122 protein-coding genes, 4 tRNA genes and 2 pseudogenes (2 of these 128 cut by a window edge) are annotated in these 115,343 nt (G+C 40.6%); 39 read left to right on the top strand and 89 right to left on the bottom strand.

Features of this window, described 5'->3' with window-relative positions:
• Positions 1–42 carry the final stretch of a hypothetical protein gene (locus QMA12_RS02115; protein ID WP_290208695.1) on the top strand. Its footprint begins 585 nt before the window's first position, so only the last 42 of its 627 coding nucleotides appear in the window; its start codon lies beyond the left edge, outside the window; the stop codon is at positions 40–42.
• Positions 39–785 carry a DUF3307 domain-containing protein gene (locus QMA12_RS02110; protein ID WP_290208697.1) on the top strand — a complete coding sequence of 249 codons (747 nt, stop codon included), beginning with the start codon at positions 39–41 and terminating at the stop codon, positions 783–785. Before QMA12_RS02115 ends, QMA12_RS02110 begins: the two co-directional genes overlap by 4 nt.
• Positions 786–828: 43 nt before the next feature.
• Here QMA12_RS02110 and QMA12_RS02105 read toward each other — a convergent pair whose 3' ends face one another.
• The gene (locus tag QMA12_RS02105; RefSeq protein WP_290208699.1) at positions 829–2,229 is read right to left on the bottom strand and encodes a DEAD/DEAH box helicase; all 1,401 of its coding nucleotides are present in this window, start codon (positions 2,227–2,229) and stop codon (positions 829–831) included.
• 219 nt (positions 2,230–2,448) lie between these two features.
• Positions 2,449–3,288 carry a 2OG-Fe(II) oxygenase family protein gene (locus tag QMA12_RS02100; protein WP_087531673.1) on the bottom strand — a complete coding sequence of 280 codons (840 nt, stop codon included), beginning with the start codon at positions 3,286–3,288 and terminating at the stop codon, positions 2,449–2,451.
• A 236-nt stretch (positions 3,289–3,524) separates the two neighbouring features.
• Here QMA12_RS02100 and QMA12_RS02095 point away from each other — a divergent pair, with 236 nt between their 5' ends.
• Both QMA12_RS02095 and QMA12_RS02090 read left to right on the top strand, forming a co-directional pair.
• On the top strand, positions 3,525–4,727 hold the full coding sequence (locus QMA12_RS02095; RefSeq protein WP_290208702.1) for a bifunctional alpha/beta hydrolase/OsmC family protein: 1,203 nt from the start codon (positions 3,525–3,527) through the stop codon (positions 4,725–4,727).
• Between the two features lie 91 nt (positions 4,728–4,818).
• A complete protein-coding gene (locus QMA12_RS02090; protein WP_087531675.1) occupies positions 4,819–5,142 on the top strand; it encodes a hypothetical protein in 324 nt (107 codons plus the stop codon).
• A gap of 28 nt (positions 5,143–5,170) precedes the next feature.
• Here the strand turns inward: QMA12_RS02090 and QMA12_RS02085 are convergent, their stop codons facing one another.
• Both QMA12_RS02085 and aspS read right to left on the bottom strand, forming a co-directional pair.
• Entirely contained in the window at positions 5,171–5,764 is a 594-nt protein-coding gene (locus tag QMA12_RS02085) for a pentapeptide repeat-containing protein (protein ID WP_087531676.1), read from the bottom strand.
• A gap of 89 nt (positions 5,765–5,853) precedes the next feature.
• A complete protein-coding gene (gene aspS / locus QMA12_RS02080; RefSeq protein ID WP_087531677.1) occupies positions 5,854–7,641 on the bottom strand; it encodes an aspartate--tRNA ligase in 1,788 nt (595 codons plus the stop codon).
• A gap of 202 nt (positions 7,642–7,843) precedes the next feature.
• Between aspS and QMA12_RS02075 the strand changes: the two genes are divergently transcribed.
• Together QMA12_RS02075 and QMA12_RS02070 are read left to right on the top strand one after the other, a co-directional pair.
• Positions 7,844–8,692, top strand: a complete 849-nt coding sequence (locus QMA12_RS02075; RefSeq protein WP_290208704.1) for a DUF72 domain-containing protein — start codon at positions 7,844–7,846, stop codon at positions 8,690–8,692.
• A 3-nt stretch (positions 8,693–8,695) separates the two neighbouring features.
• Positions 8,696–9,196 carry a YgjP-like metallopeptidase domain-containing protein gene (locus QMA12_RS02070; protein ID WP_290208706.1) on the top strand — a complete coding sequence of 167 codons (501 nt, stop codon included), beginning with the start codon at positions 8,696–8,698 and terminating at the stop codon, positions 9,194–9,196.
• 29 nt (positions 9,197–9,225) lie between these two features.
• On the opposite strand, the gene QMA12_RS02065 is transcribed toward QMA12_RS02070, so the two are convergent.
• Entirely contained in the window at positions 9,226–10,239 is a 1,014-nt protein-coding gene (locus QMA12_RS02065; RefSeq protein ID WP_290208708.1) for a DUF5924 family protein, read from the bottom strand.
• 178 nt (positions 10,240–10,417) lie between these two features.
• Between QMA12_RS02065 and QMA12_RS02060 the strand changes: the two genes are divergently transcribed.
• Both QMA12_RS02060 and QMA12_RS02055 read left to right on the top strand, forming a co-directional pair.
• Positions 10,418–10,780: a hypothetical protein gene (locus tag QMA12_RS02060; RefSeq protein WP_140394302.1), complete on the top strand. Its 363-nt coding sequence runs from the start codon at positions 10,418–10,420 to the stop codon at positions 10,778–10,780.
• A gap of 70 nt (positions 10,781–10,850) precedes the next feature.
• Positions 10,851–12,818, top strand: a complete 1,968-nt coding sequence (locus QMA12_RS02055) for a TonB-dependent receptor (protein WP_087531682.1) — start codon at positions 10,851–10,853, stop codon at positions 12,816–12,818.
• 80 nt (positions 12,819–12,898) lie between these two features.
• Here QMA12_RS02055 and queE read toward each other — a convergent pair whose 3' ends face one another.
• Positions 12,899–13,564: a 7-carboxy-7-deazaguanine synthase QueE gene (queE, locus tag QMA12_RS02050; protein ID WP_087531683.1), complete on the bottom strand. Its 666-nt coding sequence runs from the start codon at positions 13,562–13,564 to the stop codon at positions 12,899–12,901.
• A 130-nt stretch (positions 13,565–13,694) separates the two neighbouring features.
• Between queE and queC the strand changes: the two genes are divergently transcribed.
• Positions 13,695–14,375 (top strand): 7-cyano-7-deazaguanine synthase QueC, encoded by a 681-nt coding sequence (gene queC / locus QMA12_RS02045; protein WP_356948015.1) that lies wholly within the window; start codon positions 13,695–13,697, stop codon positions 14,373–14,375.
• Positions 14,376–14,424: 49 nt separating this feature from the next.
• Here queC and QMA12_RS02040 read toward each other — a convergent pair whose 3' ends face one another.
• A complete protein-coding gene (locus tag QMA12_RS02040; protein ID WP_290208715.1) occupies positions 14,425–14,874 on the bottom strand; it encodes an isoprenylcysteine carboxylmethyltransferase family protein in 450 nt (149 codons plus the stop codon).
• Positions 14,875–15,035: 161 nt separating this feature from the next.
• Between QMA12_RS02040 and QMA12_RS02035 the strand changes: the two genes are divergently transcribed.
• A complete protein-coding gene (locus tag QMA12_RS02035; RefSeq protein WP_087531686.1) occupies positions 15,036–15,278 on the top strand; it encodes a hypothetical protein in 243 nt (80 codons plus the stop codon).
• Here the strand turns inward: QMA12_RS02035 and QMA12_RS02030 are convergent.
• The 37 genes from QMA12_RS02030 to QMA12_RS01850 form a co-directional block, all read right to left on the bottom strand.
• Positions 15,265–16,290: a hypothetical protein gene (locus tag QMA12_RS02030; RefSeq protein WP_290208716.1), complete on the bottom strand. Its 1,026-nt coding sequence runs from the start codon at positions 16,288–16,290 to the stop codon at positions 15,265–15,267. The two genes, QMA12_RS02035 and QMA12_RS02030, sit on opposite strands and share 14 nt — an antisense overlap.
• A 59-nt stretch (positions 16,291–16,349) precedes the next feature.
• Complete coding sequence (locus tag QMA12_RS02025) at positions 16,350–17,021, bottom strand: tRNA (adenine(22)-N(1))-methyltransferase TrmK (protein WP_290208717.1); 672 nt, start codon at positions 17,019–17,021, stop codon at positions 16,350–16,352.
• Complete coding sequence (locus QMA12_RS02020; protein WP_290208718.1) at positions 17,008–17,958, bottom strand: class I SAM-dependent methyltransferase; 951 nt, start codon at positions 17,956–17,958, stop codon at positions 17,008–17,010. The genes QMA12_RS02025 and QMA12_RS02020 overlap by 14 nt, the downstream gene beginning before the upstream one ends.
• Positions 17,951–19,951 carry an excinuclease ABC subunit UvrB gene (gene uvrB / locus QMA12_RS02015; protein ID WP_290208719.1) on the bottom strand — a complete coding sequence of 667 codons (2,001 nt, stop codon included), beginning with the start codon at positions 19,949–19,951 and terminating at the stop codon, positions 17,951–17,953. The genes QMA12_RS02020 and uvrB overlap by 8 nt, the downstream gene beginning before the upstream one ends.
• Positions 19,948–21,327: an MATE family efflux transporter gene (locus QMA12_RS02010; protein WP_290208720.1), complete on the bottom strand. Its 1,380-nt coding sequence runs from the start codon at positions 21,325–21,327 to the stop codon at positions 19,948–19,950. Before QMA12_RS02010 ends, uvrB begins: the two co-directional genes overlap by 4 nt.
• A 737-nt stretch (positions 21,328–22,064) precedes the next feature.
• Positions 22,065–22,370, bottom strand: coding sequence for a hypothetical protein (locus QMA12_RS02005; protein ID WP_290208721.1), 306 nt, complete (start codon positions 22,368–22,370; stop codon positions 22,065–22,067).
• Positions 22,371–22,393: 23 nt separating this feature from the next.
• Positions 22,394–22,966: a hypothetical protein gene (locus QMA12_RS02000; RefSeq protein ID WP_290208722.1), complete on the bottom strand. Its 573-nt coding sequence runs from the start codon at positions 22,964–22,966 to the stop codon at positions 22,394–22,396.
• Entirely contained in the window at positions 22,966–23,142 is a 177-nt protein-coding gene (locus QMA12_RS01995; RefSeq protein WP_290208723.1) for a hypothetical protein, read from the bottom strand. The genes QMA12_RS02000 and QMA12_RS01995 overlap by 1 nt, the downstream gene beginning before the upstream one ends.
• A 76-nt stretch (positions 23,143–23,218) precedes the next feature.
• The gene (locus tag QMA12_RS01990; RefSeq protein WP_290208724.1) at positions 23,219–23,443 is read right to left on the bottom strand and encodes a hypothetical protein; all 225 of its coding nucleotides are present in this window, start codon (positions 23,441–23,443) and stop codon (positions 23,219–23,221) included.
• A complete protein-coding gene (locus tag QMA12_RS01985) occupies positions 23,436–25,271 on the bottom strand; it encodes a hypothetical protein (protein WP_290208725.1) in 1,836 nt (611 codons plus the stop codon). Before QMA12_RS01985 ends, QMA12_RS01990 begins: the two co-directional genes overlap by 8 nt.
• Positions 25,271–25,591, bottom strand: coding sequence for a hypothetical protein (locus tag QMA12_RS01980; protein WP_290208726.1), 321 nt, complete (start codon positions 25,589–25,591; stop codon positions 25,271–25,273). The genes QMA12_RS01985 and QMA12_RS01980 overlap by 1 nt, the downstream gene beginning before the upstream one ends.
• A complete protein-coding gene (locus QMA12_RS01975) occupies positions 25,581–26,525 on the bottom strand; it encodes a hypothetical protein (protein WP_290208727.1) in 945 nt (314 codons plus the stop codon). Before QMA12_RS01975 ends, QMA12_RS01980 begins: the two co-directional genes overlap by 11 nt.
• 5 nt (positions 26,526–26,530) lie before the next feature.
• On the bottom strand, positions 26,531–28,669 hold the full coding sequence (locus QMA12_RS01970) for a hypothetical protein (RefSeq protein WP_290208728.1): 2,139 nt from the start codon (positions 28,667–28,669) through the stop codon (positions 26,531–26,533).
• Positions 28,670–28,683: 14 nt separating this feature from the next.
• A complete protein-coding gene (locus QMA12_RS01965) occupies positions 28,684–29,046 on the bottom strand; it encodes a hypothetical protein (RefSeq protein ID WP_290208729.1) in 363 nt (120 codons plus the stop codon).
• The gene (locus QMA12_RS01960; protein ID WP_290208730.1) at positions 29,043–32,621 is read right to left on the bottom strand and encodes a tape measure protein; all 3,579 of its coding nucleotides are present in this window, start codon (positions 32,619–32,621) and stop codon (positions 29,043–29,045) included. The genes QMA12_RS01965 and QMA12_RS01960 overlap by 4 nt, the downstream gene beginning before the upstream one ends.
• A 79-nt stretch (positions 32,622–32,700) precedes the next feature.
• Positions 32,701–33,450, bottom strand: coding sequence for a hypothetical protein (locus QMA12_RS01955; protein ID WP_290208731.1), 750 nt, complete (start codon positions 33,448–33,450; stop codon positions 32,701–32,703).
• 1 nt (position 33,451) lies between these two features.
• The gene (locus QMA12_RS01950; RefSeq protein ID WP_064668423.1) at positions 33,452–33,868 is read right to left on the bottom strand and encodes a hypothetical protein; all 417 of its coding nucleotides are present in this window, start codon (positions 33,866–33,868) and stop codon (positions 33,452–33,454) included.
• Positions 33,868–34,296, bottom strand: a complete 429-nt coding sequence (locus tag QMA12_RS01945; protein WP_182740206.1) for a phage protein Gp36 family protein — start codon at positions 34,294–34,296, stop codon at positions 33,868–33,870. Before QMA12_RS01945 ends, QMA12_RS01950 begins: the two co-directional genes overlap by 1 nt.
• Positions 34,297–34,782: an HI1506-related protein gene (locus tag QMA12_RS01940; protein WP_290208733.1), complete on the bottom strand. Its 486-nt coding sequence runs from the start codon at positions 34,780–34,782 to the stop codon at positions 34,297–34,299. It lies immediately after the preceding gene.
• Between the two features lie 74 nt (positions 34,783–34,856).
• A complete protein-coding gene (locus tag QMA12_RS01935) occupies positions 34,857–35,765 on the bottom strand; it encodes a Mu-like prophage major head subunit gpT family protein (RefSeq protein ID WP_290208734.1) in 909 nt (302 codons plus the stop codon).
• Complete coding sequence (locus tag QMA12_RS01930) at positions 35,765–36,940, bottom strand: phage protease (protein WP_290208735.1); 1,176 nt, start codon at positions 36,938–36,940, stop codon at positions 35,765–35,767. The genes QMA12_RS01935 and QMA12_RS01930 overlap by 1 nt, the downstream gene beginning before the upstream one ends.
• Before the next feature lie 240 nt (positions 36,941–37,180).
• Entirely contained in the window at positions 37,181–38,209 is a 1,029-nt protein-coding gene (locus tag QMA12_RS01925) for an ATP-binding protein (RefSeq protein WP_290208736.1), read from the bottom strand.
• Complete coding sequence (locus tag QMA12_RS01920) at positions 38,202–38,924, bottom strand: hypothetical protein (RefSeq protein WP_290208737.1); 723 nt, start codon at positions 38,922–38,924, stop codon at positions 38,202–38,204. The genes QMA12_RS01925 and QMA12_RS01920 overlap by 8 nt, the downstream gene beginning before the upstream one ends.
• A gap of 62 nt (positions 38,925–38,986) precedes the next feature.
• Positions 38,987–39,439: a phage virion morphogenesis protein gene (locus QMA12_RS01915; RefSeq protein ID WP_290208738.1), complete on the bottom strand. Its 453-nt coding sequence runs from the start codon at positions 39,437–39,439 to the stop codon at positions 38,987–38,989.
• Positions 39,439–39,633, bottom strand: coding sequence for a hypothetical protein (locus QMA12_RS01910; RefSeq protein ID WP_290208739.1), 195 nt, complete (start codon positions 39,631–39,633; stop codon positions 39,439–39,441). Before QMA12_RS01910 ends, QMA12_RS01915 begins: the two co-directional genes overlap by 1 nt.
• Positions 39,630–41,111, bottom strand: a complete 1,482-nt coding sequence (locus QMA12_RS01905; RefSeq protein ID WP_290208740.1) for a phage minor head protein — start codon at positions 41,109–41,111, stop codon at positions 39,630–39,632. The genes QMA12_RS01910 and QMA12_RS01905 overlap by 4 nt, the downstream gene beginning before the upstream one ends.
• Positions 41,112–42,677 (bottom strand): DUF935 domain-containing protein, encoded by a 1,566-nt coding sequence (locus QMA12_RS01900; RefSeq protein ID WP_290208741.1) that lies wholly within the window; start codon positions 42,675–42,677, stop codon positions 41,112–41,114.
• Between the two features lie 157 nt (positions 42,678–42,834).
• On the bottom strand, positions 42,835–44,439 hold the full coding sequence (locus QMA12_RS01895; protein WP_290208742.1) for a terminase family protein: 1,605 nt from the start codon (positions 44,437–44,439) through the stop codon (positions 42,835–42,837).
• Positions 44,432–45,028, bottom strand: a complete 597-nt coding sequence (locus tag QMA12_RS01890) for a DUF3486 family protein (RefSeq protein WP_002960376.1) — start codon at positions 45,026–45,028, stop codon at positions 44,432–44,434. Before QMA12_RS01890 ends, QMA12_RS01895 begins: the two co-directional genes overlap by 8 nt.
• A 2-nt stretch (positions 45,029–45,030) precedes the next feature.
• Positions 45,031–45,330, bottom strand: coding sequence for a hypothetical protein (locus QMA12_RS01885; protein ID WP_290208743.1), 300 nt, complete (start codon positions 45,328–45,330; stop codon positions 45,031–45,033).
• 198 nt (positions 45,331–45,528) lie between these two features.
• Entirely contained in the window at positions 45,529–45,954 is a 426-nt protein-coding gene (locus QMA12_RS01880; protein WP_290208744.1) for a DUF2730 family protein, read from the bottom strand.
• 1 nt (position 45,955) lies between these two features.
• Positions 45,956–46,177, bottom strand: a complete 222-nt coding sequence (locus QMA12_RS01875) for a TraR/DksA family transcriptional regulator (RefSeq protein WP_290208745.1) — start codon at positions 46,175–46,177, stop codon at positions 45,956–45,958.
• Entirely contained in the window at positions 46,174–46,620 is a 447-nt protein-coding gene (locus tag QMA12_RS01870) for a 3TM-type holin (RefSeq protein WP_290208746.1), read from the bottom strand. Before QMA12_RS01870 ends, QMA12_RS01875 begins: the two co-directional genes overlap by 4 nt.
• Positions 46,610–46,879, bottom strand: a complete 270-nt coding sequence (locus tag QMA12_RS01865) for a hypothetical protein (RefSeq protein WP_290208747.1) — start codon at positions 46,877–46,879, stop codon at positions 46,610–46,612. Before QMA12_RS01865 ends, QMA12_RS01870 begins: the two co-directional genes overlap by 11 nt.
• Positions 46,869–47,132, bottom strand: coding sequence for a hypothetical protein (locus QMA12_RS01860; protein ID WP_290208748.1), 264 nt, complete (start codon positions 47,130–47,132; stop codon positions 46,869–46,871). The genes QMA12_RS01865 and QMA12_RS01860 overlap by 11 nt, the downstream gene beginning before the upstream one ends.
• Complete coding sequence (locus tag QMA12_RS01855) at positions 47,132–47,719, bottom strand: glycosyl hydrolase 108 family protein (protein WP_290208749.1); 588 nt, start codon at positions 47,717–47,719, stop codon at positions 47,132–47,134. The genes QMA12_RS01860 and QMA12_RS01855 overlap by 1 nt, the downstream gene beginning before the upstream one ends.
• Positions 47,720–47,792: 73 nt before the next feature.
• Complete coding sequence (locus QMA12_RS01850) at positions 47,793–49,361, bottom strand: P-loop NTPase fold protein (protein WP_290208750.1); 1,569 nt, start codon at positions 49,359–49,361, stop codon at positions 47,793–47,795.
• Between the two features lie 94 nt (positions 49,362–49,455).
• Between QMA12_RS01850 and QMA12_RS01845 the strand changes: the two genes are divergently transcribed.
• Entirely contained in the window at positions 49,456–50,292 is an 837-nt protein-coding gene (locus QMA12_RS01845; protein WP_290208752.1) for a hypothetical protein, read from the top strand.
• Position 50,293: 1 nt separating this feature from the next.
• Here the strand turns inward: QMA12_RS01845 and QMA12_RS01840 are convergent, their stop codons facing one another.
• The 11 genes from QMA12_RS01840 to QMA12_RS01790 form a co-directional block, all read right to left on the bottom strand.
• Positions 50,294–50,719, bottom strand: a complete 426-nt coding sequence (locus QMA12_RS01840; RefSeq protein WP_290208753.1) for a Mor transcription activator family protein — start codon at positions 50,717–50,719, stop codon at positions 50,294–50,296.
• The gene (locus QMA12_RS01835) at positions 50,712–51,179 is read right to left on the bottom strand and encodes a regulatory protein GemA (protein ID WP_290208754.1); all 468 of its coding nucleotides are present in this window, start codon (positions 51,177–51,179) and stop codon (positions 50,712–50,714) included. The genes QMA12_RS01840 and QMA12_RS01835 overlap by 8 nt, the downstream gene beginning before the upstream one ends.
• Complete coding sequence (locus tag QMA12_RS01830) at positions 51,172–51,363, bottom strand: hypothetical protein (RefSeq protein ID WP_290208756.1); 192 nt, start codon at positions 51,361–51,363, stop codon at positions 51,172–51,174. The genes QMA12_RS01835 and QMA12_RS01830 overlap by 8 nt, the downstream gene beginning before the upstream one ends.
• 89 nt (positions 51,364–51,452) lie before the next feature.
• Positions 51,453–51,638 carry a hypothetical protein gene (locus QMA12_RS01825; protein WP_290208757.1) on the bottom strand — a complete coding sequence of 62 codons (186 nt, stop codon included), beginning with the start codon at positions 51,636–51,638 and terminating at the stop codon, positions 51,453–51,455.
• A 13-nt stretch (positions 51,639–51,651) separates the two neighbouring features.
• A complete protein-coding gene (locus QMA12_RS01820) occupies positions 51,652–52,254 on the bottom strand; it encodes a DUF3164 family protein (protein ID WP_290208758.1) in 603 nt (200 codons plus the stop codon).
• A 6-nt stretch (positions 52,255–52,260) separates the two neighbouring features.
• A complete protein-coding gene (locus tag QMA12_RS01815; RefSeq protein WP_290208759.1) occupies positions 52,261–52,467 on the bottom strand; it encodes a hypothetical protein in 207 nt (68 codons plus the stop codon).
• Between the two features lie 2 nt (positions 52,468–52,469).
• Positions 52,470–52,799: a helix-turn-helix transcriptional regulator gene (locus tag QMA12_RS01810; protein ID WP_290208760.1), complete on the bottom strand. Its 330-nt coding sequence runs from the start codon at positions 52,797–52,799 to the stop codon at positions 52,470–52,472.
• The gene (locus tag QMA12_RS01805; protein ID WP_290208761.1) at positions 52,786–53,388 is read right to left on the bottom strand and encodes a hypothetical protein; all 603 of its coding nucleotides are present in this window, start codon (positions 53,386–53,388) and stop codon (positions 52,786–52,788) included. Before QMA12_RS01805 ends, QMA12_RS01810 begins: the two co-directional genes overlap by 14 nt.
• Positions 53,389–53,398: 10 nt before the next feature.
• Complete coding sequence (locus QMA12_RS01800) at positions 53,399–54,106, bottom strand: ATP-binding protein (protein WP_290208762.1); 708 nt, start codon at positions 54,104–54,106, stop codon at positions 53,399–53,401.
• Between the two features lie 11 nt (positions 54,107–54,117).
• Entirely contained in the window at positions 54,118–56,328 is a 2,211-nt protein-coding gene (locus QMA12_RS01795; RefSeq protein WP_290208763.1) for a DDE-type integrase/transposase/recombinase, read from the bottom strand.
• 2 nt (positions 56,329–56,330) lie between these two features.
• Positions 56,331–56,597 carry a helix-turn-helix domain-containing protein gene (locus QMA12_RS01790; protein ID WP_290208764.1) on the bottom strand — a complete coding sequence of 89 codons (267 nt, stop codon included), beginning with the start codon at positions 56,595–56,597 and terminating at the stop codon, positions 56,331–56,333.
• 289 nt (positions 56,598–56,886) lie between these two features.
• Here QMA12_RS01790 and QMA12_RS01785 point away from each other — a divergent pair, with 289 nt between their 5' ends.
• The 14 genes from QMA12_RS01785 to QMA12_RS01720 all read left to right on the top strand — a co-directional run bounded on the left by QMA12_RS01785 (position 56,887) and on the right by QMA12_RS01720 (position 68,911).
• The gene (locus QMA12_RS01785) at positions 56,887–57,495 is read left to right on the top strand and encodes a helix-turn-helix transcriptional regulator (protein WP_290208765.1); all 609 of its coding nucleotides are present in this window, start codon (positions 56,887–56,889) and stop codon (positions 57,493–57,495) included.
• 670 nt (positions 57,496–58,165) lie between these two features.
• A tRNA-Asn gene (locus QMA12_RS01780) sits at positions 58,166–58,242 on the top strand.
• 21 nt (positions 58,243–58,263) lie between these two features.
• Positions 58,264–58,340, top strand: a tRNA-Asn gene (locus QMA12_RS01775).
• Between the two features lie 24 nt (positions 58,341–58,364).
• Positions 58,365–58,441 (top strand) — tRNA-Asn (locus QMA12_RS01770).
• 26 nt (positions 58,442–58,467) lie between these two features.
• Positions 58,468–58,544, top strand: a tRNA-Asn gene (locus tag QMA12_RS01765).
• A 152-nt stretch (positions 58,545–58,696) separates the two neighbouring features.
• A complete protein-coding gene (locus QMA12_RS01760) occupies positions 58,697–60,640 on the top strand; it encodes a GGDEF domain-containing protein (RefSeq protein ID WP_290208767.1) in 1,944 nt (647 codons plus the stop codon).
• A gap of 206 nt (positions 60,641–60,846) precedes the next feature.
• Positions 60,847–61,428 (top strand): electron transport complex subunit RsxA, encoded by a 582-nt coding sequence (gene rsxA, locus QMA12_RS01755; protein WP_087531693.1) that lies wholly within the window; start codon positions 60,847–60,849, stop codon positions 61,426–61,428.
• Between the two features lies 1 nt (position 61,429).
• Positions 61,430–61,984 carry an electron transport complex subunit RsxB gene (gene rsxB, locus QMA12_RS01750; RefSeq protein ID WP_087531694.1) on the top strand — a complete coding sequence of 185 codons (555 nt, stop codon included), beginning with the start codon at positions 61,430–61,432 and terminating at the stop codon, positions 61,982–61,984.
• An 8-nt stretch (positions 61,985–61,992) separates the two neighbouring features.
• Positions 61,993–64,500 (top strand): electron transport complex subunit RsxC, encoded by a 2,508-nt coding sequence (gene rsxC / locus QMA12_RS01745; protein WP_290208768.1) that lies wholly within the window; start codon positions 61,993–61,995, stop codon positions 64,498–64,500.
• Positions 64,497–65,555, top strand: a complete 1,059-nt coding sequence (gene rsxD, locus QMA12_RS01740; RefSeq protein ID WP_290208769.1) for an electron transport complex subunit RsxD — start codon at positions 64,497–64,499, stop codon at positions 65,553–65,555. Before rsxC ends, rsxD begins: the two co-directional genes overlap by 4 nt.
• On the top strand, positions 65,552–66,187 hold the full coding sequence (rsxG, locus tag QMA12_RS01735) for an electron transport complex subunit RsxG (RefSeq protein WP_290208770.1): 636 nt from the start codon (positions 65,552–65,554) through the stop codon (positions 66,185–66,187). The genes rsxD and rsxG overlap by 4 nt, the downstream gene beginning before the upstream one ends.
• Positions 66,184–66,882: an electron transport complex subunit E gene (locus tag QMA12_RS01730; protein WP_087531698.1), complete on the top strand. Its 699-nt coding sequence runs from the start codon at positions 66,184–66,186 to the stop codon at positions 66,880–66,882. Before rsxG ends, QMA12_RS01730 begins: the two co-directional genes overlap by 4 nt.
• Before the next feature lie 36 nt (positions 66,883–66,918).
• Complete coding sequence (gene nth, locus QMA12_RS01725; protein WP_290208771.1) at positions 66,919–67,551, top strand: endonuclease III; 633 nt, start codon at positions 66,919–66,921, stop codon at positions 67,549–67,551.
• A gap of 179 nt (positions 67,552–67,730) precedes the next feature.
• A protein-coding gene (locus QMA12_RS01720) for an IS3 family transposase (RefSeq protein ID WP_290208772.1) occupies positions 67,731–68,911 on the top strand; the annotation gives its coding sequence in 2 pieces (ribosomal slippage) (positions 67,731–67,989 and positions 67,989–68,911; 1,182 coding nt in all).
• 185 nt (positions 68,912–69,096) lie between these two features.
• Here QMA12_RS01720 and QMA12_RS01715 read toward each other — a convergent pair.
• The 3 genes from QMA12_RS01715 to QMA12_RS01705 all read right to left on the bottom strand — a co-directional run bounded on the left by QMA12_RS01715 (position 69,097) and on the right by QMA12_RS01705 (position 72,924).
• Positions 69,097–70,386, bottom strand: coding sequence for a S41 family peptidase (locus QMA12_RS01715; RefSeq protein ID WP_290208773.1), 1,290 nt, complete (start codon positions 70,384–70,386; stop codon positions 69,097–69,099).
• Between the two features lie 3 nt (positions 70,387–70,389).
• Positions 70,390–71,763 (bottom strand): amidohydrolase family protein, encoded by a 1,374-nt coding sequence (locus tag QMA12_RS01710; RefSeq protein WP_290208774.1) that lies wholly within the window; start codon positions 71,761–71,763, stop codon positions 70,390–70,392.
• Between the two features lie 159 nt (positions 71,764–71,922).
• A complete protein-coding gene (locus QMA12_RS01705; protein ID WP_290208775.1) occupies positions 71,923–72,924 on the bottom strand; it encodes an AraC family transcriptional regulator in 1,002 nt (333 codons plus the stop codon).
• A 268-nt stretch (positions 72,925–73,192) separates the two neighbouring features.
• On the opposite strand from QMA12_RS01705, the pseudogene QMA12_RS01700 reads away from it, so the two are divergent.
• The 3 genes and pseudogenes from QMA12_RS01700 to gloA form a co-directional block, all read left to right on the top strand.
• Positions 73,193–73,435 (top strand): annotated as a pseudogene (locus QMA12_RS01700) (endonuclease III); the annotation flags it as partial.
• Positions 73,436–73,541: 106 nt separating this feature from the next.
• Positions 73,542–75,452 carry an aminotransferase class V-fold PLP-dependent enzyme gene (locus tag QMA12_RS01695; RefSeq protein WP_290208776.1) on the top strand — a complete coding sequence of 637 codons (1,911 nt, stop codon included), beginning with the start codon at positions 73,542–73,544 and terminating at the stop codon, positions 75,450–75,452.
• Positions 75,453–75,518: 66 nt separating this feature from the next.
• Complete coding sequence (gene gloA / locus QMA12_RS01690; protein ID WP_290208777.1) at positions 75,519–75,917, top strand: lactoylglutathione lyase; 399 nt, start codon at positions 75,519–75,521, stop codon at positions 75,915–75,917.
• Between the two features lie 153 nt (positions 75,918–76,070).
• Here gloA and QMA12_RS01685 read toward each other — a convergent pair whose 3' ends face one another.
• A complete protein-coding gene (locus QMA12_RS01685; protein WP_290208778.1) occupies positions 76,071–76,703 on the bottom strand; it encodes a GNAT family N-acetyltransferase in 633 nt (210 codons plus the stop codon).
• A 137-nt stretch (positions 76,704–76,840) separates the two neighbouring features.
• Between QMA12_RS01685 and QMA12_RS01680 the strand changes: the two genes are divergently transcribed.
• The 3 genes from QMA12_RS01680 (at position 76,841) to QMA12_RS01670 (ending at position 78,147) form a co-directional block, all read left to right on the top strand.
• Positions 76,841–76,984: a DUF2789 family protein gene (locus QMA12_RS01680; protein WP_087531706.1), complete on the top strand. Its 144-nt coding sequence runs from the start codon at positions 76,841–76,843 to the stop codon at positions 76,982–76,984.
• Positions 76,985–77,093: 109 nt separating this feature from the next.
• The gene (locus QMA12_RS01675; RefSeq protein ID WP_087531707.1) at positions 77,094–77,360 is read left to right on the top strand and encodes a hypothetical protein; all 267 of its coding nucleotides are present in this window, start codon (positions 77,094–77,096) and stop codon (positions 77,358–77,360) included.
• Positions 77,361–77,373: 13 nt separating this feature from the next.
• The gene (locus QMA12_RS01670) at positions 77,374–78,147 is read left to right on the top strand and encodes a Zn-ribbon-containing protein (protein ID WP_087531708.1); all 774 of its coding nucleotides are present in this window, start codon (positions 77,374–77,376) and stop codon (positions 78,145–78,147) included.
• A gap of 50 nt (positions 78,148–78,197) precedes the next feature.
• Here the strand turns inward: QMA12_RS01670 and syd are convergent, their stop codons facing one another.
• Positions 78,198–78,737 carry a SecY-interacting protein gene (gene syd / locus QMA12_RS01665; RefSeq protein WP_087531709.1) on the bottom strand — a complete coding sequence of 180 codons (540 nt, stop codon included), beginning with the start codon at positions 78,735–78,737 and terminating at the stop codon, positions 78,198–78,200.
• Between the two features lie 59 nt (positions 78,738–78,796).
• Between syd and queF the strand changes: the two genes are divergently transcribed.
• Complete coding sequence (gene queF / locus QMA12_RS01660) at positions 78,797–79,642, top strand: NADPH-dependent 7-cyano-7-deazaguanine reductase QueF (RefSeq protein WP_290208779.1); 846 nt, start codon at positions 78,797–78,799, stop codon at positions 79,640–79,642.
• Positions 79,643–79,662: 20 nt separating this feature from the next.
• Here the strand turns inward: queF and QMA12_RS01655 are convergent, their stop codons facing one another.
• The 4 genes from QMA12_RS01655 to QMA12_RS01640 are packed head-to-tail and all read right to left on the bottom strand — an operon-like array spanning position 79,663 to position 86,822.
• On the bottom strand, positions 79,663–80,532 hold the full coding sequence (locus tag QMA12_RS01655; protein ID WP_290208780.1) for a peptidylprolyl isomerase: 870 nt from the start codon (positions 80,530–80,532) through the stop codon (positions 79,663–79,665).
• Between the two features lie 34 nt (positions 80,533–80,566).
• Positions 80,567–81,397, bottom strand: coding sequence for a hypothetical protein (locus QMA12_RS01650; protein WP_290208781.1), 831 nt, complete (start codon positions 81,395–81,397; stop codon positions 80,567–80,569).
• A gap of 8 nt (positions 81,398–81,405) precedes the next feature.
• The gene (locus tag QMA12_RS01645; RefSeq protein ID WP_290208782.1) at positions 81,406–85,098 is read right to left on the bottom strand and encodes a translocation/assembly module TamB domain-containing protein; all 3,693 of its coding nucleotides are present in this window, start codon (positions 85,096–85,098) and stop codon (positions 81,406–81,408) included.
• Complete coding sequence (locus QMA12_RS01640; protein WP_290208783.1) at positions 85,098–86,822, bottom strand: autotransporter assembly complex family protein; 1,725 nt, start codon at positions 86,820–86,822, stop codon at positions 85,098–85,100. The genes QMA12_RS01645 and QMA12_RS01640 overlap by 1 nt, the downstream gene beginning before the upstream one ends.
• A gap of 162 nt (positions 86,823–86,984) precedes the next feature.
• Here QMA12_RS01640 and QMA12_RS01635 point away from each other — a divergent pair, with 162 nt between their 5' ends.
• Positions 86,985–87,311, top strand: a complete 327-nt coding sequence (locus tag QMA12_RS01635) for a ribonuclease E inhibitor RraB (RefSeq protein WP_087531715.1) — start codon at positions 86,985–86,987, stop codon at positions 87,309–87,311.
• Between the two features lie 34 nt (positions 87,312–87,345).
• Here the strand turns inward: QMA12_RS01635 and QMA12_RS01630 are convergent, their stop codons facing one another.
• The 12 genes and pseudogenes from QMA12_RS01630 to QMA12_RS01575 all read right to left on the bottom strand — a co-directional run bounded on the left by QMA12_RS01630 (position 87,346) and on the right by QMA12_RS01575 (position 96,807).
• On the bottom strand, positions 87,346–89,100 hold the full coding sequence (locus QMA12_RS01630; RefSeq protein ID WP_290208784.1) for a DEAD/DEAH box helicase: 1,755 nt from the start codon (positions 89,098–89,100) through the stop codon (positions 87,346–87,348).
• 64 nt (positions 89,101–89,164) lie between these two features.
• The gene (locus tag QMA12_RS01625; protein ID WP_087531717.1) at positions 89,165–89,467 is read right to left on the bottom strand and encodes an H-NS family nucleoid-associated regulatory protein; all 303 of its coding nucleotides are present in this window, start codon (positions 89,465–89,467) and stop codon (positions 89,165–89,167) included.
• Positions 89,468–89,563: 96 nt separating this feature from the next.
• Positions 89,564–89,923 (bottom strand): hypothetical protein, encoded by a 360-nt coding sequence (locus QMA12_RS01620; protein ID WP_290208785.1) that lies wholly within the window; start codon positions 89,921–89,923, stop codon positions 89,564–89,566.
• A 125-nt stretch (positions 89,924–90,048) separates the two neighbouring features.
• Positions 90,049–90,191, bottom strand: a pseudogene (locus QMA12_RS01615) (IS3 family transposase); the annotation flags it as partial.
• A gap of 224 nt (positions 90,192–90,415) precedes the next feature.
• Positions 90,416–91,024, bottom strand: coding sequence for a recombination mediator RecR (gene recR, locus QMA12_RS01610; protein WP_087531719.1), 609 nt, complete (start codon positions 91,022–91,024; stop codon positions 90,416–90,418).
• Between the two features lie 8 nt (positions 91,025–91,032).
• Complete coding sequence (locus tag QMA12_RS01605; protein WP_004588122.1) at positions 91,033–91,359, bottom strand: YbaB/EbfC family nucleoid-associated protein; 327 nt, start codon at positions 91,357–91,359, stop codon at positions 91,033–91,035.
• Positions 91,360–91,417: 58 nt separating this feature from the next.
• The gene (gene dnaX / locus QMA12_RS01600; RefSeq protein ID WP_290208786.1) at positions 91,418–93,868 is read right to left on the bottom strand and encodes a DNA polymerase III subunit gamma/tau; all 2,451 of its coding nucleotides are present in this window, start codon (positions 93,866–93,868) and stop codon (positions 91,418–91,420) included.
• Between the two features lie 4 nt (positions 93,869–93,872).
• A complete protein-coding gene (apt, locus tag QMA12_RS01595; protein WP_087531721.1) occupies positions 93,873–94,412 on the bottom strand; it encodes an adenine phosphoribosyltransferase in 540 nt (179 codons plus the stop codon).
• Positions 94,413–94,539: 127 nt separating this feature from the next.
• On the bottom strand, positions 94,540–94,662 hold the full coding sequence (locus tag QMA12_RS01590) for a hypothetical protein (protein WP_254911145.1): 123 nt from the start codon (positions 94,660–94,662) through the stop codon (positions 94,540–94,542).
• Between the two features lie 71 nt (positions 94,663–94,733).
• On the bottom strand, positions 94,734–95,483 hold the full coding sequence (locus tag QMA12_RS01585; RefSeq protein ID WP_087531722.1) for a putative DNA-binding domain-containing protein: 750 nt from the start codon (positions 95,481–95,483) through the stop codon (positions 94,734–94,736).
• 4 nt (positions 95,484–95,487) lie between these two features.
• Positions 95,488–96,309 carry a DUF692 domain-containing protein gene (locus QMA12_RS01580; RefSeq protein ID WP_087531787.1) on the bottom strand — a complete coding sequence of 274 codons (822 nt, stop codon included), beginning with the start codon at positions 96,307–96,309 and terminating at the stop codon, positions 95,488–95,490.
• Between the two features lie 102 nt (positions 96,310–96,411).
• Entirely contained in the window at positions 96,412–96,807 is a 396-nt protein-coding gene (locus QMA12_RS01575) for a hypothetical protein (RefSeq protein WP_290208787.1), read from the bottom strand.
• 179 nt (positions 96,808–96,986) lie between these two features.
• Between QMA12_RS01575 and QMA12_RS01570 the strand changes: the two genes are divergently transcribed.
• Entirely contained in the window at positions 96,987–97,943 is a 957-nt protein-coding gene (locus tag QMA12_RS01570) for a tRNA-dihydrouridine synthase (RefSeq protein ID WP_087531724.1), read from the top strand.
• A gap of 73 nt (positions 97,944–98,016) precedes the next feature.
• The gene (locus tag QMA12_RS01565; protein ID WP_087531725.1) at positions 98,017–98,358 is read left to right on the top strand and encodes a TraR/DksA C4-type zinc finger protein; all 342 of its coding nucleotides are present in this window, start codon (positions 98,017–98,019) and stop codon (positions 98,356–98,358) included.
• A 6-nt stretch (positions 98,359–98,364) separates the two neighbouring features.
• On the opposite strand, the gene QMA12_RS01560 is transcribed toward QMA12_RS01565, so the two are convergent.
• The 10 genes from QMA12_RS01560 to pyrC form a co-directional block, all read right to left on the bottom strand.
• Positions 98,365–99,417 (bottom strand): hypothetical protein, encoded by a 1,053-nt coding sequence (locus QMA12_RS01560; protein ID WP_290208789.1) that lies wholly within the window; start codon positions 99,415–99,417, stop codon positions 98,365–98,367.
• Between the two features lie 109 nt (positions 99,418–99,526).
• Complete coding sequence (locus QMA12_RS01555) at positions 99,527–100,786, bottom strand: hypothetical protein (RefSeq protein ID WP_087531727.1); 1,260 nt, start codon at positions 100,784–100,786, stop codon at positions 99,527–99,529.
• 11 nt (positions 100,787–100,797) lie between these two features.
• Positions 100,798–101,415 carry an energy transducer TonB gene (locus QMA12_RS01550; RefSeq protein WP_087531728.1) on the bottom strand — a complete coding sequence of 206 codons (618 nt, stop codon included), beginning with the start codon at positions 101,413–101,415 and terminating at the stop codon, positions 100,798–100,800.
• A complete protein-coding gene (locus tag QMA12_RS01545) occupies positions 101,415–101,819 on the bottom strand; it encodes a biopolymer transporter ExbD (RefSeq protein WP_087531729.1) in 405 nt (134 codons plus the stop codon). Before QMA12_RS01545 ends, QMA12_RS01550 begins: the two co-directional genes overlap by 1 nt.
• 14 nt (positions 101,820–101,833) lie before the next feature.
• Positions 101,834–102,358 (bottom strand): MotA/TolQ/ExbB proton channel family protein, encoded by a 525-nt coding sequence (locus QMA12_RS01540; RefSeq protein ID WP_087531730.1) that lies wholly within the window; start codon positions 102,356–102,358, stop codon positions 101,834–101,836.
• Positions 102,358–103,722, bottom strand: coding sequence for a MotA/TolQ/ExbB proton channel family protein (locus QMA12_RS01535; protein WP_087531731.1), 1,365 nt, complete (start codon positions 103,720–103,722; stop codon positions 102,358–102,360). The genes QMA12_RS01540 and QMA12_RS01535 overlap by 1 nt, the downstream gene beginning before the upstream one ends.
• A 6-nt stretch (positions 103,723–103,728) precedes the next feature.
• Complete coding sequence (locus QMA12_RS01530; RefSeq protein ID WP_087531732.1) at positions 103,729–104,499, bottom strand: DUF3450 domain-containing protein; 771 nt, start codon at positions 104,497–104,499, stop codon at positions 103,729–103,731.
• A 448-nt stretch (positions 104,500–104,947) separates the two neighbouring features.
• A complete protein-coding gene (locus QMA12_RS01525) occupies positions 104,948–105,571 on the bottom strand; it encodes a response regulator transcription factor (protein ID WP_087531733.1) in 624 nt (207 codons plus the stop codon).
• A gap of 370 nt (positions 105,572–105,941) precedes the next feature.
• Positions 105,942–106,151 (bottom strand): cold-shock protein, encoded by a 210-nt coding sequence (locus QMA12_RS01520; protein WP_016707789.1) that lies wholly within the window; start codon positions 106,149–106,151, stop codon positions 105,942–105,944.
• A gap of 311 nt (positions 106,152–106,462) precedes the next feature.
• Positions 106,463–107,515 carry a dihydroorotase gene (pyrC, locus tag QMA12_RS01515; protein WP_290208790.1) on the bottom strand — a complete coding sequence of 351 codons (1,053 nt, stop codon included), beginning with the start codon at positions 107,513–107,515 and terminating at the stop codon, positions 106,463–106,465.
• Between the two features lie 220 nt (positions 107,516–107,735).
• On the opposite strand from pyrC, the gene QMA12_RS01510 reads away from it, so the two are divergent.
• Positions 107,736–110,105: a GGDEF domain-containing protein gene (locus QMA12_RS01510; RefSeq protein WP_290208791.1), complete on the top strand. Its 2,370-nt coding sequence runs from the start codon at positions 107,736–107,738 to the stop codon at positions 110,103–110,105.
• 69 nt (positions 110,106–110,174) lie between these two features.
• On the opposite strand, the gene QMA12_RS01505 is transcribed toward QMA12_RS01510, so the two are convergent.
• On the bottom strand, positions 110,175–111,563 hold the full coding sequence (locus QMA12_RS01505; RefSeq protein ID WP_290208792.1) for a YjiH family protein: 1,389 nt from the start codon (positions 111,561–111,563) through the stop codon (positions 110,175–110,177).
• A gap of 67 nt (positions 111,564–111,630) precedes the next feature.
• A complete protein-coding gene (gene bamC / locus QMA12_RS01500; RefSeq protein ID WP_087531737.1) occupies positions 111,631–112,692 on the bottom strand; it encodes an outer membrane protein assembly factor BamC in 1,062 nt (353 codons plus the stop codon).
• Between the two features lie 346 nt (positions 112,693–113,038).
• On the opposite strand from bamC, the gene QMA12_RS01495 reads away from it, so the two are divergent.
• On the top strand, positions 113,039–113,572 hold the full coding sequence (locus QMA12_RS01495) for an ACT domain-containing protein (RefSeq protein WP_087531738.1): 534 nt from the start codon (positions 113,039–113,041) through the stop codon (positions 113,570–113,572).
• Positions 113,573–113,582: 10 nt separating this feature from the next.
• Positions 113,583–114,059: a thioredoxin-dependent thiol peroxidase gene (gene bcp / locus QMA12_RS01490; protein WP_290208793.1), complete on the top strand. Its 477-nt coding sequence runs from the start codon at positions 113,583–113,585 to the stop codon at positions 114,057–114,059.
• Positions 114,060–114,100: 41 nt separating this feature from the next.
• Here the strand turns inward: bcp and QMA12_RS01485 are convergent, their stop codons facing one another.
• The gene (locus tag QMA12_RS01485) at positions 114,101–114,787 is read right to left on the bottom strand and encodes a DUF3334 family protein (protein WP_087531740.1); all 687 of its coding nucleotides are present in this window, start codon (positions 114,785–114,787) and stop codon (positions 114,101–114,103) included.
• A gap of 118 nt (positions 114,788–114,905) precedes the next feature.
• On the opposite strand from QMA12_RS01485, the gene cmoA reads away from it, so the two are divergent.
• On the top strand, positions 114,906–115,343 hold the 5' portion of the coding sequence (cmoA, locus tag QMA12_RS01480) for a carboxy-S-adenosyl-L-methionine synthase CmoA (protein WP_087531741.1). 288 nt of this gene lie beyond the right edge of the window; 438 of the gene's 726 nt are visible here — the first part of the coding sequence; the start codon lies at positions 114,906–114,908; its stop codon lies off the right edge, out of view.

Here is a 115,343-nt window from a genome sequence, read left to right as displayed (position 1 = left end):
AAAGATGCTATCGAGCAGCAACTCAAAGGACTGACAACGTGAGCTTTTATTTATTATTAATTGGCCTGGTTATTGCTCATTTACTTGCCGATTTTTATTGGCAACCCATGAGCTGGGTGCATGATCGAAACACACGGCACTTTAGAGCGAGCAAGCTTTATTTACATGTTTTAATGCACAGCCTAGTCAGCGCACTCGTGGTTACTCTATGGGAATACCACTATGGTTGGGGAGATTGGTTAAACATCGCACTTGCGACAGTGGTGATTGCAATAACCCATTATTTTATTGATATAGCCAAGTCATACTCAAATAAAGGGGTACTCCCTTTTGTACTTGATCAATGTGCTCATTTTATTGTCATACTCATGGTCGCTGTGTGGCTTGCTGATAACCACGACTTTTACTACCAACTATTACATCAGCTTATTGCCCTTGATAGCTTAATTGTACTGACAGGCTACTTATTAGTGCTCAACCCAAGCTCAGTATTTATTCGAATGGCACTTGAGCGTATAACCAATGGCTTTGCAACATCAGGCAGCATTCCCGCAGCTGGGCACAGCATTGGTATATTAGAGCGCGTTTTGATGCTGACATTTATTTTAATAGGTGAGTATGCAGGTGTTGGATTTTTACTAGCGGCTAAGTCTATTTTTCGTTTTGGGGATTTACGTGCCAGTGAAGAAAAGCAACTTACTGAGTATGTGATGCTAGGTACTTTGCTAAGCGTAACAGTGACTTTATTTATCGGTCTAACCATTAACTTTTTGACTGCACAATAAAAAACGCGCCATTAAAGCGCGTTATATATTATTTCAGCAAAGGTTACGTGTTGCCCTGCGAGCCGCCATTACTTGGGCGACGACGGCGCTGTGAGTTACCACCAACAGATTGGCGTTTTGCCCATGGGTTTTGTTGCTCCCCCTCGCCTTTAGCTGCAGGCTTTTTAGAACCACCACGGCGTGGTCCTGTACCGTTGCCACCATTGTTTGGCTTTTTGCTATCAGACTTAGATTTTGAAAACGGCTGTTTAGCTTTTTTAGGCTTTTTCGGTTTTATTGGCCTTGCATCAAGCGCTCTTTCTGGCACTGGGTTGTTTGGTTCAAAACCCGGCTCAGAAGCACGAGGAATAAGCTCACCAATAAAGCGTTCAATACCATACAAGTCAGCAGCATCATCAGTCGTTACAAAAGAGATAGCATGGCCTGTGGCACCCGCACGACCTGTGCGGCCAATACGGTGAACGTAATCTTCATAAATGTTTGGTAAGTCATAATTTACCACATGCGGAAGCTCAACAATATCAAGACCACGAGCCACAATATCTGTTGCCACTAATACACGCACTTCACCACTTTTAAAGCCATCTAATGCTTTGACGCGCGCACCTTGAGATTTATTACCATGAATCGCAGCTCCCACAATATCATCACGTTCAAGTTGTTTAACTAAGCGGTTTGCACCATGCTTAGTCCGACTAAAAACTAAAACTTGCTGCCAATCATTACTGCGAATTAAATGACTCAAAAGTGCCGTTTTACGTGCTTTATCTACAGCATACACTGACTGTGTAACGCTTTTAGCCGTGGTGTTTTTTGCTGCTACAGAAATCTCAACAGGATCATTAATCAAGCCTTTTGCAAGTGCACGAATTTCATCTGAGAAAGTAGCTGAAAACATTAAGTTTTGACGTTTTGCAGGTAATTTACTAATAATGCGTTTAATGTCGTGAATAAAGCCCATATCGAGCATACGGTCAGCTTCATCAAGCACTAAAACTTCAAGGTTATCAAACTTCAAAGCATTTTGATTATGTAAATCAATAAGTCGCCCAGGTGTTGCCACTAAAATATCAACACCTTTACGAAGTCTTTGCATTTGCGGGTTTATTTTAACTCCACCATAAACAACAAATGAGCAGATGTTAGAATGCTTAGCATACTCTTCAACGTTTTCACTTACTTGCAACGCAAGCTCACGAGTGGGCGCTAAAATTAAGGCGCGTACTTGGTTACCTTTGGCTTTTTGTCCTTTGGCTAACGACTCAATCAACGGTAACGTAAAACCAGCAGTTTTACCTGTGCCTGTTTGCGCTGCTGCCATTACATCACGACCTTCGATGATCGCAGGAATGGCCTGAGCCTGAATTGGTGTTGGCGTTTCATAGCCCTTTTCTAAAACTGCATTAACTAAAGACTGTGATAAACCTAACCCATCAAAACTCATATAAACTCTCTTTTAAATAAGGCCAAAGTGGCCAGTTGCGCGCATTATACCGATCGTGGCCAATAATGCATTGAATATTAACCCTACTCTTTATACGCTAGCTAGAAGTTGAGTGCTTATGTGTTCAAAATGGCGATAAAAACACAAGCAAATAAAAGTAAATATCCTGCAAAATAAAAAAGCGGCATTAAGCCGCTTTCATCTCACGAGAAAGAGTGATTACTTCACACCTAGCTCACGTAAACGCTCTTGTAAGTAGCTGTCAGCGGTATAACGCTCTGACAACACCACATCTGGACGCGGATGTAAGAATAACGGCAGCGAAATACGTGACTTAGTAGACGCCTTGCCTGTTGGGTTAATTACCCTGTGAATCGTTGATGGAAAATACCCGCCTGACGCTTCTTGTAACATGTCACCAATATTTATGATCAAACTGCCAAAATCACACGGTACGTCTAACCAACCACCGTCAGTTTTTTGCACTTGTAAGCCTGGCTCATTAGAGGCAGGTAAAACCGTTAATAAATTGATGTCGCCGTGCGCTGCAGCGCGGATTGCGCCAGGCTCTTCATCACCCGTCATCGGTGGGTAATGCAATATACGCAATAACGTTTGCTCAGAGTCAGCAATCATGTCTTTCAAATCGATTGAAAATTTAGCACGAACATCAGCTGGCGCTTCAGCTTGGACCCAGCTTAATAATGTTGCCGCAAACTCATTCGCTAATCGGTAATATTCACGCACGTCAGCTTCAAGCTGTTCAGGCACACGGCCTTTAGGATAAACATGAAAATATTCTTTAATGTCTTTTACTGTAAAACCTTTAGCAACCTCAGATACTGACGGTGGAAAATACCCATCTTGAGTATCTTTAGAGAATAAGAAATCATGCTTTTGCTCAGAGTTAAAAAATTCCTGCCAGTTGTGGTAAATCGATTCAACTAAAGATTGTGGAATTGGATGGTTTTTTAATACACCAAAGCCTGTGTTTCTAAGAGATTCAACAAATTGAGCGGCTGCATCGCTCGCTTGATAATCAACGGTAGGTAGTTGCATGTTCGTATCCAATGAATTAAGTTGTCAAAAGCCTGTGCTAATCATAGCAGTTGCTCTATTATTGCGCTCCGCGAGGATAATAAAATAGCCTTAAAAACATAAGGACTTATGTCCGCACCTTTACCGAGTTCAACTAATAGTTGATATGGATCAAACGCTAAAAATTAGCACAATTAAATTGAAATCATACCGTTATTATATTGGTCTACTCTTTCTAATTACTATAGGTACATTCAATGCGACAAAAAATAACTTTTCAAAGTGGTGAGTTACAACTTGCCGGACAATTAGAGTCACCGGCTGGCGATATTAAATTTTACGCCCTATTTGCTCATTGCTTTACGTGCGGTAAAGACATTGCAGCAGCTACTCGTATTAGCCGTGCATTAACACAGCAAGGTATTGCTGTTTTACGGTTTGACTTTACTGGTCTGGGTAACAGCGATGGCGACTTTGCCAATAGTAATTTTTCATCAAATATTCAAGATTTAATTGCAGCTGCTGACCATTTGAGAGAGCATTTTAAGGCCCCACAATTATTAATCGGTCACAGCTTAGGTGGTGCTGCGGTACTTGCTGCAGCAGAGAAAATAAATGAAGTACAAGCGATTACAACTATTGGTGCTCCATCAGATGCACAACATGTAGCGCATAACTTTAATGCCCACCTAGACGAAATAAACAGCACAGGTGAAGCCAAAGTGAGCTTAGCCGGACGCGAGTTCACCATTAAAAAGCAATTTGTTGACGATATAGCTCAATACGATCGTAGCCATATTAGTAAATTAAAACGCGCTTTACTGGTTATGCACTCTCCCATTGATGCTACTGTTAGCATCAATGAGGCTGAAAAAATTTACGCTACGGCAAAACACCCTAAAAGTTTTATTAGTTTAGATAAAGCTGATCACTTACTCACTAACAAAGAAGACGCCGACTACGCAGCTGAGGTTATCGCTTCATGGGCTAAGCGCTATGTCGATCACAATAAAACTCAATACTCTGCCAGACTAACTAGTGGCAATGTATTAGTGGAAGAAAAAGACCATGTGTTTACGCAACATGTTAGCACTAAGGATCATACTTGGCTTGCCGATGAACCTTCAAAAGTCGGAGGCAATAATTTAGGCCCAGATCCTTATGATCATTTACTCGCCGGGCTTGGAGCCTGTACTGCAATGACACTGCGCATGTACGCTAGCCGTAAAAACTTGCCACTTGAACATGTAAAGGTAGAACTTGATCATACCCGCGACTACCACACTGATTGTGACGATTGTGAAAAAGACACTAAAATTGAAGCCATCACCCGAAAAATCACTCTGATAGGCGATTTAACCGATGAACAACGCAAGCGCTTGCTTGAAATAGCAGACAAATGCCCTGTGCATAAAACCTTGCATAACGTTCCATTAATCGTCAGTGAGCTGGCTAAATAAATACATAGGCGCTGTGTCGTGTTTAGCAGCGCCATAATTTTAAATATATGCGATAATAGCGCTAATATTTATGTTTATTTAAAAGTGTCCCATGAAATCATACAGCAGCATCGAACAACGTATCGACATTTTACAAAGTCGCATTGAAGCCTATAAAGAAGAAATCGCAGTACTACAAGCCGAACCAAAAAGTAATAACGAGCGTATTATTTTTAAATTTATTGAAACCGGCAGCACAGGTAAAACCAAAGACTTCGTCAGAGAGCTTGGCATTAAATCACCCCGTGATAGCTTATACTCGTCTGGTGATGTGACTAAGTTAGTTAAAGATGGCGCTGATGATATTAACCCTGCGCTACTTGAGATTGCTCGCGCCCTTGCCAGCGCTCGCAATAAAAATGGCCCTGCTTGCTAATATAGCGCATTAGCCGTAAGCTCTACGGCTAATCTACCAGCTCGATATCGAGTCCTGCTAATAAATTTAACGCTTCAAGTCGCTCAAACTTAGCACCACTTACATTGTTATTTTTTATATCAATATTAAACTGTGTGGCACTCACAAAATTAACACTACTTAAATTAGTTTGATGAAACACACTGTCTCTAAAATCTGTGCCCGTAAAGTTACTTATTGCTAAGTTAGCGTGCCTAAAATCAACATCTTTAGCAAAGCAGCCCGTCATTGTTAATGCTTTTAATTGCAACTCAAAAAATGAGCTATGGCTAAGCTCGCAGTCTTTAAAACTAACCGGTGCTGTTAATGCCAATTGCGGCCAGTTTACTTGTCCCCAAACAATGCTATTGAGCTTACATCCTTTAAAATTCACCTCTTCTAATGAGCTGTAGCTCCAGCTTAAATCACTCAAATTGCAATTAATAAATTCGCAATCAATAAAACGACAGTTACTGAATTGAGCTTGGCTAAAGTCACACTCAATAAATTGGCATTGCTCAAATTCAATGTCACTAAAGCGCTGTGCTGTTGCTTTAACTTTTAAAAATTCATGTTCATAATAATCGTTTTGTGAAAATAACATGCTTCTGGCATTATCTCTCTTAAAACAGCAATAAAAAAACCCTAAGTATCAGCTTAGGGTTTTTAACATTAAACTAGTTTGTCCGTGATTTATTCAGCTGGTTTTTCAGCTTTTTCAGCTTTTTCAACAACGTTGATAGCAAGCTCAGTCAATGAATCTGCATTGGCTTTGCTTGGTGCGTCAGTTAGTAAACATGAGGCTTGTGTTGTTTTAGGGAAAGCAATAACGTCACGAATGTTATCAGTACCACACAGTAGCATTACTAAACGGTCTAAACCAAACGCAAGACCTGCATGCGGTGGCGTGCCGTATTTAAGCGCGTCAAGTAAGAAACCAAACTTATCTTGTTGCTCTTGTGCTTCAATACCTAGGATTCTAAAAGCCGCTTCTTGCATATCTGCGTTGTGAATACGGACAGAGCCGCCGCCTACTTCGTAGCCGTTTAGTACCATATCATAGGCATCTGAGATAGCCGCTGCTGGATTTGCTTCAAGAGCCGCTGCATCAATGTCTTTTGGCGCTGTAAATGGGTGGTGTACGGCATGAAGTGTGCCTTCGTCGTCTTCTTCAAACATTGGGAAGTCAACAACCCAAAGTGGTGCCCAGCTATCAAGGTTGGTGATTTCTAAATCAACACCAATCTTCAAGCGTAATGCGCCCATGGCTTCATTTACTGTGTTGCGTTTATCTGCACCAAATAAAATGATATCGCCCGTTTGTGCATTAGTACGTGCAAGAAGTTCGTTAATCACTTCTTCGTTTAAGAACTTAGCGATTGGTGATTGAACACCTTCAGCGCCTGCATCACGGTCGTTAACTTTCATCCAAGCTAGGCCTTTCGCACCGTAAATACCAATAAACTTGGTGTAATCATCTAACTGCTTACGAGAAAGCTTAGCACCACCGGGAACTGTTAATACTGCAACACGGCCTTTTTCATCATTTGCAGGGCCTGAGAATACTTTAAACTCAACATCTTTTACCAAATCAGCAACGTCAATTAGCTTCATTGGGTTACGTAGGTCTGGTTTATCAGAGCCATACAAGCTCATGGCTTCTGAATAAGGCATGATTGGGAACTCGCCTAAATCAACGTTAAGCAATGACTGCCACATTTCACGGATCATCTTTTCAGTCATACCGCGTACTTGATCAGAGCTCATGAACGACGTTTCTAAATCTATTTGAGTAAATTCAGGTTGACGATCAGCACGTAAATCTTCATCACGGAAACATTTAACGATTTGGTAGTAACGATCAAAACCAGACATCATCAATAATTGCTTAAACAACTGTGGTGATTGCGGTAATGCGTAAAAGCTGCCTTTGTGAACACGGCTTGGTACTAAATAGTCACGCGCACCTTCAGGTGTTGCTTTAGTTAAAACAGGTGTTTCAATATCTAAAAATGCATTTTCATCTAAAAAGCGACGAACAAAGCTGCTTGCCTTAGCACGTAACTTAATACGGTCGCTCATCTCTAAACGACGTAAATCTAAATAACGGTACTTTAAACGGCGCTCTTCTGAATTTACTTGGTTAAAATCAAGCGGTAACGGCTCAGAGCGATTGATGATAGTTAAGCTAGTGCCTAAAATTTCAACTTCACCTGTTGCCATATCTTTGTTTACTTGGCTATCAGGGCGTGCACGTACAACACCTTTTAGCTGCACACAAAATTCTTGGCGAAGTTTATTTGCTGTATCCATTAAACCTTCAACTTCAGGATCAAATACAACTTGCACTAAGCCTTCTCTGTCGCGTAAATCGACAAAAATAAGACCACCAAGATCACGTCGTTTATTTATCCAACCACATAGTTCAACTTCTTGATCTACGTGAGTTTTGTTAAGCTGTCCGCAGTATATAGAGCGCATAGTATTCCTGTCAGTTAAAGACTCATAGCCGCTTTCCCTAAGAATTTGCTGTTTTTGGGGAGTTAAAGCCACTATTTATTAATCATTTTAGGGGGTGCATTATACCCAAGTTACTTAAAAATGCGAGCGCGGCAGCGGTCACTGTGCTTTCAATTTATAGATTTGATATACTAGCTAAAACACACAATCAGTTAACCGTTTTATGTTGTATTTAGGGTGTCCGCAGTGGTCAAGCACCGCGTGGAAAGGCAATTTGTTATCCAGCCATTGTAAAAATGCTGACATGCTGCATGAATACGCGCAGGTGTTCAATTCTGTTGAAGGTAATACCAGCTTTTACGCCGACCCTAGTATTGAGTCACTCAAGCGCTGGCGTGATGCTGTTAATAACGATTTTAAATTTACCTTTAAATTTCACCGCAGCTTTAGCCACGAATTGCAATTAACCAACATTGATGACGAGCTTACAGCTTGGTTTAAATTGTTCGAACCGCTATTACCTCATATTGGGCAAATCATGCTACAACTACCAAGTAGCTTTGGCCCTGCACAATTGCCCCTTCTCACTCAGTTTATTAGTAAGTTGCCACACGATATAAATTACGGGGTTGAAGTACGCCAACCTGAATTTTTTAAAAAAGGTGATGCAGAAGTTGCGTTAAATCAGCTATTAATGGGCAACAACATAAACCGTATTGCTATGGATACACGTGCCCTGTTTGCGGTAAAAGCTAATACCGAAGCCTTGATAGATGCCCAGCAGAAAAAGCCTCATTTACCTGTGCATGCCATCGCAACCGGTGAGCAGCCAATGGCCAGATTTGTTATTGCCAGTTTAGAGCATGACTATAAAAGTTATTACCAGCCGTGGCTGAAAAAAGTACAACAATGGCTTGATGAAGGTAAAACCCCTTTTGTGTTTTTTCATACCGCCGATAATCGCCAAGCTCCATTGTTAGCGCGTCAATTTTGCCAAGACTTAAATTATAACCACCGCGTTTTATCACCTTTTGTAGGTGAAAAAGAAGCCACTCAATCGAGCTTATTTTAATTTATGAAAGACTACTCTCGCTATTTTATCAGCTACCCGGAGCAAATTGTCACACAAGTGATGCAGCTCATTAATAACAATAAACACAGTGCCTATTTAACAAAAAAATACCCACATGCTCACACGATAACGAGTGACAAGTCGTTATATGCTTACGCAACCGAGCTTAAAAAGCGCTACTTAAAAAATGCCCCGCCGTTTGGCCGCGCCGCGTTTAAAAAACAAGGTGACATGGTCACTAATGCACTGGGTACGCATACCTACCGTATGCAAGGTAAAACCCGCAAACACGATTTAGCGATCAACAGCGATTTACTGCGCGCGCCAGAACCATTATTAAAAGCATTAGTGGTACATGAACTCGCCCATTTTAAAGAAAAAGATCACAACAAAAGTTTTTACGCCCTGTGTTGTCACATGGAGCCAGAGTACCACCAGCTGGAGTTAGATTTACGGATATTTTGTGTCTTGGTCGAACAAAATATCAATCCTTATATAACCTAATGGGCCCTATTCATAATAAGGACAACTGATTATAGACTAACATTAAATTTAGCTAGTCCTATCAATTGTCCTGATTCAGTAACAACGTGTACTTGCCATTTCCCAACCGGATCTGCGGGAAAGTTCATTTTATGGGTCCACGCTCTATAACCTTGCTCACGCCCACCTGTAATATCTAATGCAATTCGTTCCACGACTTGGTTATTAAGGATCCAAACATGAAAAATCTTTTCATTTAACCCTCTTGGTGCTTTCACCGCTGTCCAACTATACAAACCTTCCTGTCGTAATGTATTTACATCTAACTGCTTAACGTTACCGATGGGCTTGCGTTGTGCAATATCGACTTCATGGGATACTGTAATATCAGTTAAGCGCAGCGCTGCCGGCGGTACCCAGCTGCGAAGTTGCCATAAACCAGCGCTAAGCGCACTCAATAATAAAACGAGTAAAGGAAAGCGCCACCAGCGCGCATTTGGCATTAAATTACCCATGCTTGGCAGTGTACAAATAACTGAGGTGATCAATGCTATTGTTAGGCTTTCACTGGTGGTGAGATTAAGTAAAATAGGCAAAGTAACGAGAATAACAACGAACAGTGCGAAGTTGTGAAACACCGTAAATAATATACTGTGCTTAGCCAATTTTTTATAATACAGCGGATCGACAACCGATATAAATGCGCAAAGTATAATTAATGATGTAAAAACAGCCTGTGGATGATTCCACGAAGTCACCGCGAGAAAAAATGGCAATGCAAAAAACAAGCTTTCTTGTTGTACCATTTGTAATGCAAAACGCATAAAGTTAGGTGAAACAGCAACACCGAAGCGCTGCTCAACTTTATCGCGCAGCCAATTATCTACGATTAACCACACCCAACTGACGAGTAAAAGTACAGCTATAATTTGCGAAAACGACTCCTTTCGCTCAACTAAAACGTAACTTGCCACACCACTGCAAAAAGCAAATACGGCCAGCAAGCCTGGATGCTGCTGCATCATTAAAATAAATTTTGTTATTATATTTTTAAAATAGCTCATGCAAAAATAAGATCCTTTTACAACTTAACATCTTAGTTAGTCACCTAAACAATATACCTTAATACATGAACAACGGGTTTACTCATTTGTTCTAAAATTATTTAGTTATGAGACACAAGTATTCACATAGCATTGTAAATTCAATATAATGTTCACACTTTTTACTTTTGAGATTACTATGCCTAAGCCATTTTCAAACATGTTGGCTGTTTTGTTTATTTTGCTCACCTTTGCTGAACAAAGTATGGCGTATAGTGTATCTCCTTCGAACAGTACTCACCTTTACAGTCAAACGTTAAATATTGACAGTCCGCTGGGGATTGAAAACACCACAAAGAGTGACGATGACTGTTGCGAAATAGAGTGTTGTGATAGCACCTGTTTTTGCCCTGCAAATACTTGTGTATCAGCCTTTTACCTGCCGTCAGAAATCACGACAACTCAAATTGATATGCAAAATCATCACGCTATAAAACAAAATATTGCAAAAATAATCTCCGTTGCCACTTATATTTACCGCCCTCCTATCGCTATCTCATAAATACAGTTCCCATGTTTTTAGCCACGTTAAGGGCTAATTCGCTCTACTTTAATACAATTATGAGATAAATATGTTTACGAAAACATCTAAGCTAGCTGTTGTTGCTGCGTTACTCCCTGCTTATTCGTTCGCCCACGAACAGCATCATGACCATGACGAACATGAAAAAAAACCGATAGAGAAAATACAAGTCACCGCTTCTCGTCTTGGTCGCATTGTTACCGAGTCAGCAACTCGTACTGAAATTATCAATGCTGAAGAAATACATGAAAAAGCGTTAATGCGTCCTGGTAACATTTCAATGCTAGTGGCAGAAACTGGTGGTGTACGCGTGCAAAACACTTCACCCGCTTTAGGCAGTGCAAATATCCGTTTGCAAAGCCTATATGGCCGCTATACCCAGCTACTTAGTGACGGACTGCCATTATATGGCGGTCAATCAATAGGCTTATTACAAATCCCGCCGACTGATCTTGCCAATGTTGAGATCATAAAAGGCTCTGCTTCTTCATTATATGGAGGCTCTGCGCTAGGTGGTGTGATCAATTTGATTTCACGTACGCCGAGCGATGAATTTGAGGGCGAAGTTCTCCTTAATGCGACCTCAAAAAATGGCCAAGATGTTACCTCTTACTTTGCTGCCCCGTTAACTGACTCAATCAGCGCCTCTGTTACCGCAGGGCTTCATCATCAAGAAGAGCAAGACTTAGATGATGATGGCTGGCTTGATATGGCAAGCTATAATAGAGCAAGTGTACGGCCGCGTATCTATTGGGAAGGTGATAATGGCGCCAATTTATACGTCACTGTAGGTGCAATGACCGAGCAACGAGATGGCGGCACCGCTGAAAACGCAACCATGCCAGATGGCAACCCATTTGCACAAACACAAGACAGCTTAAGGCTCGATACAGGGTTTATATTTGATAAACCATTAAATGAAGTACTGGCTTTAAATGTACGTGGTTCTGCAATGCAGCAAGATCATGATCACGTGTATGGCACAGTAAACGAAGATGACAATCATGAAAGTTATTTATTTGAGTCAAGTATCTCTGGTTATACCGACAACATAGCATGGCTAGTCGGTGCCGCTTACCAATCTGAAAAATACCATTCTGAAGATTTTTCCGCGTTTGACTACAGCTACGAAGTGCCGGGCGTTTTTTCACAGCTTGATTATGAAGCCAGCGAAAATGTGTCGCTGTCATTAAGTGCACGTGCCGATTGGCACAATGAATACGGTACGCAATTTAGCCCACGTATTTCAATGTTATACAACCCAGAAAATTGGACTGTACGAGGCTCTTACGGCAAAGGATTCTTTGCCCCTACTCCATTTATTGAAGATATTGAAGATGCCGGTTTATCCCATTTAGAGCCGCTTGAAAATATTGAAGAAGAACATGCAAACACCGCTTCTATCGATATCAGCTATGCATTTGATAGCGTCGAAACAAGTGTTACCTTTTTCTCCTCCGATGTTGAAAACGTCACTGAGTTAGAAGTTATTAATCAGCAACTCACACCTTCAGATAAAAATGTTCGCATTGTCAACGCACCTGGCCAAAGTGAAATACGCGGTGCAGAATTTCTATTACGTTACCGCTGGAATGATATCAAACTAACGGGTAGTTATTTATATACAGATGCAAGTAAACAAAGCAGCTCAGGAACGGGTCGTGTGCCTCTTACTCTCACTCCAGAACACTCAGCGGGTGCAGTAATCATGTGGGAAGAACATGGTAGTCACCTAGTTGGTTTTGAAGCCTACTACACCGGCACACAACACCTTGAGAATAACCCGTACAGAGATAAAAGTGATGCCTACTGGCACTTAGGTTTACTTGGGCAAATTACCGTTGGACGGATTAGCTATTTTGTTAATGCAGAGAATCTGCTCAATGTAAGACAAACAAAAGAAGACTCTCTTATATTGCCACAACAAGCACCGAGTGGCCGTTGGACGACAGATATTTGGTCTCGAAACGATGGTTTTACTGTCAATGCTGGCATTCGTATCAAGTTTAACGATTAATGAAAGGATAAACACGCTGGTAAGATAATCACCGGCGTGTTTTTACAAATTCAGCTATAAAAAATAAAAGACAACGTTTGCTAACTGATTCCCAAGTACTTGTGTACTTGCACAGATAAACGCCAGTTTTTATCAATGCACGTTTCTATTGCCAATTTCGTTGCAGAAACTTTTTGGCTAATAGGTTGCAAGTAGACCAATTTAGGGTCAACACCCGTTTTAGCAAATAATGCTTCAAGCTCTTCTACATGTTTTTGCATTGCGATTGGGTGCTTTATTTCATCTGCGCGCTTCATTGCCGAGGTCAGCACTTCATAGCCACCACGCATATTAATTTTTGGCGATACAGTAACCCACGTTTGCGTTGGCACTAAAATTTCAAAAGTCCCGCTGGTTTCTATTTGAGTACTAAAACCATTCTCATGAAGTAATTCGCATACTGGGTTTAAATCATACATGCATGGCTCGCCACCGGTGATCACCACATGTTTTGCACGGTAACCTCGCGACTTAAATAGCGCTAATATTTGCTGTGCTGATGCATCAGCCCAGTGATCTGAGTCGGCTTTTTTTTCTACCGTCTCATCAAGTGAAACTTTATATACGTTATCGACATCCCAAGTTTGTTTTGTATCACACCAAGCACACCCAACCGGGCAGCCCTGTAGACGCAAAAATATTGAAGGCGTGCCTGTAAAACTTGCTTCACCTTGGATTGTTTCAAATACTTCATTTATTTTGTACAAACGTTATCTCACTTACTACTTGGCATATTTATCGGGTAAAATAGCGATAAAATAGAAATCAAAAAGCACGGGCAAAAATTGTTATTTATGCTCCAGCCGTGTAGTATATCGCGCCCTGATATAAACCTCTATTAAAACTAAGAGCAAAACAGATATGACGCAAAAAGTAGTTGTGATTTATTCCGGCGGTATGGATTCATTTACCGTATTAAATAAAGCCCTGCAAGAAGGCCACGATGTTTACGCCTTGTCATTTGATTATGGTCAGCGTCATGTTAAAGAGCTAAAAGTCGCCGCACAAGTATGTGAAAAGCTTAATGTTCCACATAAAATCGTTGATATCTCTGCCATCAACCAACTTATTGGTGGCTCATCATTAACTGACGATATTGACGTGCCTGAAGGCCATTACGAAGAAGAAAGCATGAAAAGTACTATCGTGCCTAACCGTAATATGATTTTACTGTCATTAGCTGTTGGGTATGCTGTTTCTCTTAAAGCCAGCCAAGTTTATTATGGTGCCCATTCGGGCGATCATGCTATTTATCCTGATTGTCGTCCTGAGTTTGTGAAGAAAATGGACGATTTATGCCGTATTGCTAATTACGATGCTGTCGAAATTTTTAGCCCTTACTTAAACAATACTAAAATTGATATTTTAACCGATGGTATAAAAATGGGACTAGACTACAGCCAAACTTGGACCTGTTATAACGGCCGAGAAAAAGCCTGTGGTAAATGTGGTGCGTGCCAAGAACGCCTTGAAGCATTTAAACTTAACGACGTTACAGACCCACTTGAGTATGAATAAGCTTATTTGAAGCTAAATTAAAGGCTATCATTGATAGCCTTTTTATTGTTTATAACCAGCGTCTTACTCGGTTCATGTAATCTGTGTATTGTTGACCAAATATTTTGCTCAATGCGCGCTCCTCTGGAATTATCTGAAACAGCGTTAAATACGCAACAAACCCCGCAATGCAAGCGATAGCCCAAATAGACATTAGCCATACGCCCCAGCCTAATAATATAAACGCAAAACCAACATACATAGGATTACGAGACAACTTATACACTCCTGTTGTTACAAGCTCCGTAGCCTGCTCAGGGTTATTAGGATTAACAGTAGTTTTAGCTAAACGAAAACTCACCACACCGGCAATACAAAAAATACCCCCTATAACCACAAAAATAGCGGCAACATAGCTAATAAATGCGCTCAAATCGATAACACTATAGTGAGCAACTAACGCCATAATCGCGGCGAAAAAAAGTACTACCAATACCGGCGGTATTTTATTATTTAACATACATATCCTTCTAGATAGTTTCACTTATACTGACTTAGTAAACGGCCTTAATTTAACCTCTCAGACTAAGAATACAAATAAAGTTACAATTGTCAGCTTTCTGGGTGCGTAAAGCAGGTTATACTTTATACTAATAAAAACGAATAAAGGAAATAAAAGTTATGTCAGGTACAACGATGATCGTGTTAATTGTGTTTATTTCGGTTGGCTCTGGAGTCATATACGATATGTACAAGAAGCACCTTGAGTTTAAACATAAAATGCAAAACAACAATAACGATGCAAATAAGCAACTAGATGCGGTAAATGCTGAAGTACGCGCACTAAAAGAGCGCGTACAAACACTGGAAGCTATCGTAACCGACTCAAGTTATGATGTTAAACAAGAAATTAATCGACTTTAAACTGCTTTGAGTACAAATGCGCATTTTCTGGCCGTTCGATACCATGAGCGGCTAAAAAACCCGTAATTTCGCTATCACAACCTTGTGGAACGCGTGCACTATCGATTTCAAAATTAAGTTGATTCGCGTTTTGTTTACCCAAAGAGCATAATTGTAAGGTATTATGCGATCTCAACTTGATGCTCAACTCCCCCACTTTTTCAACTGCGATACATCGACCAAACCGCGTTAATCCAGCGTAACTAAATTGCTCACTCACATATTCGTTACTTTTATCCACAAGCGCATTCATTAAGCCATGTAAAAACCCGTTACTTGTATTATCAGTAACCAAAAATGTAATGGACGCATTATTAAATTCACTAAGCTGACACTCACTACACATCAGCTGAACACGATATAAACAACAAACTGAATCAATATTGTGTACTGATACTAATTCAAGCGCTTCACCTGCAAACAGACAATGACTTAAGAGCGTATGTATATCGAAGTCACCCTCTTCGCTCTGATTCACTAAAGCTGCATTGTCAGCCATTAAGGGAAGATCATGATGGTTATTAAATGGTGTACTAGCACCGTGACGGTGTTTGAACTGAAATAACTCTCTTACTTCATGTTCTCTCGCGATTTTTAGCGCTAAAAAAGCGGTTTGAATTAACTCCGAGGTGGGTAGGTTTTCTTCCACGTACCAGCGCCGACCAAAAAGTAACTTTTTAGCATCAGGACTTTGTGTATTAGTTTGATAATTATCAGGGCTCAGAACCGCTACTTGTAAGTATATTTGGTTATCTTTTTGCGCTGCGAGCACTGTAAAGTGTGCTGAAAACTTGATTTTTTCAAGTACTTCATTGACTGACGTTAACGTATGCTTGTAACGTAAAAAGTGCTGCGGCACGACCCAATTATTATTAGCAAGTTGAACAAGTGGCGCATAAGAGATGGGCTGTTCATAACTATTCGGCCACTTTTCATTATTATTGCTTGAAGGTCTCATTTTTTGACGATTCATACTTACTTCAATTCATCTACAGGTTATCTTTGTGTTACGAATTAACAGTATTAAATAGATCACTCAATGCTTAACAATTGTTTGTAATCATTGATCACTTTTTCAAAGCGTTGTGGGCTCTGATGTGCCATTCGCGTATAATGCAAAAGCAGTTTATTTAAATAGCTACGATGATGTTTATTACTCATATCCCACATCGTATTGCCTGTTGGGGTTATTTTAGTTGTGCTTTCAAAACTAAGGTGTAGGGCTTCATAAAAACGCTTATTTTCAACAATAATTTGTTCTGATATCAGGCCTAAATCAAGCTCGTTTAGCCCCTCTCTTAAACTGTAGGTATGATGAACTGGGCAGATAATAAAGCTTATTTGAGCTAATTCTTGTTGAGTGTGGTTGGCTATAATTTGCTGCATCAACTTAAGTAGTAACTCACCTCCCACACCGGCGATAATCACTAACTGTTTGGCGTTTTTCTCAAGTGTAATACCGCCTACATCTTTACACATTACTTGCCAGTCACTGCTTGACTGAGAATCTGCAAAACGCGTCAACGTCACATTAAGCTCGCTCATCAGCTCAGGCACAATATCAACAAACACCACTTTTTTTGCAATCTCGCGCTTAAGAATTGCCATACCCAGTAAACCATGATCGCAACAGCAATCCCAAATCACATCATAGGGCTGAGTGATTAATGCATTAATCGCATTTAAACGATTACTCAGTTTCATTCAAGCCGTGTTTTACTGAGGTTTTATAAATTAGTGCTTTTAAGCTACGGTCACTGTCAATTTCAATAAAACCAGCCGTAGGAGCTAGCCGCTCAACAAACTCAATGGCATCGTGGGTATGCTCTGCAATCAGTGCTTTGAATGCACTTTCACTTAACTCGGGACTATTTGCGCAGAGCAAAAGCTGGGTATTGCTATTAAGTAACTCTGGTAAACGTCGTAATACTTTTTGATAGTCTTTGGTGAGTATAAAACTGCCTTTTTGAAAGCTAGGCGGATCGACAATGATCAAATCAAACGGTGCCGCTTTTTTTAGCTTACCAAAGGATTTTAAAATATCATGAGGTAAAAAGCTCACACCACGCTCGAAACCATTCAGTTGATGATTTTGTTTACCTGTGCGTAATACGCCTTTATTCATATCCATGTTGATCACGGAATCAGCCCCACCCTGCATCGCACTGACTGAAAAACCGCACGTATAAGAGAATAAATTAAGGACCTTTGCGTTTTGGCTGTTGCTACTTACAAACTCGCGGCCACTTCGCATATCAGGGAAGATACCGGTGTTTTGACGACTCATTAAATCAACAATAAATTCAACGGCACCCTCTTTTACTGTATGACGCTCAGGTAATGTTCCCTGCACTAATTTATTTTGTGTTTGTAACCCAGCTCTTTGCTGGTAAACCATCGCAGTAACCTGCTCAGGTGCATGTTGTTGCGCCCATTGCCACACCTGTTCAGTTAATATATTTAACGTGTCATCGTCTATTTCTTCATACGATACTAAAAACAAGCTCGGTGGATAAAAGTCTAAATTTAAATGACTTAAATGTTCAACACTGTGGCCACGGCCATGAAAAATACGACACAGCTCATTGGCTGCAAACGGGGCACTTTCAAGCGCACTAATAAGAGGTGAAAAATTATGCATTTTTAATCAACTGTTGTTGTAATTCGTGTATTTCATCGCGTACCGAGGCGGCTTTTTCAAACTCAAGGTCGCTCGCATAGGCGTGCATTTTACTCTCAAGTTGTTTAATCTGCGTCGCAATCTCTTTTGCACTAAGTACTTGTGTGGTTTCTTTACGAATAAGTTTTAGGTTATCTTGTGGACCGGCTTGCTCACCTACATCCATAATGTCAGTTATTTTCTTCAGCAGTGCTTTAGGCTCTATACCATGCTTAACATTGTAAGCATGTTGGATATCACGACGACGCTGAGTTTCGTCCATCGCTTTGGCCATCGACTTAGTTACCCGATCAGCGTATAAAATTGCTCGGCCATTTAAGTGCCGTGCAGCACGCCCTATTGTTTGTATAAGCGAACGAGCCGAGCGTAAAAAGCCTTCTTTATCAGCATCAAGTATCGCCACTAACGACACTTCTGGCATGTCTAAACCTTCACGTAGTAAGTTAATACCCACTAACACATCAAACACCCCAGCACGAAAGTCACGAATAATCTCAACGCGCTCGACAGTGTCTATGTCTGAGTGTAAATAACGTACTTTTACATTATGCTCATTGAGGTAGTCGGTTAAATCTTCGGCCATGCGCTTAGTCAGTGTTGTAACTAACACCCGCTCATCAATTTCAACCCTTTTGTAAATTTCAGAGAGTAAATCATCAACCTGGGTGCCCACAGGGCGCACTTCTATTTCAGGGTCGAGTAAACCAGTTGGGCGAATAACTTGCTCAGCAATATCATCGCCACAGCGCTCTAGTTCAAAGTCCCCTGGGGTTGCTGAAACATAAATAGTCTGTGGCGCAATGGCTTCAAACTCTTCAAAACGAAGTGGCCGGTTATCCATTGCTGATGGCATCCGAAAACCGTATTCAACTAAATTTTCTTTACGGCTGCGATCACCTTTATACATAGCGCCGATTTGCGATACGGTAACGTGTGATTCATCAATGATCATTAATGCATCGTCAGGCAAATAATCCAATAATGTAGGTGGTGGATCGCCTGGTGTACGACCCGATAAGTAACGGCTGTAGTTTTCTATGCCTGAGCAATAACCGAGCTCGGTCATCATTTCTATATCGTACTGAGTACGCTGTGCAACCCGCTGCTCTTCAACCAGCTTATTAGCACTGAGCAATTGTGCACGGCGCTCTTTAAGTTCTGCTTTGATATGCTCTACCGCATCAAGAATCTTCTCGCGTGGCGTAACATAGTGCGTTTTAGGGTAAATAGTCGCGCGTACAATGTGCTTCTCAATTGCACCAGTGAGTGGGTCAAAAATACTTAAGCGCTCTATTTCGTCATCAAACATTTCAACGCGTACTGCATAGGTGTCTGACTCTGCAGGAAATATATCGATTACTTCGCCCCGTACTCGATAGGTACCACGACTAAAATCAATGTCGTTACGGGTGTATTGTAATTCAGCTAACCTGCGTAACATATCGCGTTGGTCAACGGTTTCACCAACTTTTAATAACAGCATCATTTTCATGTATGAATCAGGGTCACCCAAACCATAAATGGCTGATACTGAGGCCACTATTATCGTGTCACGGCGCTCTAACAAGGCTTTAGTCGCACTTAAACGCATTTGTTCTATGTGTTCATTAATTGAAGCGTCTTTTTCGATAAATGTATCGCTGGCAACAACATAAGCCTCAGGTTGGTAATAATCATAATAAGACACAAAATATTCAACAGCATTATTAGGGAAGAACTCTTTCATCTCACCGTAAAGTTGTGCTGCTAAAGTTTTATTGTGCGCCATAATAATCGTTGGGCGATTTAAATCATTAATAATGTTCGCCATGGTAAATGTTTTACCAGTCCCGGTAGCACCGAGTAAAGTTTGGTGAGCTAAACCAGCTTCTAGCCCTTCGCAAAGCTGGGCAATCGCAGTGGGTTGATCGCCACTTGGGGTAAACTGTGATACCAATTGGAAATGGTCACTCATGCTTGGCACTCCTTAACTGGTTGATTATTAATAGCGTCTAGCTCTTTTATAAACCACTTATACGCCACAATGCCGGTAAATACATTGCCTATTGCAGCACCTATTAACAGCCCTGACAACCCTGCAAGTACACTCCCCAGATAAGCAAATGGAACATAAAACACAAATAAACGCACCACACTCAAAATAAGCGCATTCATTGGCTTATGTAAGGCATTAAATGATGAATTAGATAAAATTATCACCCCTTGAAAGCCATAACTAAGCGGCAATGTGTATATAAAAAGCTTGATAACATCAATAACCATTTGCTCTTTACCAAACAATTGGCTGATGACACCTGAAAACACGATTAATAATAAATAAATAATAAATTGCCATACCATGACAAATTTTAACGTTGTACTGTAGGCACTCTTCACTCGGCTTAGCTTACCTGCACCAAAGTTTTGACTAATAAATGGGGGCAATGTCATAGATAAGGCAAGTACAACCAAACTTGCAATGGATTCAATTCGACTGCCGACGCCAAAAGCGGCGACTGCTTCTGGACCATAACCCGCCACTAATGCTGTCATCACTGCCATAGCAATTGGGGTTAACATATTGGCTCCCGCTGCCGGAAAACCTATTTTTAATATCTTTTGCATTGATGCCAAAGGCGTTTGATTTCTCGCGTGTAAGCTTAACAGCCCTTTTTTTACGACTAAAATATATAAAATGATCACCACAGCAACTGACCATGCAATGACACTGGCAATAGCAGCACCTTGAATCCCCAGTGCAGGAATAGGGCCAAAGCCAAAAATTAACACAGGATCAAGAACAGCATTAATCAGCCCTGCTCCCCCCATAACAATGCTTGGTGTTTTTGTATCGCCGCTAGCGCGAAGCACTGAATTACCAACCATTGGAGTAATCAAAAATACACTACCCAGAAACCAAACACTCATATATTCATGTATTAATGGGAGTGTATGCTGTCCTGCCCCAAGTAAACTAAATATGGGTTCAAGCATTAAATAGCCAAAAAGTGACAAACACAAAACCATTACTACGGCGATAATCAACGCCATGCTGGCATCAAAACGTGCTTCTTCTATATTGTTACTGCCTAGTGCTTTGGCAATCACTGCGGATGTTCCAATACCTAAGCCAATTGCTAAACTAATAACAGTAAACGTGACAGGAAAAGTAAAGCTCACAGCAGCTAAAGGCTCTGTTCCAAGCATACTGATAAAAAAAGTATCAACAAGATTAAACATCATTAACGTGATCATGCCAAAAATCATTGGTATGGTCATTCGTTTAAGTGTTGGAACTATAGGGGCATTTAATAAATCAGGAGATGTGTTTGTTTGCAAATTAGCGCGCATGGGAATAAATAAGCCTCTTTTATTAAGCGTGCTATTTTAAAGCATGATGCCTTTTCAAGCCATGCATTTATCAAATGAATCCCAACTAGCAGCAATAATTATTAAGAATAAGTAAACAGAAGCTACTTTCTCTACGAAAACTTACTATTTCAAGCTGTTTAACGAAAATTGTAGCCAACCTTTAGTAAAAAACAATAAAAATACAGCTTTGCAACTTTTTATCATATAAAACGCGTGGCCGCTGCTGTATTTTTACACAAAATTTACTGATATCTAATCATCACGAATAAATTTACTCATCAATCAGTTGTTTTCCACCCTTAATTTTTAAGCTGTTGTTTTTATTAACAATAAAAAAACTGTTTTAAAGACTTGATATCCTTACAGCGCCCGAAAAATCAGGCTCAAACGATGTTCTTAAAGTTTCATAAACAGAGTTATCCACAGAAACCGTGGATAACTCTCTCAAACCCGCATTAATAAAGGCGTACAACCATACTCAAATTTCTATTCAAACTTCATGTTGGCGAATACTAACTTTAATGTATTTAATCAATCAGTTCAAAAAACATACTCAAACCAAACATTGCAGAAATATTAATGTAAGTGAATTTGTAGCCGACGACCAAATTTGATAATTAGCACGGGTTTAAATGATAATTCTTTTTTTATCACTTATACCGCGCGGTCTAAGGTGATAAACGGTGTTCAATAAAAAAGCAGCTTTCGCTGCTTTTTTATTCGGTGGTAGTCTTTGCCAACTTGAGAAGTGCTGAGATAGGTTGTGATAGGTCTTCACCTGTCTCATATTGCCTGTCTATGAGCTCCTCAGCGCCTCTAATCAATTCGATGAACTCACCGTGAGGGTTATTAGTAAAGTGCTTTAAATGGGATGTACGGCTCGCTAGCTTGCGATTACGTACTAAATCTACAATATCCTTTGGCACACCTTCTTGGCTTAATAAACCGCATAACTCTAATAACGATTCATCAGTTATCTTTTGCAAATGCCTTTCGGGTATTTTTACCATTGATTCAAGCATATAGAACCTATATGAAAAAATAACTAAAGTGATAACACCACAAAGCAACAACAATACAATAAGAACATCCATACAACATTACCTTTTAACTTACCACGGGATAACAAAACCAATGCTAAGAACAGCAAGTTAGCATTTATCCCTATGCTATATATATCCCAAAGTAGCCAGCTATCGTCACTATATTCGTTAGGGCTACCCTTAAAATTAAGTGCAAAAATGTTACGGTCAATAAACATCAAAGTGTTTAAAAAAGCATTTACAGCCATAGTTATAAACACCAGTTTAATCTGTACATTAAACATCACACCAAATACCCAGTGACAACCAATTACTGAAAATGCCTGGATCAATGAGAAAATGGCCCAAACCAAGTACCAGTAATAAATTTGCTCATCAATGCTTAATGGGCTTAAAACATTGCTATGCAAATAGTCCCCTACCGCTAACCCTATAGACATAACACCTGCTGAAATAGCAATTGAATAATCTTTGGGTTTGCCATAAAAAGCCAAAATGAATGCAACTATAAAAGCGATTAACTCAATTTTATTAAGTGAGTAGCTTAAAATCACATCAATAGTCGGCAAATACATTATTGAGGCTTTTTATCTTTAGTAGGATGGCCACCGCCGCCGTTCATTAGTTTCATTTCTGACTCTAACGCTGTCGCAAAATCAACTTTCTGATCTGTTGTTGGCTTTATTTGCGGTTTATTTTGCAAGTCTAATGAACTTGTATTAGATAGGTTGATTTGATTATTAATTCTCATATTTAAACTCCTTTATTATTAAATATGGGAACAAAAACTACACCAGCGTTTCTATTATTACAACAGATTAGCGTTTCTAGACTTCGATTTCAGTAAAAGGTAGTAGAGGTGCAGCTCCAACAATCCTGCCATTTTCTACATATACCGCTCCAGTTTGAATGCTATTACCTAGAACAATACTTTGGCTGCTGTCGCTATATTCGACTAACGTGGTGCCGTTTGCGTTTACTGTGACGACGTTCGCTATGGTGCGCTGGGTTTTATCGAGCACTGAGCCGAGTCGGTTTAGTGTGTTAGACATTGCTTACCACCTGTATTGTTTGGCTAACTGTAATAGCCCCTTGGTCGCTGATACTTGCGTTAATTGTCATGCTGTCGCACGTCGCTTTAAATACTGAATCTGTGTAAGTGATGCCAACTAACATACCTGGGCGAATTGGCGGTAAGTCATCTAAAAGCTTGGTTCTTATCGTTGTATTTTGTTTGTTACCGCTGTTAGCCAGCTCGCACGTTCCGCGTTGGCGTGCTGCTTGGTTGTGGGTGATTAGTGTGTCTACGACATCATTGGCAAACTGATCGCCAAGCGTACCTGCACGTTTAATTTTACACGCTACACCTTGTTGCTCACCGCGCACAAATACCGCGTTATGTTCCTGGTTTATTGTTTGGCTAGTGCTGTGCTCAAGAATGATTGAATCGTTAAGGATCACATCACAGATTGCATTGGCTGTATCCCATGGCATTACGGGCCATGCTGGTATTACTGAGACTGTTTTAGTTGCGTCGTTAATATCGAGTATTGCGCCGACTGATTTAGCAACGCTTAACAGTGCCGCTGCGGGGGTTAAATTGGTGTATGTAAACGCGCCAGTAGGGATTGGGTAATCAATCATTTTATTATCGAGTGACCACCCCGTATTAACGAGTATGTCAGACATGATCCCCGCTAAGGTTTTTGCGGTTGGGTTGGCGTAGTTTGTAGCGCGGGCGTAAGGGTTAGATAGTAACGCAAAACGACTGCGACAACTTGCGCTGTAGCTTTTATTCGCAAAGCGTGTGCTAGTGCTTGGCTGCTCACAAATCACATAAAAGTCATAGCCATTTAGCGAGATTTTAAGCTCTTGGCCCAGGGCGCGTTCAAAGTCGATGCGTGAGCAAAATTTAATATTGCATGTAGCGCTAAATTGGCCGCGAGATATTGAGTAATTAACGCTGTTGATTAATATTTTTAAATCGTCTGAAACACGCACACAATTAATGGTTGGCTGCATGATGTATGTATTCCTTAGCTGGGGTTCTATTGGGATTTTGCGATCAATTGTTGGTACGTCATCATCACCGCGAACAAGGCCGCCCGGTAAACCCCAGTAACACACTTTATCGGGGTTGTTAAAGCGCATAACTAAACGCCCATTTTGCACTGTGGAAGGCTCTGTAAACTCTAAATTTACATAGCCTTTAAATGGGTGATTGCGCCAATAGCAAATGTATTCTTTATCGGTTTCACCGTAGTGGATCACAAGCTCACGGGACTCTAAAAGCGGCTTTACATGCCAATGCAGTTCGCGAGCTGTTTTTAATAGCTCTGAGCTGTTCCAAAGCTGTTTAAACTCGGTATGTTCAATATCTAACTGAGTTAGCCAGTTAAAGTCATACTCGTTGTACTCAATGCTAGTAATAATTTTATAGGGCATTTGAATAACGTTTGATATATAGCCGCTATTACCCCATGTAACGCTATTTTGCGCTGTAACTAATGCAATGGTTTGCCAGTCAAAACTAAATGCAACAGGGACTAATTCAGCGTTGCTAAACGCCGTTTCAAACTCAGTTTTAACATGCTGTGTTTGCCATGCTAACTTTTTAACTTGCGTGATTAATGGTGGGTTTAACCAGCTTAAACCTGATTCGATACCGATATTAGCTTGTAAAAATGGTAGCGTTGGATCAACTGGCCCTGTGTCATCACCAAATCTGATTATCAGTGGTGATTGATTTATTGCATAAGGTTTAGTAAATCGTATCAACAACGCTGTATCATTGCCAATGACATCCATGTCATTTTGATTGCTTAGTTGTAGCGGCGATTTATTAACCTGATATGGATTAATAAAACGTAGTTTCAACATTATGCTGGCGGCTCGTATGGTTGGGGAGAGTTTTTGTTAAAACTATTTAGCTCTACATGAATACACTGAACATTATCTATAATAGCACCATTAAATTCATTGTTGTCATCAAGTAATGTGCACATTAAATCTGGATTGATTGAATATTCTAGCGGTAAAATCGCTTTTATCACCCCGCCCAATGTTCTTTGATGGTGTTTTAAATCAGCATTTTTTCGGTCGAAAACTTGAATCCGTTCTGAACTTGGATCTGTATCTACTTCCAAAAAAGCGGCGTGGCGTGGGGTTATTGGATTAGTTAATATACTGCTAATTCGCATCCCAGCTCTCCATATTAATATATAATTTTACGTTGTTATTATTCGATCTAACAGCCAAATGGTCATGACCATTTATATTTGTAATTAATGGCCACGCCCCTGATGAGCCTGTATGAAATGGAACTAATGCGTGTAAAATTCCGGGGATTTTCCCTCTATATGCACCATTAAAAAAACTTTCTGAATAAATCATAACTTCTGCGAAGTGTTCACATTCCGAGTTGTTGGGGACATCTTTAGCTCTATTTCTTTGAGTTGGTCTTGCTAAGTATTTTCTTGAGTTCTCAGTCCCGTCTAAATTAAATAATTTCACTGACTCGACAGTATCTCTATCGTTATACACAGAGAATGCACAATTAAACGCATAGTTGTAGCCAAAATATGATGTTCCTGTTAGCTCTTCTGGATTCATGCTATCAGCACTGAGGGCTATCATCTGCAATGTTTCATTTTGATAAAACGATTCAAAATCATCTAAAAACAGCCCATATTCATTATGAGAGTCGTATTGAGCGATTGTTGCAGTGGGATGGCCTGAAATAAAATAAAACGCCTTTGCAGTACCAATTAAAAACCAATTTGTCCAACTGGACTTTAACTGGATGTATTTTTGGAAACCTTTTTTTGTGTAGGTATCCCAATCAACCCAGTGTTGGCAAGGGTTAACCCTCAATAAGGTCTCAGAGTTATCTGTCGCATTATAACTATGTATTTGCACCTCATTTCCCGAGCCACCTGCTACCACATTATTTTTAAATACGACTTTTTGATTAGCTGAATCCTCTGCTATATTTTCCCAGCCAAGAGGCAACTTACTGCCATAACCATCCACTAAGCATTTTTTCAAAACATCAATAATTTCACTAGGTTTAGCACTGTTTATCTGCGGTGCGCCGGGGTCGTCCCATCTATAAACTGTTACTGCTTGAGCCATAATTTTTAATCCTTATTTCCGCGAAATGATAAAGTTGAATTGTCACGTACTATTTCAGAGTGACCGGGTGATACTGAGCGTGTAACCATGGTTGGTTTACTGGCAGCTAGGGTTTCAAATAAAAACGCTTCACCGGGGTTTAAACCAGCGCCGAATGCTTCTTTACGTAATATGAAATATGGTGCGCCTGCGAATGAGTTAATCGGCGCGCAGTCGTTTAGCGTGTCGCCGCTGTAGATGTTACCGACTGATTCACCAATCACGTTATAAGCGGTTGTTGATGTAAACACGATGGCCCAGCGCTGGACTATTGCACCAATATTTGTAAGCTCTATTGGGTATTGCGTTGTATTGATTGCACTTGATGCCGATGCGCCAAAATCAGCAAAATTGTTTTGCCAAGCCGCAAGTGTGCGCTCGTCTTTGGTTTGCGCTTGGAAGTCACCCAGAACTTGCACACTACTAACAGTTGCGCCAGCGGGATAAGCGCGGTTTAACGGTGTTAGTAGGCTTAATGTATCGCTGTCGATTGCGTCAATGAGGGCTAATTCTGACTGTATGGCCGTGATAATAAACGGCGGTGAAAATGCGCTTATTCCCGCGTTGATAGTTATATCACCTGTAACAGCATCGTAGCTGTAATTGTCATCAGTCACAGACCACAAACTTGCACCTAAGCTGTCAACAATATCGATAAAATCAGCATCAGCTAAAACGGTAATCGTTTGGCCGCTGGTTAAGCTCGCAGCGGCTGTGCGCTCGCGGTTTTGTACGCTAACAGGGTTAAACGTATGAAAAATTGGCACAGTGCCATTGTTCGGTAGTGTTGATGTATCAAAACCGCCCGGAGGTGCGGGTACTGTGGTTACTTCAATTTCGTTATAGTCAAATCGAATTGAGTCGGGCTTAATATCTTCACTAAATGTTATATCTACATAGCCTGTTGCGCTTACTGTGCCTGTGCAATTAGTGCCAGTGATATTACCGCTCAAATCGCTAGACGCTGAGAACGTAGCACCCGCTGCGGTTTCAAACGTAATATAAATTGAGTCACGGGCAAAGCTGCTGCTGGGTAATTGCCATTGCTTAGCGTTGATTGTTAGCGCACCTTTTTGGATTAATGCACCTAAGTTGTCGGTAACTGTGCCGTTATAATCAACGCTATCAATTTCTGTGATTACGCCAGTATCATAATCAATGGTCGCAAACACATAGCCGCCAGCTATAAAACGACCTTGGCTATCGTCTTTATAGACTGTTTCGTCACCCGTTTTTTTGAGCTTGGCCGAGCCTTTTAAAACGGTTTCACCAGCGGCTAATGTTATCGCTGAACTCGTTGTAAATGAATGAAACCTAAAATCTTGGCTTGATACATAGTAAAGCGTGAAATATTGGTCTTTACCTATTGCTGGATACAGCTTTGAACAAGAGAACGTGCCATTTTGATAAAGTAATGAGTTCAACTCACCATCACCAGCACTTATTTTTACTGTGCGGACAGATTTTATAATATTAGTCGGCTGGTCTATCTCTCCAGCATTGTAATGCCAAATGTACTGATACTCACCGTAGAACGTTGGCTCTGCTTCTAAAACATCATCAACACTAATGTTTATTTCAGTAATTTCACCGTAGCTTAAAACACGCTTTGTTCTGTAAATGCTAAATGGCTCTGAATCGGGTTTAAGTCCTATTTTAGTATTAACAGTGGTAATACTTGGTGTTAACGTGCGTGTGATTGACTCAACTGTTAACTCTTGCCCTTGCGCGTCAACTGCACTAGTCATTAAGCTAGTACCGTGAAATTTAGTGCTAGCAAGCCCCAAATACGGCAGCATTTCAGCGACTGTGTCGGTGTCTTTTAGGTCTTTAGCTTCAACGAGTAAAACATTGACTAACGGGTCGTCAGGTTGGTCGCTTAGGAATATATGCGCGTCTTGCAAACGGCTTGAATCGTCGGTGCTAAGCGCTGGATATAATTTAACGAGATCAAATGATGATCGGGCATGGTCAATGTCGCTGATTGAGCTAAACACAGCGTTTAATTTACCGCTTACGATTGCGTTACTCGTGCGGTGGCCGCCTGCATGCAACTCATTGCCTATGCGTTGCGGTTCAAATATTTTTAAATCGGTTCTAAGCATCGTTTATTCCTAAGTTAAACCGTTTTTAAACGTAAATTAATGTTTTGAAAGTGTGTTGGTGCCGAGTCTGAAAAATGCGTATGTGGTGCGGCTTCTACAGCTTTTTGGCTGTGGTCCCACACAACATTAAAGAGCATGCCGCGGATGGTTATTTCAAACGCAGTGAGGGTTGTTTGTGCATGCTCATGCAATGGTGTAAATACGCTAACATCTTCAAAATCACTGTATAAATAGATTGGGCGGCCTGCGGGTATCGGTGTTTTTTCAATGTGCTGCGCGCCGTTTAATGCGCGTTCGGTTTGCTCGGCTACGGGTAAGTAATCAAACTCATTAAGCCAAACAAAGTTATCTAATTGTTGTGCGTTAATTACGATCATTGGGTATTACTCAACTGTTCAAGTTTTTGTAAAAATTGCTCTTCAAAATCAGCTAATATATTGGCCGTTTGCCCGCCAGGTAATGCGAGTTCTAACCGGACTGTTTTGCTGTTGGTGTTACCTGTAGAGGCTTGCTGGCTTTTTAGTAAAGTGCTCAGCTCTCGTACAGCAGTTGTAAGGCTGTTTAAATCAGCGTTAGATGCATTATTACTGGGCGTATAATTGTTTGTAGGCGCGGGATAACTTGGCGTTGATGCAGGCGTATAGGACTGAACTTGTTCAATTGCTTTTATAGGGCTACTCTGTGCCGTTAATGCTTGCTTTTGTACTTTTATTGCTTCATTAACAATCTGTTTATTTTCTGCATTCAGCCGACTTAAACGAACATTAATCTCTTTTGATATTTTATTGAGTGTTGTTACATCCTTTGCATTGCTTACCTGGCTTTGATACTTGTTTAACCATGAACCTTGCGTATCTTTTTTATTGAGCTCTGCTTTAGCTGCTCGAATTTCCGGTGTATCTAATGCGTAAGCTGATTCACCATTTTCAATCTGATATTTTGCAATCTTGTCTACTGTCGCACCATTGCCAATACTTTCAGTACGACTTTTGGCACTGGCTGCGGCGGATGCAACACGCCCTAAAGCCGCAGCTTGTGCGTTTAAGGATTTAACTGAGTTTGCTGCTGCATTGGCTTGCTCATTCGTGGCTTGAGTACCAGCTCGGGTTGATGCCGTGGCGGCATCTTGTGCGCTTTTAAAGTCACCTAGTAAGTTATTTACTACGCTTAATACATCACTTAAACGTTGCTTTTCATAGTTGTATTGTTGCGCTGTTAAATTGCCTGCTTGATAACGTGAATTTAAGCGTTCAAGTTCATCTGTTAAACGGCTATGTTCGCGTTGTAGTTCGCCCAGGCTTGCTAGCTCTATCTGCTGTACGCGCGTTAAGTCGTTAGTTTGGTCTGATAAGCGCTGCTGTTGAATGGTCAACGCGGCTTGCGCTTGGGCTTTTTGCTCTGCAGTGGCCGTACTGCTCGCCATAACTTGCTGATTGGTTTTTATTGCGTCGCGGGTTTGCTCTAACTCACGGGTAAAGCGGTTTACTGCATCGCTGTTTGTGTCAGTAACAGGCTTTAAGGCATTGGCTTTTTCAATGAGCTTATCGAGTTCTTTCGTTAAACCTAGTGCAGCAGCGGCGGCTTGAATACTAGAGGGCACGGTTTGATCTGTTGCATCTGCGGCAGCAATGGCAGCCTCAGCCCATTTTAAATATGCCTGGCGTTGTACAGCTAATGGTTGCTCTGATTCTTCCATTAACTCATAGGCTGCACGTAACTTATTAGCTGTTTCATCTAGCGCTTTTGATGATGTTAAGCCAAGCTCCGCATAAGCTTTTTCTACATCACCAGCAAATATTTTTTGACGCTCAAGTAATGCAGCATGTTCTTCAAACTTTACTTTTAGCGCATCTAAAATGGCTAACTGGCCCTGATATTGTTCACCAGCGCCTGCAATTGCTACACGGGCAGCTTCTATGCTTTGAATAAAGCCATCAACGCCGACTTTTACACCGTCTAAACTTGTGGCCTGCTGCTCTAATGATTGAATTGTTTTAAGGGCTTCGGGCAGTGATAGCGTAAGCAGTTCTTGGCGCTGGCGCTCGGCCTCTGTTGCAGCGGCTGTGGCTTCGGCTAATTTACGTTGTTGGTATTCTAGGTTTACATAGCGCTGGGTGGCTTCGTCCCAAACAAGCTTACCGCTTTCTATCAATGCATCTAATTCTGCTGAATTACGGATGATCAAACCTGTTGAGTTAGCCAGCATTTGTAATTCATCGGCTAATGCTTTGGCTTGTATTGCACTTGCTTGTTGCGACTTTCTGAGTGATTCCTCAGCGACGAGTAAGTCTTTATAAAGTAAACCAACGTCAATTAACTCGGTAATTAACCAGGTGTATAAACCTGCTTTACCCACTGCCTTAAGCGCAGTACTCCATTTAGCCGCTGCAATGCCTGCGGCGTTGGTTGCTACTGTGGTAGAGCCAATAGCAGCGGTATATGTTCTTAGTGATGCAATGGCCGTGGTTGCGCCGCTGATCACACTGCTAAAATAGTTACCCACTTTAAGCGCCAGCCACACTTTAGCAACGGTTGCTATTTCTTCGCGGTATTCATAAAGCGTGGTGGCTGCACCTTTAATTGCATTACCTGTGCTTACGATTGTGTCGCTAATTTTTTGCGCCCATTCTTGCAAGCGGCCATCTTTCGCCATTGCTGCAAATTCAGTATTAAGCGCGGTAATATTGGCTTTTAACCAATCCATTGCGCCGCTTTGCGCTATAAGGTTATAAAATTGCTCCATGTTGTCTTTAGCGTTTGACACTTGCCCACTAAAGAGCGCCATTTGTGCAGCAGCAGAGCCAGCACTTGCGCGGCCCATTTCATCTATTAAGCCTTTAATTACATCACGGCCTAACTTACCTGCGCTTGATAGCTTTTGCAGCTCGACGGTGTTTTTACCCGTGACTTTTTCAAGTAGATCCCAAACAGGTATACCGCGCTCCACCATTTGTAGGATTTCTTCGCCTTGGAGCTTTTGTTTTGCCCACGCTTGGCCGAGCGCAAGGCTGATACCTTCAACCTCTTGAAACCCGCCGCCGAGCTTTAATGCTTGGTCTGTGATGGCTTGCATTGTGCCATCCATAGGATCAAGGCCAAACGCTTTAAGCTTTACAAATGCCTGGCTTACTTCACCCAGTTGTAGCGGAGTGTTTTTAGTAAATTCTTTTACCCATGCGGTGGCTTTTTCGCCGCCTGCAATGCCGCCCATAAGCGCCTGCATCTGCACGCCGAGCTTTTCAAATTTATCACCAGTGCTAAATACTTGGCTTACAGCTTGAGCTACCCGATCAAATCCCACATAAGCGGCAGCCAGAGCGGTAACTTTGCCAATTACGCCGTCAAGGCTTTGTGCTTGAGCGCGTTGGGCTGTAGTGCCTTGGCGCAGCTCATTACTAAACTTATCGACAGAGCGGCCAGATTTATCAAACTGGGCAGCTAAGTCACGCTTGGCGGCACGTAGGTTATTAGTATCAACATCAGAGCGCTTAAGGGCTGTTTGTAGTGCAGCGTGCTTACTGGTTTGCTGGGTAAGCTCGGTGCGCATTTGGGTTAGGTCTTTCTCAGCGGCTTCTAATGAGCGCGCGAGTTGCACAAATGGCTTATCAGTGTTTTTGGCTTCGGTTTGTAATTGGTCGAGCGCTTGAGCGGCAGCCGCTGTGGCAATTTCTTGTTGTTCTAATTTTTGTTTTGACTGCTCAAATGCACGTATTAGATCAGCTTGATTAGCTAATCCGTCTAATTCGTTGGCAAGCTTGCCTGCTGTGGTGCTGGTTTTCTTGGCACTGTTATCGGTTTGGTCTAGTGATTCACTGAGTTTATCAGCAGCAGGATTAGCGGCATCGGCGCTTTGCTCAATGTTTTTAAGCTCTGTTACCAGTTGCTCAATATTTTGCTTGCCTGTCGCTTCTGCAACAACGCGTAGGGCTAATTCGAGGGTTTTATCTGCCATGGGTTAACTCAGTTTAAACAGTGTTTAAATGGGGAATAAAAAGGCTCAAGGGCTGAGCCTTTTGGTACGAGGTAATTGATTAAGCGTCTAGCTCGTCAATGTAGAATGGTTCGTCTTTGCCATTTACAAGCTTTGCTGTGCCTTCAAGTGCAGCACTTACAAACTCACTGCCGGCTAAATCAAGCTCTTTAGTTGGCATCATTGAGGTGTCGTAAATTTCAAAATTGACTTGCTTACCATTGGCTAAGTTGGTGCCTTCACCAAAAATACGTAAACGTGTTTGTGACTTAGTACCGCCTTTAATGCGCTTACCACTGCGCGCGTTATAACTGCCCGTAATGGTAATACTGCCACCAGCAGCAAGCGAACCACCTTTAATTGAACGGATCATGCCGAGTGCAAAGTTAAACTCGTAATCAACGCCTGCAACTTTAGTTTCAGTGGCTTGCTTAACAACTACGTCATCAGTAAAGTTTTTACCACCAACGGCAACCCACGACTGATTATCAGGTAATATCACTTCTTTATCTGTTAACGTACCCGCCGCATCGTTAATAGCTGCAACTTCGCCCATTAATGCTAAAGCCACCATTTCGGCAGGTTGGTCGTCAAACTCCCATGTAATGGCCGCTGGCTTTGCAATTGTCACATTGTCTAGCACTTGGCCCTTGCTGGCCTTTTTATTTGATGTACGGACGACTGAATCAGCCTCAGTTTTAATGCCGAGCTTAGTGGTGTTAATTGGGCCAAAAATTTGGCCTGTGCTTACGCCTTGTTCGTTTAAGCGATCAACAAAAATATTGCCCGCTAGTAAAATACCGTCGCTCATATTAAAGCGCTCCTTTAAGAGTCATTTGACATGTAAAAGCCAGCGGGTAATACGCATGGCCTTGGGTGAATTGTGGTTTAGCTGGGGTGTTTACTCTTAGCCATGGCCCCGTACCATTAAGTACTTTGCCCGCCATAGCGCGAATAATGTTAGTTAAGTGCTCGCCTGCGTTATCTTGCTTACGAACAACTAATACAACTATCCATGTTTGCGTTAGCTTCATTAAATAGCCGGCGTTTTTACTCTCTGGTAAATTATCGCCGTAATACATTAAGTGAAGGCTGGGTGTTGTTTGGCGGTCTTCCTTGATGTCTGCTAGTTCATCACTCAAGTAAACGCGCTTAATGCCTGGCACTTGTTCAAGCGCCTGTTTAAGCGGGTGCTGAGCTGCAAAATAGTCAGTGGTAATTTCAAACATCAGATAAATCCCTTTGTTTTTTCACGCGCAAATACTGAGCCAGCACTTTGTATTGTGGCGGTGTCTTGCACTTTGGCGTCTTGGCCTAGTGCGTCAACGCCTATACTTAGCTCACCTTTTGCTACTGACATTAAAAATTTAATTGCGTCCTTGTAACGGGTTTCTACATGCTCAGGGACATCGTTAGTGCCGAGCTTGTAGCGAGCAATATCACAACAAAACTGCTCAAGTAGGTTCGGAACGGTGACAAGCGGCAGCTCATAACGCCCAGCTAAATAGCCGTTAATTACGTCGCTTGCATCGTTTATAGCCTGCTCAATAACTGCGGTATTAATTACATCAGCGGGGCCATCTTCGCGCTCACTTAAATAGATAAGATCACGTTCACCAAAACGCTGTTGCATTGCGGTTATTGTTGCGTAAGCCATTTACTCGCCCTCGCCTGCTTTGGCTAATTCATCTTGTAACCAATACCAAGCAGCATCACGATCAGCAGCTGATACCTTAACCTTAATTACTTCACCTTCGGTTTCGCCTGGCGCTTCGTAGGTCAAGTCAGTACAAGCGGGGATACGTTCCATTTGTGCATCAATCATCAATGCAATAACGGGTTGTAGCTCAATTGGGGCTTGGGTGTAATCAACGTTTGCATAGAGCAAAGGGTTGTCTAAATTTGCACCCAGGTTATTTGCGTCCAGCTGTGATTGCGGCGCAGCACTCGCATCGAGCGGTATAGCTTGCACCGATAAGCGTGGATCATTTTCAATTGCATCAAGCTGCTCTTGATCAAGACCATCGGCGGGGATTTCATTTTTACCTTGGTTGAAACTGAGACCAGCTCGGCGGTAGCCTGTTGGCTGCATGCAACTGACAATAACAGCAGAGATAAGGCTGAGTTTAAGCGTTTTAGCCATTTCATTATTACTCCTGGTTTCAAAGTATGGGGCTATAACGCCCCGTACTTATTAGGGTTTAACTATTGATGGGATTAAAGGTAATCAGCTACTAGCAGCTCTAAACGGCCTTTCAGTTCGTTTGAGCTGTTTGAGTCAAGCTCACGCTCTAACATACGTGTAGCTAGCTTTTCCATGCTGGCAGGAACAACTAACATGGTTGATTTAATACCGAGCTTACGGCCACCGTCAGCTGTAAAGCTGCGCATTTTTTCAATGCTGTTCCATAAATTATCTGGCGTTAACGCACGTTTATTAGCAAAGGCAAGCTGCCAAAAACCAAACCCTGCGGCATCACGGCAATCAACGCCGTAACGGTACTGTTTAGAAGTAAATACCGCCTCGTCATCAACTTTGGTCATGGCAAGTAATTGTGGTTTTTTACGTTCTTGAAAAATAATCGGCTTAAGGGCTTTTGAGGTGTCTAGCACAAACCACGGCTCACCCTCGTAAGCAACATCTTCGGCCATATTCGCTGTTGATACTGCTGCGCCAGTGCCGTCTGCATTTGGTGCTACTGGGTGGTCAGTATCAAAAAAGTTTTGTCCGTCGTAGCACAAGGTTGTAAAACCCGCTGCGAGTAATTCAAAACACATTTCATCCGGGTGAATTGCCGCCGCGCTGCCCATTTCTTTAAAAATTGGGGAATACACGCCTAAGTTATCGTCTTCAATGTCGTTGCGGTCTACGCCTACTGTTGACTCGTAATCGTCATTGGTAATGGTATAAGCGTGCGCTTTCATGCTTTGAACATTACGATCACCCACCCATTTAGCCAGACTTGGGAACTTGCCCAGCCAGCCATAGGTATTACTGGCCGAGGTTGATTTAATTACACTGGCAATTTTTGTAAATTGCGGTGTAACTTCTGATTTACCTTGTTCAAACTCAGATTTAAACGCGGTAAATAAAGCAGTTAATAATGCTGGGGTCACTAAAGCCATTAGTTTTGCTCCTGTTTAGCTTTGGCATAAGCAGCATGAGATAGACCTAGTTGGTCTGCGGCATACTTGTCTTCTGCGGTAAGTGCTGCTAAGCCGTCTTTGTCTTGCTCTGGCTTAGGTGTATGGGTGGTTTGCTGAGCGGTAAGGCTTGCAATCGGTGAACGGGCATCTAACACTGCTTTTAACGCTGCAACGCCCTGCTGATTACCTAACGATGTTAAATATTCAACTTCTGACGCAATAATGCGGCCGTCTTGCTTGGCTTTATTTACTTCTTGCTCAACCGATTGCGTGGCACTGGTACTTTTCAGTGCGACCATTTCAGTGTGCAATGCGTTGTAGGTTTCTACAGGCACGTACTTAGCTAAATTAACCTCTGTATTAGGGCTATTAGCTTTAAGTGCTGCAACGGCATCATTGGCGTTGCTTAGCTGGGTGGTGAGCGTGTCGGCTTCATCGGCCTTGGCCTTTAAAGCGGCGAGTGCTGTTGTTGCTTTGGTGTAATCTGCATCGGTGACGTTATCACCATCCACAGTGACACCTAGCAAGCTCAGCAATTTTTGAGCTGCGTTCATGGTGGTTTCTCCATTGTCTGGATTGGTTTGGGATTTCAGTACAGCTACTTTGTCCATACCGTCTACCGCAGGGTCATTGGTTAGCGCAAAGTGGCGTAATTTGGTTGGGCGACCTGTTTGTTTGTCGTAATGAAAAACAGGGCTGATAAAGCGGTATTCGTCGTTTTTTAGGTGTGCGCGGGCGCTGGGTGTCCAACGAACGTTAAGAGCATAAAGCCCCTCGCCTGGTACATACTCTAAATCGCTTGGGTTAAACCAACCACTGGCAGGGGCTGGCTTGCCGTTTTCTTCGGCGTGTAGGGTTTGGTGCTCGTAGTCAAAATGGTAATCGTTAGTGCGGGTGCTGGCTGTGCTTTTTAGTAGCTCAAATGCGGCTTGGTCAAGTAACCAGGCATTGGCAGGTACATCGAATGGGCGGCCATCATGTGATTTAAAGTAACCATCTGGCATCACCATTACGCGCTCACTGATACCCTGCTCATTAATTTCGCTTGCAAAGCGGCACGCAGCAAAACCTAAATCAGCAGGCAGGTTTGCTGATAAAGCAGCAAATGGGTTATCGATCTTTAATAAGTGACAGGTGTTTAATAGTTTTGACATGACTGAGCACAGTTTGAATAATCTGTGCTCAGTATGGATTTAGGTTTGAATTTGTTGGCCGTGCGGTGTTTCGGGAATTTATAAGGGAGATTTACAGGCTAAAAAGAGGTTTTAAGATTATCACAGTAAAACACTAGTCAATATTAGCAATGCAACCCTGTTTAAAAGGTGTTTAAAAGTGAATTTAAGCCTTCTCAAAAGTAATTCTAATAGTCCAGCTTACATACCCCCCATAACGCTCTAAAAAATACTGACCGTAAAAATATTTTTTGCTCGGTTAAATTGATCACTATCTAGTAATTCACTTCGTACATTCACTTTAAAGCCATGAGCATCAGCAACGACTTTCAAAGCATACAAACCCAAACCTGAACCTTCAACATTCATTTTTTTAGCTGCACTGGTTCTATATCCTCGATCAAAAATTCGATTTAGTTCATCTGGCTTCAATAAATCACCATATGAGATAACCGATAAATCAAGTTTATCTCCCCTTTCATCAAAAACCACTTCGATATCATTGCACTTTCTATATTTGATAGCATTTTGCAGGAGTGTTAAGGGAATGACTTTGAAAGACTCATAAACTCGATGTCTATTTTCTACTCTCCCCATAAATGCAACTTTCACTCCACTTTTAGTTGATTTTGAATGAGAGAGAACAGCTGAAATTTTATGAATCATACTGTAAACATCAGTTTCTCTTTTACGTCCAAAAGATGCACTTTCTGGGTTAACATATAAAGCCGCAGTATCTAAAGAGTCTTGGAGCATTACAGAAGTTTTATATAAACTTTTAAGATTTGATGATGACTTTTCAAATCCATCTTTACTAATTAGCTTTTTTGAATAAAACTCTATCTCATTTGCCCATTTAACAAACTCATGGAAAGGGTCAAACCTCTTTTTCGATTGGACTTCAATTATATTTTTAAAAGACGAAATTTTTTTATCAATTTGCTCGAACCATAAATAAATCGATTCTAAAGAAGCTTTTTGTTCTTTTAATTTTAAATTCCTGTTTCTTTTTTTTGTAACGCCACTTTGTTGAATGTAAACATCACAGATGGTTATATAATTTCCGTCAATTTTCTTGGTTATTTGGGTTAAGCTATGACTACAATTAGAAACCCCTACTTTCTCATGATTACGGCAGCTCTTATCACATTGATTCGAAATACCTACTTTAGTTCCATCTAGTAGCTTGTTATCGACCCACACAGGCCATGGTGATTCTAATAGTTTACTTTCAATAAGCTCTCTAATCATTGTCTAATCGATCCTTCATTATTTTTATTTGTTTTATTATATTTTCTGAATCTATAGTCGCTATTTGATGCACTAACTGAAAGGTTTCAGCTTTAGGCAATTTGCTAGATAAATACTTGACTACTTCGACTTCTAATTTTGATTTGAGCTTACTATCTACTGATAGCTTTCTAATTTGCTCTTTAAGCTGACTTGATAGTTTTTCGAAATCAAAGAAATCAGCTTTAAGTTCACTAAGTAATTCTTGTATTTTGAACTCTTCAATGGGTTTGTTTAATATAGCATCAGAGCTTTTAAAATAATCGTTTAGCTCTGGTTGAAACTTTCCAGATGAAACCGCAACCACAGGTAAAGCACTCCTAGCTTCTTTGAGAATTTTTATAAACTTAGCTCCACCTTCCTCTAAATCTTCACGAACAACACCTTTAACGTCTAAAAGAACAACATCAAACTTAGCAATTTCAATAGAGTCAGCAAATGAAATTGACTCAAATGTTTTTACATCAAATCCCATTTTATTAATAAAATCAATCGGAAAACTATCTAATTCATCATCAATAATTGCTACTCTATAATTACTTCTCAAGCTAATTTCTCTAGCTAACTGATCTAATTTCTTCTTTTCAAACATTTTAGAAACCCTGTCAAAAGGAACTAAATAAGCCAATAAAGCAATTATAAGCCCTATTACGCTAAGTATAACGCCGATATCCATCTTAAAATTCCAAATTATTGATATGTAGAAAAAGTATATAGAAGTAAATATTAACATATTATTTATGAAAAATAGCCACTTAATATCTCAATCACTTCTTTCTCATCATCCTGTGACAACCCTAAAAACGGCCTTGCTGGTATGGCAGCTAAACGGGGGATCATATCGCTAGTGCCGCCAAATTGGTGAATAGCGCCGTATTCCATGTTTGTACCAAACTCTAATGATTCGCCACCGATGTTATAAGCGAATGTGTCGCGTAGTATGTCGTTAAGCCTGAGTATTTTATCTTTGTTCTTTTTTTTACTCTTGGCGTAGTTGGGGCTAAGTGGCTGCCACGGGTCGCCATCTGGGCTGCGCTGCTCGTCAAAGTGATCACGGTGGGTCAACATTAAATGCTCGCCCACATTGCCAAGTGCTGGGGCTAGGTTATCTAAGTTCTTTACCAGCTGAGTTAATACATCACTTACGGCCGTTGCACCCTCTGTGCTTATTTCAATACGCGCACCAGCCATTACACTATCCCTTCGTCAAATGCTTGCATGTGGGTTTGCTGGTCCAGCCCTGCAATAAGTGCAGGGAGTAGATCAGCAATTTGGTTAGCCTCTTGCCCTTTTGCTTGTTGCTCTAGCTTTGCAAATTCACGGCATGTTTGTAGTGTGTACGGGGTTTGCTGTAGCAGCTGCTGTGCTTGGGTTAATAATGTCATCGTCTTTTATCCTGTGATTTAGCGGCATCTTTTACTAGTTGGTCTATCCAGCTTACAAGCTCTGGTTGCCATTTTTTAAGCTCTTTACGAGCCAGCGCCCAGGCGGTGAATGCCTCCGCAAATTGCTCGTACTTATTCACTGCACCGTAATAGGTAACAGGCAACGCATTTTTTAATAGCTCTGGTGCGCCTGCGTAATAGTGTACTTGGTGGCCGAGTTCGTGCAGCCAGGTTGACACTAAACTATGTGCTTGGTGTTTATCTAGTGAATCTGCATTATGCGAAATAGTGTGATCACGTTTTATTGTTTCACCGTGCCAATTATACGGGTATTCACCTTTGTTGTTTGCTGAGCGCTGCACGGTAAGTGCAGCACTGTCTTTTAGCGCTTGCATATCAACTTTAGCTAAGTTTTGGGCGCTTTTCACTTTTACAACTATGTGCTCATACCCTACAGAAGTAAAACCCCCGCAGTTTTTAGCGCCACGAATGCTGTATTGCATGCGCGCGTAAAATTCATCTACGCCTAAGTACTCCCCCACTTCGCTACGAATTGCTGCATTTGCTTTAGAGCCTGCGCTCATTTGGGTTTGATTGACAAATACGGTTTTGGTTTGTTTGGCCGTTAAAAAGCTGTTTAAGCCTTCAAGTACTTCACTGTCTAACTGGGCTAATAGCGGATCAAGCTTTAGCGCTGTAACGTTTTTAGCGCTGCTATAAGCCGATGGCACAATGCGGGTTGCTTGATAATCCTCTATGCGTTTTGCAAGCGGTGGCTTATCTGCTATTTGCTTTTTAACCTGGCTGGTAAGCTGAGCGGTATTCTTTGGGGTGTAGTCAAAGCCCGGATCAATGCCCAATGGCAACTCAAACTCTTCACCCGTTTTTTTGTTAGTCCAGCTGTAACTGCCATTATCGGGCGCTGTGCCTACAGTTAGGCCACGGCGTTTAAGCTCCCGCTCGCTTAAGCTAAACTTTTTACATTTGCAGCCCCAGCCATTTTGCGGGCTGTGGGTATCCCACCATGGATCATCAACCGGTAGCACCAGGTTATTCCATTTTAAATGTATTATGCGCGGGGTTTCGCTATCACCGTGCTTGTATAACGCATAAGGGCGGCTTGCTTTAAGCGCTTGTATTTGCTCCTCGCGCCCTGCGTTATAGGCTTGGCGTATATTGGTTTCATATATTATCTGGCTGCGCCAAGCTGGTTGGCCGTTGTGATCCCAGCCATAGCGCGATTTGATATTATCAAACTCTTTTTGAAACCAATTTAAACTTTTACCCTCGCTGATCGCTTTATCGACTGAGGTGTAAAAATCGTTAAGCATGTCGGCTTTGGTTACGCCTGCAACCATAAACGCGCGGTTATGAGCGCTTTGCCATACATCATCCCAGCTGTTGCTGGGTGTATTTAGCTTTTGCCGAAAAAAATTTATGCCATCGTCAAATGGCAGTGAGCCATATCTAACAGCCATTTAGCGGCCCTCATCCACTTCTAGTGCGCCTAACAACTCACTTGCTGCCATTGCCTTTGCCATTATCTCAGTAAAGCCCTCTGTGCTTATTTGTGGCTCTAATTCAAGTATGCCGTCGCGTATTTCTTCTAAGCTGCTGGCGTTTTTAACAAGCTCGGTTACGGCATCGCTCATGCTGTTTAAGTGCGCTTGTGCTTGTGCTGCTAGCTGCTCGGCCACTAAGTCGGCGTTGTCCTTTTGCGGAGCGTTTTTAAGTGCGGCAAAGCCTTTTAAAGCGGCTTGTGGCTCTGTTGGTGTTGTTATTGGAGTTAAGCTTAAAATAGCCTCGCCCTTTTCAGGTAGTGGTATTTGGGTTTTTTCGCTCACCCATTTTGCAGGGATTGGGTAATTAACTTCGGTGAGTATTTTAAGGGCTGGGGCTAACTGGGCAATGTCTTCGGCTTCGCTGGTGTCAAATTTAAAGCGCGGAATACGGCGTGCGCCTGAGTAACTTTTAGAGTTAAGCGCGTGCATTGGGTAAATAATATCGCGCGTTATGGTATTAGCTACTTGTTTTAAATCGCTTTCGGTTATGTCGTTTAGTACGTCCATGTGAACATTACCAAGGGCGTTAGTGCTAGTTTTACCGTCCGCTTGGCTAGTAAGCGTTGCGCCTAATACCGCTTTGCTTTGAGTGGTTTCACACCACTTGATCATAGCTTCAAAAGGATCTGATTGACCATTAGCTGCATTTTGAAATTCAATCTCCATGCCCTTCGGAATAATGCCGCCTGCGTTATGGCCGATGCTAAGCACAGCACGTAACAAGGTGGCTTTTTCATCATCACTTGCGCCATTAGGGTATTTACCTAAACGCAGTGGTAAGCCGTAAATCTCTAGGAACTCAGCAAGGTCGCGTATTGAATAGTTTTTAAATAAGTACGGCCATGCCACCGTTGAGGTTAACCCGGTGCGGTGAATATACCCCGATTTACTGCGGTGAATATGCGCGCACCAGCCAAACGGGTTTAACTCTTGGCCTGTGTAACTGTTATCGCGCAGCATTAACTGGTTGCGGTTATCTGGATGGGTTTGGAATAAGTTTTGATCACGAAATTCATAACCGGTAATAATATGCTCGCCGCTATCAAACGCCCAGTCAAGCTCGTTACACGAAAACGATTTTAGTATTGCATCGCTGCAATCAAAAATTAGATCCTCTAACCAAGTGGCATCTTCTAATATTTCTTGGATTGCAGCAGCGTCTTTTTCTTCTTGCTCAGTGGCGTTACGGGGCGGCTCTACTGACCAATCGTATTTAAGCCAGCCTCTGCGGCGCTTGGTAAGCTCACTAAATAGGTGGCCGTCTTTGTCTTCCATGTCTTTAGCTAAATCAGCCATGGCCGCTAAGTTGCCTGCGTCGGCATCTTTAAGTAATTGCGCTAACTTTGCAGGGGTAAGCGCTTCGCTTGGGTGCTCCGCAAATTGGCGCATTAGCATGCCCACACGGCTATCTTGCTCGGTTTGGGTTTGCTTAAAGTCGGCTGATTTAATTGGGTTGCCGTGAATATCTACTATTTGGGTCATGGGTTTACTCTAACTGTAATGATGGGCTTAATGCTTAATACATATATATCAAGCGTTAATGTGTGTTGGTGGGCCTTGGCTAAACTGGCGGCGGTTATATCTAGTTGTTGTACTTGGGCGGTGAATATCTCTTGATAAAACACCCTAAAGCGCCGCGCTACCATGCGGCTTTACGATCACTTGCAAAATCGTCGCTGTGGTCTGGCCGCATGCTATTTACGCTTTGCTGAGCTTTGCTGGGCAGTGGTGTAAATTCGATTGCGCTGCCATCCATTTCAGCGGCACGTATTAGCATGGCTATTGATACCGCGCTATCTCCGTGGCGCTTGTTGCCATCGCTACCGGTGTTTTTACCTTTATCTACCTGCGCAATACCGTTTTTAAGTTTGATTTGGCCTAAGTCGTCTAATACGTCCTGGTCTTTTGGTAGCGTTATATTGTCGGTTTCAAAATAGTCTTTTAGTTTTGGCATCCACTCGCGATACCAGGCTTGTGATAAATGCACGCTATCAACTAACTCTGTGCCGTATTTAAGGCTGGCAGCTTCCGCTAAGTAACCACCGTTACCTGTGGCGTCAAAGGCAAGGCCACGTAATTTTGGTAAACGGTCACAAATATACAGCATGATTTGCTTTTGCTGTTCGTAAGTAACGTTACGCAGCTCTACTATAAACGGCACGGTTAGGCTGGTGTCTTGGTTTATCTCACCGATGCTGAACACGGTTAAATCGCCTTTACGGGCGAAATCCTCACCAAATGCGTGGGTTAGATCAGGGTTTAACCCACTGATTAAATCATCAATATTTTGCTTACACCAAGTCGCTACGTCTTTTACGCGCTGCTCTTCGGTCCAGCTTTCAAAGTCGGTGGGCGCTTCATAACGTAGTACTTTGCAGTCATCACTTAAGGCACGTTCGCGCAGACGGCGGCTTAGGTATTGGCCTGCGCCTTGGCTTGGTACACAGTAAAGCTCCTCGTTAGCGGCATCTTGGGTTGGGTAAAAATCAACTTGATTAGCGAGCCATGCGTCTTCTTTTGCTTGCGTCCACTCTTGCCCACTCACTAAACAAATACGTTTATAAAGCCCATGCCTAAGCGCTTTATCAATAGGAATATGATGCACGGAGTACTTTTTAAGACCGCGCCGAGCTTGGGTTATTAGGGTGTTAAATAGGTTATCTACACCGTTATGGGTCGAAATAATACGTACTCGCCCGCCCCACATGGTAAGAGCCATCGCAGCTTTTAGTACTTCGTCTAGCTTGTCGTGGAATGCGGCTTCGTCTATTACTACATTACCTTGGCGGCCTCGTAAGTTGCGCGGGTTTGAGCTTAGCGCTACTATTTTTTTACCGGTACTTGGGAATTTTATTTCAAAGGTATTGATTGATCGCTTGGTGCCGTCTGGGTCTTTTTCTTCAAATATGCCCTCTTCTACTTCGCCCATAACCATGTTGAGCTTTTGCGCCCAAAATGCACAGGCATCTATAAACTCCTTAGCCATTTCTTTATCTGAGCCAAGGTAATAGGTGTTTTGTGCGTTTGCGGGTGCAGCTGCGCTTAGTACGTCGTCTAGCGCTTCGGCAAAGGTTAACCCAGTACGGCGAGATTTTTCTGCAATTTTTACTATTGCATCGTCTTCCATCCATGCTTTTTGATAACCAAAAAGTATGTCTGTGCCCATGGCAACCGCTAAAGAACCTGCCACTTTACTTAGTGGTAGTTCGTTAGTTTGGGTAATACTTTGCGCGGTGCTAGTCATGCTTTAGCCCTAATATGTCGCGTTTGAAAAAGGCCAGCATGTCGTCTGCGGTTTGCGGTAAGTTTTCGTTTTTAACTTTTTGGTCTAGGTCTTTAGCGAGCTTTTGCGCATAGGCTTTTTCTATTTCTTGCTGGCGCTTGTGGGCAGCCATGGCGGTTTGCTCTAGCCGCTGAGCTGCGAGCATGGCGTCTTTTATGGTGTCAATGTCTACCGCTGCGTCTTCGTCGGGGTTCATCATTTGTTGCTGCATAGCGCGAAACAACTGCGAGCGGCCCATTTCTAAAATAAGCTTGGTGGTATCGCCTGTGGGCTTTTCGCCCAGCTCTGCGGTAAGTGCTTTGGTTGACTCGCGTAAATCGCGTAGCTTTTGGCCTATGGCTTCGGTTTTTTGGGCGTGGCGACTAAGGCCACTGCGGCTAATGGTTGCGCCCTCGTCTAAGCCTGACTCGATGATCAAGGTATTTACGGCATCAAGTATTTCGCCCTGACTAAAGCGCTTATCGCGTAGCATTGAGTCGAGCTGCTTTTTAATATCCTCGGGCAGTAAATCAACTTTGCTGGGTTGGCCTCTGCGGATTGACTCGCTCATAGTTAACCTCGTGGCCCTGGGCGTTTAATACCAGGAACAACACTTATGCCCTCAGCTACGTCGATACCTGATTGCGTAATACGGGCAACCCACGTGTTTTCGCTGAGTTTATCGAGTGTTATATAGCCGTTTTGCTCTAACCAATTTAATAAGGTTTTAAGCTGATCACGACTGCAACCCAACGCATAGCGCTGTAGTACATCGGCTAGCATGCTGGTGTTAGCGCCAAAATCTGCGGATTCTTTTAGCGTTATAAGTATACTAATTCGTTGGTGTTCGGCTTGAACTTGTAACATTGCCATGGTGGTTTTATTCCTATGGATGGGGCTTAAGGGCTGGTACGGTTTCTTCTACGGGCTCTTCGCATTCTAAGCATCGAAACAATGTGTAATCTGTGTATCCATTTTTAAAATCGCTGGTTGTGACAACTTTTATAACAAGCCTCGGCTTTATCTGTGTCTGTAAGGACTGTTATTGCTGCGCCGCAACGGCACTTATCGTTAATTACTGCCATTTCGTTTATCTCTTAGTTCGTTTTCCATTAGCAAGGCTGTTAACTTTTCAACATGCTGTAGCCCAGGCTTAACTGATTCTATATTGGTATTAAGGCGTTCTAGGTTTAGCTCTAGTTCGTGTAAGTCTTCAATTGTTGGCACTTTGTCTAAGCGCTTTTCAAGTTCTTGCACATCGTCAGTAACGCTTTTTTCAACCGATTTAAGCTGTTCTTGCAGTTCATTTTTATGTGCTGTTAACTGCTCTTGAACTTTAGTTTTAACTTGGTTTACTTGCTGCTGTGACTGCTCTTTATATTTGTTGAACTCGCGCCTTGACGGGAATCTCATATATAAAAATGCCATGATTAATACGCCTGCTGCCGTAGCTATTGCGACAAGCAAGGTTTGCCATTTCTCTAAAAGTTCAATCACGTTAAGCCCCGTAATGCTGTTGGTGTATTTCAATGAGTGATTGGCACTTAACACAGGTACTACAGTTTTTAACTGCTTTACGCCGTGCTGGGGGGATTTCTATGCCGCACTCTTGGCAGTGCTCAAATGCTGCCCCTGGTTTGTTTGCTTGTTCGTGGTGCAGTGATAGCGCGGCATCTAACAGGTGTTGTTCTATTTTTTGCGCGTCGTCAAATTTGCTCAATTTGGTTTCCTTACTTTTTCAATTACGTTTTTAATGCCTTGCTTAACGCTTGGCGCGGCTTTTTCAACGGTGCGGCCAATAACGTAGCCACCTATGCCTAATTGCAGTAAATCCCATGCTTGCTCTGATAAGCGAAACTTCAGCCAGCCGAATGAGTCAAAACACACCAACACTAAAAACGTCAACATGGTGATTGGCCGCCAGTTACGTTGTAACCAGCTTTCGCCTTTGGCCTCGGCGGTAATAATTTGGGATTGTGCCTCTAGTACTTTGCCTTGTAGCTCTACAATTTTGCCCTCAAGCTCTAATACTTGGCTTTGGGCTGCGTTTTCAATACGCTTGAGTTCGTTGGTAATGGTTTGGCGTTCTTCGTCGCTGGTAAAGAGGTTGTCAATCAACTTGGTGACAGGCTCGACCACGTTAAACCAGTTTTTAATTGCCATTTTCATTCTCCTTGAAAAGCCTGTGCTGGCGCTTGTGCTCTTTTTTTATTGCAGCCTGCAAGGCTTTAGCTTTGGGGTTGCTGTCTAGCATGGTGTTGGTAAATGACTCAGGGTGTTGTGAGTCGTATTTTTTACCGGTGGCCTCTTCGTAGCTTGGCTTTACTACGTGCTGCTCTATTTCGCTAAACACTAAGGTAAGCGCTAGTTCTTTAATAACGGTGTTTTGTGCTGTGGTAAGCGGCTTTACTTTAGCGGCCATTGGATTCTCCAAAACGTTGCTTAAGTGCTTCGCGGGCGTTTTTGTAGCTTTGCTGGCCGTCTACGCGCAGCTGTATGTCTATGGCTCTAACTGATTGCCAGCCTTTGTTAAAGTAGTTTTGCATAGTGCCGCAGTGGCTGTGCAGGGGTATTTTGCGCGGGTCAAAAGGCATATTATGCATGCGGGCATCAACCTCTAGTTCCATGCGTTTTTCGCGGCCTTTTTGATATGACCAATCCCAATTTTTACCCATTACGCCACCTCATTTTGCTGAGTTACTGCAAATTCGGTTACATGAGCTAAGCGGTTATACCAGCCCTCTAGGTTTGGTTTTTGGCTTGGATCGTTTGCACAAATACGGGCGTACTTGCGACCACGGTTTACGCTGAATAATACAGTCAGGCTAAGAGCTGGGCGCTCTACGATAGCGGCTAGGGTTTTTGGTCCCATGCGCCCATCAGGCTTTGAGTTCACTAGTCGCTGGGTGAGCATGGTCATGGTAGGTGCGCCGTGCTGTACTGCGCCATCCAAAAGCATAAAATCAACACCTTCGGGAACTTTTTCGCAAGACATGGCTCGCCAATAGTCACGATGATAAAGGCGTATAGCATGGGCTAGGGTTAGGTTATTAATGTCTAGGTTTGGGTATGCGCGCTGGCTAATGCCGTACTTTGTTAGGCCGCCACGATCTGAGGCTATATCGTTTAACCCGCCGTCACTGCGTAAACCACCCTCTAAATACAAAATAGGTAATATGCACTGGGCAAATTTAAGCGAGTAAGGGGCAAACGCTGCTTGTATTTCTGGCGATTGTTTAAAGTAATTTAGAGTTGGGAGCATACCGAAAAACCTTGTTGTTTTTCAGTATTGTGGTTAGTTAGCCTTGATTAATGGCCGTGCGGGGTTTCGGGAATTAATCTAAATTAACGGCCATGTTGGTTAAATCCATATAGTATTTTGAGTCAGTCTTCATCTGCAAAAGTCGAATATAATATTTTAGTGGTTCGGTTTGTAAGTCTCTAGGGTGATCTTCGCGAACTAGTCTGTCAACCCTATCTGCATGCCATGTCAAATCTCGTAGTTCCCTCGAAATATAGAGAAGCTCATGCAAAAGAATCTCATGTTGCTTAAAATGATGACCGTTAAAATTTTTATTCTCAAAATCATATACGTGCCGGCTTATAAACGGGAAATCGTCTCTAACTAGATCCAGTTCTAAATCAATTTTTAGCCTGATACTTTTAAGGCTACTACCTAAATGGGGTAGCAACTTCACTAGTTCTAGAAAGTTGATACCAATAACAAGATGCTTCCAACAAATGTTGAACATTTCTAAACTTTTTTCTCGAGTTGCGAAAAGTAAAACTATCAAAGCAGCATTGACACAAGTATCTTTTTGCAAATTTAAAAACGTTAACTGAACCCGTTCAAATACTTTAACAGCTTGCCTTGGAGATAATTTTACTGCATTAAATACTGAGATACAGAATTCCATAAACTTTTCTTTCTCAAACAAATAAAATGGAAAAAGAATTATTTGCATTTTATTTAATTTTTCAGCACAAAATAATTCGGTATTACAATGATTATCTAAGAGCCCTTTATTTAACTCCGTTGTTAAATAATACCTATTATTGAAAAATCTACTAAGATATTCCTCGGCATTAAATTCTGACCCGTATACAGCTTTAACTGTATGACTCAACTGCATCGTATTTGTGGCAACTACAAAAACTAGACCTGGTATATCAAATACATGCTTAATAGATTCCAACATTTCTACAGCATATGTCGGCTTACAGCGGTCCAATTCATCAATAAAAATAAATGCAGGGTAACTATTTTTAATAGTTCCCATATTTTTAACTGGGTTATCTATAACGTATTCGACCCAGCTTTGAATAGCTAGCTTTAGTGTTTTTACACTTTCTTTACTATCAGTAACTTCTTTACAGAATACTTCTAGTACCTTTTCACCAGCTTTAGAAAAATCAACTTCCTTACCTGAACCTGAGGATGTTACATCTTCAGGTTCTGCTGAATCAAATATATTAAAATCAAATCCTAAGTACCTTTTCATTAAAGCACTACCAATCCTTGGTGCAGCGGCCTTTATAACCCCATTTAACTTTCTTTGAGTTTCATCAGGATCGATTTTGTCTGTTTGTAGCTTTAACTGCTCAATAATTTCACTTAAAACAGTCATCAGAGGCGCTTCTAGATAATCAATAGCCCAAGCATCAATGTAGACGACTGGATGACTCCCCTTTAAATCTTCGCTCCAACGCTTCAAAAAGTAGGTTTTACCTGCGCCCCACTCTGCATCAAGGTTTAATACATAGTTTGATAAATTATTTTTTTCAGTACCACCTTTAGCTTTGATTAAAGAAGTTAAATAAGTGGCGTACTTGGCTCTATCAAGGTTATCAGAAGAAAACTCTTGATCATCAATAGGTTTAGGTTCGTTCCAATTAAAATCCATTTTTATCTCTTATAGTTATATTTATGTTTATGTTTACTAAGGTATTGTGATTTTGTGTAGACTATATAAAACACAATATATAAAAGGACTTACAATGTCATCCTTGAGCGATATATCTAATTCAATAAAAGCATCAATAACAGATAAAGTTACACACCCGTTGCTAGGTAGCTTCATAATTTCGTGGCTATTTTTTAATTGGAAGGCGGTTTATTTTATGCTTTTCGCAAGCCATGATGTTGTCTACAGGTTAAAAGCTGTTTCTGAAAATTATTCAGACTTAGATCTTAATTTATTGTTCCCTTTAGCCTCTAGCTTAGCTCTTGTATTTTTGCTTCCTATGTTTACGGCTAGTTACACTCGATTTATAGCTATGACAAAAGAACTTCAGATGAGATCATTACCTGAGCTATTTAGGTCTCATAGCCTAACACTCGAAGAATCGAACTCTTTGAGAGATTTCTATGAGAAAGAGTTCAAGGCTTTAAAAAGTGAACTTGAAACAATCACGCAAGAAGTAACTACCTATCGAACAAAAGAGCAGTCTGAAGTGAATAACTACAAAAATAAAATTAATGCCGTTTTCGATTTATTATCAAATACAAACATTGACAGAAAAATCATCTCAGCACATTTAACCCCAACAGAAATAGATTTTTTAATTTTTCTGGAACAATTTCTTCATGGCCCTAAAGAGCATGATAATTTAAGTGATGACGCAAGCTATAGTAAACTTACAAGTGCAGAGCTGGCCTCAAAAAGTTTTGAAGGTGAGCTCATAACAATTGGAGAAATTGACAAAAGAGCCAATATGATTTCGATCACCAGAGATGGCATTGAAATGATTTCACAATTGAAATACCAAGCACTTAATAAGCAATATGACTTAACATCTCCAAACGGCGCGAATGGTAGAACTGGCATGCAATAAGCTAGAACAAACTTCTTTGCCTCCTCTGAACTTCAACACCCCGCTGTTGCTGAATTACCTCAGCAACACGCCTTTGAGTTAGCCCAAACTTAATAGCTAAGCTCTCCATGTTATAGCCGTTAAACTCTTGCCATATTTGGATATCGCGCAGTGCTGCTTTTAAGCGTTGGTCTGTTGGTATGTAAACATCACGGCCACCAAAGTAATGGCCTATTGCCAAGGTGATAGCCTCACCTACGATGCGCGGATCATTAATTTTAGCTTTAGTTAATTCAGCCTCTATGAGTAAGGCTAATGATTGTAAGTTGCTAGGCCAGCGCTTTCGAACGGCTGCGGCATCATCTGGTGATAGCTTGGTAAGGCAAGTTTGTAGCTCTTCAATACTACTTCCAAATAGCTCTGTTTGCTGCTCTGTATGATTAGCCATTATTACCTCGCTGTTGCTCTTTTCGTAATTCGCGCTGGTGCCATTTTTTAAGTGACTCTAGCACCTGTATAGCTTGCTGCTGGGTTAAAAAGTGGGTGTGGTAACTTACGTTTTCGCCCACTTTGGCACGGTTAAGCATACGGTTTACGTAAGCATCTAAAGCGGTTTCTGAACCATCACGTACAAAACCTTGTTTGTGCATGGTGATCCAAATAGCGCGGATTTTGTTTATTTCGCCATGTTGCTTTGGTGATGATTTAGGACTTAAACGTCGTTTAGCCTTGGCTTTAAACCCTGCTTTTTTAAAGTGTTCTAACACCTGATTTAACTCTGACAAGCTCATCTGGCTGCAAGATATTTTACCCGCTGAGCCAAGAAGTGCGGCGCGGTAGGTGTCGTCGTCTAGCCCTAGTTGCCCTTTAGCTATGTGAATTAGCTGTATTAGCTTTGCTTTAGTCATTATTTTTAAACTCTTCTAGCTGCTCGCGTAGGCTTAAATAGCTTTGGCAAATGTCTACGCCTTCTTGCTGTGTAAACACGCTGCTATCAATTGCAAAAGTGTGTGATAGCTCTAAAAACTTAACCAGCGCGGCCAGCTCTTTGAGTTGTAGGCTTGGCGTTACTAGTGTATTTGGGGTAGTCATAAAACCTCCTATGTTTGCTGTTTATCAAAGCTCTTGCTAATAGAAAAAGCTTTGATAAAAAGCCGCATCCATGCGCGCCTTTGGGTTACTTAACAGGGTTGTGTTATGCCTTTTTGCACTGGTGGGTTAATGCCTACTAGCTGGCTTTGCACTACAAAGGTGATATTTTGAAATACAAAGTTGATATTAACTGGCTCTTTGCTTTTAGCTACGAGGGTTACAATGCTTTGTAAATCGCTGTTTTCATTTACTTGAATTGTTGGTTTAACTTCCATGGTTAGTACTCCTTTATAGCTTTGCTATATCAAGTGAGATTGCGCGCTCTTGCTCGCCTATGGTTTCGTAAAAACGAATAAAACGGGTTGAGTCTATTACTTGGATTGCATCGGCTATGATGTCCATTGCGCTCTGCCATTTATCGCTGTCATCGGTAATTTTTAAGCGGCGTAGCCCTAGCACTTTTTGTACTGAAACCTTGCCTTTTTTGTCGGTGGCAAAGGTTTGCTCAATAATGAGTTTTAGGTTTTCGTTTGCGCCCTCGCTCCATTCGTTTAGGCACTCATCTATTAGCTTTTTAGCTACAAGTAGCTCTGGGCCAAGCTCGATGCTTTCTTGCACTTGAAGTGTTACTTTTTGCTTGTGGTCAAAACTGCGTAGTGTGACATTGCCTTTTTTACCGCCCATTTCTACTGCGTACTCTTGGGCTAGTAAGCCCATGAATGCGTCAAACTCGCTCATTTGCTGCTTTTTAAATTCAGCAAGCGCTTGGCTTTGCTCTTTAGCTTTGGCAATGGCTGACTGCACAAACTCATGGCGAATAATATCGGCTGGGCGAATGCCTTTAAGTGGCACTTGATGGCCTTTATGATTAACTAAAAAATCTTGTGGCATGGTGGTTTATCCTTCTATAAACATGATGATTTGGCCGTGTAGTTTAGCTGGGCGAACTTGGCGTGTTTGCCCGTTTTTGGTTTCGGTTATAACTGGTAAATGTGCTGGGGCTTTGCCTGCCACTTCGATGATGTGGCGGCTAAAGCCTTTGTGTGAGCTGATAACTCGCAGCCCTCTTTTTTGCAGTTCTATTAATGTGTTGCGTAGTTCCATGGTTATTTACTCTCGCAAATTTTTGAGTGAGGGCAGCCATTACGACACGCCCTATAAAGTGCAACACGTACATGATTGGTTGCTGCAAATTTTTTAGCTTGGTGCTCTAGGCATACGTTAATTGGGATCACATCAAGGATTGGGCAATCAACAGTACTTGCCATAAAAACTCCCTCTACCCGCTGCTGGATAACCTTAGTGTTTGCCTTGTATTTACCGTTAATAACTTGGCTTACAGTAGCTTTACTAACCCCCAGCTTTTGGGCTACTAGGCGCATCCCTTGCGCCTTTGTTTCATCTGCAAGTACTTGCAGCCAGTTAGGTGTAGTCATGCGCTTCCCCTAGCTTTACTGGAGCTATTTGCACTGTTTGGCGTTTTACCTCTTTGAACTTCACAAACTTTTTTGTATTGGCATCAAACACACCTTTGGTTTTAGGAATTGGCCGTTTTGGCCCTGTATTCTTAAGTATGCGGTAGATTGTTGTCTCCCCTGCTCGCTCTATTAATGAGCCTGTACGCGGGGCATTTTTAACGACAAATATGTACCCTACTTTTTTGAGTATTGAGATATATGAACGAGCTGATTGCAGTGACACGTTAGCGGTGCTCGCCACTTGGCCTGCATCAAACTCATTTAGGATGCGCATTGATTGCCACATACGCTGCCTCCCTGAGTTGTTTTTAGCTTTACCTACACTTACAGGTTGTTTAAAAGGGTTATAACTAGCATTTAATATGCTGTAGTTAATGTCCTCATGATCAACATGCTCAGCAATCGCCTTTGCATCAACTAGTCGTTTAGCAAAGGCTTTTAAGCTATCTAATGTGGTGTGTTGTACTGCGTCGCGCACTTGTTGCAATGAAAATCGTTTTAAGATTTTCATTGCTTGCCATGCGTCTTGTAATTGTTGGCGGCTCACTGATTTTCCCCTACGCTTTTTTAAGGAAAAATTCTTTTGAGCCCCACTGTTGCAGGTCGATACTGGTTAGGCCGTTTGCCAAAGCAAATGCCTCTATTTTTGATAGCCCAGTAATAATGCGGCGCACTTCGCCGTCGGTATCACTTAACAACTGTTGTAATAAGTCATCTTGAATAGTCAAAACAGGTTCAATTACTGCACTGACGATGATTTGTAAGTCTTCAAATTGGGTTGGCTTGAACTCTAACCATTCTGAAATACGGTTATAGAATTGGCGGTGACGCTGTAATTTACGGCGTACTGATTCCATGCCAATTAATACTACTGGGCAGTAAGTTAGGTCGTGGATATCTCGCACGATTTCTAGGGTGTTTTTGTCGTTTAATAGGTAGTCGGCTTCGTCAATAAATAAAGTGCGATTAGAAATAGCCATGTGCTCAATAATGTAGTTAAGCATGGCCTCACGGGTATAGATGTCTGGGCCGCTTAACTCTTTAACTATTTGGCGCAGTAACTGGGTTAAACTCATGCCTGATGTAGCGCGAATATAAATACCATCACACCGGTTTACCAACCATGCTGTTGCGGTTGTTTTACCTAAGCCTGGATCACCATAAATAAGGCCAATCCCTGGTACGCCATGAGCGCGCTGGGTGAGTGCTTCAACCATCATTTGTGTTGCTACTACGTTGCTTACAATCGCTATTTTAGTTTTCATGGGTCTTCCTTTTACTTTTTGTGTATTTGAGTTTGTGCAGTTGGTGCTGCGTTCATTTCGTTTAGTAGGTCGTCTAATCTTGCTGATAAAGCGCGGTTTTGTTGCTCCCAGGTATTAAGCCAGCCTGCGTCAACATCATTTAACTGATTGTTTAGTCGCTGCTTTTTGTGATACATGGCTTTGTCTTGTGGGTTATTAAATAACGGTGCGGGGTTTATATTTGCTGCTGCGGCTTCGTCATTTAATTGTTTACGGCGCTTTTCAAACTCGCTCAATTGCTCGTCGCTGTAAGTAGTTACAGGTTTTGAGTCGAGCGCTTTGATTGCTGATTGTGTGATCACATTTGTATGCTCAACACTCTGTTTAGGTAGTGTTGCTAGTGCTTTATTTTGAGTTGTGTAATGCCCTAGTACTTCATTGGCTATATCAGATACGTTGACTGCTTTAGCTGTCTTTTTAAGCTCTTTTAGCTTGCGTGATGTTTCGGCTGATTGGCTACGTTTAGCGTAATGTGCTACATCTTGGCGGGTCATGCCTGCTGATTCGATTTCGTGATCAACAGCAATACAAATGAACTCGCTATTCATGCGATTAAATATGTAGATACGGCCTACGTTTTTAGGGTCCCATTTACAAAGAACTTCGCTACCTACGATTGCGCCAAGTTCTGGGGCAATATAAAACCCGCCGCTTAGCTTGATGCCTTCTTTACCAACAATACGTAAACCTCGATTTGATGGAACTGGTTGCAGCATTACATCAAGTAGGCGCTCGTCTTTGATCACTTTGATTTGGTCACGACTTGCTGCAAATAAATCAAACGGGGTTTTGTTACCTATGTTGCTGTGTGGTTTGTGGTGGTAACGGTTGTCGATCCAGTTATCTACAAACTCTTGCAGCTGCTGGGCTGTCATGTTGATTTCGATTGCTGATTTATCGCCGCCCTGCTTTGCTAATAAGCGCTGTGCAAAAGTTTTGCGCGCTTCGATTGCTTGACGCTCAGATACGTTATGGCCGATATAGCCTGTTAATAGCTCAGCTAAATCATGTGAGAAGGTTTTGAAAAAACGCTCAATATAAGGCTTTTCTTCCCCACTAAATGGGCGTGTTGTTTCGTGCTTTATATCGAGTGCATCAAACACGCTGGTAATTTGAATTGATGTGTAGTCTTTACCGTTATCAGTTCGGGCAATTTCGGGGATACCCCAATCAAGTATTGCTTTGCGGATAACTAAACAAATACCGGTGCTGTCGCTGGTTGGGTGGATCACAACTTTAGTACGGCGCGTAAATACGTCGATAATGCCAATTAAAGAGTGACGGCCATCTACTAACATTACGTCAGACGGAGTTGAATCGAACTCCCATAACTGATTAATACGCTTAATATTTTCGTCCATTTTACCCATGGCAGACATATACTTGTTTTTCCAAGCATCTGGGTTTGCCATTTTTGTATAAAGTGCGCTGTTGTCACGCTTCCAACGGGTTAACCATTCACGGATTGTGGTCTCTGCTGGGATAGCTTTGCCCTGGCTGTAAAATCGAGCTATTAAACCCTCTTTTACTTGTGTGGCTTTTACGTGCGGGTATTCATAAATCATGGCGATACAAAAATCGCTTAGCTCAGGGTCAGAGTCGATGATTGATTTACCCGAGCGTTTTGCTTTAACCGCAAGCCCGGCTATGCCTTTTTGATCTACTGTTTTTTGCCAGCGCAGTAAGGTAATACGTGATACTGACGGGATTAAGCTTTTATATTCAACAGGTGCGTTAAGTAAACCGCTGTTATAGCGTTCGCTAAACAAATCTAAACCAGCAACCTTTGCCAGGTTATTCGCACTTATAAAGCTTTGCGCTTCATTTAATAGCCAGCATTTCGCACTTGCTTTAGGCGGAATGTTTTCGACAGCAGCAAGCTGCTTTAAATTTTGCTGTTTAAGCTCTGCGGTTTGCTGTTGTGTTAGCTGTTTGCCGTGCTCGTCAACAGCTAGATAAGCTTTACCACTTTGAGCTGCTGCTGATTGATTATTTTGAATCATAGCCTGCTGCACTTGCACACAAATATGTGCAGGCAATTCAAGCAATGAATACTTGCGTAATTTACCGCCTCTACCTTTTACTTCTGTGTAAGGCCAAGCTTCTGCTTTAGCTTTTATTTGAATGCTGCGCTTACTTACTAATAAGTAAGCAGCAATTTGGTGAGCTGTTAATAGTTCCATTATTACACCCTCATTAATTTACGACGGCCAGCTCTTCTATTTGGCTTACCATCAATACCATAGCGCTCAGGCCATATTTCAAAAGCGCTAACACCTATTACTTCTGCAATTATTTTTTCTACTACTGGGTAAGGTCTGTGCAGTGCGGTTTGTACTGCGTTAGATGTATAGCCACGGCTGAATGAAAGCTGACGACATGACCACCCCTCTACCTCAAGGGCTGCTTTTATTTCTGTTACTGTCCAACCGGGACTAGTTTGGCGCTTCATCACATGCACTCACTTGTATGTATTTTGTATTCATGCACACAAATATATACACACAAAATTGTGCATACAAGCATTATTTGCACACAATTGAGTGCAAATTAATTAATGTATTGATTTTTATATGGATTTATTTTTGTACGTTTTTAGAATAAGGGGATCGCGCTTCTCGCTTTTAAGTGCGAAAGGATCGCACTTGCTCGAATGGCTGAATTGAAATTTTTATTTTGTATGCACTCGCTTGTGTGATTAAATACTAAAATGTTCACAAACATGACTATTGATAAAGTTAATGCCAGCATTCAATGAGTACTTAAAAACGTTAAGAGAGCGTAAGTTCTTAGATATCGGAACAGTAGCCGAGCGAACTGGCGTGCATAGAAACACTCAATCAAAGTATGAAGACAGCCGCGATCCTCCTTTTGATTACCTAGTTGAATTTGCAGCGGTTGTTGATGAACCATTTATCAATGTTTTATTAAAGCGTTTAGAGGACTCTAAAGCCTCTGACAGCGCTATTGAACGCGCTCTGGACTCTTTAAACTCTGAGCCTGTGAGCATTGTAGCTGAGCATCAGCGCCAGAATAATGAAGATGAGCTGTTACGTGTTGAACTCAGTGAAGAATCACATTCATTAGTGCCATCAGGTGCATTAATTTCTATTGATACGCATGATAAAAGTATTGATGCAGATTCTATCTATGGCTTTTTAAATCCGATGAATGGCAGTTACTTCGCTGCAAAGCTAAAACTAACTCAGTCTAAGCTTCATTTGATGTTTGACCACCCTACACGTAAAGATATGAGCTTTTCTATTGATGGTGGTGAAACTGAGTCTCACTACATTCTAAAAACGCTCGGTTTGTTAGGAAAAGTTGTAAAAGCTGAGGTTACTTTTTAAATTATCAGTGAAAGCCGTTTTTATCACGGTTTCACACTTTTAATTATCATTTGATCGCGGTTTAATCTTTCGCACTTAATTTTTATAAAACAGCGCTTAAACCCTTATTTATCCCGGCTTTTCCCACCTATTCTTATCTATTCCCTAGTTATCATTTAGATCTGTTAGTTACAGAATTATTTTTTATTATCGTATCTGAACAGCTATATAACTGATATAGAATAACTTTTACTAACCTCCTACTCAGATACTAAAAACCAAATTTAATTAAAGCAAAATATAATCATGGATTTTATTGCATGGGAATAATGAAATGCTTACTCATTAACTTAATTTATGTCGCTGGCAAGCTCAACTTAGCTAAATATTCTTTCTGCCTCTTAAAATACTTTTTTATGATTTTGATGCCTTTGAGCGAGGCAACTGCATTTTAATACATTTATTACTCGCGTAACCCTAGCGAATTTTTGTACAAAACTAATTTGATTTTCGGTATTTGCTATTTCGACTGCTATTTTAGTGCGTTATAAAACGTACGATTAAAGCTATAAAACACACAGATCGAACATAAAAACATCGAATAGACTACTTTTTTGAATTTATGAAGTTTTTATGTTGACACTTTGCGGCTCCATCATTAATATTTCGCCCCGTTGAAAGGCATGACGCTTCCCCCTTAGCTCAGTTGGTTAGAGCGACGGACTGTTAATCCGCAGGTCCCCCGTTCGAGTCGGGGAGGGGGAGCCAAGTTTTTCAGCCATAAACGATTCCCCCTTAGCTCAGTTGGTTAGAGCGACGGACTGTTAATCCGCAGGTCCCCCGTTCGAGTCGGGGAGGGGGAGCCAAGTTTATGCAATATGATATGTAGTTCCCCCTTAGCTCAGTTGGTTAGAGCGACGGACTGTTAATCCGCAGGTCCCCCGTTCGAGTCGGGGAGGGGGAGCCAAATCATATAATTTAAGTTATTGTAGTTCCCCCTTAGCTCAGTTGGTTAGAGCGACGGACTGTTAATCCGCAGGTCCCCCGTTCGAGTCGGGGAGGGGGAGCCAACTTAACGAATCAATTAGACTTTTCTTAATATTTCCTCTACTCTACATCTGTCAAATAAATAATTTTTGTTATTACATTAACAACCAAATAAAACCTTTGACTGATCAAGGACTTGATTCCTTCCCTTTTGAACGACTTAAAGACTTAAAACATGGCTGGTTTTAAAAAACTTATATTAATACAACTTATTTCTTGGCTGTTACTAGCAAGTGTGGGCGGTTATTTTGTTGCTTTAGCTTTTGACAACGCAGCGAGCTCTGCACAAAAGAAAGCTCAAAATGTTGTGAGTAATTATATCAACGATCACACCATTGAAGAAATCTCAGCACAACAGATTCAGCAAGCACTTGCTGATGGCAATACTTTTTCGTCATTTATTCTTCGCGATTATGATGGAAAAGAGCTTATAAATATTCAGTCCCCCACTCCATTGCCAAGTTTTGCGGCATTTGTTGAGAAACGTTTTAACTCTATACGCCCACAATTTGCGGTTAATAAAGCATCTGATATCAAAGTTGAATTCACAATTAATGCTCACAACCTAGGCGCATTGTTACAACAAGCCATGTTCATTGTTATTTTGGTTTCAGGATTGATGGCAATAATCCCCGTTATATTTATGAAAGCTATGCTCAAAAGGCTTAACAGAAATATAAGCATGACGGTGGCAGAGATTGTTGACGTTTATATAAATCAAAACCAGGTCAACAGCGGGTTAGAAGCGTCTATTGATAATACTAAAATTAAAAGGCTTGCCGCTGATTTAGTGCCAAGCTTTAATCGGCTGTCACATTTTTTACAATCTAAACACGAAGATATCCAAAATGCAGCCCTCTCTATTAAGCAAGAAGCATATAAAGACGTAGTCACTGAGCTTGGTAACCGTAATATGTTTGTTGAATATTATGAAAAGCATATTGAGAGCAGCGAAAAAAGTACGTTTGGTTCACTGGCGATGGTCAGATGCAGTGAACTACAATCTATTAACCAAACTCGTGGTTACCAAAAAGGCGATGAATACGTTAAAGCCGTTGCTGATATTATTAAGCATATAAGTGGTACGTATACCGGAAGCAAAGTTTTCCGATTAAATAGCTCTGACTTTGCTGTAGTACTGCCAAACATTCCACTAAAAGAATCTGAACGTTTTGGTGATAACTTACAGTCCCGTTTTACCCAGTATCAACAAAACCAAGAACTCAGCTCCGTCGCTAATACAGGTATTGTTGGCTACGAAAAAGGCAAACCTTTAGGAGAGTTACTGTCAATTGTTGATAATGCTATGAGTATGGCACAATCAAAACAAGCAAATGCATGGCATGTACAACGAGACAGTGACTTAATAAATAACGTCAGCGCTGGTTTTGGCAACCAAAATTGGCGCAAGGTTATAAACGAAGTAATTGAAGCTGAGCGAGTGCATTTGGTAATGCAAAACATTATGCCAATAGGCAAAAGTATTAAAGCTTATGCTGAGATTCAAGTACGTTTTAAAACCGAAGAAAACCAAGCGTTACCAACAGCTTCATTCTTAGCCATGGCTGAAAAACTCGATATGGCCATTGAAATCGACCGGCTTATTATTGGCACTTCATTAGAAAAAATCAAAAGCCGTAATTTTTCAGAAAAATACTTTGGAATCAACGTAACTGCATCGAGCGCCCATAATGACCAATTTGTCATTTGGCTAGAGCGCCGCTTATTAAAAGACACTAACATTGCTTCTAAACTGGTTTTTGAAGTCAGCGAATTCGGACTACAGCAAAATATTAAAGCTAGTAAACGCTTTATCGACATGGTGCACCGTGTCGGTGCTCGTATCACGGTTGAGCGTTTTGGTGTTGGTTTAACTTCATTTAAGTTTTTCCGAGATTTAAAGCCAGACTTTATCAAAATGGATGCAAGCTATACCCGCGGCCTAGAGGAAGATAAAAACAACCAATACTTTATGCGTTTAATGGTTGACTTAGCACATCGCATAGGCGTCAGTGTTTTTGCTGAAGGTATTGAAAGTCAAGAAGAAAAGCATATTGTTGAAACATTGTGTTTAGATGGTGTCCAAGGCTATTACATAGAAAAACCAAAAGATATCTAACATTTCACATTTCTAATAAGGCGCGTCTAGCGCCTTATTGCTGCCCGTAAAAACACGCCGATACTAACAAGATCCAACTGACTTATATTGCAAAATTGTAAATGATAGTAAGTATCATTACTAAAGTAGCTTTTTTCCTTTTGATGTGTTGTTAAACTAGTGAGAAAAAAGGATAATGTCGACGATTATGATTGCTTGAGGCGAATATGACAGAATATGTCTTGCTGTTAATTGGCACTGTGCTGGTTAATAACTTTGTTTTAGTACAGTTTTTAGGTTTATGCCCTTTTATGGGGGTATCAGGTAAATTAGATACTGCTATTGGTATGTCGCTCGCGACGACCTTTGTACTGACGCTCGCCTCTGTAACAAGCTATTTAGTCAATCAGTATATTTTAGTTCCTTTAGATATCACTTTTTTACGTACAATGAGTTTTATTTTGGTGATTGCGGTCGTCGTTCAATTTACCGAAATGGTGGTAAAAAAAACCAGCCCTACACTCTATCGCTTGTTGGGGATATTCTTACCTTTGATCACCACTAACTGTGCAGTATTGGGGGTTGCAATATTGAATATTAAAGAAGACCATACTTTCTTACAATCAGCGGTTTATGGCTTTGGCGCTGCCGTTGGTTTTTCATTAGTGTTAGTTTTATTTGCCGCCCTACGCGAGCGCTTAGCTGCCGCAGACGTCCCCTCTCCTTTTAAAGGTGCATCTATTGCGATGATCACCGCAGGCCTTATGTCTATGGCCTTTATGGGTTTTACAGGATTAGTGAAGTTTTAACATGACCTTGTTTTATGCATTGCTGGCGCTTGGTTCGCTGGCACTTATTTTTGGCTTAATTTTAGGCTTTGCTGCTGTACGCTTTCGCGTGCAAGGCAGTCCTATTGTTGAGCAAATAGACACCATTTTACCGCAAACTCAATGTGGTCAATGTGGTTACCCTGGTTGCCGTCCTTATGCTGAAGCTATCGCCAATGGTGATGAAATCAATAAATGCCCACCAGGTGGTGAAGCGACCGTTAAAAAGCTGGCTGATTTAATGGGCGTTGAAGCCAAGCCACTTGCCGGAGGTGAGCAAGCTGATCCTGTTAAAACTGTTGCCTATATACGAGAAGATGAATGTATTGGCTGTACAAAATGCATTCAAGCTTGCCCTGTTGATGCCATTGTAGGTGCAACAAGACAAATGCACACTGTACTGATAGATGAATGTACTGGCTGTGATTTATGTGTTGAACCTTGTCCTGTTGATTGTATTGATATGTTGCCCGTAGAAACCACAAAACAAACGTGGAAATGGCAACTAGATGCAATCCCAGTTACACAAATAGATTAAGGTCACACATGGAAAAGTTAATTCAGCAAATCAAGCAAGGTAAAGTGTGGCCGTTTCCAGGCGGAATTCACCCACCGGGGCAAAAAGCACTGTCGAATACTCAGGCTATATCGCGCCTTCCGTTGCCTGATAAGCTTATTGTGCCACTTAAACAGCATATCGGTGCAAACGGTCAGCTCATCGTCGAAAAAGGTCAGTCGGTTTTAAAAGGCCAAGCACTCACTAAGCCTGTTGCTAATTGGTCAGTGCCGGTGCATGCACCTACATCTGGTGTTATCGCTGACATTTGCCAGATGCCATCAGCACACCCATCAGCATTGCCAGAGTTAAGCATTATCATTACACCTGACGGCCAAGATACATGGTGTGAGCTTAACCCTATTGCCGATCCCAGTAACCTTACTCATCAAGAGTTAATTGATATTATCCATAACAGCGGTATTGCTGGCATGGGGGGAGCTGGTTTTCCTACATATATAAAAGCTGATAGTCGCAAGCCGATTGAATTTTTTATTGTTAATGCCGTTGAGTGCGAGCCTTACATCACCGCCGATGATGTTCTCATGCGCGAACACGCAGATCAAATCGTAAAGGGGATAGAACTGATGCAACAGTTACTATCTCCTACATTAACAATCATTGGCATCGAAGATAACAAACCTGAAGCCATTGCATCGATGAAGCATGCGGCTCAGCACAATGCTAAAATTATCGTGCAAACCGTGCCAACCGTATACCCGTCAGGGGGTGAAAAGCAGTTAATTCAATTATTAACTGACAAAGAAGTTCCCAGTGGTGGAATACCTGCCGATATTGGTGTACTGGTGCAAAATGTGGGGACCTTGTTCGCCATTGAACAAGCGGTGACACAAGGCAAGCCACTTATAGAGCGTGTGATCACTGTCACTGGTAATACAATTCACAATGCAGGAAATGTTTGGGCTCTATTAGGCACTGAGATAAAGCACTTATTAGATTGCCAAGGTTTTTCGCCTGTTCCTCAGCAACGTGTAGTAATGGGTGGGCCTATGATGGGCTTTACTCTTCCTACAGTGCGCATTGGTGTAGTTAAAACTACAAACTGTATTTTAGCACCTGATCATAATGAGCTAGCAGAGCCAGGCCCAGAGCAAGCATGTATTCGCTGTAGTGCCTGTGCTGATGCATGCCCTGCTTCTTTATTACCTCAACAGTTACAATGGTTCGCTAAGTCAAAAGAATACGACAAACTCAAAGAATATAACTTATTTGACTGTATTGAATGTGGGGCATGTGCGTATGTATGCCCAAGCGAAATTCCTTTAGTTCAATACTACCGTGTCGCTAAAGTCGAGATAAAAGAGCAACAAGCAGAACAAGTTAAAGCTGAACGGGCAAAAGAGCGATTTGAACTGAGAAAAGAGCGCTTAGAACGCGAGCAAGAAGCAAGGCAAAATCGCCATAAACGCAAGCCTGCAGCGAAATCGGCTGATGAAAAGCAAAAAGTCGCAGATGCGCTAGCACGAGTTAAAAAATCAGACGATAAAGCAGACAGTAAATCAGCCGTCGCTGCTGCCATTGCCCGTGCTAAAGCTAAAAAGCAAACAGGTGAATTAGAGCCAGATAATAGCGAAGTAGCGCAAGAGCGCGCTGCACGTAAAGAACAAGCACGGGCCTACAAAGCGCAAAAAGAAGCTGAGAAAAACTCAACAACGCAAGAAACAAGTGATAAGAAATCAGCCGTTGCTGCGGCAATTGCACGTGCTAAAGCTAAAAAAGCCGCGCAAGCTAATAATAGCGATACCGCTGATGCGCCTGTTGATGACAAAAAAGCGGCTGTCGCAGCCGCTATTGCCCGTGCTAAAGCTAAAAAAGCCGCGCAAGCTAATAATAGCGATACCGCTGATGCGCCTGTTGATGACAAAAAAGCGGCTGTCGCAGCCGCTATTGCCCGCGCTAAAGCTAAAAAAGCTGCGCAAGCTGATAATAGCGAAACAGCTGATGCGCCTGTTGATGACAAAAAAGCGGCTGTCGCAGCCGCTATTGCCCGTGCTAAAGCGAAAAAAGCAGCCAAACAGACTGATACGGCACAATCGGATGAACTAACAACCGACGACGAATCAAGTCAAGTGCAAGAACCTTCACCGCAAACCGCAGATGATAAAAAGAAAGCTGCCGTTGCAGCCGCTATTGCCCGCGCTAAAGCTAAAAAAGCAGCCAAAGAGACTGAGACTGCACAATCGGATGAAGTAACAACCGACGACGAATCAAGCCAAGCACAAGAGCCTGCTCCGCAAACCGCAGACGATAAAAAGAAAGCGGCCGTCGCTGCAGCTATCGCTCGCGCCAAAGCGAAAAAAGCGGCCAAAGAGACTGAGACACCACAATCGGTTGAAGTAATAACCGATGACGAGTCAAGTCAAGTGCAAGAACCTTCATCGCAAACCGCAGATGATAAAAAGAAAGCTGCTGTTGCAGCCGCTATCGCCCGCGCTAAAGCAAAAAAACGCCAACAAGAAGGAAGTGATAAGTCATGAAGTTAACCATGGCAAGCTCGCCCCACAATCATAGCCATAAATCACTTAATAAACTGATGCTGACTGTGATTTTAGCCTGTATTCCGGGTTTAATTGCCCAGCTGGTGTTTTTTGGCACAGGTGTTTTAATACAACTGATCCTAGCACTGCTCACCGTCAGTGTTGCAGAAGCGGCTATCATGCGGATACGTAAACGCCCAGCACTGACAGCGTTGAGTGACGGCAGTGCTTGGTTAACCGCAGTATTACTCGCTTTAAGCATTCCGCCACTTGCCCCTTGGTGGATTATTGTCATTGGTTGTTTATTTGCCATCATTATTGTGAAACAGCTGTATGGTGGCTTAGGGTTTAACTTATTTAATCCAGCCATGGCTGCCTATGTTTTACTGCTTATCTCATTTCCAGTACAGATGACTGCTTGGCTACCTACGGCCGATTTATTGGCAAAGCCAATAAGCTTTACTCAGCAGCTGAGTGTTATTTTTAATGGTTATACAACAGCTGGTTTTAGCGTTGATCAACTTAGGGTAGGCATTGATGGTATGACGATGGCCACCCCCCTAGATACGGTTAAGACTGATGTCGCACATGGTTTAACAATCACTGAAAGCATGCAGTCGCCACTATTTAATCAATGGCTTGGTAAAGGCTGGGGATGGGTAAACCTTGGCTTTTTGCTAGGTGGATTATATTTAATTAAAACTAACGTTATCAATTGGCACATTCCAGTTAGTTTTATCGCAACACTTGCAATATGTAGTGGCATTGGCTATCTCGTTGCCCCAGCTACAGAGCCAGGTGTCGTGTTTCACCTATTTAGTGGTGCAACCATGCTCGGCGCATTTTTTATAGCCACAGACCCTGTTTCAGCTGCTACAACGAATCGTGGGCGTTTAGTATACGGTGCATTAATTGGCTTATTAATTTATCTGATCCGTACATTTGGCGGTTTTCCTGATGCTGTCGCTTTCTCAGTGTTGCTTTTAAATATGGCAGTCCCTTTAATTGACTATTACACACAGCCTCGAACATACGGCCATGGGATGAAAAAATGATCCTACCTTCAATGACAAAAAATGGCGCGATATTGACCCTTTTTGCGCTGCTTACAACAGGCGCTGTTGCAATTATTCATGAATTAACAGCTGACAGTATTGCTGAGCAAGAACGTAAGCAGCTATCAACCCAATTACAAGAAGTGCTGGATCCTAGTTTTTACGATAATGTTTTATATAATGATTGCGCCCTCATTAATGAGCCATTATTAGCTAAAACACCACAGATTGTTTACCGAGCTCGAAAAAATGGTGAGCCTGTTGCCTTAGTTATGCGACATATCACCCCTAAAGGCTACAGTGGTGATATTGAGCTGTTAACCGCGGTATTTGCTAATGGTGATATTGCAGGTGTTCGTGTGACTAAGCATGAGGAAACTCCTGGCCTTGGTGACAAAATTGAAATTAAAAAATCACCTTGGATCACTGTATTTAATGATAAATCAGTCTTGAGCGAAGACGACGAACGCTGGGCGGTAAAAAAAGATGGCGGTAGTTTTGACCAGTTCACTGGTGCCACAATTACACCTCGCGCTGTTGTTGGCTCTGTAAAACACGCTGTGCTATTCTCTCAAACTCAATTTGATGCTGTATTTAATGCATCTAACGCATGCAAAGTAGGTGAGTCATGAGCCAATTAAAAGAACTTTTTAACGAAGGAATGTGGAAAAACAACCCTGCCCTTGTCCAGTTACTTGGTTTATGTCCATTACTCGCTGTCACGTCAACTGTCACCAATGCAATGGGGCTGGGACTGGCAACTTTAATGGTGTTAGTCGGTTCTAATGTTACTATTTCTGCTGTAAGAAACTGGGTACCAAAAGATATTCGGATTCCTGTATTTGTGATGATCATCGCAGCCTTTGTAACAATTATTCAGCTTTTAATGAATGCCTATACCTTTGGCCTGTATCAATCTTTGGGGATTTTCATACCCCTTATTGTTACTAACTGCGCCATTATTGGTCGCGCAGAAGCGTTTGCATCAAAAAACCCAGTGCATTTATCCGCCTTTGACGGACTCATGATGGGCGCAGGCTTTATGGTGGTATTGTTAGTTTTAGGAGCAATGCGAGAAGTCATTGGGCAAGGTACCCTTTTTGATGGTGCCGATTTATTACTTGGCCCATGGGCTGCTGTTTTGCGCATCGAAATATTTAGCTTTGACAATCAATTTTTACTGGCCATATTACCACCAGGTGCTTTTTTAGGGTTAGGTTTATTAATTGCAGCTAAAAATGTGATAGATGCACAAATAAAAGCAAAGCAAGTAGCACCGCCAGAAGCAGAAAAAGGCCCAAGGGCACGAGTAACCAGTTTAACTTAAGGGGAAGCGTATAGCTTAGCTGTACGTTTAAGTTGCATGAATAAAGAAAAACGCTACGAGATTTTAACTCGTCTACGCGATGATAATCCACATCCAGAAACCGAGCTTGAATACTCAAGCCCATTTGAATTACTTGTCGCGGTCACACTATCTGCGCAAGCCACAGACGTAGGCGTCAACAAAGCCACCCGAAAACTGTTTCCAGTTGCTAATACGCCACAAGCTATTTTAGATATTGGCCACGATACACTGCGAGACTACATTAAAACCATCGGCTTATTTAATTCAAAAGCTGCTAACGTGTATAAAATGTGTGAAATTCTCGTCAATCAACACAACAGCGAAGTCCCTGAAAACCGTGAAGCCCTAGAAGCCCTCCCTGGCGTTGGCCGTAAAACGGCTAACGTCGTTTTAAACACCGCCTTCGGCTGGCCGACAATCGCGGTAGATACCCATATCGACCGTGTATCAAATCGTACTAAATTTGCGATGGGTAAAAACGTTGTTGAAGTAGAAAAAAAACTACTAAAAGTGGTACCCGCAGAATTTAAAGTAGACGTACACCACTGGCTAATTCTTCACGGAAGATATACCTGCACAGCCCGTAAACCTAAATGCGGCAGCTGTATTATTGAAGACTTGTGTGAGTTTAAAGAGAAAACGGAATAAATAGTCACTTCACGAAACAACTCAGCAATAGAAAAGGCAAGGGTCATGTTTACCTGTTTCGATAGCGTTCACCGCTTGTCGAGATGCTTCTACCGTTCAGCTTGTAGTGGTACAGTGATTTTGGCCACCCATTAAGAAAGAAATGTTATGCTAATAAGCATACAAATTTGGGTGAAAAAATGACGAAATTAAAACGCGCAACGTATTCTGCGGCAATCAAATTAGAAACAGCTCAGCTTGTAGTCGACCAAGGTTATACGCAAGAAGATGCAGCCAAGGCTATGGGTGTTGGTAAATCAACCGTAAGTAAGTGGGTTACTCAATTAAAGCAAGAGCGTAATGGTCAGTCACTATCGGCTTCACCAATGACGCCCGAACAAATTGAAATTCGTGAACTTAAAAAGCAAATCCAACGCATTAAATTAGAAAAGGACATATTAAAAAAGGCTACCGCTCTCTTGATGTCCGACTCCCTGAACAATTCTCGTTAATCGAGAAGTTAAATCAACGAGAGCATTATCCAATTAGCGTGCTGTGTAGCGTATTCAATGTGCATCGCAGCAGCTATAAATATTGGGCTATACGCGATACAACGCCGACACCTGAGCAAGTAAGGTTAGAGGCTGAAGTTAAAGCAATACATAGAATGAGTGGAGGCTCAGCAGGTGCAAGGACAATTGCTACAATAGCGACAAACAGTGATTTTGAATTGAGCCGTTATCGTGCTGCTAAGCTAATGGTTAAGTTAAAGCTTGAAAGTTGCCAAGTTCCTCAACATTCATATAAGCGCGGTGGTAATGAACACCTTGAAATCCCAAACCTGCTTGATAGGCAGTTTGATGTTATTGAACCGAATACTGTGTGGTGCGGTGATGTAACGTATATTTGGACAGGCAATCGCTGGGCTTATTTAGCGGTCGTTATTGATTTATTTGCGCGTAAAGTGGTTGGTTGGGCAATGTCGTTGTCGCCAGATACTAATTTAACACTAAAGGCGCTTGAACTCGCTTATGAAAGTAGAGGTAAGCCAAGTGGGTTGATGTTTCACTCAGATCAAGGGAGCCATTATACGAGTTTGAAGTACCGCCAACGTTTATCGCGCTATAAAATTACACAAAGTATGAGTCGACGCGGAAATTGTTGGGATAATGCGGCTATGGAGCGATTTTTTAGAAGCTTTAAAACGGAATGGATGCCAAAGGTTGGATATGAAAACTTTAAAGAAGCTAAATATAGCGTAAGCGATTACATAAATGGATATTACAATAATGTTAGACCGCATCACTATAATGCTGGTTTAGCGCCAAATGAATCTGAGGTTAGATACCAAGATTCTAAAACTGTGGCCAAAATTAGTTGACCACTACAGCTAGAGCAGCTTGATACCAACCATTTTCTGCACGAAACAACCTTAACCTATTTTTCATAGATATCTCCTTCCAGTTGAATGTATTGTACTATCCCAAAAATTACAGCAATGGAAGGCAACATGTACGCTGTGGACTAATGGTGGCACATCAACCATTTCACCTTCTGTTTACTATATTATTTTTCATACCAGTTTACCTGTTCAAGTACCCACTCCAATGGTTTATCTGTATTTTTAAGGTAATCGTCTACAGTCAATTTAATGGTCTTATCTGGGTATATAGCGTCCTTATTATTACCCATAAAATCGTAAAAACGTTTTGAAAAGGTCACGACTCTTTTAGAGTTAGGAAGTGTAAACTCTCCCATGTCCTGATAACCCTTTGGTTTGGCTCCAGTTGGCTCTCCAATCAACATTGCATTGAGTATGCTTTTAAATTGAGCTGCGTTACTCATTGCCGCTGAAAAGGTTACGTTATTAATCAAAACATAACTCCCAGATTTCCAATTTAAGCTGTCAGCAAGTACTAAATATTGTGCAAGCTTTAACCCAGCGAAAAAATCTCCTCCAAAATTATTTCTCAAATCAATGATTAAATTTTCAGACTGATTTTCGTTGATAAAACGCAATAGCTCATCAGCAAATTCTTCCATGCTATTTACGTTTGAATACCGCTGAAACTTGACGTACACAGAATCTTTATTCTTAGACGACGAAAACCACAGCCCCTCATTGACGGCCGCGTTCTTAACCTGTGGATTGAAAGTCCCTAAAAGAGCTGACTTTTCAAAGTTTTGCGATACCTCAGCATGAAAGTCTCTATGCATTAGTTTGTTATTTTTTTTAAAGGTAAAGCTAGCTGAATAATCAGCATCAACAAGCCCAATACCGCTTAATACTTCAGCCATTGGCATATATTGAGCGACTCGTACCTGAGTCGAATAGGCATTTTCAGCGAAAGGAACAAGTTTAGCCAACGAATCAAAAACTTCGGCAATTGTCGTTCCTTTAATAGAGACTAATTCACTCTTCAGCAGCCTTCTATTTTCACTTGTGGTGGCAGTTACAAAAAACCGTTTGTCTATTGCCATTAGCTTTATCGGAAATTTATTTAATTTAGGCCCCCACAATGGAAACGATGTGTGACCGTCACCAACCATTCTTGTAATTTCCATCAATCGAACCAAAATTTCGTTATCCGATAGTTTTGGCAATTGTTTTCGCAACGCTTCTACATTTTCATAAATGCGTTCCTTTGGCGTTGTATGAACAACATTCAAATGACCTTGTTCCAGCTTTTCAAGATAAATATTGATATCTTCTTCCCATTGTCTGTCTGTTACTAAATTTGAACTCCAAGCAGCCGTTGGTGCCCCAAGTAGCAAACATAAACACATTATAATTTTTCTACTTTTCTGCTGTAGTAGAAAACAAAAAGCAAATGAATGTATGACATATTTTGTCATGGTTTACCTCGTTAACATTTCTGAGTAAATTTTCAATTCAGACCATAAGCTCTTGCTTTTTTCCGCTTCAACTCTGAGATTTTCTAAGTTATTTCTATTGAGCCATATGCCTCGTTTAGCAACAGCTTCAGGTTTTTCTAGCTGCTGTAGATCTTTCGTCGGGTCCCCCTGAGTAAAGATAAAATCAGCGTAAAAACCCTCTTTTATTTGTCCTATCTTCTTATCAAGCTTCAGCGCCTTGGCAGCGTTATAAGTAGCAGCTTTCAGAATGTCGAAAGTACTAATTCCGGCCTCATAGAAAAGCCTCATTTCGTTATGAGTTGCTAAGCCATGCGGCGACAATAAATTGCCAGAGTCTGTGCCGATGAGTAATGGGATGTCTGAGTCATGCAACGCCTTCGTGATAGTTAACAAAAAGCTAAGCACTTGTTTATTATATTTGGCTTTTTGCTCTGATGATTTCAACCAACGGTTAACTTGATTTCGTTTATCATCTAATTTAACAATGGTAGAAATATAATGCTCAGGCTGTTGATTAAGGAAGGTTTCTTTTTCACTGCTCAGTTTTGTTAGCTGGTCGAAAACATTAAGTGTTGGTGTAATTGGAACACCTATAGTTTTTATTTTTTCGATAAACGGAGTTAACGCTTTAATGTCCATTTTCCTGTTTAATGCAGCGTAAAATATATCCTCAACATGCTCAAAGCTTTGCATATCTTTATAGTTAACTATGTCCAATGGTTTTGGAACATCGGGGGCATGCTTCGCTACTGGAATACCCAACCGCCGACTTTCAGTCATAAGCGCAGAGAACGTTTCTCTATTTAGATTATTATAAACTTTGATCAAGTCATAACCTTGTCCGTGATAATTAGCTACAGCTTGTCTCGCTTTTTCTGGTGAGGATAGTCCATGATGAACGACTGCGTCTTCATAGCCGGATATAATCGGGCTGCTAACAGAAGCTGTGCTACTAAGTATTTTTCCTTGTTCAGCATCATCTCGCCACTTTAGCTGTGCAGATACGCCATTCATCACACGAACATGAGTAACTCCATGACTTAGCGAAAAAACCAACCCTTCTTTTTCAAACATATGCACATGCATATCAATAAGACCGGGGGTTAAATACCCCCCGTTGCCGTCAATTTTCTTGGCGTGGGTGTTTAGACACTTGTTTTCAGAGATCCGAATAATGATCCCATCAACGACGCAAACGTGCTGGTTGTATCGTATTCTCTTCGCTTGTACATCGATAACATTGACATTAATAAGAGAAAAGCTTCTGTTTTCTAAATTAACGGCCGTGGCAGTTGTGTGGCAACCAGAAATGAGAACGGCAAATATAAAGCAAACTAGTTTGTGATAATTAAGCATGTTAACTCTAACGAATTAGTATAAAAGGTAAAGCTAATATGCACCTTCTCAATGCATAAATCGTCTCAAAACATGATTTGAAACTCGGCAAATCAAGATAGTAGGCTTAATCGCATGTTGAATTTGAACCTCAAGTTTTGTTTAGCCTCTCCCTGTCTATTATTGTTGAACTTTATACTGAGATGGTGTCATTCCGGTGAACTCTTTAAAGGAGCGATTGAATACAGCTTTTGAACTAAAGCCAGCTTCAAAAGCTAGCTCGGTAACAGATTGTTGCACTCCACTACGCAACAAGTTACAAACATAGTCGACTCTTAAGCCATTAATATATCCATTAAAGGTTTTGTTGGCGTTAAGGTTTATGGCTCTTGATACATCACGCTGTTGCAGTCCGAGATCACCCGATAATTGACTCAAAGTCAGGCGCTCAATTCGAAATAGCTGTTGAGATTTTACTTGGTTGTCTACAGCAGTATAAATGGCTGAATATTGCTCTGCATCTTCTTTGGCTTGTGATGTGTCAATCGTTTTATTTGTGATGGCGGGAGAATGCTCTTGTGTGGAGAGTTTATAAGTGATGAAAATGATAACAACAAGCCATAGGCTGTTGTTAAAAGCTTGTCCAAATAGGTTCACTTCACTTGTTATGTAGGGTTGCAGATTAAGCCTTATAATATCAAAAAGATTAAACAATGCCGTCAGTAAGATAGTCCAAATCATCCATTGAAATGAATATTCATCAGAATCTGATCGCTCTGAATCCAAACTTTTCTTATACGAGTTGAGCTTGTGTGCAGTCAACACCGAATAGCCAATTCTAGAAAGCGTACCCAATGCAATGATGGCCTGAATGTAGCTTGTAAAAGCGAGTGAAATTAGTGCTGGCAAGAAATGTAGGCTATCTAGCGTTGAAAATTCTTTACGAGTTAAACCCGTACACGCTAGATACAAAGCAGGCCCAAAAAGCAACTGAAAAACAGGCGTGATGTTGAAAGTATTAAAATACAATTGATAGCTTTGAACTATATTCATCGTCGCTGCGAAAGCTGTTAGCAATATGAATAGACAAATCCCTTTATGCCCTTGTTTGCGCCACAGTACAGCACTACCTTGAATTGAGACTGCAATAATGCCAGCGTTAATCAGACTAATGGCTTCCAATGATATATTCTACAATAGGGATTTTAACTTGCATTATATGTTAGCGGACTCATCAATCAAGCGCTTTTTTAACATCAGAGATTTATGGCACGAGCTAAACCTAAACGCTATGCTTCTGGATCCTTTTAAGTTGAAAGGTAATCTCCATTTCAGTTGCTCATTTACACATTATAAATGTGAAATCAAATAGCTCAAATTGGTACAAAACAGCTCATCAAGCAATATACTTTTTCTTGGCAAGATTAAACATCTACCTTCCGTATCTTTGGGCTGGCCGACAATCGCGGTAGACACCCATATTTTCCGTGTTTCTAACCGTACTAAACTAGCTATGGGCAAAGACGTGGTTGCGGTTGAACAAAAGCTCGAAAAAGTAGTACCTAAGGAATTTAAAGTAGACGTACATCACTGGCTAATTCTGCACGGCCGCTACGTGTGCACCGCCCGTAAACCTAAATGCGGCAGCTGTATTATTGAAGACTTGTGTGAATTTAAAGATAAGACAGATTAAGTTCATTTATTAATTTCAAAGTATTAATTTCAAAGTATTAATTTCACAAGTCTCAATCCTTTAGTTATGCTGTTGGGCATAATGAAACTTTGTTGTGAAAATGCTTATGTTACCTTTACTTCGTATCTTGTTAATTGAGCAAGACCCAGCCACCTTGCAAGAGCTTTCTACAAATCTGTCGAAAACAATTCCTAACTTTGAACGCAGCGATATTCATATTGATATTATTGAACGTCTTGAACTTAAGCAAGCATTGGAAACTATAGAGGAAGATGGTGATGTTCAAGCCGTGGTACTAAGCTGGGATCTACATAACAAGGTTGGCGAAAGAACGTATAGTCGCTTTATAGAGCAGTTAAAGGCGATTCGTCTTGAGTTGCCGGTTTATGTTATCGGCGATGACACTGAAGGTCTGGAGATAATCAACGAATCAGAGGAGATTGAGTCTTTTTTCTTTAAAGATGAAGTGATTTCTGATCCAGAAGCGATTTTAGGCTATGTGATCAACGACTTCGATGACCGTTCAGAAACCCCATTCTGGACTGCATATCGCCGTTATGTTGGCGAAGCAAATGATTCTTGGCACACACCCGGCCACAGCGGTGGTTCTAGCTTTAGAAACTCCCCATATATCAAAGATTTTTATCAGTTTTATGGACGTAACGTATTCGTTGGGGACTTATCGGTTTCCGTGGACTCGTTAGGATCATTATCAGACAGCACTAATACCATTGGCCGTGCGCAAGAGTCCGCTGCAGCAACATTTGAGGTAAAACATACCTACTTTGTTACCAACGGATCATCTACTTCAAATAAAATTATCTTGCAAACACTGCTGCGTAAAGGCGATAAAGTGATCATCGATCGCAATTGCCATAAGTCTGTGCACTATGGCATCTTGCAATCAGCCAGTTTACCCATTTATTTATCGAGTATTTTAAACCCTAAATATGGCATTTTTGCACCACCGTCGTTGGCCGACATAAAACAGGCAATTGAACAAAATACCGATGCTAAATTACTGGTACTCACTGGGTGTACGTATGACGGCCTTCTCAGCGATCTAAAACAAGTGGTTGGTTTTGCTCATAAGCACGGTATAAAAGTCTTTATCGACGAAGCTTGGTTTGCTTACTCCTTATTTCACCCAAGCTTACGTAATTACTCCGCGATTCATGCAGGGGCCGACTATGTTACTCACTCAGCACATAAAGTGGTCTCGGCATTTTCTCAAGCCTCTTATATTCATGTAAACGATCCCGATTTCGATGCCGACTTCTTTCGAGAGATTTACAGTATTTATGCCAGTACATCGCCTAAATATCAGCTTATAGCGTCACTTGATGTGTGCCAAAAGCAATTGGAGATGGAGGGCTACAAGCTGCTCAATGGCTTGTTAAATCATGTGGAAGAGTTTAAACAGCAGATGGCGTCACTCAAGCACATCAAAGTACTAGGCAAACAAGACTTTATGAAAATATTTCCGCATTTTAGTGGCGATAACATGGGTCACGACCCACTAAAAATCCTTATAGATATTAGCGAATTACCTTATTCATTAAAGGATATTCATAAATTTCTGCTGGATGAAATTGGACTTGAAATAGAAAAGTATACTCATAGTACTATTTTAGTATTATTGACTCTGGGCGGAACACGCTCAAAGATCATTCGTTTATATAACGCACTAAGAAAGCTCGATTCTGGTAAAGTGAAGCTGGCAACATCAACGAGGCGCTCTCGTTTACCTGAGAATTTACCAGCGATAGATTTAGCCTGTATTCCAAGCGATGCATTTTATGGCGAGCGTGAGTCCGTGCCCATCGGCAAAAGCAACAACCGCATTTGTGCGGGGTTAGTCACCCCCTACCCACCAGGCATCCCCCTGTTAGTTCCGGGGCAGCATATTACTGAGGAACATATTGAATACCTAAAAGAATTGGCTGGGCAAGGATTAACAATTCAGGGCAGTTTTGATGGCGAAATCTATGTTCTAAAGGGCAAAGTGAGGCAATAAAGATTCACTTAAACCATTACGTTGTCTTAAACATATTTAATTTTAAAATAAATCAAGGGGATTAAAATGCGTTTACTGCACACCATGTTGCGAGTAGCTGATTTAGAGAAATCAATTGCGTTTTACACGCAAGTATTAGGTATGAAGGAGCTGCGTCGTAATGACAATGAAGAATATCGCTATACTCTGGCTTTCGTTGGCTATGGTGACGAAAAAGATAGCACAGTATTAGAGCTAACTTATAACTGGGATACCAATAGCTATGATTTAGGTAATGCCTATGGTCACATTGCGATTGAATTTGATGATATTTACAAAGCATGCGAAGCAATAAAAGCTGCTGGTGGTAATGTAAGCCGAGAGCCTGGTCCTGTTAAAGGTGGCACAACCGAAATTGCATTTGTCAAAGACCCTGATGGTTATGCTATAGAGCTTATTCAAAAAAAAGATAATTCACTCTTTTAATTTGCTAAATGTAATTTATATTAACCCACATCATTTTATCAAGAAGCTTGCCTTGGCAGCTTCTTGAGTTTTAATTCACTCCATCACCCCACGCCGAGGCCTACACTTTACTGGTGTGAGAATTTAAAGGGTTAGTCAATTGCAAATGCCAACTTATTTAAACAGCAGCTCCCCTTCAACGCTATTAAACGTTAATTTCTTTAGTAATTTAAACCCTTCACTTTCAAAAAAAGTGCTGTGCTGATGACGGGTTACAAACACAGCTAGTCCAGAGGAAGCTGTATTACTTTGTACTAGATCATCTAAGCCTCGTAATAGATACCTTCCTAGCCCTTGTCCTTGAAAGTGAGGATCTACTGCAATAAAGGCTAAAAAGTAGTAGTTTCCTTGCTCTTTGAGCGCATTACGAATAGTTTGTTCTTTTTCTATTAATTGATTCGTTTGTAAATAGCCAGCACTAAGCATTAATTTTAATCGCCAGTGCCAATAACGCTGCGCTTGTAATTGACTATTAGATTCAAACACACATGCTACCGCTTTGAGCCTTTCATTGCTGTATAAACCTATTAATGGCTGTTTTTCTTGCCAGAATGTATTTAATTCTTCACGGATCAACGCGCGTAATTTTTTTTCATAAGCGCCAAGGTTCTGTTCAGAGTAATTGAGTACTTGCTGCAATACTGGATCGTCATGATAGGCTTGATATATTAAGCTTGCTGCTACACTTATGTCTTCTGCTGCAATATATTGCACACTATAAGCGTTATTTTGCATTATGGTTGTCATAAGCACTCCTTATTATTGTTGATTGTTTGCGTATTACTATCTATAGGTATATTCCTATCCACAACAAAACGCAAATTCAGCGAGAGTTAAACTCACTCACCTCACCATAGGTTAACACTTCCTTAAAGGAGTATGATATGGATGCCACAAAGCATGATATTACCACCTTATTTAAACAACTTGGTCTACCAAGTCGTGATTCTGAAATAGATGCGTTTATTGAGCAAAATGGTGATTGGAGTGAAGTAATTGACGAGCTAGGCGTAGGACTTCGTCAATAACACCTATTTATTCTTGCGCACACTTTTATTGAGCGTAACTGAGTATATTGATATTATACCCGTACAGTACACTACAGTGCTGTGCATTATTTTTAAGAGTTTATAATTAATGAATTCCATCGTTATTGATGCTATCAAAGCCCTTCTTGAAGAAGGCAAAATCCCTACTGTTGCTTTAACTAAAAATAAATTATCTCAACCTGTACCCATGCCGATTATTATTGCAGCGGTAAGCCAGTATAAAAATAACCCTGATTCAATCCACAGTTTAATCAAACAGCCAAGTGCAGAACAAAGTAGCAACGCTCATGAAAGCCAACTTGATCGTATTGAAGCTAAACTTGATAAACTATTAGCGCTGCTAGATAAAAATTAATTGAGAAAATGTAATGTTTGTTGTTGATTTAACTTTTGACTGTTACCAAGACACCACCCTTGAAAACGCGGAGCAAGCAATTAACCGTTTAGTGAATGCGTTGCGTTTTAACGGTCAAATTATGGGGGAAGAATTCCCTACCGTTTTGAAAGATGGTTACTTTATTACTCGGGTAATGTGCCCGACTGATGACGCAATGCATCCATTAAATCACAGTCCTTTTGTCAAACACAGTATTGATAAATTACATGATGCCGGCTTGCTTGCACCAAAAGTTAAAGTAATAGGCCAAGATATTCACTCTAACGGCGCTGATGCATGCCATGAGCCTTCGTCATATATTTTATATACCACGTATGTTCACACCTGTAGCCCGCTTTATTGTGGAGATGATTTTTTACCTGTACCATTATTTAAAATCCCCGCTATAGCAAACGGCGATTATAAAACGTTAATTAAATGGCAAGAAGACTGGCAAGCATGCGATCAGATTCAAATTAATGGCGCAACGCGCTGTGAATTCCCTGCCTTAGATGAAATATCTAATCTTGATAGTGACCTTTCTCGTCGTGGTAAAGATATTGCTAAACGCATAAGGTTTTTAACCCAAAAGCCCGTTTACTATTATTTATACCGTGTAGGCGGTAAAGATAAAGCATCAGAGCTCGCTAGAAAGTGTCCGAGCTGCAACGGTGACTGGAAGTTGCCAGAGTCGTGGTTTGGCTTATTTGATTTTAGGTGTGAACCATGCGGATTAGTATCAAACATTTCGTGGGATTTTCAATAACATTGATATTGTACGCGGAGTAAACCTTACTTACTCCGCGAAATAATCGGTTACACCTTGAGTGCTTTTATAAACTCTTCAAGGTTAGGTGCAAGTACATGATGAGGTTTTTTACCCACATATTCTAAGCACACCTCACCACTTTCAACTAACACAGTAACCAATAAATCTTCTTGATCTGTCAGACCGATAAATACACTAGGCGGTTGCTTTAGTTTTTGTTTCATCAAAACATGCCCCGTTATATTCTGTTGCAGTAAGTCAAAATCATCCTCACTCCAAGTTTGTAATAACTCAATATTATGTTCATCAATTTTTGCAATAATTGAGCCTGCGTAAAATGCGCCGTAGTAACCATTGAGTGCTTCAGGGAACTCTAGGTTCAATGCAGCGGCTAAATCCTTCAACGACCCAATGGTTTCTCTGCGTGTTGCCTGCCATTGAATAAAACCATCATCATTGGGCGTACCTACTTCTGCTGGGCTTGGCCAGCTTTCGTCATGTTCAATCTGAGGCAAAACACTGGTTTGACTTAATGTATGCTGTGCAAAATTTTTATGGAGTTGTTCTAATTGGGTAACAATAGACATACTGCGAAACTCATTAGCTTTAGGTATAATACCCGTATTGTAACTACAAAAGACGCAACATGACAGATTACAGCAACTCCCCTGAACTAAAAGGTAGTGTACTTGGGCAATCAACTGAGTACGTTGACACTTACACGCCAAGTTTATTATTTCCTATCGCCCGTAAACTAAACCGTGATGATTTAAATATTGACGAAGCAAAGCTGCCTTTTAAAGGGCAAGATATTTGGACTGGTTATGAGTTGTCATGGCTCAATAACAAGGGGAAGCCTATGGTTGCTGTGGCTACTTTCGCGTTTCCTTGTCAAACAAGTCATATTATTGAGTCTAAATCATTTAAGCTGTATTTAAATAGTTTTAACCAAACTCGATTTGACAGTATCGAACAAGTAAGAACTGCTTTAGAAAATGATTTATCACATGCGGTAACAATGCCAATTACCGTTACTCTTTACGGCGCAGATGATTTTAATTGCCTTCCTTGCACACCGCTACCTGGTGAGTGTATTGATGATCTAGATATTGAGATTAACGATTATGATCTAGACGCAAATACTCTTGAAAGCGAGTCTAAAGAGGTCGTTAGTGAAACCTTACACAGCCATCTACTTAAATCTAATTGCTTAATTACCTCACAACCTGATTGGGCGAGTATTATTATTCGATATACTGGTGAGAAAATTTGTAAAGAATCCTTATTACGATACTTAATTTCATTTCGTACTCACAATGAATTTCATGAACAGTGTGTTGAACGCATTTACTGTGACTTAACAGGTATTCTTAATATTACGGATCTTGAAGTATATGCGCGTTATACTCGTCGTGGTGGCCTTGATATCAACCCATATCGCTCTACCTACAACGATATTGTGCCATTTAGTGTCAAAATAAACCGCCAATAAAGGCGGTTTTCGACTACGCTTTATTTACTGACTCTCTGCGTTGGTATAGGCATGGCACATACATCTATGTAATTAGGCGTTGCAACAAACCATGCTTCACTACGGTTCTTTCGTGCTTCAATTAGCGCTTTAAAAGCCGTTGAGTCTGTTCGCATAACTTTAAATTGGCTGCTATCGTGCTCAGCAATATCAGCCAATACTTGTATATCAGTGATTGGATTAAAAAGCTCTTTTTCGTTTGCTTGTCTATTGAGCCGATTAAAGTGCTGCATTCCTTCAAGAACACGACCAAATACGGTAATGTTCCTATCTAAATAGCGCTGGCTGTTACCAATCGTTACATAGAATTCTGTTCCACCACTGTTAATATCATTACCCCGAGCCATGGCAAAAATACCGTTACAGTGCACTTGCCAAGTTTGGGTCTTGTTTTTATTTTGTGCCACGGCAAAACCATCTAGAAAACCTGTAATTGGAGCATAGCCATCCTGGTTATCAAGCTCGGTGATAGCCACAGGTGTTTTAGTTGTTAAATAAAACTCTGCGGGGAGTGTTTTACTCGCTTTCGTGATTATTTTTTTACCACTGGCATCCCCACCTTGAGCAACAAATCCTTCAACAAAACGATAAACATTGAGCCCTTTATAAAAGCCCTGCTGCGCTAACAGTTTTATATTGCTTGTGTGTTTAGGTGCAAGATATGGATTAAGCTCTATATATGCAGAGCCTGTAGCTAGAGTTATTTTCAGTACATTATTCGGATCAACAGCTCGCCACTGAGAGTCGCCTGCGTGCTCTAAAATACTGCTCACTGTAGGCTTTTGAGCATGAGCTAGCGGCGATTGAGTCAATAGCGTCAATAGAATTGGGACTAACGATTTTTTAAACATAAAACAGCTTATTATAGGTAGTTATAGCGACAGATTATTGATTAATAGTTTTTTTATCAAGCCAATAATGTTCACTATTTAATGGCGCACTTAAGGGGAGAAGCGGGTTTTTTAATTCAATAATACGTCTATGCTTTAAATTAGCTTGAGCAATAGCATGCGCAAAATGGTGATAAAATAGTTCATCGAATGAGCCATCGGCAATGGCAATTTCTAACCCATACTTTATTTTATCATGTAGCTTTATGTCGTCATTTGCGACAAAAAAGTAAACAGCGCTAGGGTAATGAATAGCGATATACTGATCGTTTACTAAATTTTTATCTCGCGATTGTATTACCTCAAATATTTCATAAGGTAATGCATCAAAACGCCCTGTTACCAGCATGTGCAATGGGTCTGCACCTTGTCCATAGGTTGTTGTTTTCAACTCGTTACTTTGAAAGATAGCAGCGTCTGGCCAATCTTCTCGTAAACCAAAAATAAAACGCTGTAACTCGCGCGAATGACGCACACCTCTAAATAACTCTTTATTATTAATATGAACTAAAGGAATACGATAGCCAAGTAGTCCTTTAACAATAGGGATCAATATAGCCTTTGCTTTTTTTTCAGATTCAGAATTTGTTACTTTCCATACAACGTCAATCCCCTTTTCAGTGCCCAATAAACGAATTGCCCGAGTTTGACTTGGAATATTATCAACAGGCTGCATATTAATTGTAATATCCGATTTACTGAGTGCTAATTGGAGTAACTCGATAGCATAAGGGTGCCCACCAGCACTATAACGTACTGTAACCTGCTGAGCTATTGCATTTGGTACTAGCATCAACATAAAACCAATTAGCATAAGTAATTGCATATAATTACTTAATCATCCAAATCAAATTTATATAATATGTCGGCACTTCGAGTTAAGCCACTGGTAATTTCGATATATAACTGGGACAACAATTGATAGCGCACAGCAACTTCGCTGAGCGACTCAAAAACCCCGACACTGTATTTTACTTGGACACCTGGCGCAACATAACCTGAAATTTCCACTTTAGTGTCATCTCCGCTACCTTTAGAGCTGAGACTAACGTCTGATAAACCAAAGCTCTCACCCACTTTTGACACCACACCTTCACTTCGACTAACCCCTTGGGCTAATAATAGCTGCGTTAACATTGCATCGGTCGAGCTATCGCCTTCGTCAAGCGGCTGACCGTTGAGTAGGTACGCTAGAGATTGGCCCTGATCCATTGCAGGCTCAGAAAAGACTTTTAATGAAGGCTGTTCGACGTTACCTGTTAAAGTAATGCCAGCAACCACATCGTTCGCGGTATTTTCAGGGTTACGAATTGCTTTAATATTTAAATAGGGTTTGTCTATCGGCCCACTAAAACCAACCTGCCCTGTGCTGATAATTAAGTCTTGGCCAAACGCGCGATAAGTACCTTCACGTAAGTTTAGTTCACCCGTCGCTATCATGGGTGTTTGCTGATCCATCTTAATTGTTAAATCACCCGCAATTTTAGATTCGAGCCCAAACGAATCAATACGTACATCATTCTGCACAATTAGTTTTAGGTTTATATCGTAATCAAAGGGAACGGCTGTTGATTGCTCTATTTGTTGATCAATGATGATTTCGTCGTCACTAACTTGTACAGCCCCTTCGGGTAACTCTTCAATAGTGATTCGCCCATAAGGCACTACAACTTGGCCAGCTAGTTTGAATGCGTTGTCGGCAAGGTTAATGTCTAAATCCGGCGACACCTTAAACAATACCCCTTGTTGCGCTTTAACATAAAACTGTTCACCATTTATGGCTAAATTAACTGCCGGCTTAGCCCCTCCCCAGTCAATATCACCACTTAGAGTTATATTGCCACCTTCAGTGTCATTGAGCTTTCCATCTAAAGTCGCTTTAGTTTTATCAAAGCCAATATTTATCCTTGAGTCAACGACGGATACCGGGAGCTGTTCACCTTGAAGATCAACTTCATCAATACTGACTTGCCCATTTAATAATGGCTCGGTTAACGAACCATTCAAAGCTATCTGGCCACTAATATCACCTTTAAGTTGCTCTAGCGTACCGATAAATGGTTGCAAATCGGCTAACAAGATTTCATCAATATTTATATTACCAGATAGCGTTTGGCTTGACGGTAAATCTTGCACCGAAATATCAGCATTAATGTCACCTAACAGACTCGAATTTAACGTTGCCTGCAGTTGGCCACTTTGTGAGTTAGCCTCCGCTTTTAGGTTTAACGTTTCGATAGGCACTCGATATCTTTTTTCTTCATCAATAAATATTGCAGCCAAATCTTGAGACTGTAATGATGCAGTTAGCTTTTTCAAATTTGCTGACTGCCAATTGGCTGCAACTTGACCCGTTATACCACCTTTGGTGACTAGGTTTTCAGGTAATAAATGCTTAAGCTCTGCTAAATCTAAGTTATCAAGACTAGCAACTAAAGAACCAATATCATTCGCTTGCGTGAGTTGATCAACACATAGTTTACTGCTTTGAGTCTGCCAACAGTGTTTATCGACAGAGAAATTGCCATTTTCAGTATTAAATGTTACTGCAACTTTGGGAGCAGCTGTTAGCTCTAAGGTATTGTCAGTCAATAACACATCACTTAGCTGGCCTTGCCAGGTTTTATTGACCATTGCACCTGCAATTTCAAATTCGGCTTTTCCCTCAAGTGCATCAAGCTCAAATTGCACGAGGTGATCTTTTTTATCCCCAGTAGCATTCACGCTAATACTATTAATTTGTTGCCCTGCAAGTTTTGCATTGCGTACTTTTATATTGGCGTTTGTTTGCCAATCGGCAGCATAATTAAAATCAGACTTTATCGATAACGCTGCAACAGCTATGTCGTCATAAGTTAAATCCTGCAAGGCTAAGTCTAAATTAACTACCGGCTCTAAACGTTCACCGCGAATGGAAAGGTGACCATCACCAGTCCCAGTAAAAGGCAGCTTTTTTTGTTCTGATTTATTTAAATACAACTTGCCATCAATATTCCATTGCTGCTCGATATGGCCCGCTAAAGACAACTTATTTTCGCCACTTGTTAGCTCAAGTGCTTTTATATTTGCATGTAAATTACTGTTTAAATCGAAGTCTGATATAAAGTTAAAGTTAACTTCATCAATAACCCCCGTTAATTGACTATCTTGCATAGATAATTGCCACTTGTTATTCGAAGCATTAAAAGAGCCAGCAAATTGACCTGAAATATCACTGGTGACACTATCTGTTAAATATTGCGCTTTAAGTTGATCTAACTGTCCAGAAAATTGGCTTTTTATACCATTTTCCCAGTTTGCTGATGCTTTTATCGTTGCGCGGCTTTCGTTTGCAGCTAAAGCGAGTCGTTCCACATTTATTTGTGTTAATCCACCGTTTAACATTGCATTTAAGTTTACCTCAGGATAAGCGCCCAGTTGGCTGTTCCCGGTCAGAGTTAACATATAGTCATCTGCATTACCTTCGCCATTCAAAGCAACATTTGTCACTTTTACTGGGTTACTTTGAGCATCTAATTGCCATTGTTTTATATAGGCTTCAAGCGTAAAAGGAAAGTTTACAGTCTTCAGATCAGCTTGTAATTTGGCTGATAATGGGTAAAGGCCTTGAGTGCTCACATCGAGCTGTAAATCTGATAAATCACCACTGGCTATTAAAGTTAATTGATGATCAACACTAGCAACGTCAATTTTAGCATCTAAAGGGGTTTGCTCTTTGAGGTTAGCGTTCAGTTCAGTTGATAAATGCCATTGCTGGTAGTCAGCAGTGAGCGTTTCTAAAACCAGTTCACTGCTATCTATTGAAAATGCAGTACGGATGCTTTTTACTTCATGTTGTTGCTCAGCTTGAGTAATTCGAACCAAGTCTATTGCTACCTCTTCAATATTTGCAGCCATAGGTGAAGTAAACTCAATATCAGGTAATGGAGCCAGTGCAGTTAAAGGTTCTGCTGGAGGCTTCTCAACCTCTTTAACTAACACGTCAACCTGCTTAATACTTAAAGACCTGAGTGTAACTAAGGATTCTTCTGCTTTAGCACTTAACTGAAATTGCTGGACAGTCACATCGGCACTAGCATGTGACAAGCTAAAAGTATTAATAGCAACCCGTTTAACTGACAGCGCAATAGGTAGATTAATCTGCGAAGGCTGCTCAAGTACATCTTCATTTGACGCTACATCATCAGTTTCTTCAGTTTGGGCTTGATCCACGTTTTTAATATTTAAAGTAACTTTTTTAGCACTAAAATTTTCAACACACACCCCATCACAGTGCCACCAGTATAAATCAAGTTTTAATTGCTCTGCTGCGAAGTCTAAGCTTGGAGATCTATATGTTATATTGAACGTGTCGTTATATAAGAAGCGACCATTTTTGATATTAATAGAAAGTCCATCGACTAATTTATTCGCAGTGTAAGCGATTAATTGATTACCTGGCGCTGTAAATAGCAAACAAAACAATATCACTAATAAGGTGCTAATAAAGATAGTTAGTAAAGCTGTAATTTTTTTCATTTTTAACATTAAATTTCAGGCCCTATAGTAATACTTAAACGCGTACTCTTACTTTCTTTTGTCAAACCCCACGCATGGTCAACTCTGACAGGGCCAACAGGTGTTAAATAACGAAAACCGAAGCCAGCACCTACTTCAACCCTATCTGAAAAATCATTCGTCGCTGTACCACTGTCAACAAACAAAGCTAGCCGCCAACTTTGCGCAAACTGATAGTTATACTCAACAGTACCTGAAAGTAAGTATTTTCCCCCGATTAAGCGCCCTTCATCATCCTTTGGAGAAATAGATTCGTAAGCAAAGCCTCGCACACTTTGATCGCCCCCTGCATAAAATCGAAGTGATAAAGGTACGTTATTTATATCATCAACGAGCATTGCACCCACATTTGCTTTTAAAAATACTAAATGCTTGTCCATATATGTACGTAGCCAAGCATTTTGCAGCTGCACGCGTACTATATTTGTTGTTGAAAACGCATCTTCTAAACCAAATTCAGCTGAGACTAGCCATTGCTCACCCCAATAAGGTGTAGTGCCACCTTTAGTGTCTTTTTTAGCATAACTAATGCCCGGCATTAACATTTTAGAACTTTGTTCATCATCCCCTAAACGATACGTTTCATAGTCACGACGGATAAATGCTGTACGCACCCAGTCGTTCTCCGTTAGCCATTGGCGCTGTAATTGTGCTGTAAATATTTTGCTATAAATATCATCAGTTAATTCATCTTCAAGTTTATAACCGACTGAATAACGCCATAAATCATCATTGGGGTCATCCACAGGAATGGTATAACCCAAAGAGATATCCTGCTGACGTTCGGAGACATTTAAGTTACTTTCAAGGTAGTGGCCATTTTCTGTGATCCAGGGCTTAGACCATTTGAACCTTACTTTCGGTCCTAAGTCAGTGTCAAACCCTCCCCCAACTTCAAAACTGTTTGCTGGTTTATGTAGTACATCTATGTTTATTGGTACTTGTTGATTTGCTCGATTGGCGATATCAGCATAAACTCTCACGCTATTAAAATAAGGGGTCGTAGATAATGACAAGTTATATTCAGAAACTGTTGTGGCTTGATATGGTTCGCCTTGTTTGAATTTAGCTAATGAACGAATGTATTTTTCTGCTGGACTTTCATTACCTAAAATTAGTTCACCAAATTGATACCTCGTACCGGTATCAAAGGTTAAAATGACTTCCGCGCTATTTAATTTTAGTGAAATAGCTAATTGATGAGCTTCCCATTTGACATCAAAATAACCTAGCTCCAATAATTGGCTTTCTATTTTCTTTCGCGCCGCATCATAATGACTGTGATTGAGAATATCACCTTGTTTTAAGTTTATTTTGTTAACAACATCCATCAATTGAGTGTCATTTTTTCCTGCTCCATGTACATTCACACGAATATCGGCAATACGAGTGACTGGGCCTCGCTCAATAGTTGCAATCAACTCTTGTGACTGTGAAATATAATCTAATTTAATTTCAGGTTTATAATACCCTAATGCCTTTAGACTACTAGCTACTTGTTTTTTAGCATGACTGAGTACTGTACGCGTTACTTTTTCGCCTTCAAGTTGCTTTAAATATAGCTCTACATTTTTTTCAAGGTCACCACTTAGACCATTAATTTCATAACTTTTTACAATATTGGATGCAGCAACTAAATTGCTTGAAATAAAAAAGAATACGACTGCAATAAGCGTAAATATTCGACTAGGCAAGTAATTTCCTTACTAAAAACAAGTTAACTTTAATGAGATTAAATAATACCACAAGCCAGTGCCGTGACACAGCAACTCAAATGTGAAAATTAGTACGCTTAATTGCTTTATTTTGGTTACAATAGCGATAACGAATTTGAGATATTATTATAGAGTTTCTAAATGCAATTTCCTGATGACGACAATGGTCAATTACTAACTGAAATAGCTGATGCTGGTATTGATTTAGCACAAATGCACAAAATTGATTTCTACATTTTATTTGAACAAAAAATAGAAGCTGAAAAGTTTGCTAACATAATTAGTGAAGATGACTTAGCGCCAAGTACTGAGCTTGTACAATGTAAAGATACCGGTATCTGGGAAGTAGTTACACAAGTTCAAATGGTGCCAGATCACACCTTACTGGGTCAAACTGAGCAGTATTTAGAAAGCATCGCAAATGGTCATAATGGCTATGGTGATGGGTGGGGCTTAGAAAGCGAGTAAGCTTTATACCCAAATATTTAAACCAGTTAAGTATTTAGCGACTTAACTGGTTAGCTTTTCTAAAATTCCCCTGATAGTCAAATAATTTATCGGCCACTTTCCAGCCATACTTTTTATTTTTTCGCGCAATAACAAAATCAGGTGCAGTTAAATTAAGTTCATCTGCAATTACATCATTGGCCGTTTTATACTCAATAGGTGCTCGCCCTTGTGAAGTACGTATGCCAAACTGTTTATTAAATATATAACGGGCTCCTGGATGAGAAAAATCAAATATTTCATCACAACTAGCGCCATCTTCATCAAAATAGGTTAATTTAATAATATCACTATTAGAATTCAGTGCCTGCACACTCAGACCGCTGCAACGCAATACTAAGGCATCTTTTAAATTTAACGCTGCGCGTAATTTGTCATCAGGATCTGCAAGAGTTGCATCACATGTTTGGCATAGTCTTGCGGCAATATCATTTTGTGCTCCGCACTGGTCACACTCTTTAAACCTAAAACGATAATCACATTGCTCAGAATCGTCATCTGATTCTATTAAACCTTGGCAACGCCGGCCAAAGTGTTCAATCACTTTACCTTGGCTATCCGTTTTACCCCAAAAGATGTTAGCAAATCCGCAGCCGGGGCAAAGTACCTGAACTGGCTCATTATCACTTTGTGACTTTTTATTACCTACTTCTGGGTAAAATAGATCAAAGCCATTTCCTGCATAGTCAATCACTAAACAATCGTCTTTACCTTCACTGAGCCGTAGCCCACGACCGACAATTTGCTGATAGAGGCTGACAGACTCTGTGGGCCTTAAAATAGCAATAAAATCAACATGGGGTGCATCAAATCCAGTAGTTAATACTGATACATTAATTAAAAATTTTAGTTGTTTTCTTTTAAATGCGGCAATAAATCTATCTCTTTGTTCAGCGCTAGTTTCACCTGTAATTAAGGCACTGTGCTCAGCAGGAAAATAGCTTAAAATTTCCTGCGCATGACGTACAGTTGCAGCGAATATCATCACCCCTTTACGCTTGTTACTTAGAGTTAAAATATCATTACAAATAGACTTCGTCGCTCGTGTATTAGCGCTAAGTAAATTATTTAAATCGTCTTGGTTATAACGCCCAAATGAGTCACTCGTTAACGAAGAAAAATCATAATGACTTAATGCAGCATCCACTTCTTTTGGTGGAGTCAGATACTGATTTTTAATCATATACCTTAACGGTAGTTCAAATATACATGCTTTAAATGGGCTTTCATTATTCCCTCTAACAAACCCATGATAATGCTTATGATATACCCAACCTATACCCAGCCTAAATGGCGTCGCTGTCAAACCTAATACTTTTAACTTTGGATTAAATGACTTCAGTGCAGCTATAACTTTTGCATACTGACTATTATCATCATCGCTAACACGGTGACATTCATCAATAATCACTAATGAATAGTGCTCATTTAATTTATCTAGGTTGCGTGATAAAGACTGAATACTGGCAAACGTCACTTGGTTAGCTAATGATTTTTGTTTCAAGCCTGCTGAAAATATACTCGCCTCAAGACCAAAGCTAGTATATTTTTCAGCATTCTGTTCAACTAGTTCTTTAACATGCGCTAACACCAAAATCTTTTGCTTTGCAATGCGCGCGAGTTCAGCGATAACCAAACTTTTACCTGCACCTGTTGGTAACACAATCAATGCAGCATCGTTGGTCTTTCTGAAGTGGGAAACTGTACGCGTTACAGCCTCTTGTTGATAAGGCCTTAATATATAACTCATCGATACTACTTAAACAAAAAAGCCAATGACTTGATCATTGGCATATTAACGGGCATATCGACTTTTATGCTAGATGCTTTGTGAGCTCTACACCTTGAAATGCTTTAGGGCGTTTACCACGTCCAGTCCACTCGACTATTTTTCCTTCAAACTCGATGCGGTACTTTGGCATAACTTTAGTACGCTTATCACCCGCTATATCTTGTAGATCATCTAACGTTAAGCCCTTTTCTTTTAATAAATCTAACACTTCCTGCTTAGCTTGCTGCTGCTGTGTATATTTAGCAATGGCATTTTCAATTAGAGATTGTGCTTTTTCTAAATCAGTTAAACTTGCACTTTTAATAAATGATCGTATTTCTTTCATTTTTTTCTCACTACGTTGATAAGTTTAAATTAGATAATAGATTCAAGTAAATTATAAGCGCATTTTTAAAATTAATCCAAGCCACTATTATATTATTTAATCAAGCCACACTTTCACTGACCTATTCAACATTAAAAGCTCTTGGATTAATGTAAATACACTATTATTTATTTGTTTCTTCTTTGATATACTTTCTTCGCAAGTTTCAATTTTAATACGTAGATGATCAATTTTTACCACCATGATAGAGCCCTTAATTTTATGTAACAACGCTTCACATTTATTTAAGTCTTTATGTTCAGCGGCTATTAAAAGGGCTGATAAATCAGCATTTTGTGTATCATAAAAAACGTTTGCCACAGCGATAGCGTCTTGCTCGCTACCAAAAATCGTAATCCAATAAGATAAACTTGTTTCATCTTCGGTATTTAATGTGTTCTGCGTAGTTTTAGACATGTGTCCTACTCCTAATACTTCAACAACGGGTGTATCTTCAAAACTAACACCACGTTGCTGTAAAAATAATTTTTGTTCTGGATCGGGCTGGTATTCACCTTTCGAGAAATAGGTAGTTACGCCCTAACGCGCTTATGATTCCACATGTAACCTTTAACATTGCGTAAATATAAAAACATAAACCGCCCCCCAAATTTCGCTGACGCTGGCTTAAATCCAATAGCAACGCTGCAACTTCCTCATTTTCATCATACAGTTTTGGCGTATAGGTTCAGAAGCCTTTGCCACTTTTTTGCTATTGCCTCCTGTGTTTACAATAAGTGAAAATTCTACATTTGGCTTCTATTATTTTTTGGGGGATTACCATGGGGCGCGTCGTTCGAACTTCAAGGGATAAATTAAAAAAGGTTTCTTATTAAATCAAAACAAAGTAAATAAAAAAGCCCGCGCTCATTATCAATAAGCGCGGGCTTTTTTAGTTAAGCATAAAGTCTATTCTTGACTAACCGCTTTTCGGCCAGAAAATGCATGCATTAAGGTCATGCCATCTAATAAATCAAGCTCTCCACCGACTGGAATACCATGGGCTATACGTGATGCTTCCACTTTATAGCGATGACAAAGCTGGGCAATATAATGCGCGGTTGTTTCGCCTTCAACTGTTGGGTTGGTGGCTAAAATCACTTCATTAATGCCGCCTTGGCTTAATTTTTTTTCAAGAATATCAAGGCCAATTTCATTCGGGCCAATACCATCAATTGGTGATAAGTGCCCCATTAACACAAAGTATAAACCTTTATATTGCCCAGTCTGCTCAATGGCTAGTACATCAGTGGGTGATTCAACCACACATAAAATGCCGCTATCTTGACGTTTTGGGCTTAAACAGATTTCACATTGTGGTTGCTCAGAAAAAGTACGGCATGACTGACAATGCCCTACAGCACTCATCGCTTTGGTCAGTGCATTACCAAGTTGCGTACCACCCTTACGGTCGCGCTCAAGTAAATGAAACGCGATACGCTGTGCTGATTTTGGGCCTATGCCCGGCTGACAACGCAGTGCTTCAATGAGTTGGCTTAAACTTTGTGAAAGTTGCATCGATTACCTTAAAACGGCATTTTCATACCTGGTGGTAATTGCATACCGCCAGTTACTTTACCCATGCGCTCTTGCGTTTCGTCTGCTACACGGCGAACTGCGTCATTACACGCTGCGGCAAGTAAATCTTCAATCATGTCTTTGTCGTCTTCCATTAAGCTTTCATCAAGCTCAACGCGGCGTACATTGTGATTACCAAGCATGGTTACTTTTACCAGACCTGCGCCGGCTTCACCAACTACTTCCATAGTGGCGATTTCGTCTTGGGCTTTTTGCATGCGCTCTTGCATTTGCTGCGCTTGCTTCATCATGTTACCCATTCCACCTTTAAACATAATTCTCTCTCTTTGTGTAATCTTTAATTGTCATGAAGATAAGGGCTATTGTAACTAATTACAATGCCTGAATACTGTTTTCGTCAATAATTGCTGAAAATAGCTGCTGAAATTGCACTATATTTTCATCTGAGGTAATCACATCAATTGCTTGCTGGTGACGGCCTACATCAATTTTTTGCTGAATTAAATACGGTGAGTCAATAACCCCTTGAGCAAAATTAATACTGAGTGTGACGTTATGCTCATAAATACTTGAAAGTGCTGCATCGAGCTTTTGTCTTAGCATTGGTGTATCAAGGTGCTTTTGTGACTCATCCACGTCGATATGTAAATTGTTACCTTGTTTGGTAAAAATAGAATGCAACGCAAATTGGCGCATTCTACCACCTAGACCCATTCGCTTGATTAAATAAGCCCATTCATCTTGTTGATGAGCAAACCGGATTTCACTAATTGGGCTTTGAAAGTCATCAGGAACTGGAATGCTAGGCTCTTGTGTAACCACTTCAGGCTTTTTTTGTGGGTTAATTTGCTCAAGTAACTCAGGCGCTAAATTTTCAGTAATTGTTTGATGCTTTTCTTTAAAGTCTACTTTTTTTGTTACGACTTGATTATTTGAGCGCGTTTGGCTCCCCGTCTCTGGGAGCGCTGGCTTTTTTACGGTTTGGCCTGGGTCATCATTCGACCAAGGTGGCGCATCGATAGTCGCTGATTGCCGCTGTGCTGCCTGTTGTGGCTGTGACTCAGCCAATGGTGCTTGAGGTTCAGGTTTAGAGCTATTTTGCGCAGCATGCGTAACTGGTTGCTCAGTGGTTTGCGTACTTTTAATATTCGCACCAGACAACTTACCTGCGCCAGATATATTTCTATCACGTAGGATGCGCGCTATGGCTGATTGTGCTTGTGACTCTTGTTGTGCAATAGAGGTGTGCGGTTCACTATTTTGGCTATTAACGTCAGGTTCAACATGTGTTGTATGAGTATGCTCATTAAAGCCTTGATCTACAGCGCTGCTCATAATGTCATCAAACTGTGACGCTAAAGTCTGTTCTGCGTCGCTGTGCTGTTGATAGGCATCATCTTGACTTTGGGGTTGAACGTGTTCATCACTGTGGGTAACTTCAGTGTTTGGTGATGCCTCTGCTGCATCTACTTTTTTTACTGCTGATGCGTGTTCAACACCTTGTTCATTATTGCTGTGCTGCTCTACTTGATTGTCCGCTGTCGTTTTATTATCAGACTGCATTTGATCAGCTGAATTAATATCACGGCTTAATGACTGTACATCACTATTTGTATCGACACTTGGACTTTGCTGCACCGCTTTATTTTTATTAATAATATCGCGAAGTGCACTAGCTCGCCCCGCTTTGTTTTGTATTGGTTGCGTTGTGCTTGGTGGTGCTTGTGTAGACGTCATTCCTGCTGGCTCAAAGGCAAGTAGCCTTAGCATGATCATCTCAAAACCAAGACGTGGCTCAGGCGCCCATTGCAAATCTTTTTTACCGTTAAGTAATAACTGATAGTAAATTTGAGTTTGTTGGCTGTCACTTGCTTGCGCTACTTGCTGGATAAACTCTGCATTATGTTCATCTAGCTTAGCTGCATCGGGCACTAACTGAGTTAACTGAATAAGGTGTGTTAAGCCAATTAAATCATCAAGGAGGGCATTATATTGTGGATTTTGACTCGCAATTTGCTCTATTTGGGTCATTAACAAGGCCCCATCTTGAGCTAGTAACGCAGCTAACAAATGTTGACTGTAATGGTTATCCATTAAGCCCAACATGTTTTGCACTGACTGGTGTTGTATATTGCCGTTGGTTTGGGCAATAGCTTGATCGGTCAGGCTAAGCGCATCGCGCATACTGCCATCAGCGGCTTTAGCTATAATTTGTAATGCTTGAGTTTCAAAACTCAATTGCTCCTCACCCAACACGTACTCAAGTTGTTGCAAGATTTCAGATTGCGACAATGCATTTAGGTTGAACTGTAAACAACGCGATAAAATAGTCACCGGTAATTTTTGTGGATCAGTGGTCGCAAGTAAAAACTTTACGTGTTCCGGTGGCTCTTCAAGGGTTTTTAATAACGCATTGAAGCTGTGCTTAGAAAGCATATGCACTTCATCGATAAGGTAAACCTTATAACGGCCGCGAGTTGGTGCGTATTGCACGTTATCAAGGATTTCACGGGTATCTTCGACCTTTGTTCGAGAAGCAGCATCTATTTCTAGCAGATCGATGTAGCGGCCAGATTCGATATCTTTACAGCTACTACACTGGCCACAAGGTTCAGACGAAATACCTTCGTCGCAATTCAAGCTTTTAGCGAATATACGTGCGATGGTGGTTTTACCCACTCCGCGAGTCCCAGTGAATAAATAAGCATGGTGCAGTCGGTTTTGTGTTAACGCATTAACAAGCGCTTGTTTCACATGTGACTGACCGACCAATTCGTGAAAGGTCTGAGGACGCCATTTTCTCGCTAGGACTTGGTAACTCATTTAATTATTCGCCTTCGAATTCAACCAATTTAAGGATGTTAATCCCCATTTTCTCAATGCGTTGCTCACCACCTAGTTCTGGTAACGAGACAACAAAGGCAGCATCAGTTGCATTGCCACCAAGCTTATTGACTAATTTTGCTGTTGCTTCAATCGTACCACCCGTAGCTAATAAGTCATCAACTAAAAGGACTTTATCGCCAGGTACTATCGCGTCTGTATGAAGCTCAAGCACATCTTCGCCATATTCAAGTTGGTAATCTTGAGAAATAACAGCGCGAGGTAATTTACCTGGCTTACGTACTGGAATAAACGGAATGCCTAATGCGTATGAAAGTGGTGCACCAAAAATAAAGCCGCGCGACTCTGTACCAATGATTTTAGTAAAACCTTGGTCTTTATAGGCGTCTATGAATTCGTTGATTGTAGCTTGGAATGCTGCAGGGTCAGCCATTAACGTAGTTACATCGCGAAACATAATGCCCGCTTTCGGGTAATCTGCAATAGTGGTAATGCTGTCTTTAATAATAGAAGGAGTAGTCATAATTTAAGCTGTTTGATTGTTTATATTACAAAGCCAGCAATTATAACACTAGAAATATGGATTGTCGGTAAGAAGTTAACTAATTAAAATATAAGGCCGCAATAGCAGCCCATAACTTATAAACAAATTAAGAAACTGTAGTTATCCAGCCCAAAATTGCGTTCAAGCAGCCAATCCCAACAAAAATTGCTAAAAATGCTAGGAAATACATTGCATTAAACGGGTCTTTAAAATCTTTATCTTCTGACATGGTACTACCTTTATTAAGCGCGACATTTTAAAGCGCACATAATAGTCCATGTAAAATAATCATTAAAGCCTTTAAGCTTGATTTTTTGTCACGATCACACCTTTTTTAGCCATCGCTTGTAATGTTTGATCAGCCCCAATACTAACTTGCTCATAACTAAACTGAGGTGCATGTTGAATAACCTGATGGCAAAGTTGATCAAACAAAATCGCTGGTGACGCTTCTATCAACGATAACAAAAGCGCAGTCATCGGGTTAGTTGTCAAAAAATGTACTTCATCGTCAAGGTCTCTATAAACAACAAAGTAATTTGGTTGGCTGGTTGGTGCTACCGGTTGGTGATCAACACTTATTTGTTGAACCGCAAATTGATAGCTTAAATTACGTGCTGTTTGGCTAAAATACAAAGGCGTTACAGCCAGTGCTGTGTCGATTAAAATCTCACAGTCATCTTGTTGGCAAATAGACACATCAAGCTCCACCCATTCATAATGCGCCAACTCAATCATGAAAACCGGATCTGTCGCTGTTTTTACATACCCATGACTGAGGTAGTTAATAAACTCCCCTGCTATATCTAAAAAGTATGGTGATGAACAATCATGTTCAACAAAAAAACGTCTTATCAACGTATTCCAATCAGACGTTGAATACAATGTTTTTAAAACTGGGAAACCAGATGAAATAAAACCTTCAATATTATTAAAAAATAAATCGCGATAAATAGCCATACGACGGTCTTCAATCCCTTCAGGGGCAGGCTGGTTTGAAGGTTGGCGAATATGCGCCATAAAGGTATTTTGAATGTCTTGAAAACTCATAATGTTAAGCTCGCTTTTGTTTATTTACACCGTGCTTAGCTTGCAACTGGTTTATAATATCAAGCTCTTTGACTAACACATCCATAGCCGGAATATTAAAGTCACGCTCTAATAGCGTAGGAAATACACCATGAATTTCATATGCTTTATCTAAAAGGTGCCAGACAGGATCTATAACATCAGCACCATGTGTATCTACAATCAAATCATCAGCCTCATTGTAATGCCCCGCCACATGACCATAGTCAACTCTCTCACAAGGTAATCCTTGTAAGAATTCAAGTGCGTCATAACCGTGGTTGACTGAGTTTACGTAAATATTATTTACATCAAGCAAAAGTTTGCAATCAGCTTGTTCTAAAACTTCGTTGGTAAACTCAAGCTCAGTTAATTCTTGGCCTGGCGCTGCATAATATGAAACGTTTTCAATCGTAATTTGTTGTTCAAGAATATCCTGTACTTGCTTAATTCTTGATACAACGTGCTTAACTGCCTGTTCAGTAAAGGGGATCGGCATTAAGTCATACATATGACCTGCGCCTGAGCAGTAACTTAGGTGTTCGCTATAACGCTTAATACCATGATCGATAAAAAAGTTTTTCAACGCTTTGACGAAATCAATATCAAGGGGCGCGGGTGAACCAAGCGAGAGTGATAAGCCATGGCATACAAAATGATGGTCGTTGGTTAATGACTTAAATTGCTTTTTAAAACGCCCTCCTAATTTAAGCCAGTTTTCAGGGGCAACTTCCATAAAATCAATTTGCTTTGGAACGTGAACAAGGAGCTCATCCAACATTTCTCGGCGTAAACCAAGCCCTACCATACCAAATTCATCTTTATTAGCTATTGCCATAGATACTCCCTAATTTAAAAAGGCCCGCAAAGGCCTTTTTAATAGAATTAACTTAATGCTATCGCAAAGTGATTAGTGGCTACCGCCACATTTACCTTCACCACATTTACCTTCACCACATTTACCTTCTTTCTTAGTTTTTTTATCGCTTGATTTAGTATCACCACCGCATTTCCCTTCACCGCACTTACCTTCGGTTTTAGCTTTAGCATTTTTTGTTTTAGCATCGCCACCGCACTTTCCTTCACCACACTTACCTTCAGTTTTAGCTTTGGCGTTTTTTGTCTTTGCATCACCACCACATTTTCCTTCACCACACTTACCTTCCGTGGCATCCACTTGATAACCTGTAACAAGTTCTTGATACTCAAAAGGGTTTGCCTGTGCATCTGTTGATATTAAACTTGCACCAGTGATCACTACTGCACCTAATGTTAATGCGATTGAATTATTTTTTACTGTGTTCATAATCAGACTCTCTATTTTTACTCAACGGGTATACTTAATAGACCCTGCATAAAAGAATAACTTTCACAAAAGACAGAAATAATATTATTTTTATTGTACACATAAAGCTATTAGTGATTTATCAATTTAGGCGGACAAGGTAAACTACGCCACCAGTTTTACAAATAAAGTTACACCCAATGAGATTAGTATTAGCACCAATGGAAGGCGTAGTCGATTTTAAAATGCGCCAATTACTTACCGATATTGGTGGCTTTGATTTGTGCGTAACTGAATTTGTCAGAGTAATTGATGCTTGCTTACCTGATAAAGTATTTAATCGCTACTGCCCTGAATTGCAAAATAATGGCTTTACTCGAGCCGGCACACCTGTACGTATCCAATTATTAGGTCAAGTTGCTGAGGCACTTGCAGAAAATGCAGTTAAGGTCATTGAGCTGGGTTCTCATGGCGTAGACTTAAATTTTGGCTGCCCAGCAAAAACAGTAAACCGCAGCAAAGGCGGCGCAGTGCTTTTGAAAGATCCTGAGCACATGTATGAAATTATTAAAGCTGTACGTGAAGCTGTGCCAAAGGATCACCAAGTTAGTGCCAAGATTCGTTTAGGCTTTGATGATGACAGTAATAGCCAAGAAATTGTCGATGCTGTTGTTAGTGCAGGTGCAAACAGTATAGCTATTCATGCTCGCACCAAACGTGATGGCTACAACCCACCGGCTTATTGGGAAAAAATTCCTCCACTAATTGAAGGTAAAGCAATTGACGTTGTAGCCAATGGCGAAATATGGCAAATATCAGATGCATTGTTATGTCAACAAAGAAGTGGCTGTACTGATCTCATGCTTGGACGAGGTGCACTTTCACATCCTGATTTGGCAAAAAAGATTAAAGCACAGATTAATGGTGAGCAGTACCAAGGTTTACAATGGGAACACATTCTTTATCATATAATTCATTCATCGATGCATCATGACCCAACTAAAGATGAGAAATATTTTGCATCCCGTACCAAGCAGTGGCTCGGTTATTTGAAACGTGAGTATCAACAAGCACATGCTTTATTTGATGAGATTAGACGTTTAAAAACCAAAGAAGATGTCGCAGATGTACTAAAAAAATACGCAATCGCACCCTAAATTGATACATATCATATTTCGCTTCACTGAATTTATGGATAATACTTTCATTATTCAGTGAGGAAGGCCAACCATGTACCAATCTCAGCAAATTTTAGAACGTTTAAATAGTGAGCTTGCTTTAAAGCGTCAATCTCTATTGGCGGCTCTCGCACAATCAAATAACCTAGCCCATCATTCACTTCTACTTACTCTTGAAACAAGCAGTCCTGAACATTGGCTAGAATTAGCAGAGAAACAACTGGGCTCAGAATACAGTGAGCTTATACTTCGTTTAGAAAAATTAGAGGCAGCAATTTGTCAGATTGAGATAGGTCAGTATGGGTATTGCTGTGACTGTGAAGAAAAAATTGATGCACAGCGTCTTTTAGCAGATCCTGCTAATCAACGCTGTAGAAATTGTGAACCAGACTAACGCTAGTTAATCCACTTTCAATAAACTTGCAAAAGAAAAGCTAAACGCAGGATAAAAAACAATATCATGTACTAAATACTGTGCTGATTCTGATGATAAGTTTAACCTTTTTGATAAATTAACCTTTGCTTGTTGCAACGTCCATGCATGATAGTGAATTCCTATATCGGTTTCCATCATTGCCAACCAAAAGTACTTTTCATCATCGGACATACTTTGAAGAGCACGTGATGTAGACACAGGTAAATTATAATAACCTTGTGACCAGTCATACCCCGAGGCCATATCAAGCGGTTTACTCTCAAGCCACTGCTCTAACACTGACTGGCGATGTTCTTGCTGTAATGTCAATGTGAACGGTATATTATCGATGTTTGCTAACTCTTTTTGAATTTTAACCAGCCACTTTAAAGGAGCATCGGTTTTACCCGCAAAGTAATTGAGCTTACTTTGATACCAAGATGAGCCATTTGGTAAGCCATGCAAACCAACACTGCCTCTTGGTGTGTATTGCCGTAAATACGTATTAAAGCTATTTAAAGACTTAGTTAAGCCTTCAGATAAATCATCCCGACTTTTAAGCTCAGTCAAACGTAAGTGAAATTCTGCCAATTCTATTTTATTTAACTTAAGCTTGCTTTGTAAACCCAATGAGAGTTGTTCGGCTGTAAAATCAATCCAATCGGAAATTTGCTGCTGTGGCATACCACTCTTTAGCATATTCTCAACCACATTTACCTGAGACGGCCATGGAAAATAGCGCGCAGGAAAGCGCTCACTGATGCTTAAATAATCAGCTAATTGTTGTGTATTTTCATCCAACGTCAACGCTCTTAATGATTTATAAATAGTATGACGTTGTTCTAAATACTGCTCTGAAAAGGGTAGTTGAGCAAGCTTGATTGCTCTAACAGACATAGGTGTTTTATTCGGCTGTAGTAATACATTCTGTATTTTAATTTGCTGATCTATTTGCTCTATGCTCGAATATTTTAACTCGGGTTCACTACAACCCCAGAGTAATAAAACCAATATGCTAACTGCTAGATTTTTAATCATTTTTTATCCAAATGAAGCTTATAAATTGAGAAACTGTATAATTTTATATGTTTATATTAGGTATAAAAAAAGCCCCATAGGGGCTTTTTAAATTGAAAAGCGTTATAAATTAAATTTTAACACCGTTGCGAGCGGCTTTATCTTTAATATATGTAGACCAACCTTTAGCAAACTTACGTGTGCGTGGGTCATCCATAGCTTTTACAATTGCAGCATAAGCTTGCTTATACTTTTCTTGATAGTAATAGGCTTCTGCTAAATCTGTGTATATAGTTCCTTTTTTATCAGAACCTAATTCCAGAGCTTTGTTCAAACGAACAACGGCAGAACTATAATTTTGCGACTGAAGTAATAATGAACCTGCTTTACGGTAAAGCTCAGCGTCGTCATCAAACTTAGCGGCTTCTTCATAGAACTTAGCTGCTTTTTCAATATCTTTTGAGCGATGATAGTTACTGGCTACTGCGCTGACATTTTGTTTATTGCGCTTCACAATCTTATCATTCATAGACTTTTCAAGGATTTTTGCAGCCTTGAAAGGAATTTCATTCAAAGAATAGAAGTTAGATAAAACTTTATAATCAACTTCAGCTTCAAAATAACCATTTTTGTAAGCTACTTCCATTGTTGAAAGACCTTTTTTATAGTCTTCCGTTTGAAGGTAGTACTTACCTAAGCTTACCCACGCTTTTTTATCGTCAGGCCAGATACGTACAATTTCTTCGCCAACTTTAACCATATTTTTATAGTCTTTAAGTTCAAAATACGAACCTAACTTAAGTTGGTAAGGGCCTTTATTTGGCTCTTTTTGAAGTTTAATTGCTTTATCTGCCGGCTCAAAAACATCACGGAATTGTTCTAACTGGTAATTAGCTTGAGCAATACGGGTATAAACCGTTGCATCTTCTTCACCAGTAAAATCCATCCATCTAACGTAAGCTTCTTTAGCTTTTTTGAACTGCTCAGTACCAGCATACATATCACCTAATGTTTTTAAAGCTTGCTGTTGATCAGCAAAGTTTAGAACATCAGGGGCTACAGCTAATTCTAGGTGCTTAATCGCAGTTTTATACTGCTCTTTTTGACCATACATACTACCTAGGTAGCGATTAACTGTTGCCTTGTCAAAGTCATCTGAAGGGTCAAGCTCTTTAAGCATAGCAATTGCTTCATCAAGCTTATCTTCATTATACAAATCAAATGCTTTAACTACTTTTTTACCAGTGCGCTCACCCATGATTTTAGTTTTTGCTTTCTTACGCTCTTCAATCTTGGCGTAATCAGGCGCGGCTAAAACTGGTGCAGTAATCACCGCACCCGAGAGAGACATAAGTACCGCAAGTGCTGTTACTTTAGATAAATTTCTCATTACTTGCCTCCTTAGTTGCCTTGGTTAAGTTTAAAGTCTAGCTGAACTTGTAAACCAACTTGCTTTTGTGGTTTACCATCAATAATTTTAGGACGGTATTTCCACTTACGCAGTGCACGTTTAGCTTCTCTATCAAAAATACGTTTAGGGTCTGCGTCAATTACTTCAACGTCTGTAACCCCACCCAATTCATCAATTGAGAATGAAAGTTGTACCCAACCTTCTTTACCATCACGTGCCGCTTGTGTTGGATATTTTGGTTCAATTCGAACGATAGGTGTCGCATCACCATCACGTCCGAATGCACCTGGACCACTTAGGCCACCAGCCGAACTTCCCACATCGATACTACCCATATTAAATGACATAGCACCCGGATTAGGGTTGTTGTTTTCCGGCTGAGGCGGCTGCGGTTTAGGCGGCTGCTTTGGCGGTGGTGGAGGCGGAGGCGGAACACGCTTCCTCTCCTGCACCTTAGATTCAGGCGGATTCGTCATAATTTCGACTACGATTTGTTCTTTTTGCTCCGTGTTACGGTCAGCCCCACCAGAGATGAGGAAGGCCATGAAGTAGAACAAGCCGAAAGTAACTGCCCCACCTGCAATCAGTGAAAACAGAAAACGAATCATTACTGATCTCCAGCTATTGAAATTCTCAGGTTGTCACCCGTCGCTTTGATCTGGTCCATAACTTTAACCACAGTGCCATGTTTTGCATCTTTGTCAGCCTGCAAAATTACAACATCTGTAGGTTGTTCTGCTAATAAACTTTCGATCTTTGCTGAAACACGTTCAACATCAACTTGTTGTTTATCAATCCAGATCTCGCCGTTGTCACGAATAGCAATGAAAATGTTAGCATTTTTTTGCTTCGTAGCTTGGGCCGCTTTTGGTTTATTGACCTCGATACCAGCCTCTTTAACGAACGATGTAGTTACGATAAAGAAAATAAGCATGATAAATACGATGTCAAGCATCGGCGTCATATCTACCGCTGCTTCTTCTTCTTCACGAAAACGTTGTTTACGTGCCATATTTAATTCTCTCTCTAGTGATGAGGCATGCTATCTATAAGTTTGGCTTTCACCATTCTCGCTCTTGCCTCAAGGCGTGAGCTAAAGAAAACTCCAGATAGTGCCGCAACCATTCCAGCCATTGTTGGGATTGTTGCCATTGAAATACCAGATGCCATTAAACGTGCGTTACCAGTACCTTGGGTAGCCATGGTTTCGAAAACCGATATCATACCCGTTACTGTACCCAGTAAGCCGATTAAAGGACAAATAGCTACTAATGTTTTAATCAACAACATACGCTGATCTAATTTTTCAGACGCTTCAGAAATCCATGCTTCACGGATTCTGTGTGCGTACCAAGACGTAGTGTCTTGGCGGGCATCCCACTTTCCTACAATTTCCTTCGTCATACGAGGAAACTCAGAAAGTAAGAACCAATAGCGCTCAATCATTAAAACCCACATAAGAAAGAGTGCTATCGCGACCACGTATAATACCTGGCCGCCTGTGCCAACAAAATCCCTGATAGATTCCCAGATCTCCATCAGGACTAGCATTAGGCTTTCTCCTTCTCCGCGTGAGTAGCAACGATACCCGCGCTTTGCTCATCAAGGATGTGTAATACCGACTTACTGCGACCCGCTACAACAGCGTGAAGAAGGATAAGTGGTAATGCAGCAATTAGACCTAGCGCAGTAGTTACAAGTGCTAGAGAGATGTTACCTGCCATGATCTTCGGATCACCTGTACCGAACAATGTGATTGTTTGGAACGTTAAGATCATACCGATTACCGTACCTAGTAGACCAAGTAGTGGCGCGATTGCAGCAAGGATTTTGATGATGTTGATACCAGCTTCGATGCGAGGCGTTTCACGAAGAATCGCTTCATCAAGTTTAAGCTCAAGGTTTTCAACGTCTTGGTTTTTGTTCTCTTGATACACTTTAAGGATACGACCCAGTGGGTTGTTACCGTTTGGTGTAGACACATTTTTAAGTTGGCTCTTGATTTTGCTCGTAGTGATAGTTAAATCAACAAAACGAACTAAGAAGATTAATAGACCAAATGCTAATAAAGCAGTGATGATATAACCAACTACGTCACCTTGATGGTAATATTCCATCAGTGACTTCTTCTGTGTATTGATACGTAAGATAGCACCACGTGTAGGATCCACGTATACGCCTGCATAGCTATCAGCAGATGTAGCAGCTAAATCATCAATACCTGCAAGGATGAAACCGTCTGGTTGCTTACCTAAAGGTTGAATAGACTTAGTCTCAGGTGAATAGATTAGGTAACCGTCGTCTGTAACTAAGTTAAAGTTACCGATACGCGTTACTTTCTTCACAGAAGAGTTACCGTCAAGACCTGCAACTTCAGTTTCAAATGTAGAAACTTTCGCTGACTCAGTCATTTCAGTTTGTAGTGCAATCCAAAGCTCTTCTAGTTCACGAACTGTAGGAAGCTCTTTAGCTGCTGCTAGTGAACGTAAGATTTCAGCACGACCTGGCTTTTCAGCAGATACAAGTGATGCTTCGATAGAACCGATTGCATCTTGAGCTGCACGACGTACAACACCAAACATCTCACCTAACGTGCCTTGAGCGTTTTGAAGAGCTTGCTCTTTTTCCGCTAAAGTATTTTCGTTTTGTGCATATTCTTTAGTTAGACGATCGCCACGTGCTTTTTCAGCCGATAACTGGCTTTTCGCTTTATTAAGTAACGCTTGCTTATCAGCACGAGCTGAAAGGAACTCTTGCTCACGTTGCTTATTGATTTTGCCTTCAGAGATACGCTCTTGCTTTACTTGCTCTAGGATTTTATCTAAAGCATCAGTATTTGCATGTGCATTTAACGCGGTACCTGCAGAAACAGACAGTACTGCTGCAACAGCAAAACCTTTAAATAGTTTCTTCATTATTGATTACTCCGCGCCAAAGATAGGTAGTTTAACAAGTTCTAATGTCGCTTGCTTACGCGCCATACGAATAACTTCTTTAACAGGTTTTAGGTACTCTTCACCTAATTCTTTCCACTGTTTAGTGTTGTTATCCCAAACCCACGCATGCTTTAAGTCGAAAGACTGTGCAACATAGGTGATACGACCTAGCTGGCCGAAATCAACATTGATGCTTTTACCATCGATTTCAAGCGTACCTTGAGAAGCCGCAACTAGTGAGCTGTAAGCAGCTTCAATAGTGTATGACTCTAGTACTTGACGGAATTTCTCTGAAGTTGTTACAGAAGAAGAAACCATTGTTTCACGTAATCTCTCAACACGCGCTAAACGAGTGTCAATGTTAAACGGAACGTCCGCTTTGATGAATTGCTCAAGCGTATCGATCATGCGATACATCAAAGGCACAACGTTTTGTTTAGTGTTGTCGATAGTCGCAATCTGGCGATCAAACGATTCGATTTGTGCATTTTGGTCTGCGACCAAACGTGCAACGTGATCGTTGTATACTTTCAAAAGCTCAGTTTCATCAACAATGCCACGGTACTCAGCGATAAGCTCTTGAGTTTGACCGTATACGTTGTCAATTTTAGTTTGAGACTTAACCGCAGCCGTTTGAATTTGTTGACCTGCTTTTTGCACGTCATTCAAAGGATCTGCAATCACATTGCTGCTTGCGAATGCAAAAGCGCCAACCAACGCAGTTGCTACAAGACTCTTTCTGATTTTAACAGACATAGTTCCCAACCAATTAAGTAATGTTACTTTTATAATTTAATTACCTCCCGAAGGAGACAACCCTGATATCTTTTAATAGATATCAACCCTCCAATAATGCTAAATGCAATGCACGCTGTCAACTTGATGTTTCGAATAAAACGTAAATAAATAACAAATAAGAATAGAAACTAAATTCAAAAAAACAGAGGGTTAACACAATAGTAACAATGCTGAATGGCAACTTTATGCAAACCCCACTAGTAGTAACGGTTTTATAAGTGAATTTTAAATAAAAAACATAAATGTAACATTTTGTGATGGGCTAGAAATGATGGAAAAAACTTCAAGAAAAATTTAGTCTAGAGTAATCATTCAGTAAAAAAGCGTATTTATTCAGCTAACATTATAAAAACTGGGATTGTTTCCCGTATAAAATTACACTTTTTACTTAAACGTGAATTGATATTTACAGTTTTTTTGAATGAGGATCGTTATTTACTAATTTAGCAAGTGAAATCACAGAGTCGACTCCAAGCTTTTCGAAAATTTTAGTCTTATACGTGCTGACAGTTTTATTGCTGATAAACAGTTTTTCGCCTATATCCTTATTAGAAAGTCCCTCAACCAGGTAACTCATTACTGTTAGCTCCCTATGCGTTAAAATTTGGTCAATGTCTTTCTCATTAATGAGTAAATCGTCTTGAGGAAAAAACGTAAACCCTCTCAGGATAAGCTCAACCGCAGAAGTTATATCTTCTAAACTCTCAGCTTTATTTATAAAGCCCTGCGCACCTAGTTTAGCTGCGGTTCTAATAATGTGTTTATCTTGTTTTGCAGAAAGAAACAGTACCTTTCCTTTGTATCCCTCGAGTAAAGCACGCTTAAAAAGGCTAAAACCATCAGATTCCTCAAGTTCAATATCAAGAATGAGAAGCTCACAGTGATAATTTTTTATATGATCTAGTGCTGACTTTTGATCTGCTACTGCATAGATGTCATTAACGAAAGGTGATTTGATCAATGCTGTTTTAATTGCAGCACAAACCATTGGGTGATCATCAACAATTAGTAGATCATTTGTTGTATTCATTCAGTAATAAACCTTTACTTAATATATTTTTATTATCTTAGCCTAGTGTAAACCAGATTAAGAATAGTTCCTTGTATTAATGAGCTTATGTTGATTGCTACACACTAAAATTGGATAGTAAATATTAGTACCTAAATAGCAATGAATAATAGTTATGAATTAAATGCTCAATACAACTATTCTAATCTCTTGGCTTATATGAGATTAATAGAATACCTAATTTATTTCGTTTGATACAGAAATAAACAATGTAGTAGAATTTTTTAGAAATAAGGTGTGGTAAAAATGAAAAAGTAGAATAAAAAAGGGGAAATTATGGTGAAACAGGAGCCTGTTTCACCAAGATGAACTTAGGTTCACATAATTAAAATTATGCTACTTCTACGTTCTCAGCTTCAGGGCCTTTTTGACCTTGCTTGATGCCGAAAGACACTTGTTGGCCTTCGCTTAGAGTGCGAAAACCTGAGCCTGTAATAGCGCTGAAATGTACGAATACGTCAGGACCATTTTCTTGTTCAATAAAACCAAAGCCTTTAGCTTCGTTGAAGAACTTAACTTTACCAGTAACCGTGTTTGACATACTAAATTTTCCTGTAAGTCAATAATTAAAATTCAGCCAGATTGGCTATATCCTCCCTGAGTGAATGCCCAAAAATCTTTGGGGTATAGTACAGGAAGAAGCAAAACCATTAACCGGTAACCTTACACGCCGCACAATATCCGTAAATTCTATACGCAAAAACTCAAAGCAAGATAAGGTTAACACAATAAAATCGTTTTAGCTCTATTAATTAAAAAATATTTTATAAGCCGTAAATTAAAAGGTGAAATACGGCTTAACTGATTAATTTTAAGACTAAAAAATGCACCTGTGGTTTAAATTACAGTTAATTATTTTACTTGCCAGTCAATAACAGACTCAGCTTTAATTGGCACAACATGATCGCCGCCTAATGGGTAGCTTGCAGGAACTGTCCAAGGCTGTTTAATTAAAGTGACTGTGTCTGTATTTCTTGCTAGGCCATAAAAATCAGGTCCAAAGTGGCTAGCAAACCCTTCAAGTTTATCTAACGCACCCGCGTCCTCAAACGCCTCAGCATAAAGCTCAAGAGCTGCATGAGCTGTATAAGCACCAGCACACCCACATGCAGCCTCTTTTTTATTTTTATAATGCGGCGCAGAGTCTGTGCCTAAAAAGAATTTTTTACTACCACTAGTCGCCGCTTCAATTAATGCTTGTTGATGAGTATTACGCTTTAAAATTGGTAAGCAATAGTAATGAGGGCGAATACCTCCAACTAACATATGATTACGGTTGTATAGTAAATGATGAGCTGTAATGGTCGCAGCCACGTTATCAGACGCATTATTAACAAAATCCACCGCATCCTTTGTGGTGATATGCTCAAGCACAATTTTTAAATCCGGGAAGTCTTTTACAACATCTGTCATTATAGTGTCTAAAAACACTTTTTCCCGATCAAAAATATCAATCGATGAATCAGTTACTTCACCGTGAATAAGCAACAACATACCAACTTCTTGCATTGCCTCAAGTACTGGGTAAATATTCTTCATTGAAGTAACGCCAGAGTCGGAGTTCGTTGTTGCACCTGCTGGGTATACTTTAGCAGCAACTATTTTACCCGTTGCATGCGCTTTTTTTATCTCTTCAGGAGCGGTATTGTCTGTCAAATACAGTACCATTAATGGCTCAAAGTTACCTTGCGGACCGGCTGCCATGATACGCTCGCGATACGCTAACGCAGAATCAGTGCACACTGCTGGCGGAACCAGGTTAGGCATGATAATCGCACGTCCCATGTAACGGCTAATATCGCGTACTGTATCTGGTAGCTGAGCACCGTCACGTAAATGTACGTGCCAATCATCTGGACGAGTTAGGGTTAATGTAGGTGTATTTTGAATTTCTTGCTTAGACATTACTTTGTTCCACGGCTGAATTTAGTTGATCATAGGCATATGGCTAACCCGAGTAAAGTATTATCGAAAGTAAAAATTGATATTTATCGGCAATTTTAGTGTGGATTAGTTTTTACAGTCACAACAAGTAATTTTGACTGATTTCTTTGTACCTTGGTTAATATTAAGTTAACGTGGTACATATAATTATGATGACGAAGCAGTTTCCTGACTAATTTCTATGTCAAATATAGTAGATATTCCCACAGCGCTTGAGCTCAAAACAGAGCAATTAAGTATTATTAACCAATTTTCATCAAGCTTATTACAGCTTGATCAACTTGATGAGTTGTTCGAATACGTAACAACTCAGGTAGTTAAGCGTTTAGGTTTTGTCGATTGCGTTATCTATTTAGCCGACCATAGTCAAAACACTTTAAATGAAGTCGCCGCTATGGGTGTGTCAGCTATCGCCACCGACTATTACATTGAACGCAATACAATACCGTTTAATCAAGGTATTACTGGCTATGTAGCAACAACTGGCCAAGCAGTTATTATTGGTGATGTCAGTGCTGATGTGCGTTATATTGCTGATGCCCGCCCTGCCATGTCTGAGCTATGCGTGCCACTTATTTATAAAAATAAAGTACTAGGGGTTATTGACTGCGAACACCCAAAGCGTAATTATTTTACCGATGCACACCTAGAAATACTCACCACTGTCGCCCACCTTTTAAGCGCCAAAATTAACCAAGTACGTACAGTTAATAATTTACAAAAAACAGTTAATCAGCTTAATGATGCTCAAAAATTAGAAGCCACCTTGTTACAAATAGCAAATTTAACTTATCAAGCAAGTGATTTGGATGCTTTTTTAGAGTCGCTGCATAATATTATGACCAATTTACTGCGCACTGATAACTTTTTGGTTGGCTTATATGATAAACATGTCGATATACTCGAAATTGTTTACATTATCGAAGAAGGTGTTCGCTCTAACGCGCATAAAAAGATCTCAAAGCAGCAATTAAAACATACGGCTTCTTATTACTTGCTAACTGCAGAACAATCTTTGCTACTAAATAAGAAAGAATACCAACAATATATTGATGCTGGACGTTTTCAAATGGTGGGTAGGCCGTCTGAATCTTGGTTAGGTGTGCCCTTCACTGTTAATGAGCACACCACCGGAGTTATTGTGGTACAGAGCTACCAAGAGCAATATCATTACAGCGAACATGATAGAGATATATTAACCTATGTTAGTCGCCAAATTAGTATGGCAATAGACAGGCAACTGTCGCGGCAAGCGCTGGAGTATAGAGCGCAACATGATGAACTTACCGGCTTGGCTAATCGTTCATTACTCATCGAAAAAATGCAACATGCCATTTTGCAACTCGCACAAGCGACAAAAAAAGTCAGCCATTGTTTGCTTTATTTAGACTTTGATCGCTTTAAAAGTATTAATGACTCATTGGGTCATGAAGTGGGTGACCATTTCTTGGTTACTATTTGTAAGGCAATTAAAAGTACTATTCGTAACACAGATACGTTTGCTCGCTTAGGAGGCGATGAATTTGCAATTTTTATGGAGAATATTAGCCATAAAAACCAAGTAAACGAGGCACTTAAAAGAATTGCGACCGCGCTTAATGCGCCACTTAATATCGATGGTCACTTATTACAAGCATCAACCAGTATTGGCGTTGCATTCACTCATAGTCATGAAGACAAAGCTTATAAGTTATTACAGCACGCTGACGCCGCTATGTATGAAGCTAAATCATCTGGCCGAGGACAAGTTAAATTTTTCAATGGCACTATGCGTAACAAGTTAAAAACCCATGCGGATATTGAAAATGACTTGCAGCACGGTATCGAGCACGATGATTTTGAGCTTTACTACCAACCCATTTTTTCAATACAAACAAGTGAAGTTGTCGGTTTTGAAGCACTTGTACGCTGGCATCATCCTAACAAAGGGTTTGTTCCACCAAACGACTTTATTCCTGTAGCTGAACATACAGGACAAATAATAAACCTAGACCTACACTTGCTCAATCTTGCAGCGAAACAAATTGCCGCTTGGACTAAGCAAGGCAAACGCTTTTTACGCGTCACCGTTAATGTTTCATCTAGGCACTTCGCCAGCCTTGATTTTGTATCGCAGATCCACAGTCTTTACAATAAATACCAGCTTCCATTAGGCTCCTTATGCCTAGAAATCACAGAGTCCGGTTTGATTGAAAATCTTGAGCTGGCTACTGAAATTATTGAAGGCTTAGCGCCTTTGAAAGTAAAATTATGTTTGGATGATTTTGGCACTGGCTATTCTGCTTTAGGTTATCTACACCAGTTACCTATCCATGTGCTAAAGATAGACAAAAGCTTCATAGATAATTTACAAGATAGCGCCAACCCATTGGTAGATGCTATCTTATCACTTGCCAGTTCCCTTGAACTGGATGTTGTTGCAGAAGGAATTGAAACTCAAGCACAGCTTTCAATTTTACAAAATACGAAATGTAATTTTGGCCAAGGCTTTTTAAAATCAAAGCCGTTACCAGCAAATGAGGCTATCAGGCTTATTGACGCGCCGCTTTAAACTATACACCCCGCGCTAAGATATAAAAAAGCCCTGAAAAATCAGGGCTTGCTTCTATCAACTTAAATTTTAGCCAACTAACCAATGCGCCATCAAGGCAATTACCGGTAAAGTCACTAAAGTACGTAATATAAATACAATAAATAATTCCACGATATTTACTGGTATTTTACTGCCTAGTAATAGCGCTCCGACTTCTGACATATATATCAATTGCGTTACACTCATTGCCGCAATAATAAATCGCGTCACATCACTCTCTATTGAGCCTGCGGCTAAAATAGAAGGAATAAACATGTCAGCAAAACCAACCATTATTGTTTGTGCTGCGGCTTCTGCTTCAGGAACTTGAAGAAGCTCTAAAAATGGCACGAATGGCATACCAAGATACTGAAATATAGGTGTATACTCAGCGATTATGAGTGCAAAGGTACCCACTGCCATAACCACAGGCAGCACAGCAAACACCATATCCAAGGCATTATGAACTCCCTCTTGCAATGTACCTTTAAAACCTGGCGCTTTTTTAGCTTTTTCAAGTGCAACATCAAGTGAGTGTTTAAACAGAGTTTTACCTTCTGGGACTAGCTCTGCATTACCATCAGGCTCAGAACCATCAATGTAGATATCTTTTTTAAACCTTAATGGGGGTAAACGCGGCACAATAATCGCGGCAACAACGCCAGCCAAACAGACGGTTAAATAAAAGGGTGCAAATAAATACTCAAGCTTAACTTGGCCAATCACCACCAAACAGAACGTGATAGACACAGCTGAGAACGTCGTACCGATGATTGCAGCTTCACGTTGAGTGTAATATTTATCTTCATATTGGCGTGCCGTCATCAAAATACCTACGCTTCCGTCACCTAACCAGGAGGCCACACAATTTACAGCACTTCGTCCTGGTACACCAAATACAGGCCTCATTATCTTTGTCAATAAAGTACCTGCAAGTTCAAGCAGACCAAAGTTTAGTAATAGAGGTAATAATAAACCCGCTAAGATGAAAACTGAGAACAGTACTGGCAATAGATCTTTTAATACTAATAAACCGGTATTCTCCGAGCTAATTGCATGCGGCCCTACTTGAAAGTAAGTTAGCAGCACAAACGCCATACCAAATAAACGAGTAACTAACCAAATCCAACTGACATTAAATAAATGATTAAGTAGATGAAACTTCGTTAAACTTTTTGGTTTAAATAAACTAAAAATCAGGGACATAACACCTGTTATGCAAATAATAACTGCGATTACCTCTAATGCAATTTCACTAAATAAAGCCTGTATAGCTTTTGCCATAACAGCGATAGGAATTGTCATAATTTCCCCTGAAGGTACAGGAGTCATAAACAAAAACACACCAATTAACGAAGGAATTAAAAAGGTTAACCACACCTTTAAATCATAGTTTGGCGCGACTGATTTAGGTGCTGGCGAATTAAACTGAGACATATTTTCAACCTGTAGAAACCACAAAAAGAGCCAAAGCTCTTTTTGTGGTGATATTTTTATTGTTTACTTAAATTTTTATACCGCGTTGACGCAACGCATTTTCTAATGCTTGTTGTAAGTCATTCATAGTGCCCGGCTCTAAGGTTGTCCCCTCATCATCCATCCAAGTTAAACTTGTGCCACCCTCTTTTGTTCGGCTCACAAGGATTTGATACTGACCATCTTCAATTGGTAATTCAGCTAAATCTTCACCCCAAATTGAATCCCAAACACTTGATTCAGGTTTATTATAATCAGCAGTGATCAAACCACGTTCTTGATCAATTTCAACAATCGTAAATGATAAACGCTCTAAAAAGCCTGAGAAACGGTCAAACACTGCAAAGTAATCTTGTTCGGTAACTAATGCCGCATTACCTTTATTATCAAAGCCCATTTCAAGTGAGATAATGCCTTGATTTTTACGCATTTCAACTTCAAGCTGGCGGTAGCGATAATCAAACTCACCAATAATCTGGTTTAAAGCTCGCACTTCTAACTGCTGTTGTAATAACGGCGTTAATTCTTCGCTCTTGCTTTTATAATCCACTAGCTTAGAGGTTAAAGATGCCGTGCGCTGATGTGATTTTTCTTCAATACTAAATATAAAGCGCTGCTGTGAAACTTCAGTTTCACTATCCCATAGCCAACCTTCCTCAGGTTGTATTATTGCGTACCAATCAGTTTCAACGCTGCCTAATAGCTTATCTTGCTTTACCGGTTTTGTTTGATGTTCAGCCAAAACAGCCTGAATCGAATCCCAAATAAACTCATCTAAATCGACAATTCCATCATTTTTATCAAAATACACACGTGCTTGCTTATCTCCTTCTTCAACCCAGCTACCTTTAGCAATCGTCAACACCTGCGCTGGCGGACGGTAATTTGTTGAGTCAGGATTATTACTGTACTCCGCCACTTCCATTTTATAAGTGGGATCTTGCGCTGGTTGCGCTAATTGGCCTGGTACCTGTACAGGCTCACCGGCTTTATAGTTACGCTTATGATGCGCCTCGTCAGTAAAAACGCCACACCCTGATAAACTAACCAATACGCTTACAGTCAGCGCTTTTGGGATCCAATACTGCACAGATAATTCTCCTTAGCATACCCTTAATTGTTTTAACAAATATATGAGTGGGTTATGCCGATTTGGTTCAGTGTAAAATCAAGATTAACTTTACATTTCTTATTTTTATGCAAACCCTATAAGAGTGGCAGCTTTTATTAAACTACCAGTGGTTATGCAAAATTTTAACTATGGTACTTTCCCATGCCATTAAAAACAAGAAACACTGTGCTTTAAATAGTAGCTTAATGCAGATGTAGTGTAGTTTAGCGCTAAATTTGTGCTAAACTTCCGCGCCGTGCATGTGTATTTGCCGGCATAGCTCACTCTGGCTGTTATTACTAATATAACCTAGGTACTTGAATTCATGACTGCTTTTTCAAATCATCAAATCGTTTTAACTGCTATTGGCGAAGATCGCCCTGGTATCGTCAGCGAATTAACTCAATTAGTGAGTGACTGCCACTGCAATATTATTGACAGCCGTATCGCTATTTTAGGCAGTGAATTTACATTTATTATGCTGTTAGCTGGCGATATGTCTGCAATAAGCCGTATTGAACATACATTACCAGTTAAAGGGATGGAGCTTGGTTTGCTTACCATGATGAAGCGTACAGCCAGTCATACACAAAGTGAGTTTTGTGCAGGTTACACCCTAGAATACACAGGAATCGACACACCAGGCACACTCAGTAAAGTAACGCGCTTTTTTGCCGACAATCAAATAAGCATTTGCTCATTAAAATCAGATACGTATGATGAGCAAGAACAAACTAAAATGCGTTGCGAACTGGAGTTTAATATTCCTGTTGATGTAAATATCGATGAATTTAAGATCGATTTTGAAGCCCTTTCTCGTACACTTGACGTAGATTATATTTTTAGACGTATTCGCTAAGGAGCAAAATATGAACGTGATTAGCCCATTACAAGCAGGTGATACCGCACCTGCTTTTAGCTTACAAAACCAAGATGGTGAAATAATCCAACTTGCTGAGCTACTTAAAGAGCAACAAGTATTAGTGTATTTTTACCCTAAAGCATCCACTCCAGGGTGCACCGTTCAAGCTGAAAACTTACGTGATGAAAAAGCAGAACTTGCTAAATTAAATACTCGAGTGGTAGGAATTAGCCCTGATCCTGTTAAGCGTTTAAAAAACTTTGAAACCAAAAAAGAATTAAATTTTGATCTGTTATCAGATGAAGATCACGCCATTGCAGAAGCATTTGGTGTGTGGGGTTTCAAGAAGTTTATGGGAAAAGAATACGAAGGTATCCATCGTTTAAGTTTTTTGATTGGCCAAGATGGCAAAATCAAACACTTGTTTGATAAGTTTAAAACCAAAGACCATCATCAAGTTGTATTAGATTTTCTAAAAGACTAGACTAAAAACCCCGAGTTTATCGGGGTTTTTACACTAAATACTTAGAGTCCTAACTCCGCCATAAAATCATCGTCAGCATCACCTGCTGCCTCTGCTTTGGCTGCTTGCTCTTTTGCCGCTTTTTGTTTTGCTTCATTTTCAATGATGTCATCAGGGTCTACAGCTTCACTAATATCAAAATCATGCAATTTAATGAACTCAGTTTTATCCATTGCTAATTCTAGATAGAATATATTTTGCTTACTTGTGGTGAAGGTTACACGTCGTGCCTGTGGCCTATCCATCGTGGTATCAACAGAAATTTGCACTTGTTTATTGATTGCCATCATTTTCGGTTGATTTTGTGTAATCGACGTATGTAACTGCTCGCGCACTTTTGAAGTAAAGTCGCCCACTATTTGATTCATTAACTCACCAAGTACATTTGATACATCGTCTGACAAATGGCTGTGTGCAATTTCTTCTTCCGGCATACCCATACTACGCATATAGTCATGGTAAATTTCCATTGCTGCTTGCGAAGTGAAGTTAGTGATTACCAACCCTGTAAACCCACCATCAAATAAAACAAAGCAACCAATATCAGGTCGCATACATGTGCGGGTTATTTTTTGTACCATCGCTGAATAGCTTATGCTGTTACCACTAGCCGATGACAGTACCCCGGTAACTGAATGACAAAGAGTAGATAAAATATCCTCAGTGCTGATCACTTTACTTTTGCTCATTAAAACGTCTCATTTTATACTTGTTATTGATTATTCTAGCCAAGCTACTGAAATTATCACTGACTATCCAGTATAAAATGCTAAAATAGCCTTATTATTTTTCAAAGAGACTGTTTGTGTGACTGTAAAAGACAGTATTTATGCCACAGAGCAAGCGGTCAAAGATTTTAGCTTTGACCAAAACGTAGTAGAAGTTTTCCCAGATATGATCCAGCGCTCGGTGCCAGGATACGCAACGATCGTCAGTACAATGGGTAAACTCGCTGGAGAATATGCCCAAAGTAACTCTAACTTATATGATTTAGGTTGCTCATTGGGTGCCGTTACCTTAAGTATGCGCCGTAATATCCGTACTGATAACTGCCATATCATTGCAGTTGATAACTCCGAAGCCATGGTTGAACGTTGTAAGCTACATTTACAAGGTTTTCGCTCTGAAGTACCCGTCACTGTAACCCTTGGCGATATTAACGAGCTTAATATTGAAAATGCGTCGGTCGTTGCGATGAACTTTACTCTTCAGTTTATACCACCCGCACAACGTCACGCCGTACTT

This window comes from Pseudoalteromonas sp. APC 3893 (assembly GCF_030408095.1).
Taxonomy (GTDB): Bacteria; Pseudomonadota; Gammaproteobacteria; order Enterobacterales; family Alteromonadaceae; genus Pseudoalteromonas.
The sequence above is the reverse complement of the archived record's forward strand: the minus strand, read 5'-3'. Positions and strand labels throughout refer to the sequence as shown.

Coding starts and splice junctions, on each gene's coding strand:
- QMA12_RS01485 (WP_087531740.1), bottom strand. CDS start 114,787: ATGAGCAAAAGTAAAGTGATCAGCACTGAGGATATTTTATCTACTCTT.
- QMA12_RS01990 (WP_290208724.1), bottom strand. CDS start 23,443: ATGTCTAACACACTAAACCGACTCGGCTCAGTGCTCGATAAAACCCAG.
- QMA12_RS01950 (WP_064668423.1), bottom strand. CDS start 33,868: ATGTTTGAAATTACCACTGACTATTTTGCAGCTCAGCACCCGCTTAAA.
- rsxG (WP_290208770.1), top strand. CDS start 65,552: ATGATCCTACCTTCAATGACAAAAAATGGCGCGATATTGACCCTTTTT.
- rsxA (WP_087531693.1), top strand. CDS start 60,847: ATGACAGAATATGTCTTGCTGTTAATTGGCACTGTGCTGGTTAATAAC.
- QMA12_RS02030 (WP_290208716.1), bottom strand. CDS start 16,290: ATGAATCGTCAAAAAATGAGACCTTCAAGCAATAATAATGAAAAGTGG.
- QMA12_RS01800 (WP_290208762.1), bottom strand. CDS start 54,106: ATGAAAACTAAAATAGCGATTGTAAGCAACGTAGTAGCAACACAAATG.
- bcp (WP_290208793.1), top strand. CDS start 113,583: ATGAACGTGATTAGCCCATTACAAGCAGGTGATACCGCACCTGCTTTT.
- QMA12_RS02020 (WP_290208718.1), bottom strand. CDS start 17,958: ATGCATAATTTTTCACCTCTTATTAGTGCGCTTGAAAGTGCCCCGTTT.
- QMA12_RS01550 (WP_087531728.1), bottom strand. CDS start 101,415: ATGATTCGTTTTCTGTTTTCACTGATTGCAGGTGGGGCAGTTACTTTC.
- QMA12_RS01895 (WP_290208742.1), bottom strand. CDS start 44,439: ATGACTAGCACCGCGCAAAGTATTACCCAAACTAACGAACTACCACTA.
- QMA12_RS02075 (WP_290208704.1), top strand. CDS start 7,844: ATGTTGTATTTAGGGTGTCCGCAGTGGTCAAGCACCGCGTGGAAAGGC.
- pyrC (WP_290208790.1), bottom strand. CDS start 107,515: ATGTCTAAGCAAGAAATTCAAAATACACCTACATTAACCCTAACTCGT.
- QMA12_RS02040 (WP_290208715.1), bottom strand. CDS start 14,874: ATGTTAAATAATAAAATACCGCCGGTATTGGTAGTACTTTTTTTCGCC.
- syd (WP_087531709.1), bottom strand. CDS start 78,737: ATGTCTATTGTTACCCAATTAGAACAACTCCATAAAAATTTTGCACAG.
- QMA12_RS02095 (WP_290208702.1), top strand. CDS start 3,525: ATGCGACAAAAAATAACTTTTCAAAGTGGTGAGTTACAACTTGCCGGA.
- QMA12_RS01985 (WP_290208725.1), bottom strand. CDS start 25,271: ATGTTGAAACTACGTTTTATTAATCCATATCAGGTTAATAAATCGCCG.
- QMA12_RS01645 (WP_290208782.1), bottom strand. CDS start 85,098: ATGTTAAAAATGAAAAAAATTACAGCTTTACTAACTATCTTTATTAGC.
- QMA12_RS01865 (WP_290208747.1), bottom strand. CDS start 46,879: ATGGCCGCTAAAGTAAAGCCGCTTACCACAGCACAAAACACCGTTATT.
- uvrB (WP_290208719.1), bottom strand. CDS start 19,951: ATGAGTGACCATTTCCAATTGGTATCACAGTTTACCCCAAGTGGCGAT.
- QMA12_RS02100 (WP_087531673.1), bottom strand. CDS start 3,288: ATGCAACTACCTACCGTTGATTATCAAGCGAGCGATGCAGCCGCTCAA.
- QMA12_RS01655 (WP_290208780.1), bottom strand. CDS start 80,532: ATGTTTAAAAAATCGTTAGTCCCAATTCTATTGACGCTATTGACTCAA.
- QMA12_RS01560 (WP_290208789.1), bottom strand. CDS start 99,417: ATGATTAAAAATCTAGCAGTTAGCATATTGGTTTTATTACTCTGGGGT.
- QMA12_RS01945 (WP_182740206.1), bottom strand. CDS start 34,296: ATGGCTTACGCAACAATAACCGCAATGCAACAGCGTTTTGGTGAACGT.
- dnaX (WP_290208786.1), bottom strand. CDS start 93,868: ATGAGTTACCAAGTCCTAGCGAGAAAATGGCGTCCTCAGACCTTTCAC.
- QMA12_RS02055 (WP_087531682.1), top strand. CDS start 10,851: ATGTTTACGAAAACATCTAAGCTAGCTGTTGTTGCTGCGTTACTCCCT.
- QMA12_RS02070 (WP_290208706.1), top strand. CDS start 8,696: ATGAAAGACTACTCTCGCTATTTTATCAGCTACCCGGAGCAAATTGTC.
- QMA12_RS01715 (WP_290208773.1), bottom strand. CDS start 70,386: ATGACAAAATATGTCATACATTCATTTGCTTTTTGTTTTCTACTACAG.
- QMA12_RS01830 (WP_290208756.1), bottom strand. CDS start 51,363: ATGACTACCCCAAATACACTAGTAACGCCAAGCCTACAACTCAAAGAG.
- QMA12_RS01960 (WP_290208730.1), bottom strand. CDS start 32,621: ATGGCAGATAAAACCCTCGAATTAGCCCTACGCGTTGTTGCAGAAGCG.
- QMA12_RS01535 (WP_087531731.1), bottom strand. CDS start 103,722: ATGAAGAAACTATTTAAAGGTTTTGCTGTTGCAGCAGTACTGTCTGTT.
- QMA12_RS01510 (WP_290208791.1), top strand. CDS start 107,736: ATGTCAAATATAGTAGATATTCCCACAGCGCTTGAGCTCAAAACAGAG.
- QMA12_RS02010 (WP_290208720.1), bottom strand. CDS start 21,327: ATGCGCGCTAATTTGCAAACAAACACATCTCCTGATTTATTAAATGCC.
- queF (WP_290208779.1), top strand. CDS start 78,797: ATGACAGATTACAGCAACTCCCCTGAACTAAAAGGTAGTGTACTTGGG.
- QMA12_RS02090 (WP_087531675.1), top strand. CDS start 4,819: ATGAAATCATACAGCAGCATCGAACAACGTATCGACATTTTACAAAGT.
- QMA12_RS01630 (WP_290208784.1), bottom strand. CDS start 89,100: ATGAGTTATATATTAAGGCCTTATCAACAAGAGGCTGTAACGCGTACA.
- QMA12_RS01570 (WP_087531724.1), top strand. CDS start 96,987: ATGAGATTAGTATTAGCACCAATGGAAGGCGTAGTCGATTTTAAAATG.
- QMA12_RS01730 (WP_087531698.1), top strand. CDS start 66,184: ATGAGCCAATTAAAAGAACTTTTTAACGAAGGAATGTGGAAAAACAAC.
- QMA12_RS01565 (WP_087531725.1), top strand. CDS start 98,017: ATGTACCAATCTCAGCAAATTTTAGAACGTTTAAATAGTGAGCTTGCT.
- QMA12_RS01590 (WP_254911145.1), bottom strand. CDS start 94,662: ATGTCAGAAGATAAAGATTTTAAAGACCCGTTTAATGCAATGTATTTC.
- QMA12_RS01905 (WP_290208740.1), bottom strand. CDS start 41,111: ATGGCTGTTAGATATGGCTCACTGCCATTTGACGATGGCATAAATTTT.
- QMA12_RS01625 (WP_087531717.1), bottom strand. CDS start 89,467: ATGAAAGAAATACGATCATTTATTAAAAGTGCAAGTTTAACTGATTTA.
- QMA12_RS01675 (WP_087531707.1), top strand. CDS start 77,094: ATGAATTCCATCGTTATTGATGCTATCAAAGCCCTTCTTGAAGAAGGC.
- QMA12_RS01790 (WP_290208764.1), bottom strand. CDS start 56,597: ATGAAGCGCCAAACTAGTCCCGGTTGGACAGTAACAGAAATAAAAGCA.
- QMA12_RS01845 (WP_290208752.1), top strand. CDS start 49,456: ATGTCATCCTTGAGCGATATATCTAATTCAATAAAAGCATCAATAACA.
- QMA12_RS02035 (WP_087531686.1), top strand. CDS start 15,036: ATGTCAGGTACAACGATGATCGTGTTAATTGTGTTTATTTCGGTTGGC.
- apt (WP_087531721.1), bottom strand. CDS start 94,412: ATGACTACTCCTTCTATTATTAAAGACAGCATTACCACTATTGCAGAT.
- QMA12_RS01965 (WP_290208729.1), bottom strand. CDS start 29,046: ATGATCGTAATTAACGCACAACAATTAGATAACTTTGTTTGGCTTAAT.
- QMA12_RS01530 (WP_087531732.1), bottom strand. CDS start 104,499: ATGTCTGTTAAAATCAGAAAGAGTCTTGTAGCAACTGCGTTGGTTGGC.
- aspS (WP_087531677.1), bottom strand. CDS start 7,641: ATGCGCTCTATATACTGCGGACAGCTTAACAAAACTCACGTAGATCAA.
- QMA12_RS01975 (WP_290208727.1), bottom strand. CDS start 26,525: ATGGCTCAAGCAGTAACAGTTTATAGATGGGACGACCCCGGCGCACCG.
- QMA12_RS01855 (WP_290208749.1), bottom strand. CDS start 47,719: ATGCTCCCAACTCTAAATTACTTTAAACAATCGCCAGAAATACAAGCA.
- QMA12_RS01980 (WP_290208726.1), bottom strand. CDS start 25,591: ATGCGAATTAGCAGTATATTAACTAATCCAATAACCCCACGCCACGCC.
- QMA12_RS01635 (WP_087531715.1), top strand. CDS start 86,985: ATGCAATTTCCTGATGACGACAATGGTCAATTACTAACTGAAATAGCT.
- QMA12_RS02000 (WP_290208722.1), bottom strand. CDS start 22,966: ATGTATTTGCCGACTATTGATGTGATTTTAAGCTACTCACTTAATAAA.
- QMA12_RS01955 (WP_290208731.1), bottom strand. CDS start 33,450: ATGAGCGACGGTATTTTACTAGCGGGCAATATTTTTGTTGATCGCTTA.
- QMA12_RS01620 (WP_290208785.1), bottom strand. CDS start 89,923: ATGTCTAAAACTACGCAGAACACATTAAATACCGAAGATGAAACAAGT.
- QMA12_RS01810 (WP_290208760.1), bottom strand. CDS start 52,799: ATGACTACACCTAACTGGCTGCAAGTACTTGCAGATGAAACAAAGGCG.
- recR (WP_087531719.1), bottom strand. CDS start 91,024: ATGCAACTTTCACAAAGTTTAAGCCAACTCATTGAAGCACTGCGTTGT.
- rsxB (WP_087531694.1), top strand. CDS start 61,430: ATGACCTTGTTTTATGCATTGCTGGCGCTTGGTTCGCTGGCACTTATT.
- QMA12_RS01575 (WP_290208787.1), bottom strand. CDS start 96,807: ATGAACACAGTAAAAAATAATTCAATCGCATTAACATTAGGTGCAGTA.
- QMA12_RS01795 (WP_290208763.1), bottom strand. CDS start 56,328: ATGGAACTATTAACAGCTCACCAAATTGCTGCTTACTTATTAGTAAGT.
- QMA12_RS01815 (WP_290208759.1), bottom strand. CDS start 52,467: ATGGAACTACGCAACACATTAATAGAACTGCAAAAAAGAGGGCTGCGA.
- QMA12_RS01860 (WP_290208748.1), bottom strand. CDS start 47,132: ATGGGTAAAAATTGGGATTGGTCATATCAAAAAGGCCGCGAAAAACGC.
- QMA12_RS01580 (WP_087531787.1), bottom strand. CDS start 96,309: ATGGTAGGGCTTGGTTTACGCCGAGAAATGTTGGATGAGCTCCTTGTT.
- QMA12_RS01995 (WP_290208723.1), bottom strand. CDS start 23,142: ATGAGAATTAATAATCAAATCAACCTATCTAATACAAGTTCATTAGAC.
- QMA12_RS02005 (WP_290208721.1), bottom strand. CDS start 22,370: ATGCTTGAATCAATGGTAAAAATACCCGAAAGGCATTTGCAAAAGATA.
- gloA (WP_290208777.1), top strand. CDS start 75,519: ATGCGTTTACTGCACACCATGTTGCGAGTAGCTGATTTAGAGAAATCA.
- QMA12_RS01670 (WP_087531708.1), top strand. CDS start 77,374: ATGTTTGTTGTTGATTTAACTTTTGACTGTTACCAAGACACCACCCTT.
- QMA12_RS01605 (WP_004588122.1), bottom strand. CDS start 91,359: ATGTTTAAAGGTGGAATGGGTAACATGATGAAGCAAGCGCAGCAAATG.
- QMA12_RS01545 (WP_087531729.1), bottom strand. CDS start 101,819: ATGGCACGTAAACAACGTTTTCGTGAAGAAGAAGAAGCAGCGGTAGAT.
- QMA12_RS01555 (WP_087531727.1), bottom strand. CDS start 100,786: ATGAGAAATTTATCTAAAGTAACAGCACTTGCGGTACTTATGTCTCTC.
- QMA12_RS01920 (WP_290208737.1), bottom strand. CDS start 38,924: ATGGATATCGGCGTTATACTTAGCGTAATAGGGCTTATAATTGCTTTA.
- QMA12_RS01505 (WP_290208792.1), bottom strand. CDS start 111,563: ATGTCTCAGTTTAATTCGCCAGCACCTAAATCAGTCGCGCCAAACTAT.
- QMA12_RS01785 (WP_290208765.1), top strand. CDS start 56,887: ATGCCAGCATTCAATGAGTACTTAAAAACGTTAAGAGAGCGTAAGTTC.
- QMA12_RS02085 (WP_087531676.1), bottom strand. CDS start 5,764: ATGTTATTTTCACAAAACGATTATTATGAACATGAATTTTTAAAAGTT.
- QMA12_RS01820 (WP_290208758.1), bottom strand. CDS start 52,254: ATGCCACAAGATTTTTTAGTTAATCATAAAGGCCATCAAGTGCCACTT.
- rsxC (WP_290208768.1), top strand. CDS start 61,993: ATGGAAAAGTTAATTCAGCAAATCAAGCAAGGTAAAGTGTGGCCGTTT.
- QMA12_RS01520 (WP_016707789.1), bottom strand. CDS start 106,151: ATGTCAAACACGGTTACTGGTAAAGTTAAGTTCTTCAACGAAGCTAAA.
- QMA12_RS01935 (WP_290208734.1), bottom strand. CDS start 35,765: ATGGCTTTAGTGACCCCAGCATTATTAACTGCTTTATTTACCGCGTTT.
- QMA12_RS01695 (WP_290208776.1), top strand. CDS start 73,542: ATGTTACCTTTACTTCGTATCTTGTTAATTGAGCAAGACCCAGCCACC.
- QMA12_RS01850 (WP_290208750.1), bottom strand. CDS start 49,361: ATGGATTTTAATTGGAACGAACCTAAACCTATTGATGATCAAGAGTTT.
- QMA12_RS02060 (WP_140394302.1), top strand. CDS start 10,418: ATGCCTAAGCCATTTTCAAACATGTTGGCTGTTTTGTTTATTTTGCTC.
- nth (WP_290208771.1), top strand. CDS start 66,919: ATGAATAAAGAAAAACGCTACGAGATTTTAACTCGTCTACGCGATGAT.
- QMA12_RS01890 (WP_002960376.1), bottom strand. CDS start 45,028: ATGAGCGAGTCAATCCGCAGAGGCCAACCCAGCAAAGTTGATTTACTG.
- QMA12_RS02025 (WP_290208717.1), bottom strand. CDS start 17,021: ATGAAACTGAGTAATCGTTTAAATGCGATTAATGCATTAATCACTCAG.
- QMA12_RS01910 (WP_290208739.1), bottom strand. CDS start 39,633: ATGACATTATTAACCCAAGCACAGCAGCTGCTACAGCAAACCCCGTAC.
- QMA12_RS01970 (WP_290208728.1), bottom strand. CDS start 28,669: ATGCTTAGAACCGATTTAAAAATATTTGAACCGCAACGCATAGGCAAT.
- QMA12_RS02105 (WP_290208699.1), bottom strand. CDS start 2,229: ATGAGTTTTGATGGGTTAGGTTTATCACAGTCTTTAGTTAATGCAGTT.
- QMA12_RS01680 (WP_087531706.1), top strand. CDS start 76,841: ATGGATGCCACAAAGCATGATATTACCACCTTATTTAAACAACTTGGT.
- QMA12_RS01940 (WP_290208733.1), bottom strand. CDS start 34,782: ATGGCTAAAACGCTTAAACTCAGCCTTATCTCTGCTGTTATTGTCAGT.
- QMA12_RS01760 (WP_290208767.1), top strand. CDS start 58,697: ATGGCTGGTTTTAAAAAACTTATATTAATACAACTTATTTCTTGGCTG.
- QMA12_RS01930 (WP_290208735.1), bottom strand. CDS start 36,940: ATGTCAAAACTATTAAACACCTGTCACTTATTAAAGATCGATAACCCA.
- QMA12_RS02065 (WP_290208708.1), bottom strand. CDS start 10,239: ATGAGCTATTTTAAAAATATAATAACAAAATTTATTTTAATGATGCAG.
- QMA12_RS01585 (WP_087531722.1), bottom strand. CDS start 95,483: ATGAGTTTTCAAGACATTCAAAATACCTTTATGGCGCATATTCGCCAA.
- QMA12_RS01525 (WP_087531733.1), bottom strand. CDS start 105,571: ATGAATACAACAAATGATCTACTAATTGTTGATGATCACCCAATGGTT.
- QMA12_RS01495 (WP_087531738.1), top strand. CDS start 113,039: ATGACTGCTTTTTCAAATCATCAAATCGTTTTAACTGCTATTGGCGAA.
- QMA12_RS01835 (WP_290208754.1), bottom strand. CDS start 51,179: ATGACTAAAGCAAAGCTAATACAGCTAATTCACATAGCTAAAGGGCAA.
- QMA12_RS01650 (WP_290208781.1), bottom strand. CDS start 81,397: ATGCAATTACTTATGCTAATTGGTTTTATGTTGATGCTAGTACCAAAT.
- rsxD (WP_290208769.1), top strand. CDS start 64,497: ATGAAGTTAACCATGGCAAGCTCGCCCCACAATCATAGCCATAAATCA.
- QMA12_RS01885 (WP_290208743.1), bottom strand. CDS start 45,330: ATGGCAATGTTACAAGTTCAAGCCGAACACCAACGAATTAGTATACTT.
- QMA12_RS01900 (WP_290208741.1), bottom strand. CDS start 42,677: ATGACCCAAATAGTAGATATTCACGGCAACCCAATTAAATCAGCCGAC.
- QMA12_RS01925 (WP_290208736.1), bottom strand. CDS start 38,209: ATGATTAGAGAGCTTATTGAAAGTAAACTATTAGAATCACCATGGCCT.
- QMA12_RS01685 (WP_290208778.1), bottom strand. CDS start 76,703: ATGACAACCATAATGCAAAATAACGCTTATAGTGTGCAATATATTGCA.
- QMA12_RS01540 (WP_087531730.1), bottom strand. CDS start 102,358: ATGCTAGTCCTGATGGAGATCTGGGAATCTATCAGGGATTTTGTTGGC.
- QMA12_RS01915 (WP_290208738.1), bottom strand. CDS start 39,439: ATGGCTGGTGCGCGTATTGAAATAAGCACAGAGGGTGCAACGGCCGTA.
- QMA12_RS01840 (WP_290208753.1), bottom strand. CDS start 50,719: ATGGCTAATCATACAGAGCAGCAAACAGAGCTATTTGGAAGTAGTATT.
- QMA12_RS01870 (WP_290208746.1), bottom strand. CDS start 46,620: ATGGCAATTAAAAACTGGTTTAACGTGGTCGAGCCTGTCACCAAGTTG.
- QMA12_RS01825 (WP_290208757.1), bottom strand. CDS start 51,638: ATGGAAGTTAAACCAACAATTCAAGTAAATGAAAACAGCGATTTACAA.
- QMA12_RS01710 (WP_290208774.1), bottom strand. CDS start 71,763: ATGCTTAATTATCACAAACTAGTTTGCTTTATATTTGCCGTTCTCATT.